Origin of the sequence: Rhodococcus sp. 06-235-1A (genome assembly GCF_002258785.1) — a bacterium.
GTDB lineage: Bacteria > Actinomycetota > Actinomycetes > Mycobacteriales > Mycobacteriaceae > Rhodococcoides.
This window is the reverse complement of the sequence record NZ_NOYI01000027.1, coordinates 167832-282200: the sequence shown is the minus strand read 5'-3', so window position 1 is coordinate 282200 and position 114369 is coordinate 167832. Positions and strand designations below refer to the sequence as shown.

The window sequence follows — 114369 nt, the reverse complement described above, 5'->3', positions numbered from 1 at the left end:
GATCCACATGAAGACCTCTTCCGAGCTTCCGCGGTTTCCGTACAGCCCGGCCCCGGCCGCGTCGAGTTCGGCTTCACCCGGCAGCTTTCGGACGTCGACGTACGAGATCATCGGGGCAGTCCAACCCGGTTGGGTGGTGATTCCGTGTTCCGGACCGACCAATTCGAGAACTCGGTGGTAGGAGGTGTTCGCCAGCAGCTTCCCGGAGTCGAATGCCTGCTGAGCAACGACCGCGAGGCCGAGGAAAGTCGGTTGCGAACCCAGTTCGAACTTCACGGGAACGAGACTCGAGAACCATCCGATCGAGGCGAATTCGCCCGGCAGAGTTCGAGTGCTCTTGGGCGTCAGACCCAGGTAGCTGTTTCGGCCGGCCAACTCGTATTCCGCCAAGGCCGCCGCGGCGAAGATGCCTCCGATGAACTTCGCCCCCACTCCCGCACATGCCTCGTCGACCGCCTGGGCCTTCGCGCCGTCGAACAGTGGAAACGAGCTGTGCGACGTTCTGGTGTAGTCGACACTGTTGCGTCCCAGCGGAAGTGGGAACGTCGGAAGGTCGCCTCCGTTGTCCGTCACCAGGTCGATCCAGGTACGCACGGCCGCGGACTCCAGGGTCGTGGTGTCGCTCTCGGTACGCTCACGCGTGCAGTACTCGACGTAGCTGCCCGGGGTGAACAGTCCGTCGGACTCCCCTGTCACCGCGTTGCGATAGAGCTGTCGCAGTTCGTAGTACGTCAGCGCCTGTGAGATGCCGTCGGTGTCGAGGTGATCGACCGCTGCATACACCACGAAATGGTCGTCGTGCTCGATCGTCCCGAAGGAGAAGCAGTCCCAACTCTCCGGACCAGGGGTGGTGTCCTCGACGTGCCGACGGATGTCGGCCGCATCCGAGGGCATACCGAAGGCAGTCGCCTCCAGCGCGATGTCGTCGACGTCGACGACGTGGCGCACCGATCCGGTCGACGTCGTCTCGAACCAACTCGAGAACGAATCATGGCGCTTGACAAACGTATTGAACGCTCGTCCCATCGCCGCAGCGTCCAACTTTCCTTCGATGCGGAACGTGACGAGGCACAGTCGGGAGAAGCGGAAGGACGATCCTCGGTTGCGGTATGCGGCCTCGAGGTATGCCTGCTGTATGTGCGAGGGGCGTGCCGGGTGGACGGGTGCAGCTGCGGCAGCGGCCCGTGAAGCGTCGGTAGGCGACCACGTGGTGAGGAGTCCTGGAGTGGGCTCCCACTCGTCGATGAGTCCGAATGCAACCACGACACAACCTTTCGAAGGGGAAGAGATACGACGCGACACAGTGAGGTGCGTCGGAGGGGCCAGTGCATCATTCGAGCGAGACGGAGAACACCCCACGGCCCGGCATTTTGGAAAATCGACAAATAATCCCGGGATATCTGTGTCAGAACTGAAGGATCGTCAAGATTGTGGTGACGACCAGAGAATCGCTCTACCGTCGGACGCATCGCGCTGACCGTTAGCAAGGCTCCGCGCTGCCCCCACGATGTCAGGAACGGTAGATGATCGACCGATACCGCCTGCGTGATGCGACCGTTTCGGCTCTCAGTGTGCTTGCGACCGTCGTTGTTCTCACGTCGGGCACAGCAGCAGTGGCAACTGCCGACACAGCATCTTCGGTCGTCGGGATCGAGGGCATCGGAGAACGTCGCGACGTCGTGCAGGTGCATTCCGCGGCCATGGACCGCGACATCAGCGTCGACGTCTTTCGGGCCGCGGCACCCGGCGCTCCTGTTCTCTATCTGCTCAACGGCGCGGCCGGTGGAGACGGCGGCAGCAGTTGGTTCGACCAGACCGACATTGCCGGCTATTTCGGCGACAAGAACGTCAACGTGGTGGTCCCGCGGGGCGGCGCTGCGAGCTACTACACCGACTGGTTGCGCGACGATCCGGTGCTGGGCCGAAACAAGTGGTCCACCTTTCTGGGTCTGGAACTGCCGCCGCTGATGAACGAGGTGCTCGACAGCAACGGCGTGAATTCGGTGGCCGGTATCTCGATGGCCGGGACATCCGTTCTGCAATTGGCTATCGCCCATCCCTCCGTGTACCGATCCGTGGCGTCGTTCAGTGGATGTGCTCGTACCAGCGACCCGGTGGGTGAGATGTACGTGAGATCGGTGGTCGAGGCCCGCGGGGGTGGGTCGACCGCCAACATGTGGGGACCCTCCGGCAGCGCCGAGTGGATTGCCAACGACCCCTATGTCAACGCCGAAGGCCTGCGTGGTGTCGCGGTCTACATCTCCAGCGGGTCGGGAGCGCCCGGCGCATTCGACGTGCCAGGCGGGCCGGGTATCGGTAGCGACTACGGCAAGCTCGCCCAACAGCTTGCCGTCGGTGCCGTCATCGAGGCGACCACCGATGCGTGCTCACGCCAGATGCAGCAGCGGCTGCAGGAACTGAACATCCCCGCCACCTACAACTTCCGACCCAACGGAACCCATTCGTGGGCCTACTGGCAACAAGACCTGCACGACTCGTGGTCGGTGATCGCGCCGTCGTTGGGACTTCCGACCGGCACTTCCTGACCCGTGACTTTCAGCGATGACGAAGGAAACTCGATGAGCCGAACCGACGCCGTGGGCACTCCTGCCCTCACTGCCACCTGGGCCCGTTCACCCTGGCCGCTCGAGGACATCATCGCGGCCAAACGCGGTCGGACGATCTCGATCGTGCTTCCCGCTCTCGACGAGGAGGACACTGTCGCGGGCGTGATCGCGTCCGTGATCCCCCATCTCGGAAGTCTCGTCGACGAAGTGGTCGTACTCGATTCGGGATCGACCGACCGCACGGCGGTCCGCGCGCGTGCCGCCGGAGCGACGGTCGTCTCCAGGGAAGAGGCGCTCCCCGGCTTGTCCGTCGTCCACGGAAAAGGAGAAGTCCTCTGGCGAGGAGTCGCGGCCACCTCGGGCGACATCGTGGTGTTCGTCGACTCCGATCTGGTCGATCCGGGTTCGCACTTCGTGCCGTCCCTCGTGGGCCCGCTGCTCATGCGCGAGGGCGTCGAGCTGGTGAAGGGCTTCTACCGCCGGCCGCTGACGATCGGCGACAGTACGGACGAGGACGGCGGGGGCCGCGTCACGCAACTGACCGTGCGACCTCTGCTGACCGCACTTCGCCCCGAACTGGCCGGCGTCTTCCAGCCGCTGGGCGGCGAATACGCCGCCACCCGGCACCTGCTCGAATCTCTGCCGTTCGCCCCGGGCTACGGCGTCGAGATCGGGTTACTGCTCGACACGTACCACCGGTCGGGGGCCGACGCGATCGGGCAGGTGGGACTCGGAACGCGCCGCCATCGAAATCGGCCGACCTCCGAGTTGGCCGTCATGAGTCGACAGATCATCGCCACCATGTTCTCGCGGTTGGGACTGAACGACTCCGGTGCCGGTTTCACCACGTTCGCCTCCGAGGGCGACCGTCTGTCGGCGAGCGTGGCACCGCTGTCGCTGGTCGACCGCCCGCCGTTGATCACCGTGGACGAATACGACCGCCTCACCCGATGCCCGGCGATGAGTGCGCCCGCCTGACACAGGCGCACCCTCCACCGTCGGAAACGATGGAGGGTGCGCTGGGTCGTGCAGAAGAACGAGCTACTTGCCTGCCTCCGCCGAGCGCAGGTCCTTGCGCAGAATCTTGCCGGCCGCAGACTTCGGCACGATGTCGATGAACTCGACCCGGCGAACCTTCTTGTGCGGGGAGACGCGCTCGGCGACGAAAGCGATGACGCCCTCCTCGTCGATCGTGGCACCCTGCTGGCGCACGACGAATGCCTTGGGAATTTCCTCCCCCTCGTCGTCGAGCACACCGATGACGGCGGCGTCGGCGATCTCCTCGTGCGTGAGCAGCAGTGCCTCCAGCTCGGCCGGTGGCACCTGGTAGCCCTTGTACTTGATCAGTTCCTTGAGGCGGTCGACGATGTAGACGACGCCTTCGGGATCGACGACGGCAATGTCGCCGGTGTGCAGGTAGCCGTCGGAGTCGAGGGTCTCGGCGGTGGCGGTGGGGTTGTTGAGGTACCCGACCATCACGTTCGGTCCCTTGACCCACAATTCACCGGGCTTGCTCAATCCCTCTGTGGGCAAGTCGATTTCCTCGAGGGTGCCCGGGTCGACGAGCTTGTTCTCGGTGTTCGCCAGCGGCTGGCCAACCGAGCTCAGCGGCATGTCGTCGCGATCGAACGGGATGGCGTGGCTGACCGGGCTGAGCTCGCTCATGCCGTAGCCCTGGCGAACCCGTGTGTTCAGACGCTTGGCGACGGCCTTGCCCAGTTCCTCGTCCAGCGGTGCGGCACCCGAGAAGATGGTGTGGACGCTGGAGAGGTCGTACTGATCGATCATCGGATGCTTGGCGAGCGCGACGGCCACCGGCGGTGCGATGAACAGGTACGTCAGCTTCTGGTCCTGAATGATCCGGAGGAATTCGACGAGGTCGAACTTCGGCATCGTCACCAGATGCGCGCGCAGTTTCAGCGCGATGTTCAGCAGCACCGTCAGGCCGTAGATGTGGAAGAACGGCAGCAGCGCCAGGATCGCGTCGTCGCTGTCGATGCCCACCCGCGGTTCCATCTGTGCCACGTTCGCGACGAGGTTGCGGTGGGTGAGGATGACGCCCTTCGGCACACCCGTCGTGCCGGAGGAGTACGGCAGCACCGCGACATGCGTCGCCGGATCGAACGAGACCTCGGGGGCAGGTGCGCCCTGGGTGAGCAGGTCGCGCAGATTCGGGTGCCCCTCGGCACCGTCGAGCACGATCACGTGATCGGCGTCGAGACCGACCTTCTCCGCGGCGGCCTTGGCCTGCGGGTACAGCGGCGAGACGGTGAAGAGGAACTTCGCGCCGGAGCCGGTGAGCTGCTTGGCGATGTCCTCGGCCGTGTACAGCGCGTTGATCGTCGTCGCGGTCCCGCCTGCGCGCAGGATGCCGTGCAGCACCGACGCGAATGCAGGCACGTTCGGCGAGTGCAGTCCGACGACGTCGCCGACCTCGAGTCCACGCGCGGCCAGGGCTCCTGCGATGGCGTCGATCTGGCCGATCAGCGACTTGTAGGTGGTGACGGCACCCGAGGTGCCGTCGATGAGAGCCGGCTTGTCGAGATCGGACTCGGCGATGGAGCCGAACAGGAAGTCGTAGACGCTGAGATTCGGGATCTCGACGTCGGGAAAGGGACTGCGGAAGCTCATGGCTCTCCTTCGAAAAACTGCGGCAACAATGATCGAACCTTACAGTGAAAGCGGTCACATCGGACAGCGACCCTACCGCTGAGTCAGGTAGGGCGGGCGCTAACTTCGGGACGCGTACGGTTTGCCCGCTGCTGCCGGTCCTCGCACGTGGCCCACCAGCCCGGCGACGGCGAAGATGGTCACCACGTAGGGCAGCATCAACATGAATTCGCTCGGCACCGGAGACCCTATGATGCCCAACACGTTCTGCAGGTTCGACGCGAATCCGAACAGCAGTGCAGCGAGCGTCGCGCGCACCGGATCCCACCGCCCGAAGATCACGGCGGCCAGTGCGATGTAGCCGGCACCGGCCGTCATCTCCTTGCCGAACGCGCCGACGGATCCGAGCGTGAAGTACGCACCGCCGAGTCCGGCGATGGCACCGGCGAGGCAGACGTTCCAGAATCGAGTTCGGGCCACGTTGATTCCGACGGTGTCGGCGGCTTGCGGATGCTCACCGACGGCACGCAGGCGCAGACCCCACTTGGTGTGGAACAGCCCGAAGAAAACCAGGGCTACCGCCACATACATCAGGTACACGATGAGGGTCTGCCGAAACAGCACCGGACCGAGGATCGGAATCTGAGAGAGCACCGGAATGTCGATGCGGGCGAAACGGGGTGGCGAGTTGAGGGTCTCGGCGTTCTTGGTCAGCACCACCGAGTACAGGAAGCTGGTCAGTCCGACGACCAGCACGTTGAGCACCACACCCACGATGACCTGGTTGACGAAGTAGCGAATGGAGAAGACCGCCAGCAGGGACGCAGTCAATGCGCCTGCAACCAGTGCAGCGAGTAGCGCGACGTACGTGGAACCGGTGATCGACGCGACGACGGCGCTGACGAAAGCGCCTGCGAGCAACTGACCTTCGATGGCGATGTTGATGACGCCGACGCGTTCGGAGATCACCCCGCCCATGGCACCGAAGATCAGTGGGGTGCTCAAAGCGACTGCGCCGATGAGCAATCCGGGCACCGGGATGGTCTCACCGTCCGCTGCCCAGGCCAGGAATCCGAACACGAACAGCACGGCGAACACCGCGAGCAGCCACAGCGGTGCCGAGCGGTATCGCGAGGCGAGTAGCGCCGCATACGCGGTGATGACGGCCAGCAACACCACCACGACGAGACCGGTGCCGTACGACGGCACGCCGACCGCAGGCAGCGCGAAGAAGTCGTCCTCGGACGCCAAGGCGAATGTGCTTGTGCCCGAACCCTTCTTGACAACGAACAGCACCAGAGCGAGCAACGTCACGAGCCCGAGGATCGACGGCACCTTCCAGCTGCGGCCGAGTACTGCTTCGGCGGGGGCGACGACGGAGTTGACGGGGGCGGTCACAGTGCACCCACCTTCGCGGTCTCGGCCTTCGCGAGTTTCTCTTCACCTGGTTTGGGCAATCGGAACACGGCTCGAACCAGGGGCGGCGCAGCAATGAACAGCACGATCACCGACTGCACGACGAGCACGATGTCGATGGGCACGCCTTCGGCCGCCTGCATGGCGAACCCACCGGCTTTGAACGCGCCGAACAGGATTCCCGCGAAGAACACGCCCCACGGTTTCGATCGGCCGAGCAGTGCGACGGTGATGGCGTCGAATCCGATTCCGGCATCGATGTCGGCGCTGAATCCGGTGGTCACGGTGCCCAGGACTTGGGCCACTCCGGCAAGGCCGACGAGCGCACCGGACATGATCATGGCGTACAGGTAGATGCGGTTGACGTTCATACCGGCGACGCGCGAGGCGTGCGGATTCTCGCCGACAGCGCGGAAGCGGAATCCGAGGCTCGATCGTTCGAGCAGCCACCACACCGCGACGGTCACGAGGATCACCAGTACGAACCCGAGATGCAGGTTGTACTTGTCGCCGAACAGTTTCGGGAACACGGCGGTCGATTCGATGGGGGCCGTCTTGGGATTGTTCGATCCCGGTGCCTGTAGCGCACCGGGGGTACGCAACAGGTACGCGACGAAGTAGAACGCGATGTAGTTGAGCATGATGGTGACGATCACCTCGTGCGCACCGGTGCGCGCCTTGAGGAATCCGGCGATGCCGCCCCACACCGCGCCGCCGAGAACTCCGGCGACGACGGCCACCAGCAGGTGCAGTCCGGCAGGCAGGCTCACCCCGAATCCCACCCAGCCCGCACACGCGGCGGCGATGAGCGTCTGGCCTCGGCCACCGATGTTGAACATGCCGACGCGGAAGGCAAGGGCCACACCGAGTCCCGCGACGATCAAGGGAGTGGCGAACGTCAGAGTCTCGGTCAGCGGCCGGATGCCGTTCTCGAATCCGGGACGTCGAAAGTTGTACACCGAACCCTGGAACAACGACGAGTACGCCCCGGCAACGCAATCCCAGATGGCCTTCAGCATGTCCGTGGGACGTGAGAAGAAGTAGCCTGCCGACTCCTGAACACCCGAGTTGGTGGCGGCGATGAGCACGGCACCGACGATCAGCGCGAGCAGTACTGCGAGAACCGAGATGATGGCGCTGCCGGTGAAGATCTGCCGCAATACGACGTGAGACTTCGACGGCTGCGGGGATGTCGGGGACTGCTGGGATGTCGGGGTCTGCTGGGCCTCACTCACCGCGCTCACCGCCCATCATCAATCCGAGTGTTTCGCGGGACGTATCCCCGGGGACGATTCCCACGATTGCTCCTCGATACATGACGGCGATGCGGTCGGCCAGTGCGGCCACCTCATCCAGTTCGCTCGACACCACGATCACCGGGATCCCCGAATCCCGGGTGGCGACGATGCGCTTGTGCACGAATTCGATGGATCCGACGTCGATTCCGCGAGTGGGCTGCGCGGCGACGAACAGCCGCAGATCGCGGCTCAGTTCGCGCGCGAGCACCACCTTCTGCTGGTTGCCACCGGACAGGCGTCCGACGGCGGTGCCGATTCCCGGTGCCCGCACATCGAATTCGCTCAACTTCTCCGATGCGAACGTGTCCAGATAGTCGCGCTGCACTGCTCCGCGCCGCACGAACGGCATGCTGTTCGAGCGATCGAGCATCAGATTCTCGGCGATGGAGAACTCGCCCACCAAACCGTCGACGGTCCGGTCCTCCGGAACGAAGCCGACTCCGGCGTCGAGCACGTCCTGCACCGTCGATCCGACGAGTGAATTGCCGTCGAGGCTGATCTTGCCGGACACGTTGTCCTGCAACCCGAGTAGAGCCTCGACGAACTCGGTCTGGCCGTTGCCCTGCACTCCGGCGATGGCGAGGATCTCCCCTGCCGCGACCTCGAGGCTGACGTCGTCGACAGTCTTGTTGCCCTGGGCGTCGAACACCGACAAGTTCTCGATGACCAGCGCCGCCGCCCCGGGCGTCGCCGGGTCCTTCGAAACCGTCAGCTGCACATCACGTCCCACCATCATGGCCGCGAGTTCGGTGTTGGAGGCGGTCGGTTTCGCTTCGCCGACGACCTTGCCGAGCCGGATGACGGTGATCTTGTCGGCCACTTCGCGTACTTCGCGCAGCTTGTGGGTGATGAAGACGATGGTGGTGCCCGACGCCGCGAGCTCCCGCATGATCCGCATCAGATCGTCGGTTTCCTGCGGTGTCAGGACGGCCGTCGGCTCGTCGAACACGAGCACCTTGGCCTCACGGGAGAGTGCTTTGACGATCTCCACTCGCTGCTGCACGCCGACGGGTAGGTCGTCGACGAGAGCATCGGGATCGAGATCGAAGCCGAACCTCGCGGAGATCTCTCGTACCAGCTTTCGTGCTGCCACGAGATCGAGTCGTCCACCGAGCGAGGTGGTTTCGTTGCCGAGCACGATGTTCTCGGCAACGGTGAACACCGGAATCAGCATGAAGTGCTGATGCACCATGCCGATCCCGGCAGTCATGGCCTCGCCCGGACCGGCGAAGTTCTGCTCGACGTCGTCGAGCAGAATCTGGCCCTCCTCGGCGCGATACAGGCCACTGAGCACGTTCATCAACGTGGACTTGCCTGCACCGTTCTCGCCGAGGAGGCAATGGATCTCGCCGGATTCGACGCTCAGATCGATGTGGTCGTTGGCGATCAACGAGCCGAATCGTTTGGTGATACCGCGAAGTTCGAGCTTCATATCCCTTTACGACCGCTTGGTGCTACTTGGGTGCAGACGGCGACTCGACGGTGATGGACCCGTCGACGATGCCTGCCTTGATCGTGTCCAGCTCGCCCTGCAGTGCGGGGTCGACCTTGGACTCGAAGTCGTGGAACGGCGCAATGCCGACGCCGTCGTTCTCCAGGGTGCCCACGTACGGAGCGTTGTCGAACTTGTCTGCGCCGGAGTTGGCCACCACCTCGTCGACGCTGGTCTTGAGGCCCTTGGTCACCGAGGTGAGCAGCAGGTCACCGACCGAGGGGTCGGACTCGAAGACGTCGGCGTCGGCACCGATGAGGGCGACCGGACGCGAGGAGTCCCGAATGGCCTGCGCCGCACTCTGATAGATGGGTCCGCCGACCGGGAAGATGACGTCCGCGTTCTGGTCGATCAAGCCCTGGGCGGTGTTCTTGGCAACCTCGTTGGCGGTGAATCCACCGGTGAACGAGCCGTTCTGCGAGGGCACGTCCCAGCCGATGACGCGGACTGCCTTGCCCTTCTGCTCGTTGAAGTAGTTCACACCGTCGGCGAAACCGTCCATGAAGATGGTGACGGTAGGCAGCTGCGAGCCACCGAAGGTGCCGACCACTCCGGTCTTGCTGTAGCTGGCGGCGGCGTAACCGGCGAGGAATGCCGACTGCGACGCGTCGTACGTCAGCGGCTTGACATTCGGCAGATCGATGGTGGAGTCGTCGATGATCGCGAAATCGATGTCGGAGTTGGCCTCGGCCGCGACCTTGGTGGCGTCGGCCAGATCGAATCCGACGGTGACGATGAGGTTGCAGCCCTGATCGACGAGGTTGTTGATGTTGGGCGCGTAGTCGGTGGGCGACGCGGACTCGACGGTGCGCGGCTCGACGCCGAGCTCCTGGGAGGCTTCGGTCAAACCCTCGAACCCGAGCTGGTTGAACGACTTGTCGTCGAATCCGCCACTGTCGGAGACCATGCAGGGCAGGAAGTCACTCGATCCACCCCCGCCCGATCCTTCGTCCTCGGGAGCGGATCCACAGCCTGCGATCAGGGCGATGGCACCGAGCGACGCGACGCCGCCGAGTGCTGCCTTCCGCGTACTCGTGCGGGTAACGAATGACAAGATGTCCTCCAATTTAGATGTGCTTCGTCTGGTTCGGGACGGTACTCGCGCGGGCGAGGGTGCGCAGGATTTCACTCAGGAGTCCTTGTTGGGCTCGGCCTTCTCGGGCAGGCTTCCGCCTTCGCCGAGCACCTTCGCTTCGTCCTCACGCACCATCACTGCCGGCCCCGCTGCCACCACCGATGGGTTCGGCGGCGTACCGGGTCTGAATACGTTGAAGAATACGTTGAGGACCACTGCCACGATGCTGGCGGCACTGATTCCGGAATGGAAGACGGTGACGAACCAGTCCGGAAATTCGTCCCAGAAGTCGCTCGCGACAACGGGAATGAGGCCGAACGCCAAGGTCACCGCCACGATGATCACATTGGAGTTGTTGTCGTAGTTCACCTTGCCGAGGGTGCGAATGCCGCTGGCTGCGACGGTTCCGAACAGAGCGATTCCTGCCCCTCCGAGTACCGGCAGCGGGACGACACCGACGACTGCCGCGAGAACCGGCGAAAGGCCCAGCAGCGCAAGCACGCCGCCGCCGACCGCGACGACGAAGCGGCTCTTGATGCCGGTCATCGCCACCAGCCCCACGTTCTGTGCGAAGGCCGTGGCCGGGAAGGTGTTGAAGATCGGGGCGACGGCCGAGGACACCATGTCGGCGCGCAGTCCGTCACCGACGCGCTTGGAGTCGACGTCCGTTCCGACGACCTCACCGACGGCCAGAATGTCGGCCGTGGTCTCGACCATGATCACCAGGATCACGATGGTCATCGACACGATCGCACCGATGGCGAAGATCGGCGAACCGAACGCGAAGGGCGTCGGCACGGCCACCACGGATGCGTCGCCGACGCCGTCGAAATCGGTCTTTCCCACGATCAGCGCTGCGATGGTGCCGACGACGAGTCCGAGCAGGATCGACAACCGTGACAGCCCCGGAATCTTGGTCATCACCAGCACGGCGAGGAGGGTGAACATCGCCAGTCCGATGTTGCCGGGATCGAGGTAGTTCGGGTTCGGGGCTCCGCCCACCATTTCCTGGCCGGTGATCCAGCGTGCGGCCACCGGCATCAGCGACAGGCCGATGACGGTGATGATGCTGCCGGTCACCAGCGGCGGGAAGAAACGGACGATCTTGGAGAAGAACGGCGCGATCGCCAAACCGATCAGCGCGGCCACCAGAACGGCACCGAGCACCGTGCGCAATCCGGTTCGGCCGTCTTCCGCGCTGCCGATGATCGTCAGCACCGTCGAGACCGAAGCAAACGAAATACCCTGTACCAGCGGCAGTTGCGAGCCGAAGAACGGAATACCGACGGTCTGGAGAACGGTGGCCACGCCACTGACGAACAGTGCGCAGGAGATCAACAGGGCTTGGTCGGCACCGGACAGCCCGGCCGCTCCCCCGACGATGATCGGTACGGCGATGACGCCACCGAACATCGAGAGAATATGTTGCAGACCGTAACCGAACATCTGCAACACCGGCGGGCGGGCGTCCTCGGGCCTGGTCATGACAGCCAGGCTATGAACCGGACGTTACGGGCAGCGACACCGACCCATTTCGAGCGAGTTACGCTTGCCCGGCTTTGTCTGCTCCTACCAGATGCTCGAACGCCTTCAGGTTCGCCAACGATTCGCCACGCGAGACCCGCCATGCCCATTCACGTTTGATGGACTCCGCGAATCCCAGTTCGAGCAGCACGTTGAAGTCGCCGTCCGCCGCTTCGAGCGTCTGACCGAGAACGCGATCGAGTTCGTCGCCGTTGACCGCGTGCAACGACATTCGTCCCACGAGGTAGATGTCGCCCACCTTGTCGATCGTGTAATGCACTCCGTACAGACGACGGTTTCTACGCAGCAGATATTTGTAGACACCCTCGAAGTTCTCGTCGGGCTTGCGGCAGACGAATGCCTCGATGCGTACCCCGTGATGCCCGACGGTCAACATCGTCGTCGTCTTCAATTTGCGTTCACCGGGCAGCTCGACGGTGAACACCTCTCCGCGCCGCGTGTAGTCCAGCTCGCGGTCCTCGAGGGCCCGGTCGATCAGTTCGGCGGTCTCGCTCATGCAGTCACAGCTCCTGATCTGCGTAGTTTCGACAATCCTCGGACGCGTCGCGGCGAGAACTCGCTCGGTGCCTCCCCGCGGTCGAAGTGGAACTTGGCCTGCCGGTAACTCTCGATGAGCCCGTCGGCTGTGTGCTCCCACGAGAAGTTTCGAGCGTGCCGCGGTGCCGCACTTGCCATGTCCGCCAATGCGGTTCGATCCGAGAGCATGGACGCGAGTGCATCGGCCCAATCCTCGGTGCGGTGGCCCTGCACCAGACGGCCGGTCTCGCCCGATCGCACGGCTACACCGAGACCGCCCACATCCGCTGCCAACACCGGCGTTCCGCACGCCTGGGCTTCGATCGCGACCAGGCCGAACGATTCGTTGTAACTCGGCACCGCAACGACATCCGCGGCGCGGTAGACCTGCGCCAGGCGCGACGACGGTTGCGGCGGCATGAACGTCACCCGCGGGGTGATCCCGAGACTCTCGGCCAGATCGATGAGACTGTCGGGCCGATCCAACCCGCTGCCCGACGGCCCGCCGACGATGAGAACCCGAAGCGGCGACGACGGATCTCGCTGCAGCACTTCGGCGGCCGCTGCGATGAGCACATCGGGGGCTTTGAGCGGTTGGATGCGGCCGACGAATGCGACGATCGACTCGTCGGGGTTCAGACCGAGTTCGGCGCGAGCCGCGTGCTTGTCTCCCGGATTGTATTGCGCCAGATCGGCTCCCGGCGCAACCACGTCGATGGAATCCTGCGACGCCCCATAGATCTCGACGAGAGACTTCGCTTCCTCGGTGGTGTTGGCGATCAGCCTGTCCGCCTCGGCCACCACCTGCTGCTCACCGATCTGGCGTGCCGCGGGCTCGGGCGAGTCACCCTCGGCCAGAGACGCGTTCTTGACCGCGGCGAGGGTGTGCGCGGTGTGTACCAGCGGCACTCCCCACCGATCGCGAGCGAGCCAGCCGACCTGCCCCGAGAGCCAGTAGTGCGAGTGCACCAGGTCGTAATAACCGGGCTCGTGCCGAGCTTCCTCACGCAACACTCCGGCCGCGAACGCGCACAACTGTGTGGGCAGGTCGTGTTTGTCCAGGCCCTCGAACGGTCCCGCAACGATGTTGCGGACCAGCACTCCTGGCGCTGCCTCGACAACGGGAGCGTCGGTCGACGCCGTCGCCCGGGTGAAGATCTCGACTTCCACACCCCGCTTGGCCAGCTCTTTGGCGCTCTGCAGCACGTAGACGTTCATGCCACCCGCGTCACCCGTTCCGGGCTGCGCGAGCGGGGAGGTATGCAAGGACAACACAGCGACCCTGCTCAGCTGGTGTCCAGTCACTCCTTCAGTGTGCACGCCTCCACATTACGTCTCGATAACTACCCCGTCGGACGACCGGGCAGACTCAGACCATCCGGGAGTGCAGCCTGCGGAACGACCCAGGCTGTCGAGAAACTCGGTCACCTCGACGAAGAACCTCTGGGGATCGGCGACGAACGGGCCGTGGTCCACGCCCTCCCAGTACGACGCCACGGCCGTGGGAATCAACTCCGCGGCGTGACGCCCGGCGGAGACGTCGACGACGGTGTCGTCGGTGCCGTGCAGTACGAATGCCGGCACATCGAGGCTGCGGAGCAGGTCGTCGTGCCCGACGGCCCGATCGAACAGGGCTGCGCGCACTCGCGGACGGGTGGACAGGGTCAACCCGAACAGCGCCTGTGCTTGCGGCCCTTTCCCTTCTACCGGCCCGGTCAACGCGTTGCCGAAGCTACCGAGTGCCTTGATGGCAACGCGGGGTTCCTCTGCCATCGCACCGGGGATCGCCGCTCGCATGGCCGTCCCCACGCGTCCGCCTGCCTCTCCCCTACCGATGCTGGTGATCGCACCGACCAGCACGATGCCCGCCACCGCGCCGGATCCGTGTTCGGCGAGGTAGTCACAGATCACCAGACCGCCGTAGGACCAGCCCAGGAGCACAGCGTCGGCAGTGATGCCCTCTGCAGCGAGCACCGCCTCCACATCCCCGGCCCAGATCCTCGAGTCGTCGTACCCAGCCGCGGGGGCGTCGGAGTAGCCGTGCCCACGCAGGTCGACGGCGACAACGCGGTACCGCTCGGCCAAGTTGGCCAACAGTCCCTCGCCCCAGCACGCCGAGCTCTGCGCCCACCCGTGCAGCAGAACCAGTGGCCTCGCCTCGGGGTCACCGCTGACGCGGTAGACGATATTGGCTCCGTCGATCCCGGTGGCCTGGCGAACCGGTCCTGCTGCAGGGGTGCTCATGGTAAGTGAACCTACGCGGCAGCCCTGCGCATCGACGCGAGCGGATCGGAGTACAGGGAGCTGAGAGAGACCACCGTCGCGGCGTATTCCTGCACCCGGTCGCCGAATCCGGTGACGCGAATATCCCGGCGTGCCAGCGTCGAATGCGCGGTGAAGGCCTCGCCCACGTGCGGGATTCCGGCCGGGTACGCGGTGAACGCCTGGCCCCCGAGTACCACGCGATCCGGATTGAACATGTCACGCAGCAGCGCCACCGTCCGACCCAGTATCCGAGCGCGCTCGACCAGCAGTTCGCGCGCCGCCTCCGAACCGCCCTGTGCTGCCTGGTACACCGCGGCAATACTCGGACGTGGCTGCGGCGCAGCGACATTGGTCTCTCCGCGGGCTACGCTCGCAGCGACATGGGTCGCTCCGCGGGCTACGCTCGCAATGATCTTGCGGTCGACGGCAGCAGCGACCACCGCTCGATCACTGACCGAGGCCTCGAGGCAGCCTCGATTACCACATCCGCACAGCGCCGATGATCCGGTGGGCAGGTGGGCGATGGACCCGGGGCCGCTCGCCGGGGTGTGGACGCGGCCGTCGATCGTCAGAGCCATGCCTGCGGTCTCGCGTGCGTAGAAGTAGAGGGAGGTTCCGCTCGAGCTCTGCACTGCCGCGGTGTCCGACAGTCGAGGTGCGAGCAACAATTCCGAGGCTGCCATGGCCTCGACGTGCCCGGACACCGAGATGGGAAGGCCGAGTCCGCCGCCGATGATGCCGGCGACGCGGCCGTTCTCCCACCCCAGTCGCGGGTGGTCGACGGTGCCGTTCGCGCTGTCGACACGGCCGCCGATGGCTACGCCGACCCACAGCGGTGTTCGGCGATGCCAGCGTCCGGCAAAGGCTCCGGCACTGCGAGTGACGGAAGCCAGTGCCGCATCGGGGGATCCACCTGGCGTGGGTATTTCGACAGCGCCGAGGATGCGCCCGCGCAGGTCGCTGACGGTGATGCCGGTGACGACGGCACCGATGTGGATGCCGATCGTCGAAAACGGTTCGTGGTTGACCTCGAACGGCACCCGGGGCCGTCCGATCGCGCCCGATGCCGTCAGGTCCGCGCGCTCGCGCAACAGCCCGACACCGAGCAGAGCCGATACCTGACGATTGACGGTGGCGATGCTCAATCCTGTTGTGCGAGCTGCGCTGTCGCGGGATATGGGGCCTTCGACGCAGGCCACCCGCAGCACCGACGCCACGGGGCTGTCGACGATCCGCAGATCGGGTGCGACGAGTTGGACGCGCGACGCGGGAGCGGTGACCCGTCCGGGCGAGCGCAGTGCGGGACGAGCATGGTGGTGGTGCAGCGTGGTTACGGACATCCGTCGTGGATCCTCAGCAGTGGAGACCTTCGTCGCGAATGAACAGCGACGACGGTGCGAAGTGATGCAGGTCAAGGGCGAGCACGGTGGTCACGAAAGACCACGACACGCGAACCGACTGCCCGTAGCGCAAAAGGCTAGAGACAGGTTCCTTGGCCGAGACAACACAGTTCCCGAGGAAGCGGCAAGCGAGAACCGAGGGACGCGGTCACATAGGTGACCCGCATCGCGGTGGTCTCACTGGCGGACATGAGTCCAAAATTAGCACTCGAAGCCCGATTGTCCAATCGGGCCCGTCCAGAAGCGCTGTTTCTCCCGAACTAGAATTTCCCCATGACCTCGCCCGAACACATCGCACCCGATACCCGAATCGCCGTCGTCACCGGAGCGAGTTCCGGCATCGGCGCGGCCACGGCCCGCCAACTCGCCGCCGACGGATTCCACGTGGTGATCGGTGCCCGCAGACTCGACCGGCTCGAGGAGTTGGCGTCGGACATCGGCGGCACGGCCCTGGAACTCGATGTCACGGACGAGGATTCGGTCGCCGCGTTCGCTGCGGTGATCCCCCGCGTCGACGTCCTGGTCAACAATGCAGGCGGCGCAAAGGGATTGGCTCCGGTGATCGACGCCGACCTCGACGACTGGCGCTGGATGTGGGAGACCAACGTTCTCGGCACGCTTCGGGTCACGAAGTCGTTGCTGCCCAAGCTGATCGAGTCCGGCGACGGCCTCATCGTCACGATCACCTCGGTTGCTGCGTTCGAGGCGTACGACAACGGATCGGGCTACACCTCCGCCAAACACGCTCAGGCCGTGCTGCATCGGACGCTACGCGGCGAACTACTGGGTAAGCCGGTGCGGTTGACCGAGGTAGCACCCGGTGCCGTGGAGACCGAATTCTCGCTCGTCCGCTTCGACGGTGACGCAGCCAAGGCCGACGCCGTGTACCAGGGCATCACGCCGCTCGTGGCGAGCGACATCGCCGAGGTGATCGGCTTCGTGGCCTCGCGCCCGTCGCACGTCAACCTCGATCAGATCATCATCAAGCCGCGCGATCAGGCCGGTCCGGGGCGCTTCTCCCGTAAGTAGCCCATGTGCATGGAAACTCGTAGTGCGCTACGAGTTTCCATGCACGTGCGCGCAGCGCTCAGCCAGCGGGCGCAGGTGCCGTCGTCGTGGCAGGTGCTGTCGTCGCGGGGGTCGTGGTTGCGGCTGCTCCGCCGGCAGGAAGCGCCGACATCGACTCCCAGGTCGGCCAGTCGATCGCCCAGTCGTACAGATCGCCGTCCGCTGCGGACAGGTCGATGCGGGTGCCGGTGACCTCCACCGGATCGCCGTACATCGCCGTACCGAAATACTGCTGCGCGTCCTCGGTGGAGAGGTTGATACACCCGTTGGTGACGTTGGATGCACCCTGCACGCCGGTGGTCAGCGGGTTGGCGTGGATGAACTCACCGTTGTTGGAGATGCGCACGGCCCAGCGTTCGCGCACGTTCTCGTAGAACGGCGGGTTGGACATCAGGAAGTCCTCGTGCTTCTCGGTGACGACGTGGATGCCGCTGCGGGTGACGTTGCGGTCTTCGTTGCCCTCGCCGTAGCTGACGGGGATGTCCATGATCGTCGCGCCGTCGCGGACCACCTGCATGCGGTGGCTGGTGGCGTCGGCGACGACCACCTGGCTGCGTCCGATGCTGAAGTTCAGGGTGACGTCGTCGGCACCGTAGGCACCGTCGCCGTAGTTCACGCCGTAGAGCTTCGCGACCACAGACACCGTCGTACCGGGCGTCCAGTAGTTGGTGGGACGCCAGTGGATGCGTGAGCCGTTGTCGTCGGGGAACCAGGCCCATGCGCCGGGAGTCGGCGGGTTGGTGGTCACCGTCAACGCCTTTTCTACGGCCGCCTTGTCCTCGATCGCCGAGTCGAACTGCAGGATGATCGGCGCGGCGATGCCGACTTCCTGACCGTCGCCGATGTTGGTGCTCACCGAGGTTCGGCTGTCCGGTTCGACCGTGGTGAACGCTCCGTCGATGGGCACGGTCTTGTTGTCGCTGCCGACCGCCGAGCCGGACCACGTGTACTCGACGCCGTAGCCAAGGGGTTCGGTGACGGCATACGAGGTCTTGTCGGGTGAGAGCGCGCCCTGGACGACCTTGCCCTCGGGGTTCGTCAGCGCAACCTCGGTGAGCGTTCCATCGGCCACGGAGACCGAGATGGGCGCGACGGGACTGACGTCGACGGCACCCGCTACGGGGTTCGCGGTGACCTTCACAACGGGCGCGGCCTCGGTGGTGGGGGCAGCGGCTCCCGAGCCTCCGTCGCCGGATCCGACGGTGCACCCTGCCACCAACGCCACCAAGGCGACGAGCACGGCGATCAACCACACCGCGCGCGTCCGTTTTGTCTGTTCTACCTGCTCATGCACGTTATCCAACGTACCTGCGTCTGCGAACTGCCCCACTTTTCCGGGTCGTTTTGGGGGCAGTCTCACAGCAGAGTCAGAGCTTCTGCGTGCGCAGCTCGTGACCCTTCGACGTCAGACAGCGGCCGGTTTCGAGGTTCCAGTCCCAGCCGTGCAGGTTGCAGGTGAGCTTCTTGCCCTCGACGATGCCGAATTTCGTCAGGTCCGCTTTCAGGTGTGGGCAGCGGCGCTGGATTTCGTAGCCGCCCATCGTGATCGTGGCGGTGTCGTCGTGCGCCTCGGAGAACCAGCCGTCGGCGTAGGCGATGCGTTCGTCGGTGAGGCATTTGAAGAACGTGTACAGGAATTCGTTGTAGCCGCCGACGCGTCGGGCGCGGAAGCGGGTGGACAGGAAGATCGAGTTGACCCAATCCGGCTCCCGGTCGCGTACTGCGGTACGTACCAGCTCCGGCGGAACGGTGAAGCTGTAACGGAACTTCTCGTTCGAGATCGGTTCGCGCACAATCCTTTTCGGAAAGTCCAGCACGACGGTCTCGTCACCCATAGTGATCCCGACGGGGTAGCCGATGCCGTCGCAGATCAGGTCCGTCTGCGCCATGATCGGCTCGAACAGACCCCGAAGCGGCTCGAGCAGCGGCTCGCCCTCGGCCGGAGCCCAGCCCGCTTTCTCGGCCGCGATGACCGATGCCTGACGCTGGGCGTAGGCCTCGATGTACTCGGCCTTGCCGGTGGTGAAGATGGCCTCCGCCTCGGCGGTGGGAATGGGATGCTCGTGCGAGAGCAGCTCGGAACCGTCGAACGTTGCAGCGGTGCCGGGCATCATCAGCAGGCCCTTGTCGTGCCCGTGCAGGCGCATCTGCTCGAGAAACACCATCTGGTCCGGGAACACGTTGGCCGGGTCGCCGTAGACGTCGTTGAGGAAGCGCAGTTCGTCGTCGAGGAAGCACGGCGGGCCGGCGGACGGAATGACCCATGTGGAGCCGACCTGCTCGATGTACTGGCGCGCTCGATCCATCTGCCGTTGCCGCTTCTGGATGCCGAAGTTCTTCTTGGCGCGCGCCACCATGTCGTAGACCATCGGGTACCAGATCGCGCCCGAGTACTGCAGCATGTGCACGTCCACGGGACCGAAATTCTCGGTCATGACGTCCAGGTCCACCGGCCGCGCGTCGTTCATGTTGAACGCGACGGTCTTGCCGTCGGAGACAACCAGCCCCGAGTCACCGATCGGCCCGTCCGCGGGCGCGCGCAGCGCGATGATCATGATGTCGAGATCGCCCTTGGGCCCGGAGATCGTGTGTTTGACCGAGTCGGTCGTCTCGTAGAACTTGTGGAAGCCGAGCTTCTCGAGCTCCTGCTTGAGATCGAGCACCGGATAGTCCGGCAGCAGCACCGTCGCGTCCTTGTTGACGTGTTCGGCCAGGTTCCGCGGATCGAAGTGGTCCTTGTGCAGGTGCGAGACGTAGAGGTAGTCGCAGTCGCCCAGAGCGTCCCAGTCCAGTCCCGAGTTGTCGGGGAACGGGAACCACGACGCGTAGAACGACGGGTTCACCCACGGATCGCACAGGATGCTCCCGGCCTCGGTCCGAATATGGAATCCCGCATGTCCCACGCTGGTGACCTGCACTGATTTACCTCCTACGAGCCCGACGTACAAAGCTCCATCGTATGCGCCGTTTTCGGTGGCTCTAACCCAGCGCGCAGTTGACGAGGTCACACTCGGGCGTCAGCGTGACGCCGAACTTCTCCTGCACACCGTCGCGGACGTGTGCGGCAAGAGCCATGATGTCCGACGCCGTTGCACCGCCCCTGTTGGTGATGGCGAGCACGTGTTTGGACGACAGGGCTGCGGTCCCGCGGCCGAATTCGGTCCCGTAGCCGCGCGGAAAGCCTGCGTTCTGAATCAGCCAGGCCGCCGGGATCTTGGTTCCCGCGGGGTCGGGGAAGTGGGGCGCGTGCGCGGCGGCCTCGGGCACTTCCCGCAGTACCGGGTTGAGGAAGAACGATCCAACGCTCCACGTGTCGTGGTCGTCTGCGTCGAGGACCATGCCGCGTTCGCCGCGCAGAGCCAGTACGGCCGCGCGCACGTCCGGTACCGGTACTACGTCGCCGATCTGCACATCCAGACGCTCCGACAACGCTGCGTAGCGCACCGGAAGCGACTCGGTCGTCTTCTTCAGCGCAAACGTCACATCCAGAATCACGTACCGCGAGGATCGCTTGAACACCGACGACCGATGGGTACCGAAGCCGCACTGCTCCGGCGTCCACACCGCCGTCACCTCGGTCTCGCGGTCGTAGACGGTGAGACTGTGCAACAGCTCCGACGTCGACGCTCCGTACGCACCGACGTTCTGGATCGGCGTCGCGCCGGTGGTTCCGGGAATGCCCGAGAGCGCTTCCATCCCGGACAGTCCCGCATCGATCGTCGCCTGGACGACAGCATCCCACTCGACGCCCGCGTCGACCGTCACGATCTCGCCGTCTATCTCCAGCCGCGACCCGGTCACCCGAACCACTCGGCCGTCGAACCCCTCGTCGCCGACGACCAGGTTGGATCCCCCGCCGACGACCAGCACGTCCGTCCCTGCGCGATCCGCATCACGCACCAGGGAGACCAACTCGTCGGCGTTCGTCGCGACAGTGAATTCACGGGCCGGGCCACCCACGCGGATGGTGGTGAGCTCCGAAATTGCAGTAGGCACGGACTCTCACGCTACCGGTCGCGCATGGCGCGAAGAGTCACCCGGTAACCTGCGTGGATGCCTCGCCCCATTGAGCACAGCTCGACTGTGCCCGCCTCCGCCGACAAGGTCCACGCAGCGCTGACATCCGAGCAGTACTGGAAGGACCGCATCGAGCAGATCGGCGGCCCCGGTGCCAGCTTGAAGAGCGTCACCGTCGGCGACGGCACCATCGACGTCGTCATGACCCAGTCCGTCCCCGAAGAGGAGTTGCCGTCCGCGGTGACCGCCTTCAAGAAGGGCGACCTCATCATCGAACGCACCGAGAGCTGGGGACCGTTCGACGGCACCCACGCCGACGGCACGTTCGGAGCCACCGTGGAGGGGGCACCGGCTCGCATCACCGGCACCACCACTCTCGATGCCAAGGGCGATACGACGACCATTGCGCTGGCCGGCACCACCGAGGTCAAGGTCCCCATCTTCGGCGGCAAGATCGAATCGATGATCAGCGAGCAGGTGCTGTCCCTCATCGACAACGAGCAGGACTTCACCGGTAACTGGATTGCCGCACAGGCGAACAGCTAGCCTGGCGCACTATGGCTCGCCGAATGAACTACTCCGCCCGGTTCACCCACTCGACGCAGCAGGTCTATGCAGCGCTGTCCAGTCGCGATCACTGGGATGCGCGCATCGAGGAGATGCGTAAGTACTCGGAGAACGAGCTGAAGAGCTTCGAGGTGTCCGACGCCGGAATCGACATCGTGATGCACCACGTCATCCCGCGGACCGAGCTGCCCGATATCGCGCAGACGGTGATGAAGAAAGACATGGTCATCACCCGCAACGTGCACTTCGACGCCTTCGAGGAAGTCACTGCGGGTCACTACGACGCGTCGATTCCGGCCGGCCCGGGTTCGCTGAAGGGCACCACCTCGCTCTTCCCGACCAATGGTGGTTCGACCCTGCGCACCTCTTCCGAGGCCAAGGTCTTCCTGCCGTTCATCGGCGGCAAACTCGAGCAGCTCATGCTCGTCAACCTCATCGACCTGTGGCGCGGTGAGGGCGAAGTGACCGCCGACTGGCTCGAGAAGAACGCCTAGCCCACTGAAGGGGCCTGAAGGCGTCATCACCCGCGGCACCACCGGCATCAATCGGTTGCGTCGTAGCGACCGGTGGCTGATGCACAACTCCGATGTTCGACGCGTCCTGCGCGAATCACCGGATCCCCTCGTCGTCGACCTCGGGTACGGGGCGATGCCGAACACGACCCTCGAACTCGCCGGGCGGTTGCGCACCGTCAGGCCCGACCTCCGTGTCACCGGACTCGAGATCGACCCCGCCCGAGTCGTTCCGGGAACTGGCGGCGTGGAGTTCGCTCGCGGGGGATTCGAGTTGGCCGGGCTGCGCCCGAACCTGGTACGGGCATTCAACGTACTGCGGCAATATCCCGAGGACGCGGTTCCTGCTGCCTGGCAACGCATTCAGTCTCGCTTGGCACCCGGCGGCCTGCTGGTGGACGGTACCTGCGACGAGTTGGGTAGACGCTGCGCCTGGGTCCTCCTGGACTCCGAAGGGCCGCGGTCTCTGACCCTGGCGTGGGATCCGTTCGACGTCGAGATGCCGTCGGACATCGCGGAGCGACTCCCTAAGGTATTGATACACCGCAACATCGAGGGTGAGTTCGTGCACGATCTGCTGCAGCGCGCAGATCGAGCGTGGTCGGTCTCGGCACCACTGGCACCCTTCGGCCCCCGAGTCCGCTGGCGCGCTGCTCTGACAGTGCTTGCCGAACAGGGGCTTCCGATCACACTCCCCCGCCGACGCATGCGCGACAACGTACTCACGGTGCCTTGGGCGACGGTTGCGCCGGCATCGTGAATCGGCTACGTGCAGGCCGACAACGCCAGCTCGACGCGTTCGGCCACTCGATCGGTGCTGCTGCCCGCCTCGGAGTACAGCGCTTGCGGGTCGACGCGACCGATCGCGACGGCGTCGCACACCACCTCGTCGAGAGTGATCTGCGAGATTCCTCCTGCGGCGAGATCGAGCACTGTTCGCACCGGCGTGGTGATGTTGAACGTGCCCGCCGATTCGACATCTCGTGGTTCGAGTCGCAGACGGTGAACGGCAAGTCGGGTGTCGGTCAGGCGTAGGTCTCCGAACGCACAGAGGTGGACGAATTGCGGGTGCAGATGCCCGAATCCGTGTAGCTCTGCGGCGCTCTGGTGCGAGATCACTGCCTCGCCGCCGAACCAGGCGCACCACATGGCGAACACTTCGAGCTCGCTGTGGGGCCATTGCCCGAGCCGGAACAGGTTTCGCTCGACGCGAGTCCACGTAGCCGTGGCCAGGTTGACGCGAACCATTGCCGGATCGAAGCCGAGCTCGCCGGCCTGCTCGGCTGTGAAGTAGCCGTCCTGACGAGTGGCGAGCGAGTGCAGTTCCTGCACACTCGGTCCTGTCGTACTCATGACGCAAGCGTACGTCAAAATGTGTTATAGATCACAAACTTTGGTTTCCGTGACATGGGTTCGGCGGGTTTCACAGAGCTTGCTCAGAATCATCGGGAAGACTGCCGGGAATGTCATCCACAGCCAAGCGCAGCAGCGTGCCGTTGATCGCAGTCTCCGTCGTTGTCGTTCTCCTCGTCGCCGTCATCGGTGGCGAGTTGTTCGTGCGTCAACAGATCAAGTCGTGCCTGGCCGGCCAGCTCGAATCCGAACTCGGTAGCCAGGTCGAGGTCGGTCTCGGCTTCAAGCCGGTATTGCTCTCGTTGGTGGACAAGAAGGTCTCCTCGGTGACCGTCGACAGCGACGACGCTCGCTTCGGCCCCGCCGAGGGCATGGTCGTGCACGCCGAGGCACGCGATCTGAACCTGACGCAGACCGCCGATTCCGGCGGCACCATCGGCAGCTCGAGTGCGGACATCTCGTGGTCCACCGACGGCATCACCCGCACCCTGCAGAGCCAGGGCATCGGCGCGATCGTCTCGGGCGTCACCTCGGACGCGTCGGCGGGCACCCTCGAATTCGCCGTCGGCGCGCTCGCGAAGCTGACCGTCAAGCCGCAGGTCGCGGACGGCCGGGTCGACTTCCAGACCGTCGACGCCTCGATTCTCGGTCTCGGGATCCCGACCGATCTGGTCGACTCGGTCGTCGGAGTGCTGACCGACAGCCTGCAGGCGTACCCGTTGGACATGACTCCGACGTCGTTGACCGTCACCGACTCCGGCATCGAGCTCACACTCGAAGGCGGGCAGTACACGATTCCCGTGACCCAGCAGGATCAGAACCAGCCGACGCCCGAGGGTTGCTCGCTGGTCGCGTAGCCCCACGTGCGCGGTAACTCGTAGTGGACTACGAGTTACCGCGCACGTGCGACGCAGTCGCTCTAGTTCAACCCGTCCAGCACCGCGCGGGTACCCGACAGCCCCAATCGTGTTGCGCCCGCGTCGATCATCGCCAGGGCGGCCTCCGTGGTCCGGATGCCGCCGCTGGCCTTGACGCCCAGGCGACCGCCTACGGTCTCCGCCATCAGCCGCACCGCTTCGACGCTCGCGCCGCCGGCCGGATGGAAGCCTGTGGATGTCTTGACGAAGTCGGCACCGGCCTTCTCGGCAGCGCGGCAGACCTCGACGATTGCCTCGTCGGACAGGGCTGCAGACTCGATGATCACCTTGAGTACGGCATTGCCGATGCCTTCGCGAACGGTGACGATGTCGGCCAATACTGCGTTGTAGTCCCCCGCAATGGCCGCTCCGACGTCGATCACCATGTCGACCTCGTCGGCACCTTGCTGCACCGCGAGACGCGCCTCGGATCCCTTGATCAACGAATGATGCTTGCCCGACGGGAATCCGGCGACGACGGCGGTGAGCATTCCCTCGGCGCGAATCGGCAACATCGACGGCGAGACGCACACCGCGAGCACCCCGAGCTCGCGGCCCTCCTCGATGAGAGCGGCCACATCGGCCGTCGTCGCTTCCGGCTTGAGCAGCGTGTGGTCGACCATGTCGGCGAGCGCAGCGCGGGTGAGTGTCATGCAGTCCAGCTTTTCACAGCACGCCCTTTCGTAGCCTTGGCGGTCTACGATTTTTCCTCATGACCGCAGCATCGCTCGCCGCCACCTTCAATGCCACCAGCAGGGAATTCGACGCGGTGACGCCGCAGGTCTGGGGTCCGGCGGGGCAGTCGCTCGCCTTCGCGCTCGAGTTGGCGTCCGGCGAGGCCGTTCTGGACGTATGCTCCGGCACCGGGGCGTCGGCGATTCCTGCGGCGGCCGCCGTCGGACCCGACGGCATCGTGCACGCCATCGACCTCGCCGACGGCCTGTTGGAGGTGGGCCGGGTGAAGGCCACCGATCGAGCTCTGCGCAACATCGATTTCGTTCTCGCCGACGCCACCGTGTGGGAACCGCCGTCGACCGTTCCCGACGCCGGATACGACGCTCTGGCCTGCTCGTACGGCATCTTCTTCCTTCCCGATCCAGAGCAGGACTTTGCGCGACTCGTCTCGTTGGTTCGCCCGGGCGGGCGCGTCGGAGTGACGGTGTGGCGCCAGGGCTCGGTCAGGGACTATTCGGGCGCGTTCTTCGACGTGATCGGCAGACACTGGCCGCCGAGCGCAGGCCCTGCGCCCGATCCGACGGCCGGAGTCGACGATCACCCGATCCGCAGGATGGAGACAGCGGATCTCCTCGGTGCCTGGCTCACCGCCGCGGGAACGTCCGACGTTCGAGTCGTCGAGCTGTCCAATCACGTACCGGCAACCGAATCGTTCGTGTGGGATTTCGTGCTGGGCAGCGCACTGCGCGGTGCGTTGACTCCGTTCGACGACGGAACTCGCACGCAGATCCGGGCCGAGTTCTCTGCGCTGCTGACCGAGCGCGGGATCGATTCGATCGATCTCGGGACACTGGTGGCAACCGGGGTCCGCGCGCCCTGAGACAATCGTCGGCATGAGTTCTTCCGTATCCGAGGACCGCCGCTACGTACTGTCTCTCGGTTGCCCCGACAAGACGGGCATCGTCGCCCGCATCTCGACCTTCCTCGCCGACGTCGGTGGTTGGATCGTCGAGGCCGCGTACCACGCCGATCCCGACACCGGTTGGTTCTTCACCCGGCAGGCCGTTCGGGCGTCGTCGGTCAGCATGTCCATCGAGGATCTGCGTGCACGGTTCGCCGAGGTGGCTGCCGAGCTGGGTCCGGAAACCGAATGGGCACTGCATGATTCGGGCGAACCCAAGCGAGTGGTATTGCTCGTCAGCAAGGAAGCGCACTGCCTGCACGATCTGCTCGGACGGGCGGCGGGCGGCGAACTGCCCGCACAGATCTCCGCGGTGATCGGCAACCACAAGTCGCTGGAGCCGATCGCCGCTGCGCACGGCACACCGTTTCATCACGTCGAATTCGCGAAGGATCCGGCCGAGCGCGGACCTGCCTTCGACGAGGTTCGCTCGCTCGTCGATTCCTACGACCCGCACGCGGTGGTGCTGGCTCGCTTCATGCAGGTGCTGCCGAAATCACTGTGCGCGCACTGGGCGGGACGGGCGATCAACATTCACCACAGCTTCCTGCCGTCGTTCGTCGGTGCCCGTCCGTATCACCAGGCCTTCGCGCGAGGCGTCAAACTCATCGGTGCCACCTGCCATTACGTGACGGCCGAGCTCGACGCCGGTCCGATCATCGAGCAGGACGTCATCCGCGTCGACCATTCCGACGAGGTCACCGACATGGTGCGTCAGGGCCGCGACATCGAGAAGCTGGTGCTCTCCCGTGGTCTGCGATGGCACCTGGAGGATCGTGTTCTGGTGCACGGCCGCAAGACCGTGGTGTTCAGCTAGATCACAAGTTACAGAGCCGAACGACCTCGGCGTTGAATTCGTCGATTGCTTCCACCGAGCTCATGTGTCCGATGCCGGGGATCACGATGAGTCTGCTCAGGTGGTCGTGGTCGTCCAGGGCGCGGGCGAGTTTGCGGGCGTGCACAGGCGGGGTCAAGCGGTCGGCAGATCCGACGAGCACGCTGGTGGGAACGGACATGTTCTCGAGTGCCTCGCGGATGTCGAGATCGGTGAGCGCTGCACCCCAGACACCGCGGGTGCGCGGCGCGCATTCCAGCACGATCTTCTCGCAGAACGCGACCTCGGCAGGTGTGGCTCCGGGTGCCATCGAGATGTACTTGATGGCTTGGCGCGTCACCGGCGACGGCCGCAACGGCAGCGCCGAGCTCAGCACGGCTCGACCGACCGGTGCCGGAACGCGCGGGAAGCGCTGCGGCAACGGGATGACGGTGGTCTCTCGGATGAGGGAGTCGGTCGCGGTGCTGGCGAGCAGCACGGCACTGACGAGTCGATCGACCTGTTCGGGGTAGTTCCCGGCCCACGCCATGATCGACATACCGCCCATGCTGTGCCCCACCAGGACGGCCTTGTTGTCTTCGACGACAGTCGCGGCGAGCACCGACGCGAGGTCGTCGGCCAGCACGTCCGGGCTCAGCGGCCGCGTTCCGACGTCGCTGCGGCCATGGCCGCGCTGGTCGTACGCGATGACGCGGTATCGACCGGCGAGGGCGTTGATCTGCGGAAACCAGTAGTCGGCCGAGCAGGTCCACCCGTGGCTGAAGACGATCGGTTCGGCATCGGCATCACCGTAGCTACGGACGTGCAGGTGAGCTCCGTCGTCGGTGACCACCTCGGTGATGTGCGGCTCGATCGTGGGGCGCTTCAGAAGCTCGTCGGGCCGAACGTCGGTCGTCTTGGTGAACGAATGCAAGCGACGCCGCCGGACGACGAATGCACCGACCGATGCGGCCGCAGCGGCGCTGCCGATTCCGAACAACACACGTTCGACTACCTTGCGTGAAACCACAGAAAATCCCCTCTACCTCGACCCCCTGGCGGGTGCGGTAGACGGTACGCCCACGATCGAGTGGGCGTCGATGCGCCTGCCTACCAGCGGGGTCCGCGCTGAATGCTGTCGATCTTCGGACGGACGTCGACGAGGTACACGGCGACGCCGACGATGCCGATGATCCAGAACATGATGACCATCGGGCCGATCAGCATCAGCAACAGGCCTACCGCCAGAATGCCCAACCAGGCGTTCTTGGTCAGCTTTCCGGCCGCGGGAAATGCGTCGGGCCGTTGGCGCAGCGCATGGAAAATGGCGAACGCGGCTCCGGCAATCGAGATGATTTGCAGGATCAAGAAGATCGTCTGGGAGAAGCTGCTCGCAATCACGCCCGCCAGTGTACGAGAAACGACCCCTGCACCGCGCGGTGCAGGGGTCGTTTTCTTTACGAACGCTTTAGCGAGTGGTCTTCTTCGCCGGAGCCTTCTTGGCCGGAGCCGGAGTGGCCTTCTTCGCGGCCGGTGCCGGTGCCGTCTTCTTGGCCGGTGCAGGCGTCTTCTTGATCGGCGAGTTGGCGCTGCTGCGGGTCTTGGCCTCGACCTTGCCCGCCACGCCGCTCACCTTGTCGGAAGCCTCGACGGCCTTGTCCTTGGCTTCGTCGCCTGCTTCGTCGATGTTCTCGGCGAGTTCGTCTGCGGCGTCGGAGATTTCCTCGGCACCTTCACGAACCTTGTCCGACGCGATGCCGGCCAGAGCTGCGGCGCGCTCGCCCACTGCGCGGGTCTGCGAGGCAACGGTTCCGAGAGCCTGCTCGGTGAGGTCGACGACGTCGTTGGCGGCGGAGTTGGCGCGCTCGAGGCCCTCTTCGACGGCGGGCGTGCGACGGATGCGCTCGACGGTCTCTTCGCCGCGCTCGGCGAGCGAGGTGTACAGGTCGGAGGCAACCTTCAGGTACGCCTCGGCGACCTTGCGCAGCTCTTCCGGGGTGAAGCGCTCGCGCAGCTCGGCGATCTCGTCGGGGAGTTCGGCGGGCAGGTTGGCCAGGCGCTCGCGCAGGCTCTCGACGCCCTCGGTGACCTCTTCGGACAGGTCGGCGATGCGAGCGTTGACCTCGCTGGTGCGGCTCTCGGCGCGCGAGCGCACCTGAGCGACGACGTCGGCTACTGCCTGCACCACGGCGTCGCCTGCACCGACGGCAGCGAAGATGGGGGTCTTGACGTTCTCGAAGTTCTTGGAATCAGACATCTGGTGTCTCCTGTTCGTCGGGTTCTGGCTCCTGCGTCGACTCGTTCTCTCGACAGAACGAGTCGTAGATCTCGATCAGCACTTGCTTCTGCCGTTCGGTGATGTGTTCGTCGCCGAGCAGAGCTTCGCGCACCGGACCGTGGGGACGCGCTTCCAAGATCCCGGCCCGGATGTACAACACTTCGGACGAGACGCGCAGACCCTTGGCTATCTGCGCGAGCACCTCTGCGGACGGATTGCGTAGTCCGCGTTCGATCTGACTCAGGTACGGATTGCTCACTCCGGCACGGCTTGCGAGCTGTCGCATGGAAACCTGTGCGGCTTCTCGCTGTGACCGGATGTAGCTACCGATGTCCTGGGCTGCCGTTGTCACCACCGCGGCGACGATGTCGCTTGCCTCGGCGACGACGTGCGTCGCTTCGGTCGCTTTGGCGACCAGATCTCCCTCGTTCTCGGCCATGTCGGCCTCCTGGATTCGGTGTTCGAGAACGACGGTACCCAAGGGTGCTAACTATTGCAAGCACTCTGCTAGCACTAGTGCCCGAAGATCAGATCCGAGACCGTGTAGATAGCCAGTCCGGCAATGGATCCGACGACGGTTCCATTGATCCGAATGAACTGAAGATCGCGTCCGACCTGCAGTTCGATCTTCTTGCTCGCCTCCTCTGCATCCCACCGCGCGACGGTGTCCCCGATGATGGTGGTGATCTCGTCCGCGTAGTTCGCCGCGATGTAACTCGCCCCACCGAGGAGCCAGCCGTCGACCTTTCCACGCAATTCCTCGTCGTCGCGCAGGCGCACCCCGAGGTTGACGGTGTTCTCCTTGATCTTGGTGCGCAGCGTGCTCGTCGGATCGTCGACCGACTCGGTGATCAAACGCTTGGCCACCTTCCATGTCGCCGCCGCGAGCCCGGTGATCTCCTCGCGGCCCATGATCTGCGCCTTGAGCTTCTCGGCCTTCTCGATGGTGACCGGGTCGTGCTGAAGATCGTTGGCGTAGTCGACCAGGAACTTGTTGGCAGCCAGGCGCACGTCGTGCTCGGGGTTGGATCTGATCTTCCAGGTGAACTCGACGAGTTCCTTGTAGACCTTCTCGCCCAGCAAGGTGTCGACGAACTTCGGCGACCAGTTCGGAGAGTCCCGCGCCACGACGCGATCGATCATCTCCTGGCTGCCGAGCGCCCACTGATGAGCCCGCTCGGCGAGCATGTCGATCAGCGGCAACTGGCGGTTCTCACGGAGCAACTCGTCGAGGATCCGGCCGATCGGCGGGCCCCACTGCGGATCGGCGAGACGCCGCACGATGGTGCTGTCGATGACGGCGGTGATGTCCTCGTCGTTGAGCACGTCGACGACGCCGTGCAACACGGTCGCCGCCTCGGCCGCGACGCGTTCCGCGTTGTCGGGCTGGGCGAGCCACGTGCCCAATCGCAACGGAACCTGCGCCGACGCGACCTTCTCCGAGACCACCTCGGGCGCAAGGAAATTACTGCCGACGAAGGAGCTCAGGCTCGCGCCGAGCTGGTCCTTCTTCTTCTTGATCAGCGCCGTGTGCGGAATGGGGATGCCCAGCGGATGCTTGAACAGCGCGGTCACCGCGAACCAGTCCGCGAGCGCGCCCACCATTCCGGCCTCCGACGCCGCGCGCACGTACCCCACCCATGCTCCCGCACCCGTCGACTCCTGCCACCTGCAGAACAGATAGACGATCGACGCGAAGACGAGAAAGCCCGTCGCGACTGTTTTCATCTTGCGGAGGTCGCGACGTTTGGTGTCGTCGTCGAAGTTCATGAGCTGCACAACCGACATTGTGCCCAGAAATGTGGCAGATCAACCGGACGCAGCCTGCAATGGTGTCGGAGAAGGCGCATAGGGTGGTGCTGTGGCGAGAAATACGACGGAGGCAAAACTGGACGAGTCCGAGCCGAGCGAGGAAAAGCCCAAGGCCGAGAAGCCGGACGGTCGCAAACGTCGGTGGCGCGAGCACAAGATCGCTCGACGCGAGGAACTCGTCGACGGCACGTTGGCCGCAATCCGGCTGCGGGGGCGCGACATCGGTATGGACGAGATCGCGTCGGAGATCGGTATCTCGAAGACGGTGCTCTACCGATACTTCACCGACAAGAACGATCTGACCAGCGCCACCATGTCGCGGTACGTCGAGACGACGCTTGCCCCACGCATCTACTCCGCGATCTCGCACGAACTCGACGAGTACGAGCTCACCCGAATCGTCGTGACCGCCTATGTCGAGACGGTGGCCACCGATCCCGAGGTGTACCTCTACGTCATGGCGAACAACGCCGGCAACAATCGCGATGTCGTCGCCGAATCCGAGCGGATGATCGCCGAGTTGCTCTCCACCGTGCTGGGCGAGCGGCTGCGTCAACGCGAGATGGACTCGGGCGGATCGGTGCCGTGGGCGTTCGCCATCGTCGGCGCGGTCCAGTTGGCGACGCACTGGTGGATCTCCAACAAGTCCATGTCCGCAGACGATTTGATCGACTACCTCTGCATGATGATGTGGGGCGGCATCCACGGAGTTGCCATGGCCGACGGTTCCCCCGCGAAGTTCAAGTCGCAGCCGCATCCGCTCGTCGACGAGCCGAACGAGTCCTGACGCCCGTCAGTTTGAGAATCGGCTCGGTCGGACATTCGATGACGCATGACCACCGAAACATTGACCGGACGCCGCATCGCGATACTCGCTACCGACGGCGTCGAGCAGGTAGAGCTGGTACAGCCTCGCGAGGCCGTCGAAAATGCAGGAGCCACAGTCACATTGGTTTCGCTCGACCATGGCGACATTCAGGCCATGGAGAGTGACGTCCATGCGGCCGATACCTTCACCGTCGATCGCGTCGTCGCCGACGTCTCGGCCGACGACTTCGATGCGCTGATCCTGCCCGGCGGAACCACCAACCCCGATCAACTCCGCGTCGACGCCGAGGCAGTCGAGTTCGTCCGCGCGTTCGTGCAGGCTCGCAAACCGGTCGGCGTGATCTGCCACGGAGCCTGGACCCTCGTCGAGGCCGACGTACTGCAGGGGCGAACGTTGACGTCCTACCCGAGCATCCGCACCGACATCCGCAACGCAGGCGGGACGGTCGTGGACGAGGAAGTGGTCGTGGACGGCAACCTGGTCTCGAGCCGGAATCCGGACGACCTGCCGGCCTTCTGCGCAAAGATCGTGGAGCATTTCGCCGCTTGATAGGTTAGCGTGCCCTATGCGCATTTCTCGTTCGTTGGCTCTGCCTGCGGCAGCTCTCGCCTTCGCTCTCACCCTGACCGCATGCAGCTCCGACGCCGGTGACGGCGACAGCGCCGATCCTTCCGAGGCCGGCGGAATCGTCGTCACCGACATGTTCGGCGACGTCGAAGTACCGGAGAACCCCCAGCGCGTGGTGGCGCTCGGTTGGTCCGATGCAGAAACAGCGCTCGCGCTCGGCGTCCAGCCCGTCGGTGCCAGCGACTGGCTCGGCGTCGGCGGAAACGGCTTGGGCCCGTGGGTCGACGAGTCCTACGACACCGACCCCACGATCCTCGGCACCTTCGACGTCGACATGGAATCGATTGCGGCGCTGGCACCGGACCTGATCCTGTGGACGCGCAGCACCAACGACAAGGCCGTGTACGACCAACTGTCCGACATCGCACCCACCGTCGCGGCACCGCCGGGAACCGATGTCGCCTACGGCACCACCTGGGACGGACAGACCGAGATCGTCGCCCAGGCGCTCGGAAAGGTCGACGAGGGCAAGAAGCTCGTCGACGATACCCAGGCACTGTTCGACGACACCGTCTCCGCCAACCCGGAGTTCGCGAACAAGACCGTCGCCGTCGGCACGCTCTACAGCGGGCAGATCGGCGCCTACGTGCGCGGCGACACCCGCGTCGACTTCCTCGAGTCGCTCGGCCTGACGAACACCCCGGCCATCCAGAACCTCGCCGAGCCAGGAGCGTTCAGCATCGAACTGTCCGAGGAGAACGTCGCCGCCCTCGACGCCGACCTCACGGTCATGTTCCCCATCGGCACCGGACCCGAAGTGATCACCGACAACCCGTCGATCCAGGGCCTACCGTCGGCACGCGACGGACGCCTCGTGGTACTCGGTGACACCAACCTGTCCAACGCATTCTCGGCCGCATCGGTCGCGGGCACCCGATACGCACTCGAAAACGCAGTGCCACTGTTCGCAGCGCCGCTGAAGGGCTAGATCACACGCCCCCGGGGGCTTGTCACACTCTCCCCGGCGGGCTTGTCACACTCTCCCCGGCGGGCTTGTCACACTCTCCCTGGCGGGAATCCACCCGCAGCGATCGGGCCCCAGGTGTCGATCACGATGCGTATCAACGACTTCCCCTGCTTCACCATCGCCGCGCGGTACTCGTCCCAATCCGAGTGCTCGCCGGCGATGCTACGGAAGTACTCCACCAGAGGCTCGACGGCGTCGGGTAGATCGATGATCTCGGCGGTACCGTCGACCTGGACGTAGTCGCCGTTCCAGTCGTCGCTGTGCACCAGCACCGTGACGGCCGAATTGCGGCGAATGTTCAGTACCTTCGCACGCTCGGGGTACGTGGCGATCACGATGCGGCCCTCGGAGTCCACTCCGGCAGACACCGGCGAGACCTGCAGACTGTCGTCGCGTTTGCGGGTGATCAACGTGTGGTGATGCCGCGGAGAGACGAACTCGAGCAGTTGCTCACGCGATACCGTTTCGGCTTTTGCAATCGTAGGGGCCATGCGTTCCATCGTAGAGAAGTAGTCTCATCGGTCATGGCCGACAACTCGAAATTGTGGACGCAATCTCCCGTCGATGTGCTGCGCGCCAGTGCCTCTCCACGCGTGGAGGACATCGACTTCACGGCCACACCGGGCTTCGACGGCAAGAAGTCACACGGCAACGACGTCCTGGAAGAGCGCGGCGCGGTACTGGCCGCGCTACAGGAGAAGCTCTACGCACACGGCCGCACCGGCGACAGTAGATCGGTTCTGTTGGTGCTGCAGGGCATGGATACCGCGGGCAAGGGCGGAATGGTCAAGCACGTCATCGGAATGGTCGATCCGCAAGGAGTGGACCTGGCGTCGTTCGGAGTTCCGACGCAGTTGGAGAAGCAGCACCACTACCTGTGGCGTATCCGAAAGGCACTTCCGCGGGCGGGCCGGATCGGGGTGTTCGATCGCTCCCACTACGAGGACGTACTCGTCGTCGCGGTGCACGATCTGGTGCCACGGCAGGTGTGGGAGAAGCGATTCGACGAGATCAACGCCTTCGAGAAGGAGTTGGCCGACGAGGGAACCATTATCGTCAAGGTCGCCTTGTTCGTCTCGGCGGACGAGCAGAAGAAGCGGTTGCAAGAGCGGCTCGAACGGCCGGACAAGCACTGGAAGTACAACCCGGGTGACGTCACCGAGCGCGGCTTCCTACCGCAGTACCGGACGGCATATCAGCGGGTTCTCGATCGCACGGATACCGATCACGCACCCTGGTACGTCGTGCCGGCCGACCGTAAGTGGTACAGCCGCTTGGCTGTCACCGAGATCCTGATCGACGCACTCGAGCAGCTCGATCTCGATTGGCCCGCACCCGATTTCGACGTCGAGCACGAGAAGAAGCGGCTCGCCGAGAGCTGAACGAGAAGGGCCCGCGACGTGTCGTCGCGGGCCCTTCTCTTCATGCTGGGTAAAGCGTGCTGGAGATCAGAACGTCGCGGCGTCGATCACGAAGCGGTAGCGCACGTCGGACTTGACGACGCGGTCGTATGCCTCGTTGATCTTCTCGGCCGGGATGACCTCGATCTCGGCGCCGATGTGGTGCTCGGCGCAGAAGTCCAACATTTCCTGGGTCTCGGCGATGCCGCCGACCATCGAACCGGCGAACGAACGACGGTTCGCCAACAGGTTGAATGCCGGCACCTCGAGGGGCTTCTCGGGAACACCGAGCTCGACGAGGGTGCCGTTGCGGGCCAACAGTCCCAGGTACTTGCCCATGGGCAGGTTCGCGGAAACGGTGTTGAGGATCAGGTCGAACTTGCCCTGCAGATCCTTGAGTGCGGCGGTGTCCTTGGTGGCGTAGTACTCGTCGGCACCGTAGGCCTTGCCGTCGGCCTCCTTGGCGTCGGTCTGGCTCAGCACGGTGACGTGTGCACCCATGGCGTGAGCGATCTTGACGCCGATGTGTCCCAGGCCGCCCATGCCGATGATGGCGACCTTCTTGTCGGGGCCCGCTCCCCAGTGCTTCAGCGGCGAGTACAGCGTGATGCCTGCGCACAGCAGAGGTGCGGCGACGTCGAGCTCGACGCCTTCCGGAATACCGAGGACGAACTTCTCCGTCACGACGATCTGGGTGGAGTAGCCGCCGTTGGTGAATTCACCCTCGTAGGTCTTCGAGTTGTACGTCTGGACGACGCCCTTCGTGCAGTACTGCTCGTCGCCGTCCTTGCATGCCTCGCACTCGCCGCAGGAGTCCACGAAACAGCCGACGCCGACGCGGTCGCCCACCTTGCGGCTGGTCACATCGGTGCCGACCTCGGCAACGATGCCGGCGATTTCGTGCCCGGGAACGACCGGGTACGTGGTGCCGCCCCACTCGTTGCGAGCGGTGTGGATGTCGGAGTGGCAGATGCCGGCGAACTTGACGTCGATGAGGATGTCGTTGGGGCCGAGAGCGCGTCGCTCGATCGTTGCCTTCTCGAGCGGAGCGTCAGGAGCGGTGGCCTGGTAAGCGGTAGCTGAAGTCATAACTACATTGCTACCTACGCATCTGTGTAAGCGCAACACAGCTACCGCTGCGACCAGGCTATTCCTAGTCCAAACGAGTCGTTCGCAACAGTAACGTCAGCCGTTCTTGGCGATGTTCGCTCCGAGCCACAGGCCGTACGCGCCCAGACCGATCAGTCCGATCTTGCGAGTCTTGGGGTACGCGATCGCAATACCGACTGCCAATTCGGTGGCACCGTTGCGACTGATCCAGGTTCGCGTGTCCTTCGGGAACGGGAGCTTGGTGATTCCTTCGAAGGCCTCGGGGACCACGAAGTGGGCGGCGCCGGTGGCGGCCAATCCGATTCCGAATGCCTTGGTGACCAGACCGTTCGACTTCTTGGACTTGCTCACTGACGCGCTCCCTGCGATCGACGTAGTTGAACTGGCAGAACGACAATAGCGCTACGAGACGGCGGTTACTTTGCGACCCGGCCGTTCTCGTAGCGATAGAACCCGGCTCCGGTCTTCTTGCCCATCTGTCCTGCCTCGACCATGCGCAGCAGCAGCGCAGGTGCCGCGAACAACGGTTCCTCGGATTCCGAGTGCATCGAATCTGCAATGGCTTTCACCGTGTCGAGACCGATCAGATCGGCGAGTGCGAGCGGCCCCATCGGGTGCGCGAGCCCCAGCACCGTCGCTTTGTCCACGTCTTCCTTGGTGGCGAATCCCGATTCGACCATACGAATCGCGGAGAGTAGATACGGCACGAGCAGCGCGTTGACGACGAAGCCCGATCGGTCTGCGGAGCGCACCACCTGCTTACCGAGAACGTCGCCTGCGAATCTCTCGGCGCGGTCGGCAACTGCTTCGGAGGTCGCATCGGTGGTGACGAGTTCGACGAGCGGCAGTACCGGTACCGGATTGAAGAAATGCAGCCCGACGACCCTGTCCGGTGCCGTGGTGGCCGATCCGAGCGTCGTAATGCGAATCGAGGAGGTGTTCGAGGCCAGAACGGCACCGGGGTCGATCACCACGGCGTCGAGCTCGGCGAAAATGTCGGCCTTGATCTTCTCGTCCTCGAGTACTGCTTCGACGACGAGTTGACGGTCGGCGAAGTCTGCCAGATCGGAGGTGAAACGCAGCCTGCACGCCGCCTGCTCACGCTCACGTTCGGTGATCTTGCCGCTGCTGACGCCGCGGTCGAGTGATCGAAGGATGCGGTTGCGGCCGGCCGTCGCCAGCTCGCGAGTCTGCTCGTATACCAACACGTCGACGTGTGCGCGGGCGCAGACCTCCGCGATTCCTGCACCCATCTGCCCGGCCCCGACGATCCCCACCCTCTCGACCGTCACAGCAAACTCCTTCGAAATACAGTGCGCAACAACAGCTCAAAGCGAGATGGGGGTAACTCTGCTGGGGTACCAGCACACGTGCCCAGATACGAGTCAGGCGGCCCGCAACGAAACGCTGGGGCCGCCTGACTAGTGCGCTGAAGATCCGGGGAGGCGGGTTAGCTCCGGGGAGGCGGGCTAGCTCAGTGGAACTGGCCTTCTTCGGTGGAGCCCTTCAGTGCAGCCGTCGAGGTGTTGGGGTCGACGGTGGTGGCGATGCGGTCGAAGTAGCCTGCGCCAACCTCACGCTGGTGCTTGATGGCGGTGAAGCCGCGCTCTTCGGCAGCCTTGAATTCGCGCTCCTGCAGGTCGACGAACGCGGTCATGCCTTCGCGGGCGTAGCCGTGTGCCAGGTCGAACATGCCGTAGTTGAGCGAGTGGAAGCCTGCAAGGGTGATGAACTGGAACTTGAAGCCCATCGCGCCGAGCTCCTTCTGGAACTTCGCGATGGTGGCGTCGTCCAGGTGTGCCTTCCAGTTGAACGAAGGCGAGCAGTTGTAGGCGAGGAGCTGGTCCGGGAACTCGCTGCGAACCGACTCGGAGAACTTCTTGGCGACCTCGAGGTCCGGCACGCCGGTCTCCATCCAGATGAGGTCTGCGTACGGTGCGTAGGCCTTGGCGCGAGCGATGCAGGGCTCGATGCCGTTCTTGACGCCGAAGAAGCCTTCTGCGGTGCGGGTTCCGTCGAGGAACTCACGGTCGCGCTCGTCGACGTCGGAGGTGATCAGCGTTGCTGCCTCGGCGTCGGTGCGGGCGATGATGACCGACGGCACGTCGGCGACGTCCGATGCCAGACGCGCGGAGGTCAGGGTGCGGATGTGCTGCTGGGTGGGGATGAGCACCTTGCCACCGAGGTGGCCGCACTTCTTCTCCGATGCGAGCTGATCTTCCCAGTGCACGCCTGCGGCACCGGCCACGATCATGGCCTTCTGCAGCTCGTAGGCGTTCAGTGCGCCACCGAAGCCGGCTTCGGCGTCAGCGACGATCGGTGCGACCCAGTTCTTGACGGACGTGTCGCCCTCGATCTTGGCGATCTCGTCGGCGCGCAGGAGTGCGTTGTTGATACGACGAACGACCGACGGCACCGAGTTGGCCGGGTAGAGGCTCTGGTCCGGGTAGGTGTGGCCCGAGAGGTTTGCGTCGCCTGCGACCTGCCAGCCGGAGAGGTAGATCGCCTGGAGGCCGGCGCGAATCTGCTGCACGGCCTGGTTACCGGTGAGGGCACCGAGCGAGTTGATGTAGTCCTCGTTGTTCACGAGATCCCACAGGATTTCGCTGCCGCGGCGAGCTAGTGTCGCTTCTTCGACGACGGTGCCCTGGAGGTCGGAGACCTGCTGTGCGGTGAAGTTACGGGTGACGCCCTTCCAGCGAGGGTTGGTGTCCCAATCCTGCTGGATCTCGGCGGTGGTCTTCGGGGTGCCGGTGGTCGACATCTTCAGCTCCAGTCTCTTCTGCTTCTCGGCCTGCCTCGAGACGAATCTTCACATCGTTGCCAGGCCCTTCTGGTGTACTCCAAAACAATGGCACAACCGAAAACAGGCGTCTACCAGTTGTTAGTGCCAATCTTGGCTAGCTTTCTCGAGTACCTTGCTAATGTTGCAAATTTTCGATCGACGCGAACCCGGCCGATCGGACAGCGCGGTTACTCGTCGGTAGCGACGAATCCCCAGTTGATGAACGCAATGCACGAAATGTCATACAGGACGCTTGTACGGTTTGAAGAGACCGTCTGAATCGAGTCAGAATTACGCGATACTGTGATCGACATCACAGCACATCCATCCCACGATGTGAGCATGGCACGGTCCGCTCCACTCGACATCACTTTCGCCGGGATCCCCCGCCCGACGCCACCGAGTGGAGCACAGATTGCACTCATCCACAGGTGGGCACCTGTCCACAGGGCATTCCATCCCCCCAGGTCGAGCATCGAAGACCTCGCAGGCGATCCCCGACGCTGCACCCATGCCAATTAACTCCACTCCCACCCACCCAGGTCATTCCGCAGGCTCCACTCCCGGCCCTGCCACTTTTCGAGAGCTCATCGCGTCCGGCCTCCATCACAGCACCGTCTCGCGACGCTTCACCCGCGTTCTCCCGACAGTCCACATGCGCGGGGAACCGTCGACGATGGATCGGTGTCACGCGATCGCCCTGTGGCGACCCGATGCGGTACTGAGTCATCGTTCGGCCGCATACCTACGCGGCTGGACGACCGAACCGCCCATTCTCGATGCAACCGTCCCGCGCTCGGCCCGGTTGCGGCCACCGCCATGGCTTCGGCTGCACCGTCGCGCCCTCGATTCCCGACTCGTCGACGACGTCGAGACACTCCCCTGCACCTCGCCCGCCCAGACGATGCTCGATTGCCTGGCAGTACTCCCCCGCGAACAGGCCGAGTTGCTGATCGACGAGCGCCTGAAGTTCGGACTCGACCCGGCATCGCTGCTCTGCTTGCTCGAGCGGTTCCCGGGCCGACGCGGCAACGCAGAATTGGCCCGTCAGGTCCGGTTGGCAGTGACGAGGTTCGCCTCGGAACCGGAGCGGGCGCTGGGACGGGCGCTGCATCGTGTAGGACTTCGCCTGGAGATGAACGCGGCGGTCGGGCCGTACGTATGCGATCTCGTCGACCGGCGCAGCCGAACGATCATCGAAGTCGATGGGCGCGAATTTCACAGCGCCGCAGAGGTGTTCAGCAAGGATCGGCGTAGACAGAACGCCCTGCTGCTCGATGGCTGGTTGGTGCTGCGCTATTCGGCGTTCGATGTGCTCGCCGCGCCGGACGTCGTGGCTGCCGAAATCGCGTCGGTGATCAGGCGGCGTCGAGCATCGCGGCGATGAGAGCACACAGTGCTCCACTCGCCGGGCCGCACGAGAGTTTTCCCGGATCCGCCGCGTCAAGTGGAGCACCGATTGCATCGGGGACTGCGATGAACCCACGGAGCACAAAATGCTCCACTCCCGTGCCCGCGTACGAGATTCATCGCACGCGCCCACGGGAGTGGAGCACCAGTTGCTGGGGTACTAGATACGAACGCCGGTCCGGTCGTCACTGGACGCCACTACCCGCGAGGTGATCGGGGCCCGACGCGACGCAACCACTCCGAGCGCGCCCATGGCTGCGATCACGAGTCCGCCGACGATGGCGAACAGGTCCGCGGCCAGCAGTCCGGACGGGAACACCATCAAGGCCGGCGAGACTGCGAGCAGCAGACCGAGACCGACGTGGGTCCAGTGGCTCTGCCTCGACGAGGATCCGATGGCCCAGAGCGCCGAGGATGCGGCGAGGATGCCGAGTACGAGGATGGCACCGGTGACCTCCTGGTCTCCCTGCACCGGGAGCCAGACGGTGGATGCAACGAGAACAGCTCCGGTGACGAAGACGACGACGTCCCGGACGATTTCCGATGTGCGCTGACGATTGGACATGACCGCTCCTCGAGGTGCCTGATGAATAGCTCGTATACCGGTATACGCCTTTACTTCGGCTAATGTTCCCGATGATCACCGAATTGTGATCCAGCAGCTAGTTGCGAACGGTGTTAAGGCATTTCTTCGCAGGCGTAGCCTGGCGATGTGTCCAAGACCTTCGTCGGTGTGCGGCTTCGGCAGCTCCGCAGCGAACGCAGCATGAGCCAGGTGTCGCTGGCACAGAAGCTGGGGATTTCGGCCAGCTACCTCAACCAGATCGAGCACGATGTGCGACCGCTGACGGTGCCGGTGCTACTCCGGATCTCCGAGGTGTTCGGAGTCGACACGTCCTTCTTCTCTTCGGAGGACGACACCAGGTTGGTCGCCGAACTCCGTGAGGTCGCGCTCGATCAGGACATGGACATCGACGCCGACGCACACGAGATCGCGCAGATGGTGAGCTCGCATCCACAACTGGCGCGGGCGATGGTCAACATGCACCGCCGATACCGCAATACCACGGCTCAGCTTCTGGCCGCTACCGAGGAGCGCTTCTCCGATGGCAGTGGCAGTGGTTCGATCAGCAAGCCGCACGAGGAAGTGCGCGACTACTTCTATCAGCGACAGAACTATCTACACGAACTGGACACCGCAGCGGAGGCACTGACCTCCAGGATCCGGTTCCATCGCGCCGATGTGGGCGGCGAGATCGCCAAGCGCCTGCGGACGGTGCACGACGTCCAGATCGTCCATCGCATCGATCTCGGCGAGAACGTGCTGCACCGATTCGATCCGCAGACGCGAGTGTTGGAGATTTCTCCGCATCTGTCCGGTGGGCAGAAGGTGTTCAGGTACGCCGCGGAATTGGCGTACCTCGAATGCGGAGACCTGCTGAACAAGATGGCCGACGAAGGAAATTTCTCGAGCGAATCGTCGAAGAAGCTGGCAGTGCTCGGTTTCGCCAACTACTTCGCGGCCGCGACGGTGTTGCCGTACCACCAGTTCCACGACGTCGCCGAGGATTTCCGTTACGACATCGAGCGGCTCTCTGCCTTCTTCTCGGTCAGCTACGAGACCATCTGCCATCGACTCTCCACTTTGCAGAGACCCGAATTACGGGGTGTGCCGTTCTCGTTCGTTCGCGTCGATCGCGCCGGGAACATGTCGAAACGACAGTCCGCCACAGGTTTTCACTTCTCGTCGAGCGGCGGAACCTGCCCACTGTGGAACGTGTACGAGACATTCGCCTATCCCGGCAAGATCATGACGCAGATCGCCGAGATGCCCGACGGCCGCAGCTATCTGTGGATCGCACGCACTGTGGAACGCCGCGCCGCGCGATACGGTCAGCCCGGAAAGACCTTCGCCATCGGACTCGGTTGCGAATTGCGGCACGCCGGTAGGCTCGTCTATGCCGACGGCCTGGACGTGCAGGGCTCGTCGGTCGCGACCCCGATCGGAGCAGGCTGCCGAGTGTGCGAACGCTCGAACTGCCCGCAGCGCGCATTTCCTCCCCTGGGGAAGGACCTCGACATCGACGAGCACCGAAGTTCGGTGTCCCCGTACCTCGTCCGCTGAGAAGAAGGAGATCTGCAATGACGCGAATCGGCGTCGTACTTCGCCCCGAGGTTCCACCGGAGGCGATAGTCGAGGCGGCACGTGCGGCCGACCACGCAGGCGTCGACGAGGTGTGGTTGTGGGAAGACTGCTTCTTCTCCGGTGGACTGTCCACTGCTGCACTGGTTCTCGCGAGCACCGATCGCGTGAACGTCGGCATCGGGGTGCTACCCACTCCGATGCGGAACGTGGCATCGACCGCGATGGAGATCGCCACCATCGCCCGGGTCCATCCGCGGCGGCTCCGCGTGGGACTCGGTCACGGCGTCCAGTCGTGGATGGGTCAGATCGGCGCGCGAGTGAAGTCGCCCCTGACGTTGCTGAGCGAACAGATGGAGGCGTTGACGAGCCTGTTGGCGGGCGAGATGGTCACCGTGCAGGGTCGCTACGTCTCACTCGATCAGGTGAAGTTGAATTGGCCCCCGGCGCAGTCGCCGCCGCTGCTCGTCGGTGCGACAGGGCCGAAGACTCTCGCCCTGAGTGGCCGGACCGGTGTGGGAACCATCCTCACGAGCGAGACGTCACCGGATCAGGTGCGAACGGCCATCGACCACATCGATGGCGGGCCGGGCCACGACGTGGTCGTCTACGTCTCGTGCAGGTCCGATTCCGAAGCGGACCCGAGCAACGTCCAACGCTGGATCGACGCCGGGGCCACCACCGTGGTGCTCGAACCGTCCCCGGATTCATCGGATCTGTCCGGCCTCTTTGCACACGCGGCATCGTTGACGGCGCACTTCAGCTCGCACTGAATCCCCGGGCGCGGTCCTTGTCCTCGGTCGTCCACAGCGTGGTCGTCACCTCGGCCCGCACCAACGGAATCACTTCCTCCGCGAACTGTCGCAACGTGTCCTTCTGACGCTCGAAGTCCAGGACGTGGTTGATCGAAACCGACTGCAGGTCATGGCCGTACGCATCGTGATAATCGAGGATCTTCGCTGCGACCCGTTCCGAGGACCCCACCAGGGCCGGCCCCCGCGCGACGGCGTCGTCGATGGTCCGAAAGCTCGTGACCTTGCCTTTCGCCGCCGGGTCGTGGGTGCGCTTGTCCTGCTGCGCGACGATGCCCTCGTAGATCGGTCGATATTCGGCAACGGCGGCCTCGGTCGTCGTACCGAGGAACAACCCCCCGGAGCCCGAACCCACGTAGGCCTTGTCCGGGTCGTGTCCGTGATTGCGGTATTGCTCGCGGTAACGGTCGATCAGAACCTTGTAGTTCTCCCTGGGCTGCAATGCATTTGCCGTGACGATGGGATCCCCCCACTCGGCGGCCAGGTCGACGGCCTCCACCGAGGTGGCCGAGCCGTGCCAGATCCGGAAGGGGCCGTCGAAAGGCCTGGGCAGCGTCGTGGCGTCCGTCAACGAATGTCGATGCTGCCCGGTCCAATCCACGTGCTCCTCACGGATCAGTCTGCGGAGTAGTTCGTAGTTTTCGGTGAGGTACTCGTACTGACGCGCGATGTCGAGTCCGAACAGCGGATATTGCAGTACCTCGTTGCCTTTGCCGATGACGACTTCGAGACGACCTCGACTCAGTTGGTCGACGGTGCCGAGGTCTTCGGCGACGCGGATCGGATCCAACACCGACAGTACGGTGACCCCGGTGGACAGCAGGATGCGGTGAGTGGCCTGGGCGAGCGCACCGAGAATGACCGTCGGGGAGGAGGAGAGCACGTCTCCCGCGTGCCGTTCTCCCACGGAAAACGAATCGATGCCCAGTTCTTCTGCGAGAACGGCGAGTTCGATCAACCGGTCGAATCTGTCGGCCGGGGGCACCACTGCGCCGGTGACCGGATGCGGAGGGTTGAACACGATGTCGAGAACCTGAAAGCGCATAGTGCTACCGAAACTTCCAACCGAGGGATTCGAACGACTTTCCGAGCGTCACACGCGAACCCACGAGGCAGGAGAGGACGTCACGGAGTCCAGAATGTCCGTGTCCTCACCGACGCGCCAGAATTCTGCTCGGCATGATTCGAATGTCACTGCTCTCGCAGGAACCGCCCCGCGTCCGCGAACGCCCGTGCTCGACGCGTCAGCGTGGGTGGCGCTGGCTGCTCGCCACGCCACAGGCGGTAGAGGGTACTCATGCTCAGGATGAGTCGTTCCGGTGAATCCCAGTGGGCGTACTGCCCGAATTCGCCTGATTTCAGGAGGTTCAGAGCCGCCTCGGTGGGCCCGAGTCCGGCGTCGAAGCAGCTGCGTCCGGCCTCGGAGACCCAGGTCCAGTAGTTCCGCACGGCGCGAATCTCGTCGGTGCCGCACAGCGGTCCGTGGCCGGGGACGTAGACGGAAGCATCGAGCTCGAGCAGGTGATCGAGAGCGTCGATCCAGTTCTGCAGCGGACCGTGCCAGAGCACCGGGGTCGCGTCGATGAACAGCAGGTCGCCTGCGAATACGACTCCTGCGTCGGGTAGGTGGGCGATGAGATCACCCTCGGTGTGCGCCGGGCCGAGGTAGCGCAGGTGGACCGCTCGCCCAGCCACATCGATGGTGTCGGTGGTCTCGAAGGTGTGATCGGGCAATCGCGGCAGCGTCTTGGGGAAGGTGGCGTCGCCGCGGACCCGACTCATGTACGAGCCCATTGCACCGACCGGTCCCGGCACCCACCCGACCTTCGCGCCGAAGGAGGCGAACGCGTCCACCCCTTTCGGGGGCGTCTCCTCTTTCATCGCATGCAAGGACGCGGCACTGGTGGTGATGCGGGCAGAGGCAGGAACTGTGTCGTTGCCCCACCAGTGATCGCCATCGGAGTGGGTGTTGAGCACTTCGGTGATCGGCGCATCGGCAACCAATTCGGCGGTGTCGGCGACGACCCGCTGCGCCCAGTGCACATCCCAGACGGTGTCGATCAGCATCGACGCGGAGCCGGGGCTCACGATCAATCCGGTGTTGGTTTGTCCCCAGCTGCCGGGCGGCCGCATGAAGGCCCAGGTGTCGTCGGCGATCTGTCGGTATCCCACCTCTGTGTCTGCCACCGCAACAGGCTAGCCGCTGAGCAGCTCCCGCATGTGAGAGTCCCATTGTCGTTCCGGGAAGCACCGATTCAGCAGCTCGATCATGATGGGCACGGCCGTGGATGCACCGGGTGATGCACCGAGCACCGCGGCAATCGTCCCGTCCTGCGAGGCAACCACTTCGGTACCGAACCGCAGTTCCCCGTTCTTGACGATCTGGGCACGCTGACCGGCACTGACGATCGTCCAGTCGGCCGAATCAACACTCGGGACGAACTCACGTAGTGCGGCGATCTTCTTCCCCCGCGTGGCGGTCAACTCGGAGAGCAGCAATCCGATCAACGGCGTGTTGCGGCGCGCCATCGACAACAACGAGCCGATGTTGTCCCGGGTGACCGATCGCGGAAGGTCCAGCAGCGATCCGTGCTTCAGAAATTTGGGGTTCGCACCGGCGTACGGACCGAACAGGATGGAGCGTTGCCCGTCGACGATGCGAGTGTCCAGGTGCGGCACCGACATCGGCGGCGCACCTATCGGCGGCGTCCCGTACACCTTGACGTTGTGTCGGTCGGCCACCTCGGGCCGGTCGCAGCGCAGAAATTGTCCGCTGATCGGCAACAGGCCGTAGCCCCGTGCCTCGGGAATCCCGGCTCGGCGCAGCAACTTCAGGGCCCATCCACCTGCCCCGACGAAGACGAATCGAGCTCGCTCCACCGGCCGACCGCCCCGCACGTCGAGTCGCCAGGATCCATCTCGATCCTGACTCAGTCCATGTACTTCCCGGCCGGTCTCGATGCGCGCGCCGTCGGCGGACAAGGCGTCGAACAGCTGCCGCGTCGCTGCACCGAAGTCGACGTCGGTACCCGTCACGTCTCGGGTCGCAGCCCAACAACCCGTACGGCCCTCGGCCACCAGTGGCGACCATTGCTGCAGCACCGCAGCATCTTCGGTGTACTCCATCGCCTCGAACAATGGGTGCGCACTCAGGCCGCGATGCCGAGCGCGAAGAAATTCGACGTTGTCGGCACCCTGGACGAGAGTCATGTGCGGCACGGGGCGCACGAAGTCGGCCTGGGGCAGCGTTTTCCAGAAACGTCGGGTCGTCGCGAACTGCTCGGCGATACCCACCGCCCGGTCGATGTCGACGGAACCGTCGGATCGCAGTGTCGTGTAGTTGGTTTCGCACAGACCGGCATGACCGGTTCCGGCGTTGTTCCATCCGTCGGATGCTTCCGATGCCACTCGAGGCAATCGCTCGAGCACTCGGATCGACCACGTCGGCTCGAGTCTGTGCAACAGCGTCCCCAATGTCGCGCTCATGATTCCGCCGCCCACGAGGATGACGTCGTCCATCTTCCGCCCCTTTCTCGTACTAAGTACAACTCACGCTAGCACCAACTCGTACGCCTGTATAGTTCGGCTGATGCCCCGCCTGACCAGGACTGCCGTCGTAGACGCCGCTCTCGACGTCGCATACCGCCACGGCTTGGACTCGCTCACCATCCGCAAGATCGCCACCGAACTCGGCGTCTCCCCCATGGCGATCTACTGGCATGTGAAGAACAAGGACGAGCTGCTCGACGCCATGGGCGACCGCGTCTGTCAGGACCTCGAACTCACCGTCGATCCCACCGATCCGTGGTGGGAACAGCTACGCACCGTGCTCTCGGACTTAATGCGCGCCCTACGTGCTCATCCCGGCGCGGCCGGCATCGTTGTTCCTCGGATGCTGTTCTCGCCCAACAGCAGAGCTGCGATGGAATTGGCATTGAAGGCTCTCGGCGAGGCCGGCTTCTCCCTTCCCGACGCCACCCAACTCGCCCGCCACGGCGTCCGGGTCGCCATTTCGCTCATCACCGAGCCGCTGTTCACCGGTGTCGAGGTCGAGCCGGAGCGTCGGGCACACGTCGAGCGGGAGGTGGCGTCGACGATGGAATCTCTCGATCCCGAGGAGTTCCCGCACATCCTGGCCTCGGCCGAACATCTCGGCGATCCCACCTCCCGTCCGGCGTTCGAGAAGCTCGGTCTCGAGACCTATATCGCCGGCGTCAGAGCGCTCGCCGACAACCCCGACATCTCGTCCTGAGCCACCGTCATGGATTGGACATGTTGTCGGGTGGCGAAGTCTCCTCCGTAGGTGCAGGCTTTGCAGAACCGAAATATTGGTGGAGTTACGACGCTAGGGGTTCGAGTGATGACGGTGCCTGTCCTGCAGAACTACATCGACGGGGCGTTCGTGACGCCCTCGGGCACCGAGATGCTCGAGGTGGTGAATCCGGTGGACGAGTCGGTTGTCGCCCACTCCCCCATCTCCGACGCGGCCGACGTCGAGGCCGCAATGTCGGCCGCCGCCAGCGCATTCGAGACCTGGGGCAAGACGACGCCGAGTGAACGGCAGAAAGTGCTGCTGAAGCTCGCCGACGCCATCGAGGCGCACAGCGACGATATCGTCGAGGCGCAGAGCCGCAACACCGGTCAGCCCAAGGCCACCATCGCCGCCGAGGAAGTCACGGTCGGCGCCGATCAGATCCGATTCTTCGCCGGCGCGGCCCGGATGCTCGAGGGCAAGTCGGCGGGCGAATACATGGACGGCTTCACCTCGTACGTGCGCCGCGAACCGATCGGTGTCGTCGGCCAGGTGACCCCGTGGAACTACCCGTTCATGATGGCGATCTGGAAGATCGGGCCCGCCTTGGCCGCCGGCAACACCATCGTGCTCAAGCCGAGTGACACCACTCCCGAGAGCACGTTGGTGCTCGCGAAGCTGTCCAAGGGCATCGTTCCGGACGGCGTGCTCAACGTCGTCCTCGGCAACGGCGGCACCGGTGCCGCGATCGTCGAGCACAAGACTCCCGGCCTGGTATCGATCACCGGCTCCGTCCGCGCCGGCATCGCGGTGGCCGTGGCGGCCGCCAAGCAGCTCAAGCGGGCGCACCTCGAACTCGGCGGCAAGGCACCGGCGATCGTGTTCGACGACGTCGACATCGCCAAGGCAGCCGACGGCATCGCCGAAGCCGCGTTCTTCAACGCCGGTCAGGACTGCACCGCCGTCACCCGCGTTCTGGTGCACGAGTCGGTGCACGACACCCTCGTCGATGCCCTTGTCGCCAAGGCGAAGACACTGAAAGTCGGCCTACCCGACGACCCCGATACCTTCCTCGGCCCACTGAACAACGTCAACCACTTCGGTCAGGTGAGCGCCAAGGTCGAGGGCATCGGCGCGCATGCCACCATCGTCACCGGCGGCAAGCGCATCGGCGACAAGGGTTTCTTCTTCGAACCCACCATCATCACCGGCGTGCAGCAGTCCGATCCCATCGTGCAGGAGGAGACGTTCGGCCCGGTGCTGACGGTGCAGAAGTTCACCGACGAGGCCGAGGCGATCACTCTTGCCAACGACGTCGACTTCGGACTCGCATCGAGTGTCTGGACCTCCGATCACGCACGTACACTGCGCATCTCGGCAGCCCTGGACTTCGGTGCCGTGTGGGTCAACTGCCACATCCCGCTGGTGGCCGAAATGCCGCACGGCGGCTTCAAGTACTCCGGTTACGGCAAGGATCTCTCTGCCTACGGCGTCGAGGACTACACCCGCATCAAGCACGTCATGAGCTCGACGGAGACCATCGCATGACCGCACCTCAAAGACACCGTCACCCCCTCGATCCCCTCTCCAGCGACGAATTCGCCGCCGTGGCCGAGGTTCTCGGCCGCGATCACGGTGTCGGCGACGGCTGGCGCTACGCCTCCATCGAAATGATCGAACCGGCCAAAGCCGAGGTCGCCGCATTCGATGCGGACGGGACCGTGCCCGCACGTCGAGCAGTCTCGGTGGTGTTGAACCGCAACGAGAACACCACCTTCAAGGCCGTGGTGTCGCTTGACGATCGCACCACCGAATCGTGGACACACATTCCCGACGTGCAGCCCAACTTCACCGTAGACGAGTGGGAGGAGGCCGACGCGGCTCTGCGCGCCCACCCCGATGTGATTGCGGCCCTTGCCGATCGAGGCATCACCGATCTGGACCTGGTGTTCATGGACACCTGGACCTACGGCGAGGCGGTGACGCCGGAGAAGTACAAGGGACGACGCCTCGGCTGGTCCGATACCTGGGTCAAGGCGGCGGAGGGTGCCAATCCCTACGCCGGACCGGTGGGCGGATTCCACTGCGTCATCGACGTGAACACGATGGAACTGCTCGAGATCGAGGACACGTACCGGGTCGAGCGTCCGGAGATCATGGGCGAGTACGTCCCTCGCCACATCCCGGAGCGGATCAGGAATGCGAGCACGCGTCCGCCGCTGAAGCCTCTCGAGATCACGCAGTCCGACGGACCGTCGTTCGAGCTCGACGGCAACAAGTTGACGTGGCAGAACTGGTCGCTGCGGGTGGGATTCAACTATCGCGAGGGTATGACGCTGCACGCCGTCACCTACAACGACAACGGGAACGTACGATCCGTCGCGAATCGAATGTCGTTCGCGGAGATGGTCGTTCCATATCGTGATCACACCGAGGATCACTATCGGCGCACCGCGTTCGACATCGGCGAGTGGGGTCTCGGTTTCATGACCACCTCGCTCGAGCTCGGCTGCGACTGTCTCGGTGAGATCCGCTACCTCGACGCGGTGCTGCACAACAGCAAGGGCGAGCCGTACACGATCACCAACGCGATCTGTATCCACGAAGAAGACAATGCGGTGCTGTGGAAGCACGTCGATCACGACGCCGGAGCCGAGGTGCGTCGCATGCGCCGCCTCACCGTCAGCTTCCACGCCACCGTCGCCAACTACGAGTACCTCGTCTACTGGCGGTTCTATCAGGACGGCAACATCGAGTGCGAGGTTCGCGCGACCGGCATCATGGTCGTCACCCACTTCGAAGAGGGCGGCTCCCATCCGTCGGGAACGTTGGTCGACAACCGGACCTACGCGCCCTATCACCAGCACTTCCTGGTCGCTCGGCTCGATCTGGACATCGACGGCACCGAGAACACCGTGTATTCCAGTGAGACGCAACGCGTTCCGATGGGCCCCGACAATCCGTACGGTCTCGCGCTGACTCAGGTCAACACTCCGCTGACCACCGAGTCCGAGGGCAAGCAGGATTACGACTGGAACACCCAGAAGGCGTGGAAGGTCGTCAACGACAACGTCACCAACGGCCTCGGCACCCGGCCCGCCTACAAGCTGGTTCCGGGAGCGGCGATCCCGTCCATGTTCGATCCCGCGTCGCCGATCTTCCAGCGCGCCCAGGTGATCGGTCACACCGTCTGGGTCACCCCCAATTCGCCCGACGAGCGTTGGCCGAGCGGCGAGTTCGTCAACCAGAGCGGCGTCGACCACGGGCTTCCGGAGTGGACCGAGGCAGATCGAAGCATCGAGAACACCGATGTCGTCGTCTGGTACACCTTCGGCATCCACCACATCACTCGGCCGGAGGACTGGCCGGTGATGCCCGCGGACACGGTCTCCTTCTGGCTCAAGCCGTTCGGATTCTTCGATCGAAACCCCTCGCTCGACGTAACACCGTCGGAACCGAAGTCGTGCCACACCGATCCCGGTAGCACCTGCCATTAGCTCGACCGACTTCAGGGAAGGTCCGCCCATGCGTCTGATCGTGGGGTACCAGGCAACACCGAGTGGAGCGGACGGAATCGCCCTGGGCGCAACGCTCGCGCGTTCTCTGCAGGCATCGCTGGACATCTGCTTGGTGCTGCCCCAAGAGCGGCCGGTGCCGTCCAAAGCGCCGGTCGAGGCCGCGTACGACGACATCCTGATCGACCAGGCCACCGAGTGGTTGGCCGAGGCACTGAAACTGGTGCCCGAGGACGTACAGGCAAGTGCACACCTGCTGTTCGACGAGTCGTTCGCACAGGGCCTGCTCGACTGTGTGGACGAGTGCGACGCCTACATGATCGTCGTCGGCGCGGCCGGTGACGGTCTGCTCGGTCGCCACTCGATCGGCACCGTCACCAGCGATCTGCTGCACGTGGCACATGTGCCGCTCGCACTGGCTCCGCGGGGGTATCGACACTCTCCGCCGCAGCGGATCCGGGAGATCACCTGCGCCATCGGAAATCGTCCTGGGGCAGCAGAACTCGTCGAGGCAGCCACCGACCTCTCCGTCACCGCGGAGTTGCCGCTGCGCCTGCTCTCCCTCGTGTCCACCGAAGACCAATCGACACGGGGACAGAGTGGTCTCGCCAAGGCCGAGGAAGTATTGCGCATCGTGCAAGCGGAACTGCCCGCGGGATCGGAGGTGCAGCTGAGGGTGGCGGAGGGCTCCGGCATCGAGAAGGCCGCTTCTTCGCTCGACTGGCACGACGGCGACGTGTTGATGGTCGGGTCGTCTCGACTCGCGCAGCCTCACCGCCTGTTCCTGGGATCGGTTGCCGCCAAGATGCTTCGGGTCGTTCCCGTTCCGATGATCGTTGTTCCGAGGGAGGCCGACGATGAATGAGCACAAGGTAGTCGACGTCGAGTCCAAGGGCCTGTCGGCCGGCCAGCTCGGATTGCTCGCCAGTGTGGTGCTGGGAATCTCGACCATCGCACCCGCGTACGCATTGACGGCATCGCTCGGGCCGACGGTCACCGAGGTCGGTGTACACCTTCCCGCGATCTTCATCGTCGGCTTCATCCCGATGTTGTTGGTGGCGTTGGGTTATCGAGAGCTCAATGCTGCCGAGCCCGACAGCGGCACGTCGTTCACGTGGGCCTCGAAGGCGTTCGGTCCGTACGTCGGCTGGATGGGCGGATGGGGCCTGATCGCCGCCACCATCATCGTGCTCTCGAACCTCGCCGGGGTGGCCGTCGACTTCTTCTACCTCTTCCTCGCCCAGGTCACCAGCAACGATTCGCTGGCCGACCTGACCGGCAACAAACTGGTCAACATCGTCACGTGCCTGGTGTTCATGGCCCTTTCGGCGTGGCTGTGTTATCGAGGTATGCAGGAGACCAAGCGCGTCCAGTACACGATGCTCGGGTTCCAGTTGCTGGTGATGGCGTGGTTCATCATCGCCGCATTCGTCAAGGTGGGGGCAGGCGACGGGGCGCAGGACATCTCGTTCAGCCTCGACTGGTTCGACCCGTTCGGCATCCCGAGCTTCTCGGCGTTCACGGCCGGCCTGTCGCTGTCGATCTTCATGTACTGGGGCTGGGACGTCTGCCTGACGGTCAACGAGGAAACCTCCGGCAGCGCAAAGATTCCCGGCCGCGCAGCGCTGGTCACGGTGTTCTTCATCATCGTGCTCTACTTGCTCACGGCAGTGGCAACCCTGCTGTTCGCCGGCACCGGCGACACCGGAAACGGACTGCAGAATCCCGACACCACCGACAACGTGTTCGCCGCCCTCGCCGGGCCGGTGATGGGGCCGTTCGCGATCCTGCTGTCCCTGGCCGTGTTGAGCAGCTCCGCCAGTTCGCTGCAGGCCACGTTCATCTCGCCGGCCCGTACTCTGCTCGCGATGGGTCACTACCAGGCACTACCCAAGCGGTTCGCCTCCATCACACCGCGATTCAGCACCCCGGGCTTCGCGACACTCGTCGCAGGCGGGGCGTCGGCCGGGTTCTATGCCGTGATGCGGGTGGTGAGCGACAACGTTCTCACCGACACCATTGCCGCTCTGGGACTGATGATCTGCTTCTACTACGGCATCACGGCATTCGCCTGTGTCTGGTACTTCCGCGAGGAGCTGTTCACCAGCACCCGCAACGTCTTCTTCAAGTTCTTGGCACCGCTACTGGGCGGGGTCGGGATGGCAGTGGTGTTCGTGCAGACCTCGGTCGATGCCTGGGACCCCGAATTCGGTAGCGGCTCATCACTGTTCGGCATCGGAATGGTCTTCCTCATCGGCGTGGGGATCATCGTTCTCGGCCTCGTCATCATGGCGGCGGTAGCGCTGCGCAAGCCGGAATTCTTCAAGGGCAACATTCTCCGCCGCGATACTCCGTCACTGATAGTCGAAGACTGACGATCCCCCCTGGCTTTCGTCAGGGTGGGGGATGCTCGATTCCGCGCTCCTGCAGGCCTTGCACGATCAGCTCGGTGATGCGCACCCAGGCAGGGCGGTCGGCCCACTGCTCCGCGAGCAGTGCGTTGGCCGCAGGGTCGTCGAGACCGCGCTCGAACGACCACTCGCGGGCGTCACTCGCCCAGGTGTCGATCATCCATTCGACCGTGTCGTCCGCGAGCTCCTGGATCCGTGGATCCTCGGGTTCGAGCTCGGCTGCTCGGAACGATCGCACCATGAGTGCCAGATATCCCGGGTCTCGGAGCATGCCGCCGCCTACCGTTTCCAGCCAGGGATCGAGCCTGGATCGATAGACGGCATACGTCAGTACCCAGGCGTCGCGATAGTGATCGACCACTCCGGAGTCGATGCCTGCGTCGCGCAGGTGCTCGATCAGGCCGACGATCAGATCGGGAAGGACCAGTGCATCGCCTGCACGCAACAGCCCGAGTCGGTCGCGATCCTTCTCCAGACGTTCGATCCTGCGGTTCAGGTCGGCGTGGATCTCGACCAAGGCAACGTCGAGTGTTTCCTGTGAGGCGTCGAGCAGCTCGTGGACGCGAGCCAGTGGCACACCGGCCGAGGCTAGCGCAACAACACGTGACAGCCGCAGCACTGCCTCCCCGTCGTAGAGACGGTAACCGGAGGTGTCGCGTTGCGGCTCGTCCAACAGCCCCTGCTGGTGGTAGAACCGCACGGTTCGGGTCGTCACTCCCACGTAGGAAGCCAGCTCACCGATACGCAGCATGGCGACCATTCTTGCCGATCAACCGTCCACTCCGGCGGAGTGCGGCACCGGTTCGGTCAGCTCGCGCGCACCCGGACTCAGCACGGCGTAGGCAGCGACAGCGGTCCATCCGACTCCCATCACGACGGCCCCGAGACCGAGATCGCCGCCGACGAGCACCACCGACATCAGTCCCAACCCCATCGGACCGGCCACGAGCCCGCTCATGTTCAGCCAGCCGAGGACGCGCCCCCGAACGTCTGCGGGGACGCGTTCTGCCACGTAGACATTCCAGATCGGACCGAACAGCCCGGATCCGAGACCCATCACGAGCATCCCGGCCGCGACGATCCAGAACCCCTGCAGCTGTGCGAACAGCCAGATGCCGATCGTCATCGCAGCCATTCCCGTCACGAACGTGGACCGTCGCGATCGGGCGGCCAAGAAAGCGAACAAGGCCGACCCCGCCAACGCACCGACGGCGAACGCCGACATGGCCAGGCCGAGCTGCCCGGGTTCACCGATCTCGTTGAAGTGGCCGGGCAGCAGCAGGCTGATCATCGGCGGGGTGACCAGACTCGCGAGGAACGCGAAAAGCAGCATCGCCCGCAGTGCGGGCGTGCGACGGATCAGGTCCAGCGCATTTCCCGACCCCGCGGCACCGGCCGCGAACGCCTGCCCCACGACCGGAACCAACGCAGTCAGCACCGCAGCGGCCGACGACGAGGCGGCGGTGACGGCCACGACATCGATCGGGTCCAGCATGCTCAACAGCAGACCCGCCAGAGCCGGTCCGGCCAGGAACGCCAGCGAGAAACCGGTCTGAAAGAACCCGGCCACCGCCGTGACCGACGTCCCCGAGATCGACGCGACGTCGGCGAGCATCGCCTGACGAGCCGTCATGCCCGGCACATCGAAGACAGCGCCTGCCACTCCCAGCACCACGAACCATGGCACCGACAACCCCACCGTCGCACTCACCACGATCAGGCCGAACACCGCAGTTGCACTGCCGAGATCGGAGACGACGGCCACGTTGCGTGCCCCGAATCGGTCGATCAGTCGACCGCCGGCGAACGTTGCCGGCACCGCTGCGATGCCCGCCGCCGCAGCGATCAGACCTGCCGACGCCAAGCTTCCGGTCGTCGCCAGCACCAACCAGGGCAGGACGATAGTGATGGCCGAGTTGCCGAAAAGCGACAACGACGCGCCACCGATGTACAGCGGGACAGCAACACGGATGCGACTCATGCTTCGATGATCTGCATTGACGTAGCGTCAAGGTCAAGGTGCGCCTGCGGTTGTTGCCGATGAACTAACCGTCGAGCTCGTCCGAGGCCACAGGATCGAATCCGGCCAGCAGCGCACGGAGTCCGTACTCGAAGGCCTCGTCGGAGCGGGAGGACTTCGAGGACGCGGTGTCGAGGGCTGCGCGCAGCGCGCGCCCGACCTCCACACTGGGCCGCCACGGGGCTTCCGGTGCCGCCAGATCGAGCGCCGAGCCCAGTACGAAGCTGTCGAGAACGGTGATGATGTTGAGTACGTCGGCGGGTCCGAAGTCGGCCGCCGACAAGGCATCTGCCAATGCGTTGTACATACCGAAGGCATGGGCGCTGTTGACCGCATGCTCGGTGAGCAGCGGTATCAGACGTGGGTAGCGGGCGTAGCTGTCGCGGTACGCGCGGGCGATCTGCGCGACGGTCTCACGCCAATCGAGCCCGTGCCCCGGGAGCGCGACCTCGGACATCGCGCGCTCGCGCAACAACTCGACTATCTCTTCGCGACCCGACACGTGGTTGTACAACGACGACGGGCTGACGCCCAGTTTCTTGGCGAGGAGCGGAATGGTGAAGCCACCGCTATCGGCCACCAGCGCGAGGGCGGCAGTGGTGATTCGTTCGGTGTCCAACAGTGACACAGACGGTCTCCCCACGGTGCACACCTTTCTTCCTCTTGCGGTTCCGATCGACATCGACAATACTTAACGAATCACATTCGTTTTATCGGAGGTTCCATGCTGACGATCACCGCACTCACTGCCCCCGAGGCCCCGATTCGCACCACCCCGACCGATCGAGCGCCGCTCCGCGTCGCACTGGTGCAGCATCGCTGGAATCCCGACGCCGCCGCGCTGAAAGCAGAACTGATCGAAGCGATCTCCACCGCCGCCGGGCTCGGGGCCGAGGTCGTCTTCCTGCCCGAGATCACTCTGCTGCGCTACCCCGCCGACACTCGCGCCGGAGCGAACCCGGGCGGCGAGGCCGAGGATCTGCTCACCGGCCCCACGTTCGCTCTCGCCGCCGAGGCCGCCGCGGCGAACGGCATCGTGGTGCATGCCTCGCTGTACGAGAAGTCCGAGGCCGCAGACGGATTGGGCTTCAACACCGCCATCATGGTCTCGCCGACGGGCGAACTGCTGGCGCGAACCCGAAAATTGCACATCCCCATCTCGGCCGGCTACTACGAGGACACCTACTTTCGGGCCGGTCCGGCCGACGACCCGTACCCCGTCTACGCACCGCAAGAACTCGGCGGCGCCCGAGTGGGCCTGCCCACCTGCTGGGACGAATGGTTTCCCGAGGTCGCACGCAGTTACGCACTCGGCGGCGCAGAAATTCTCGCGTATCCGACGGCCATCGGATCCGAGCCGTCGTTCCCCGCCTTCGACACCCAGCCCCTGTGGCAGCACGTCATCGTCGGCCACGGCATCTCGAACGGCCTGTTCATGGTGGTGCCGAACCGCTGCGGCGACGAGGGTGAGATCACCTTCTACGGTTCGTCGTTCATCTCCGATCCCTACGGCCGCGTCCTGGTTCAGGCACCTCGCGACGAACCGGCGGTCCTCGTTGCAGATCTCGACCTCGATCAGCGTCGAGAATGGTTGGAGCTGTTCCCGTTCCTGCTCACCCGCAGACCCGACACCTACGGTCGCCTGACCGATCCGGTGCGCACCGACGCACCGTACGGCGACGGACACCCCGCGACGCCGGTGATCAAATGAACACCGCCGCAACGACGTTCACGATGCCGTCCGAGACCGCGCCGCAGGACAAGGTGTGGATGGCCTTCCCGTGCGAGGGTTACTCACTCGGCGACGATCCGGAGGCCAAGCACGAGGCCCGTTCCACCTGGGCCGCCGTCGCGCATGCGGTTGCCGAGTTCGAGCCGGTGACCGTCGTCGTCGATCCGGCCGAGCGTGCCGTGGCAGCGACGTACCTCTCCCGCGACGTCGAGGTCGTCGAGGCACCGTTGAACGACGCCTGGATGCGCGACATCGGTCCGACGTTCGTTCATGCCGACGACGGATCGGTCGCGGCGATCGATTGGATCTTCAACGGCTGGGGCGCACAGGACTGGGCGCAATGGGACAAGGACAGCCGCATCGGCGAGTTCGTAGCGAATCAGGCTGCAGTGCAACGAGTTACGTCCCCGATTGTCAACGAGGGGGGCGGTATTGCCGTCGACGGCGCAGGGACGGTGCTGATCACCGAGACCGTGCAGCTCGACCCAGGGCGCAATCCAGGCCTGTCGAAAGCGGACATCGAGGCGGAGCTGGCGCGAACCATCGGTGCGCAGCACGTCATCTGGCTACCCCGCGGATTGACCCGGGATTCGATGCGGTTCGGCACACGGGGTCACGTCGATATCGTCGCGGCCATTCCGTCGCCGGGAACTGTTCTGGTACACCGGCAACGTGATCAGGCTCACCCCGATCACGAGGTCAGCGCACTGATCGTCGATACCCTGCGTGCCACTCACAGCGGCTCGGGTGAGGACTGGAACATCGTCGAGGTGCCGGCTCCACAGACGCTGCGTGACGCCGACGGTTTCGTCGACTACAGCTATATCAACCACCTCGTCGTCAACGGCGGCGTCATTGCCTGCAGCTACGACGACCCATCCGACAACGAGGCGGCGGCAATACTGCGAGACGCCTACCCGGGTAGAAAAGTGGTGACGGTGGACGCGCGGCCGCTCTTCGAGCGAGGCGGGGGCATCCACTGCATCACCCAGCACCAGCCTTCGGTGCGCACTCTCGGCTGACGGCCGAGCCTACGAGCTGCGTCGAACTTCGAGGTGCTCGCCGACGACGACGGTCTGCGCCTCGGTCACGCAGTCCAGTCGTCCGTCCAGGCGCAGAGATACGTTGTACTCGCCCGGCTTGAGGGCGAACGTGGTGATCTCGATGCTCGAAGTGTTCTCGTCCACGATGACGCGGTGACTCAGCGTCAGCATGCCGTTGTGCAGAACCTCGCACATCTGGCCCGGGATGACGTTGTCGACGTGAACGGTGATGGTCTTGGGTCCGCCGAGAACCTCGATGGTGGGCTGCGGCGTGCTCGACCCGACGAGTCTGAGGTAACTCTTGTCTCTGCGCACGGCCTCGACTTCCCTGTTAGCTTGCTCCACCCGAAGGTGAACGTCCGACGTGGTCTCGTTGGTACTTCGTGGCGCGACGAAAGACGGATTGGTCGTACACATCGTCATCGGCCTCGAACCGAGCCTCTCTCTTCATCGGGTGCATCGCCGTTCACGTTACGAACTCGCGTCCGGACAGCCCGCCAACAGCGCCGACACCGGAAAATCTCGATGTCATCGGTCAGAACATACCCCTCGTGCTTCGAATCTGCGAACGGACTGATCGAACCGAGACCTTTACGTATCCATTCGCCGTGTAAAACCGAGCGCAGCCACTCCCGCGGGCCGAATCAGTCCTCCGTCTGCAATCTCATGAGCTCGGCCTTCTCCGCGGCGCGCTCGGCGTTTCGCACCCGCCGCCGCCTGTTCCTGATCCCTATGACTCCTGCCGCGAGTCCCAACGGCACACCGATCGCGGCCCCGAACAACACCGACCCGAAGCTGCCGCCGCCGTAATGAACCAGTAGCCGAATCCCGGCTCCACCGAAGCCCAGGAAATACAGCACCGCGCCGACCGCCAACCGGGGCCGTCGCAACTCCTGCACGGTGTACATGTCGATCCCCCGAGCCCGGGCGTACCCCACAACGACATAGGCGACAACGAGGAGCGCGACGATGACCCCGATCGCCACCCACGCCCCGGTGACACCCGCCGCAAAGGGCAGGACCGCACCGGTGATCAATCCGATCCACAACAACGACTGGAATCCGACGGCCGAGGCCTCGTTCCAGATGTCGCGTTGCAGCTCGTCGGCGTAGAACTCGTCGTCGAGGTCGCCTACGAATCGAGCCGCTCTGACGAATGCGCTCATGATTGCGTGTCTCCTTCGTCTCCGAACAGTGTTTCCACCGTCGTGTCGAGTGCGCGGGCCAATCGCAACGCCAGGTACACGCTCGGGGCATAGTCGCCGCCTTCGACGGAGACGATGCTCTGCCGGCTCACCCCACAGATGGTGCCGAGTTCGGCCTGGGTGATGCGTGCCAGTTTGCGATGCTCGCGAACGGTATTCGTTCCCGGCATGCCAAAAGTCAACTCTGCTTGTCATAAAATGTCAAGCGTAGTTGTCATATTGATGCTTTTACGTCAGCGTTACGCGGGAAACAGACTCGTCACCGCGGAACATACCAGCGCAATACTTGCCCTTTACTGTTCGCAATCGCGAATACAACTCTGTATACAAACTTCCGAAAGGGCCGTAGATGCCTGCTGTCTCGAAGCGCGTGTCCGTCAAACGCGTCATGGTCGTTCCCGCAGCGCTGGCTGCATTGAGCCTGGTCGCCACCGCCTGCGGGAGCAAGGCGAGCGACACCACCTCCGCCGAGGGCGGCGGAGGCGCGTCCACCTCCTGTGTGGACACCTCGGGCGACACCATCAAGGTCGGCTCGCTCAATTCCCTGTCCGGCACGATGGCGATCAGCGAAGTGACAGTGCGTGATTCGATCGCACTTGCCGTCGAACAGATCAACGCGGCGGGTGGCGTCAACGGTAAGCAGATCGAGATCGTCGCAGAGGACGGCGCATCCGAGCCGACGGTGTTCGCCGAGAAAGCAGAGAAGCTGATCAGCAGCGACTGTGTCGCAGCGGTGTTCGGCGGCTGGACGTCGTCGAGCCGCAAGGCGATGCTGCCGGTGTTCGAGGACAACGACGCACTCCTCTACTACCCCGTGCAGTACGAGGGCCTCGAGGCGTCGAAGAACATCTTCTACACCGGCGCCACCACCAACCAGCAGATCATCCCGGCGCTGGACTACCTGAAAGAGAAGGGCGTCAAGTCCCTCTACCTGGTGGGCAGCGACTACGTGTTCCCCCAGACCGCAAATCGCGAGATCAAGGCGTACGCGGCCGCCAACGGCATCGAGATCAAGGGTGAGGACTACACCCCACTCGGTTCGACGGACTTCTCCACGATCGTCAACAAGGTGCGCTCCGCCGACGCCGATGCGGTGTTCAACACTCTCAACGGTGATTCCAACGTCGCATTCTTCCGCGAGTACACCAACGCCGGCCTCAAAGCTGCTGACATGCCGGTCATCTCGGTGTCCATCGCCGAGGAAGAGGTGGCGGGCATCGGTGCCGCGAACATCGAGGGCCAGCTGACCGCCTGGAACTACTATCAGACCGTCGACAGCCCGGAGAACACCACGTTCGTCGCCGACTACAAGGCGAAGTACGGTGCCGACAAGCCCACCTCGGACCCTATGGAAGCCGCGTACACCTCGGTATACCTGTGGAAGAACACCGTCGAGAAGGCCGATTCCTTCGCGGTGGCAGATGTTCAGGCCGCAGCCGACGGCGTCAGCTTCGCCGCCCCCGAGGGCGAGGTCGTCATCGACGGCGACAACCACCACATCTCCAAGACCGCGCGCATCGGTGAGATTCGCGCCGACGGACTGATCTACACGGTGTGGGAATCCCCCGAGGCCATTGCACCCGACCCGTTCCTCGAGACCTACGACTGGGCCGCCGACCTCAACTGACCATCCCTCGTGCGCGTTTTGCGTAGCTGTGGCTACGCAAAACGCGCACGAGCTCCGAAGGAGCCCTCCATGGACGTCGTGATCGGACAGTTGTTCACCGGCCTGTCGATCGGATCCATTCTCTTGCTCGCCGCCCTCGGGCTCTCACTGACGTTCGGTCAGATGGGCGTCATCAACATGGCGCACGGCGAGTTCATCATGGCCGGTTCGTACACGGCCTATGTGGTGCAGCAGATCGTCTCCACCGGCGGCGCATCACTGTTCATCTCACTCGTCGTCGGCTTCCTCGTCGGCGGCGCAATGGGAGTGTTGTTGGAGGTCACGCTGATTCAGCGCATGTACCACCGCCCACTGGACACCCTGCTCGTCACGTTCGGTGTCGGGCTCATCCTGCAGCAGCTCGCCCGCGACATCTTCGGTGCTCCGGCAGTCAACGTCGTGTCCCCTGGATGGCTCAGCGGCGGCGTCGACATCCTCGGTGCCGTGGTTCCCAAGACCAGAATCTTCATTCTCGTGCTCGCGATCGTCGCCGTCGTCGCACTGTCGGTGGCACTGAAGAAGACCGCGATGGGTCGACGCATCCGCGCGGTGGTGCAGAACCGCGATCTCGCGGAGACCTCGGGCATCTCGAGCCGCAGGACGGACATCTCGACGTTCTTCCTCGGTTCCGGCCTGGCCGGTGTCGCAGGCGTCGCACTCACCCTGATCGGTTCCACCAGTTCCACTGTGGGACAGAGCTATCTGATCGACGCCTTCCTGGTGGTCGTCGTCGGCGGCCTCGGCCAGATCAAGGGTGCGGTCATCGCGGCGTTCGCCCTCGGGATCCTCAACTCGTTCATCGAATACAGCACCACCGCCTCGATCGCCAAGGTCATCGTGTTCGTTCTCATCGTGATCTTCCTGCAGGCCCGACCGCAAGGCTTGTTCGCCGTCAAGACAAGGAGCCTGGTATGAGCGAATTCATCGCCAAGCGCGGTGCCCTACTGGGATTCGCCATCGCCGCGATACTGTTGTTCGCCGTCGCTCCTGCCGTCCTCAGCGACTTCCGATTGAATCTGCTCGGCAAGTTCATCTGCTACGCCATCGTGGCGGTCGGAATCGGATTGGCCTGGGGCCGAGGCGGAATGCTCACCCTGGGTCAGGGCGTCTTCTTCGGCATCGGTGCCTACATCATGGCCATGCATCTGAAGATCTCCGACGCAGATCTGCGCGGGGACGACGTACCGGACTTCATGTCGATCGCCGGAATTCGTGAACTGCCGTCCTACTGGGTGCCGTTCACCTCGCCCATCACGACAATCCTGGGCATCCTGTTCGTGCCGGCCCTGGTGGCGCTGGTGCTCGGTCTCGGCGTGTTCAAGCGTCGGGTCAAGGGCGCGTACTTCGCGATCCTGAGCCAGGCTCTCGCCGCGGCCTTCGCGATCCTGCTGATCGGCCAGCAGACCACGGGCGGCTCCAACGGCCTCAACAGATTCCGCACGTTCTTCGGGTTCAATCTCAACGACCCAGCGAACAAGCAGATGCTGTTCTTCATCGCTGCAGGTGTACTGCTCGTGGTCGTGGCCATCACCCGCCAGCTGATGTACTCGCGATACGGCGAACTGCTGGTTGCGGTACGCGATCAGGAGGAGCGCGTCCGGTTCCTCGGGTACGACCCCGCCAACGTCAAGATCGTGGCGTACGTGGCCGCGGCATTCTTCGCGGGACTGGCCGGGGCACTGTTCGTTCCGATCGTCGGCATCATCTCCCCCAACGACGTCGGCATCGTCCCGTCCATCGCGTTTCTCATCGGTGTCGCCATCGGCGGTCGCACTACGCTGCTCGGTCCGGTTCTCGGTGCACTGGGCGTCGCCTGGGCTCAGACCACACTGTCCGAGCAGTTCCCGTCCGGCTGGACGTATGCGCAGGGTCTGCTGTTCGTGGTGGTCGTCGGGTTCTTCCCCGCCGGTATCGCCGGACTGTTCGCACTGCGCAAACGAAAGAAGGAACTCGAGCCGGTCCCCGAACCGAGCGAAGAGCCAGAGAAGGAACTCGCACGATGATTCACGTCGAAGGCCCGCAACCGACGTTCGGCGGTAACGCCGGCATGTCGAGTCAGTATCTCGAAGTCCGCGACCTGACGGTCAGTTTCGACGGTTTCAAGGCCAATACCAATGTCGATCTGACGCTGATGCAGGGCGATCTGCGCTTCCTCATCGGGCCCAACGGCGCAGGCAAGACCACACTGATCGACGCCATCACCGGACTCGTTCCCGCGACCGGCTCGGTCACCAAGTCCGGTGTCGAACTGCTCGGCAAGAAGGTGCATCAGATCGCCCGCCTCGGCATCGGTCGTACCTTTCAGACCGCCAGCATCTTCGAGAATCTGACGGTGCTGCAGAACCTCGATATCGCCGCCGGGTCCGGACGTTCCGTGCTGACGATGTTGCGTCGTCGGGGATCGGTGCTTCCGCAAATCGAAGAGGCTCTCGAGACGATAGGCCTCACGGCCGAACGCGACAAGCCGGCCGGAATTCTCGCGCACGGTCAGAAGCAGTGGCTCGAGATCGGAATGCTGTTGGTACAGAACGCCGACGTCCTCCTTCTCGACGAGCCGGTCGCAGGCATGAGCCACGAGGAGCGCGAGGAGACGGGACAGCTACTGCAGCGCATCGGCGGTGAGCGGACCGTCGTCGTGGTCGAGCACGACATGGACTTCATGCGCATGTTCGCCACCTCGGTCACGGTGTTGGCTGCCGGACGCGTTCTGGCCGAGGGCACGGTGGCCGAGGTACAGGCAGATCCGAAAGTCCAAGAGGTCTATCTCGGCACCGCAGCTGCGGGCGAGGAACTCGACCAGATCGCAGAAGAAGGAGCCGATCATGCTTGAACTGGTCGACGTGCGTACCGGTTACGGTCGCAGCGAAGTGATTCACGGTGCGTCGCTGACGGTCCCGGCCGACGGTGTCGCCGCGGTGATGGGACACAACGGCGCAGGCAAGACCACTCTGCTGCGGGCTGCGGTGGGGTTGCTCGAGGTCAACTCCGGCAAGGTCATGTTCGACGGTGAGGACGTGAGCGCGTTGCGTCCCAGCGCGCGCGTCGCACGCGGACTCGCCTACGTGCCCCAGGGTCAGCAGTCGTTCGGCCAGTTGACGACGGCCGAGAACCTGCAGGTGGTAGCCGACGGCCGCAAGCGCGGCAAAGCTCTCGTCGACGAGGCACTCGATCTGTTTCCGGCGCTGAAGGAATTGCTCGGTCGCAGAGCAGGATTGCTCTCGGGTGGTCAGCGCCAACAGCTGGCCATCGCGCGGGCACTGATCACCGAACCCAGAATGCTGATCCTGGACGAGCCGACCGAGGGTATCCAGCCGTCGGTCGTCGCCGAGATCGAACGCACCGTCATCGAGCTCACCCGACGCGGAGGTCTCGGAGTTCTGTTGGTGGAGCAGCACATCGGCTTCGCACTCGAGTCCGCACAGAATTACTACATCCTCGAGGCCGGCCGCATCACGTCCACCGGAGTGGGCGGTACCGACTCCGAGGCGGACGTCCGCGCAGCCATGGCGATCTGACCGGACGCATCGTGCCGCGCAAGGACCTTCGCGAGAAGGTCTACTCGTCACTGCGCCGGGATCTCGTTTCCGGTGCCATCAGCTCCACGGAACGGCTCGGCGAGGAGCGTCTCGCGGAGCTGTACGGTGTCTCGCGCACTCCGGTGCGCGAGGCGCTGGCGCGATTACAGGCCGATGGTCTCGTCACCCGAGACGACGCCGGTCTTCATGCGTACCGCCCACGGCTCGGCGAACTGCCCGATCTGTACGAGCTGCGCTCGACCCTCGAAGCCCGCGGCATCACGCGCTCGATGTCGCACCCCGTCGATCGAGAGTCGCTGTCGAACCTGCTCGACACCTGGATCGGTCTGCGCGCACATCCTCCCGAGACCACCGACGACCTGGTGGCGCTGGACGAGAACTTCCACGTCACCTTGCTTGCCGCGTCCGGAAATTCGGCTCTGACCGAAGCCCTGTGCACCGTCAACTCTCGGGTGCGCCCGGTCCGAATACTCGGCGGACTCGATGCCACGGCCGTCGTCTCGGCGATCGATCAGCACATCGACATCGTCGAGCACGTTCTGGCCGGGACCTTGGACTCGGCACTGGAACTGCTTCTGACACATATCGATTCGTCTCGAGATCGGGTGGTCGAGCGAGCCCGGCAGGCCGCGGCGCTGGCGGGTGCTGTCCGGATCTGAAGTGTCAACCGCGATCCGACAGGATTCGATCGATGTCGTCGAGCACGGTCTGCCCGCCCATGGGCCCGACACCGGTGATCCAGTACGACAGATCCACCGCATGCGGATTCGGCAGCACGCCCGCGTTGGCGGAGATCGATGCCGGAATCGCCGCGGGATCCGACGGGTCCGACGCCGTCACGACGATCAGATCAGCTGCCGCCTCGGCCGCCAGCTCGGGCGAGAGGTCCACGGAGATCTCGTCGGCCCATTCCGGCCGCGGCGGAGTGGTGAAGCCTGCGCACTCGAGGGTGCTTCCGGCGAACGAGGACGGCCCGTACAACGTCAGTTCACCGGCGCGGGGGCGAATCAACTGCGCGGTCTTCCCAGCGGTGTCGTGCTTTTCGGCGATCTCGGCGCACCGGTCGTCGTACGCGGTGAGCAGTTCCTCCGCCTTCGCCTCCCTACCGAGAATGCGCCCGACGAACCGGACACTCTCGCGCCACGGATCGGACTGGGAAGCGATGAACACCGTCGGCGCAATGGCGGATAACTGGTCGTAGTACTCACCGTGCCGAGTCTCGGTGCCGAGAATGAGGTCGGGTTGCAGGGCCGCGATGTCTTCGACGGTCGGTTCGGTCACCGTGCCGACCGTTGCGATGCCAGCCGCTTCCGTACCGAGGTACGACGGCACCCCACTCGCTTCGCTGAGTACTGCGGTGCCGACGGGCACGACGCCGAGTGCGACGGTGGTGTCGAGCTCGACCGGCTCGAGAGTGACCACGCGCAGAGGCGTTTCCGGAACGTCGACCGTTCCCCGGACGGTCTCGACAGATCGCGTCGCACTGCCGTGGGCGTCGGAGGTGGCCTCGGTGGACGAACACGCCGTCGCGGTGACACCGAGGGCGGCGACGGTGAGGGCGAGGGCCGTGATGCGGGCATGGAACTTCGTCAAGGGTCCTCCGAGGGGAAATTGTGTCGAATCACAAAGAGGATAGCCTAGCCTTCATCTGCCCGGTGACGTCCGGCCTGTCAGTGGGTACGGTGTGGCTGTGACCACACCACGCATTCCGTCCGGTACCGCCACAACTCTCGGGCCCATCAACTGGGTCATCTGCAAGGTGATCGCCAAGGGTGCAGGCGTGCCGAATCCACATCTGTTCACCACCCTCGGCCGCACCGGTGGTCTGTTCCGAGCATGGCTGTTCTACAGCGCGCACCTGATGCCCGGCGGCAAGATATCGCGCAAGGAATCCGAACTGGTAATCCTGCGTGTGGCTCACCTTCGAGAGTCCGCGTACGAGATGGACCACCACGTTCGGCTCGGCAGGCGCGCAGGCATCGACCGGGATCTGCTGGAGTCGATCAAGATCGGACCCGACGCACCGGGCCTGTCTTCGCGCTATCGCGCGATTCTGACCGCCGTCGACGAACTCATCGCCACCAAGACACTCACCGACACCACCTGGGCCGAGCTCACGACGCAGTTCGACGAACGTCGACTCCTCGAGTTCATGCTGCTGGTCACCCAATACGACGGTCTGGCAACGACTCTCGGCACCCTGCGCGTCGAACGCGACTACGGCGACCGGCCGCCACGACGATGAGCGAGTCGCCCGAGACGGCACTGCGCCGCGCCCTCGAGATGATCGAGCCGGAGATGCTGCGCGGTGTGGCACGCACCGACGGCGGTTACGTCGAATTGTTGCCGGACGTTCCGGCCCCGAACCCGTCGCCTGCGAGTATCGCGATGAACAATCCTGTGGTGGCGGCGATCTACGAAAAGCTGTGGCGCCCGTTCGGAGTGTCCATGATGGGCATCGCCGGCATGTCGATGTCGGCCGAGCGTGCCAAAGCCGTCGCCGACCTTCGCTTGAGCGGCCACCAGCGTGTACTCGATGTCGCTTGTGGCCCAGGGAATTTCACGAAGTTTCTGTCCGAGGCTCTCACCGGTGATGGGCTCGCAGTTGGGTTCGACATCTCCGAGGCGATGATTGCCCGGGCAGTGCGCGACAACCGAGGCCCACGTGCGGCATACGTGCGCGGGGATGCAGCACATCTGCCGTATGCGGACGCAACGTTCGACGCCGTCTGTTGCTACGCCGCGCTCTATCTCGTTCCGAAGCCGATGACGATGCTGGACGAGTTGATTCGCGTCCTACGGCCGGGTGGACGCATCGCCATCATGACGAGCTGCGAGCCACGCCCGGCACCGCTCGGTTCGGTGGTGGGCTTCGGGACCGGCCTGGCGGGCGTCAGGATGTTCCCGAAGAATCAGTTCACCGATATTTTCGCCCGCGCAGGCATGACCGATATGGAACAGGACATCCACGGACTGGCCCAATTCGTCAGCGCCACCAAGCAGTAACCGGCCGAAACGGTCTCAGTTCTTGGGACCGTAGTCGTCGACGATCCAGCGCCCGTCGTGATCGGAGACTGTGACCGCCAGGATGTTGTCCACCGAACCGCCGTCGGGTGACTGCACGTTGCGGGTCTGCTGCTGCGCGTACACCGATATCTTGTACACCCCGTCGGTCTCGGAATCGATTGCTGCCGAGAGCGCTTCGCCCGAGGCGACCACCTGGGATTCGGTCATGATTGCCGTCAGCGCATCCTTCACGCCGTCGTACCGATCCTGCAACGGTTGCGCCGCACCGTCCTTGACGCTCACGAAGAACGCGTCGAGGTCGTTGTAGTCGTAGGTCAGCGATCTGGTCGTGTAGTCCTTGGCGGTGTTCAATGCAATCTGCCGATCCGTCTCTTGCTGCCGCACGGCGTCGAGATCGCCTGCAGCGGAGTGCCACAGGTAGCCGAACACCGCGGCGAGCACAACAGCGATCACTGCAACGGCGACTGCAGCAACCAGGTAGATCGGCCGACCGGAAGCACGTGCAGTGGTCGCCGCCGCTTCGGGGGCAGCCGATTCCGAGGCACCTGCCGAGCTCTCGGCAGTGGTGTCGTGGTCCTGAGCGGTCGCGGTATCGGTCATCGGGGTCACTCCAGTGATGTCGTTTCGAGTCGAGAAATCGGTCAGTTCGGGATGGTCACGGCTACTCGCGCGGGCCCTCCCTCCGGGAAGACTCCGCCCAATATGTCGATGATCTTCCCGGCGTCGACCCGTAACGGCTTGATGGGGGCCGTGTACGGCTTCAACAACGTGGCGATCAGCGCCAGATCCGGGGACGTCGGTGTCAGATAGCTGTCGATCTTGGCGACGAGTGGGCCGACCTGGTCGTCCCACACATCCGAGGCCACATACGAGTACTGCTCGAATGCTTGCAGCAGACTCGACACTCCCTGGCCGGTCGTACCCACCCACGGACCGGCGTCGGTGAGTACCGGACCGTAGCCGTAGGCCTTCCTGCCGAGCTGCTGCGCATTGTCGTAGAGATGTCGAATCTCCTCACTCTTGTCCCGCAACGTCAGAGCCAGCAGCCTGAAAGTGTCGACGAGGTTGTCGATCTCCGGGTCGCGGCCCAGCACCGCGGTGTTTGCAGTGTCTGCCAGCCCCGAAAGCGCACCGGTGTCGATCTGCGCCACCAGTGCATCGACCTTGCCGAGGGTGTCGCTGACCGTGGCCGACACGAGGGTCCGATCCACCGGAATGACCGACCCGTCGTGTAGGAAAGGCGCGCCTGCGCGGCGTGGCCGGATGTCGAGGTACTGCTCCCCCGCCACCGACAGATTGGCAACCACCACCTTCGAATCGACCGGGATGTCGTGGCTCGCATCCAGACTCAGTGTCACATCCAGTCCCGCGGCGGTGACGACGATATCGTCGACCTCACCGACTTTCATGCCGCGCATCGTGACCTGGGAGGTATCCATCAGCCCACCCGACGTCGCCAGTTCCACGATCACCGTGTTGTGTTCGCGACGTGGGTCCATGCCCAGAACACCGACACTCATGTAGCCGATACCGGCCACGGTGAGCACCAGCAGTGCGACGAGCGAGAACACGGTGGAGAGCTTCATCGCACGATTCCGATCGATCGCAGGACGCCGATCATCTCGTCCGCTCTGGCCCCGGGATCCGGTACCCCGTCCGCCCGAACCGAATCGATCGCGATGTTCGGCGTTGTCGAGAAGAACGGCACGAGGCGTTCTCGCAGCAGAGCGTTCACCTTTTCGGCGTTCATCGGCACCGTGGTGTCGGCCGACGAGATGGTCATGATCGCGGGCAGGATTATGGCGATCGCGCCGCTCAACTCCTGATAAGGCGGCGCGAGTACGTCACCGACGTGCTGCGTCCCGTAACCGAGGGCGAGGATCAAATTCACCACGCTGAAGAGCACCTCGGACAGTCCCTGCGCCCGCGATGGGCCCAGGTCCAACACCCGCGTCAGTCCCGCCTCCTGCTGTACCAGCGTGTTCGAAACTCCCTCTGCTGCAGCGAGAATACGGTCGATGTCAACGGTGTTCGCTCCGAGATCGGTAATGGCCGCGCGGGCCGCAGCGTTCACCCGATCGAACATCTGTGGATCCTGCGGCACCGCCGCGTTGACGTTGTTCACCGCTTCCTGCAGTTCCACCACGTGCCCGCCGGTCACCACGTTCGACAATCCGCGCAACACATCCTCGACGTTGTCCGCAGGAATGGTGCGTTCGAGTGGAATGACGTCTCCGTCCGCCAGTTCGCCTCCGCTGGAATCGTTCTCGGGAGGCTGGAGCGAGATGTAGATCTCGCCGAGAATCGTGCTCTGCCGAAGCTCTGCGATCGTATTCTCGGGAAGGCGGACCGCGGCCGCGAGATCGACCGTTGCCACGGCCTTGTCGTCGACGAGGGTGACGTGGTCCAGAACCCCGGCATCGACGCCGTCGACGACCACCTTGGCCTTGGCGGGCAGGTTGAGCACGCTGGCGAACTCGATGTCCACGGTGTACTTGTCGCCGTCGACATAGCTGCCGGGGATCGGCAGATCGGCCGGGTTCACGCTGCACCCGGCGATCACCGTTCCGATCACCAGAATTGTTCCGGCCCGGAATCGTGTTCGCATCATCGCCATCCCGCCGATCCGAGAATCAACTGCACCAGGCCGACATCGATGACATCGCCGCGCTGCTGATCAGCCGAACAGGTGGGGCGGTACTTGTTGATCACGGCACAGATCTCGTTGGGAGAATTGGTGTCGATCTCGAATTGCGGTGGGTGGTAGGTCAATCGGCCCGCTCGCAGATCCTCGTCGTAGAGCGTCACCAACGAATCGCTCACGGTGGGGACCTGTTCGAGAATGTCCTTGATATCGCCGATACGGCCCAGCCCCACGTCCACGATGGGTATCAGCTGGTCGAGGAACCCGTATACCTTGTCGGCGTACTTGTCGAGTTGCCGCTCCAGGACGGGAATGAAGTCCACCGCCAAGTCCACTGCACCTGCGAACTCCGTCGTGAACTCGGACAGCGTGATCATGCCGGCCTTCAAGTTGTCGAGCAGCTTGGCGACGTCGGGCCAGTTGACCGCGAACACGTCGACGAGCTTGTCGATGTTGTCGATCAGACGTCGCACGGTGGCGTCGCGGTCGGTGGGTTCACCCACCAGCACCGAGAGCTGCTGGATGGCCGAATTGAGCTGTGGCCCCGATCCGTCGAGGGCACCGTCGAGCGATCGAAGGGTGTTGCCGAGTATCTCCGGTCGATTGCCGTCTGCATCGGCCGGACCGAGCAGGTCCGTGGCGAGCTTCGAAACGGCATCGAAGGTTTCGCTCGCACCGAGAGGAGTCCGCGTGCGCGCCAGCGGAATGCACTGGGCTCGATCGAATTCGGGCCCGTCGGTGTACGGCTCGGTGAACTCCACATGCCGGTCGGTGACGACCGAACTGGACAATGTGACTGCACCGACCTCGGCAGGCAATGCCAGGTTGTCGTCCACCTCCATCGTCACCAGAACGCCGTCGGGAACGCCGGCATCGGCGGAGATGGACGTCACCGTTCCCACGGCAACACCGAGCATGGTGACCGAGTTGCCCTCGTACAGGCCGACCGTGTCGGTGAATTCCGCACAGACACTGGAGGTTCGGCTCACCACATCGAGCGAACCGCTCGCGGACGCAACGGTACCGGTCAGTGCGGCCACTGCGACCAGCGATACTGCGACCACAACCGGTCGCTTCCACTGCCGAGCCATCAGCATGTCCTTCCCGGAAGCGGAATGCACACGCCCGCGCCGGTGACGACGCTCTGAGACTGGTCGACCACCGCCCCATCGGCGTCACCGTGTGCCACCAATGCGCCGATCTGGTCGGAGGCGGTCTTGACCTGGGTCAGCGCCGCATCGAAGTCGCCGAATTGCGCGAAGACCTTCTGCACTATCTCCTCCAGCTGAACCACCGAAGGCTCGATGCCCTCCTCGTACGCCATCAGGGGCCGGTGGAACAGCGCGAACAGGCGCTTCAAGAGATCGAATGCACTGACCACGTCCGTGCGCTTGTCACCGAAGCCCTTCGTCAGAGTCCCCAACTGTCGCACCAACTCGTCGAGCATCAGCTGATCGGAGGACAGAGCCGCGGTGTACTCGTCGGATACCGCCAGACCTCGTTCGAGCTGATCGGAACGCTGAGCGATCAGATCGGTGAGTGCAGTGAGATTGTCGACCACCCGGCGAGTCGACTCCGGCTGGACGGTCAGTGCTGCGTCCACTTCGGCGATGGTCGCGCGCAGCGTCGAGCCGTCGATGTCGCGGACCAACGGCGTTACTTGCTCGAGTGTCTTCGAGAGGTCGAACGGGGTCTTGGTGCGTTCCGTCGGAATGGGGGTATCGCCGAGAGGTGCCTCGCCGGTGGACACGAGCTTGATGTAGTGCCCACCGATCGGAGTCAGCAATTGCACCGAGAGACTGGAGGTATCACCGACGAAGACATCGCGGTCCACACCGAACGTGATATCGACGTGGTCACCGGCTAGCGCCACTGTGCGTACGGTGCCGACGGCGATCCCGGCCAATCTGATCTCGTCACCTGCCGCGAGGCCACCGGACGAGCCGAAATGCGCAAGGTAGGTCCGCTCGCCGAACGGCACGGCGTACACCGCGCCTGCTCCCAGCAACAGCACCGCGGCCACGAGCGTACCGAGGACACCCCAGATCAGATGCTTGCGGTTCTCGGACTGCTCGTCGCGAACACCCTTGCGGACGGTCCGACGCGGAGATCTCTGCGGCCCGTTCATCGGCACACCACCAAGTTCTGATTGCCGAGAACGATCCGGCCGATTCCCGGTATGTCCTGCTGCCCTCGACTACACGAGTAGGTCTGTCCCGGTTCCGGGATGCGCTGGTTCAATCCGGTCAGCAACGACGGGGTCAGCGCCAGGATCTCGGTCACCTGATCGGTCTGCGGTATCAAGCGTCGAAGCATGCCGTCGATCGGGGCGTATCCGCCGTCGTAGGCGTCGCGCAATTGCTCGCCCAGTCCGACCAGTGGGCCGAAGCCGTAATTGGTGTGGTCGAGGGAAGACAGGACACGATCCATCTCGGTACTCAATCGCGATACCAGCGCGGTCAACTGTTCTACGAGGCTCGCCACCGAAGCCGACTTTCCGCCGATGGTCGAGGAGATGCGTCCCAGGTTGTCGATGAGCAGGGCGATGATCGCCTCACGTTGGGTGGCGAAGGTGGTGATCGTATCGATGTCTCTCAACACCGGCGCTATTCCGCTGCCGTCGCCCTGCACCATCCGAAGGATGTTCTCCGCGAACAGGTTCAGCTGGTCGGTGTCCAATGTGTCGAAGATCGGCTGGAAACCGTTGAACAGCTCGGTGATGTCGAACGACGGGACCGTGTTCTCGAGCGCAATGGTGGAACCGGCAGGAAGCAGCAGCCCGGAATCGGACCCCGATTGCACCAGTTCGACGTACCGCTGACCGAGCAGATTCTGGTATCTGACGGCTGCGTGCGTTGTCTCGTACACCGACCGAGAGGACTCGATCTCCATCGACACCGTGGCCAGTGAGCCGTCGAGCTCGATCGACTCGACCTTGCCGATCTGCACCCCGGACATACGAACGTCGTCGCCCTCGTACAACCCCGATACATCGTCGAAGGTCGCTGTGTAGTAGGACTTCTCACCGCCTACCGGCGTTCTCAACGCCGCGACGATCACGTATGCGCACAGCACGATCACGACCGTGAACACCACCAGCTTGACGACGGTTCCGCTCACTTTGATCACCGCTCCCCCTGGCTTTCGTACGCGGACACTGCGCTCGCCATGTTCGGCATGGTGCGCACGATGACGTCGAGCTGTAGTTGCGGCGCACCGTCGACTATCGGGAACGCATCGGACACCCCGTCGATCACCGTCGGGACCCGGTCGTATGCCGGAGCAAGCGTGCCGAGCGAGGCGGTGATCGGTACCAACAGGTCGAGCGTCGTCGAGAGCAGCTTCGTCAGGTCCGGGTTGTTCGTCTCGAGCAACTTGCCCAACGGAACAAGCAATTGATAACTCAGCCCGTCGATCGCGTCGAGAGTGCGGGTTCTGTTGTCCATCGGCTCGTAGTAGGCACTGTTGTCCACTACTCCCACCACAAGATCCAGCAGCGGCGGTATGAGATCGTCGATGCCCTGTCCCAGTTCGCCGCCGCGATGCAACTTGAGCGACAGCGGATCGATCTGATTCTCGGTGAGCATGCGGGCGGTGTCGAAGTACGGCTTCAGGCTTTCCGACACGTCCGAGGAGATCCGAGCCAGCAGGTCCCTCAGGTGTTGCACCTGGTCCGTGTCGAGCACCTCGGTCAATGCCGCGACTCGCCGAAAGACACTGGTGACAGTGACATTGGCACTATCTGGCGCAATGGTGAGCGTCGAGTTCTCCGGAAGGGCTCCGCCTGTGCCGTCGGAGATCAGCTCGATGGCCGTCGACCCGAAGACGTTGGACGAGGTGAACTGAGCCTGCAGAGTATCGGTCAACTCAGCCGATTGGGCCCCGTCGATGGACAGTTCGAGCCGTTGCCGACCGAACCCGAGAGTCTCTATCTCCTCGACGGTTCCGATGGCCAGTCCTCGGAACTTAACCTCGGCACCGGGAGCGAGACCGTCGCCGACGGTCGCTGCATCGATGGTGAGCGCGAACCTCGACTCGAAATACCCTGTGGCGTATGCGGTGAGCAACACTGCCACCACCGTGATCACGGCGAGAACGATCAGACCGCGCGCCCTCAGGGTCGCCGGCCCCGCCGACCGTCCGGACAGATCTTCGAACACGGCCATCGCTACCCCGAAATCCTTATCCCCGAATCGAATCCCCACAACACGATGGTGAGGATCATGTCCAGCACGACGACGGCGATCAGGCTCGCGCGAATGGCCCGCCCCGACGCACGCCCTACGCCTTCCGGCCCGCCGGACGCGTAGTAGCCCTGGTAGCCGTGAATCAGGATGATGGTGATGACGAATACCGTCGCCTTGAGCAGCGACCACACCACGTCCATCGGCTGTAGGAACGCTGTGAAGTAGTGGTCGTAGGTGCCGGACGACTGGCCGTTGAAGACGCCGACAACCACTTGGCACGCAACGTAACTGAGGATCAGCGTCAGAAGGTACAGCGGAACGATGGTGATGATTCCTGCGATGACACGCGTGGTGACGACGAAAGGAATCGAGCGAATGCCCTGCGCTTCGAGTGCATCGATCTCCTCCGAGATGCGCATCGCCCCGATCTCGGCCGTCATCCTGCAACCTGCCTGGGCGGCGAATCCGATGGCCGCGACCATCGGCGCGAGTTCACGGGTACTGGCGTAGGCCGAGACGAAGCCGGTCAACGGTTCCATGCCCACCATGCCCAGGCTGTTGAACCCCTCGATCCCGATGGAGGCACCGACCGCGATGCCGAGCACCACGAGTACCGAGACCGTTCCGCCGCCCACGACGAGAGCTCCGCTGCCCCAGGTGATGTCGCTGAGGATCAGCATCATCTGCCTGCGGTACGAGCGGAGTGTGTGCGGAATAGCGGCGAGCACCTGGATGCAGAAGGTCAGCTGATGCCCCAGCGACTGCAGCATCGAACCGGGAATACGCCCGAGTCGACGGACGTACCTGCCGGCATGGAGGGTGCCGCGCGGCGCATACCGAGACGGAGTTGCCATCGAAGTCTGTCCCCTATCCGAGCTTCTGCGGCATGAACATCGCGACCAGTTGCGTGATGACCACGTTGACCGCGAAGGCCGAGATCACCCCGATGACGACGGCGGCGTTGACGGCGTTGGCAACTCCACGCGGACCGTCGACAGCAGCGAATCCGCGTTGGCACGCGACGATCACCACGATGACCCCGAAGATCTCGGTCTTGATCAGGGCCACCACCAGATCGCCGACGGAGGCGAAGGAGGCGAACGAGGAGATGTAGCTGCCCGGGGTGCCGCCCTGGAATCCGACGTTGATCAGGTAGCCGGCGGTGATACCCATGAAGACGATCAGGATGCACAGCAGCGGTGCCACGAAGAGAATCGCCGCCAACCGGGGCACGACGAGGCGTCGCACCGGGTCGATGCCCATGGTCTTCAGTGCGTCGATCTCGTCGCGGATCGTCCGCGATCCCAGATCTGCGGCTATGGCCGAACCGGCAGCCCCACCGAGAAGTAGTGCGGCGACGATCGGCGCACCCTGGCGGATCACCCCGAGGCCGCCCGCGGCCCCGGCAATCGAGGTGGCACCGATCTGATCGGTGAGCGAGCCGACCTGCACCGAGACGATCACCCCGAACGGAATCGAGACGAGGATGGCGGGAACCGCGGTCACGGTCACCACGAACCACGCCTGATCGATCGAGTCGCGCCACGGATGTCGGAGGCGAACGATGTCGACGACCAGATGCACGAACGCATCGAGTGCCAGCTCCAGAGCGCGCCCGAACGTCCGGAATCCGGAGACCACACGGGACCCTGCGGTTCCGGTGAGGCTCGATCGGATCGCCAACTCGGCTGACCCCCCAGGTGGACAACGCGAGGCACGTGCGGTTGCGCTCGCAGCACGCGCCGAACCCCTCGGTGCGTCGAAAAGGGAAAGTATCAGCTGGTCGACGGCAAGGTGACGTTTTCATCACTTGCAGAGCTATGAGTGTTCACAGAATCGCCAGCACTGCTTCATGATTCGGGTTCGGACCGCTCGCCCCCTTTACTGATACTTTGGATTCTCGTCGACGCTGGGAGAAGAGATTGACAAGCGCTCCGGATCGCAGCCGCATCGAATTCCCCGACATCTCCTCTCGGACGTGGGAACACCCGTCGGATCGAGCTGCGCTGGTCACCCTGCGCACCCTCAAAGGTTTCGACACCGTTCTGCGCACGCTGTCCGGGCTGTTGCGCGAACGACAGCATCGCCTGATGTACCTCGCCACCGCGGTGCGCGTCGACGGTCGTCAGTTCAAGGACCTGAACGATCTACGCAGCGACTGCGTGCAGATTCTCGGGGCCGAGGAGACACCCGAACTGTTCGTGGTTCAGTCGCCCATGGTCAACGCGTTCACGATCGGCATGGACCGCCCGTTCATCGTCCTGACCACCGGCATGCTCGACATCATGACCTACGAGGAGCAGCGATTCGTCGTCGGACACGAGCTGGGCCACGCGCTGTCCGGTCACGCGGTGTATCGCACCGTGCTGATGCATCTGATGCGCCTCGCCGGCACCGTCGGCTGGGTTCCGGTGGGCGGCTGGGCCCTACGCGCGGTCATCGCCGGCCTGATGGAATGGCAGCGCAAGTCCGAATTATCCGGTGACAGAGCGGGATTGCTGTGCGGACAGGATGTGCACACCGCGATCCGCGTGCAGCTGAAGTTGGCGGGCGGCGCACGCATCAGCGAGATCGACGTCGACGCATTCCTCGAGCAAGCTGCCGAGTACGAGTCCAGTGGGGATCTGCGTGACGGCGTGCTCAAGCTGCTCAATCTCGAACTGCTCTCGCATCCCTTCTCGGTGCTCCGCGCCGCCGAGCTGAAGAAGTGGGTCGACAGCGGCGAGTACGCGACCGTGCTACGAGGCGACTACCCGCGTAGGTCCACCGACCACGAGGCCAAGGTGTCGGAGGAGTTCCGCAACGCGGCACGCACGTACAAGAACAACTTCGACACCTCGGAGGACCCGCTGATCAAGACGGTGCGCGACATCGGTAGCGGCTTCACCGGTGCCGTCGACGCCGTCGGCAACGGAATCGGCGACGTGGCGTCGGACATCAAGGGTCGCTTCGATCACTGGCGAAAGTCGTAGGCAGAGCACCCAAAACGAACGGCGGCGACCACCGAAGTGGTCGCCGCCGTTGTGTTCGGGGAGAGGATCAGAAGTTGATCATGTGGCCTGCGAGGCCGTGGATCGCTTCCTGCAGAGCCTCCGACAGCGTCGGGTGCGTGTGGACGTTGCGGGCCAGCTCGTTGACCGTGAGGTCCCACTTCTGGGCCAGGGTCAGCTCGGGCAGCAGCTCCGAGACGTCCGGTCCTATGAGGTGGCCGCCGAGAAGCTCGCCGTGCTCGGTGTCGGCGATGAGCTTGACGAAGCCGGTGGCGTCGCCCAAGCCGTGTGCCTTGCCGTTGGCAGCGAACGGGAAGTTCGCCACCTTGATGTCGGATCCGCGCGCCTGCGCTTCTTCGCGAGCCTGGTCCTCGGTGAGACCGAAGCTCGCGACCTGCGGCTGGCAGAACGTCGCACGCGGCATCATGCGGTAGTCGTCGATCGGCAATGTCTCTGCGCCGCCGATCGTTTCGGCAGCCACGACGGCCTGTGCCTCGGCCACGTGGGCGAGCTGCAGCTTGGCGGTGACGTCGCCGATGGCGTAGATGTGCGGCACGTTGGTCTGCATCGTGTTCGTGATGCCGATGGCACCGCGATCGGTGAGCTCGACGCCGGTCTTCTCCAGGCCGAAGCCCTCGACGCGAGGCGCGAAACCGACGGACTGCATCACCTTGTCGACGGTGATCGACTCGGTCTCGCCCGACTTGTTGTTCTTGACCGCGACCGTCACCTTGGAGCCGTCGTCGTCGATGCTCTGCACGGCCGCGCCGGTCATGATCTTGACGCCGAGCTTCTTGTACTGCTTCTCGATTTCCTTCGAGACGTCTTTGTCCTCGTTGGGGAGCGCGCGATCGAGGAACTCGACGATGGTGACGTCGACTCCGTAGTTCTTGAGGACGTAGCCGAACTCCATGCCGATCGCACCGGCACCGACGATGAGGATCGAACCCGGCAGGTCCTTCGTCATGATCTGCTCTTCGTACGTGACGACGTTCTCGCTCAGTTCCGTGCCCGGGAGCAACTTGGTGGTGCTGCCGGTCGCGATGATCGCGTTGTCGAACGTGATCGTCTCGGTGCCACCCTTGGTCAGCTCGACCTCGATGGTGTTGGCATCGGTGAACGTGCCCTTGCCGTCGTACTCGGGGATCTTGTTCTTCTTCATCAGGAAGTGGATGCCCTTGACGCGGCCGTCGGCAACCTTGCGGCTGCGGTCGAACGCTGCGCCGAAGTCGAAGGACGCTTCACCCGAGATACCGAACAGCTTGGCCTCTTTGGTGAAGAGGTGCGCCAGTTCGGCGTTACGGAGAAGGGCCTTCGAGGGGATGCAGCCCACGTTCAGGCACACACCGCCCCAGTACTTCTTCTCGATGATGGCAGTGCTGAGTCCGAGTTGTGCCGCGCGGATAGCAGCGACGTACCCACCGGGACCGGCTCCGAGGACAACGACGTCATAGTGTGAGGTCACGAGTCCCCAGCGTAGTCGTGCTGTCCGACGCTGTCTCGACCTGGTCTTCGTTACCAGCCGGTAGCCACCCGGGCACCGACCACCCCGATGGTCCGACTGCTGCTAGAACTGTGGAATGGCACATTCGGACGACCCGTACCTCTGGCTCGAAGACGTCACCGGCGAGCAGGCACTCGATTGGGTCCGCTCTCGCAACGAGGTGACCACCGAGGCAGTGTCCGGAGACGAGTTCGACGCCACCGAGTCCCGCATCCGTGAGGTTCTCGACACCGATGCACGAATCCCGTACGCCCGCCGCCGAGGTCGTTTCCTCTACAACTTCTGGCGCGATGCCGAGCATGTTCGCGGCCTCTGGCGGCGCACCACGATGGAGGAGTACCGAACCGAAAATCCTACGTGGGATGTGCTGCTCGATGTCGACGCGTTGGCCGAGAGCGAGGGTGAGAACTGGGTGTGGGGCGGGGCCCAGGTACTGCGCCCCGATCAGCGGCTGGCGCTGATCACGCTCTCCCGCGGTGGGGCCGACGCGACGGTGGTCCGTGAATTCGACATCGACTCCCGCGCGTTCCGCGCCCCGGAGGACGGCGGGTTCGCGCTGCCCGAGGCCAAGACCGACATCGGTTGGATCGACGCCGACACCGTCTTCGTCGGAACCGATTTCGGGGACGGGTCACTGACCGAGTCGGGCTACCCGCGGATCACCAAGCGGTGGCGGCGCGGCACTCCCCTCGTCGAGGCCGAGACCGTCTTCGAGGGTGAAGCACAGGACATCTCGATCTCCGCCTGGCACGATCGCACCCCGGGCTTCGAGCGCGACTTCGTGCAGCGTGCCACCGACTTCTACAACTCCGAGAACTACCTGCTCGATGGATCCGGTTTGACGCTGATCCCGACGCCGACCGATGCGTCGACCTCGGTGCACGAGAACTGGTTGCTGGTGCGCACGATGACGCCGTGGCAGGTCGGCGACGAAACCTATCCGGCCGGCGCGCTGCTCGCTGCAGATTTCGACGAGTTCCTTTCCGGCACAACAGCTCTCACCGTGCTGTTCGCCCCGGATGCGCACACGTCACTGCACCAGTACGCCTGGACCGAGAACCACCTGTTGCTGGTGACGCTGCAGGACGTGCGGACGCAACTGCACGTCCTGACCCCTCGTGCGCGTTTTGCGTACCTGGAGGGACGCAAAACGCGCACGAGGGAGTGGGACACGACCACCATCGACGGGTTGTCGGACCTGACGTCCACCGAGATCATCGGCACCGACGCCGAAGAGAACGGTGACGAATTCTTCCTCTCCTCGTCCGGCTATCTCACACCGGCGACACTGCTGGTGGGCACGGTGGGCGGCGAGCTGGAAGTACTCAAGCAGGCCCCGGAATTCTTCGACGCCGACGGCATGACGGTCGAGCAGTTCTTCGCTCGGTCCGACGACGGCACCGACATCCCCTACTTCGTCGTGCGCCGCACCGATTCCGGCCCTGGCCCGACATTGCTGTACGGCTACGGCGGCTTCGAGATCTCGATGACGCCCGGCTACAGCGGCGCAACGGGGCGGGCGTGGCTCGAACGAGGAGGCACGTACGTCGTCGCCAACATTCGCGGTGGCGGTGAGTACGGGCCGACGTGGCACACCCAGGTACTACGCGCCGGACGCCATCTGGTGCACGAGGACTTCGCCGCTGTCGCACGCGACCTCGTCACCCGGGGCATCACCACCACCGAGCAGCTGGCCGCGCAGGGCGGTAGCAACGGCGGCCTACTGATGGGCATCATGGTGACGAAGTACCCGGAGCTGTTCGGCGCGTTGGTATGTCAGGTTCCATTGCTGGACATGAAGCGGTACCACCTATTGCTCGCGGGTGCCTCATGGGTGGCCGAGTACGGCAACCCGGACGACCCGGCCGAGTGGGAGTTCATCTCCCAGTACTCCCCGTACCAGAACGTGGTGGCCGCATCCGAGCGTCGGTATCCACCGATTCTGATCGCCACGTCGACTCGGGACGATCGCGTCCATCCCGGGCACGCACGCAAGATGGCCGCATTGCTGGCCGAACTCGGGCACGACGTGAGCTACTACGAGAACATCGAGGGCGGACACGGCGGGGCGTCGGACAATGCGCAGTTGGCGTTCAAGACGGCGTTGACCTACGAATTTCTGTGGCGGCACCTTTCCCTGGAGTGACTCCTAGCGATGAATCCACTCGGCGACGAGGTCGGCCACCGCGGTGGGGTCACGAATCCAACCGTTGTGACCGAGCGGCTCGTCGACGTGCTTCGAGGTGACATCGGCATGAACGAGCTTGCGGACGAGGTTGTCCATCGAGCCACGAGGCGCGAGGTCATCACCCTCGATGGTCACCGCGAGCACCGGGAGGGTCAGACGGCCCATGCGTTCCTCGTAATCCATGTCCGCCCCCGCCGGCTCGATCGAACCGGTGCGCGCGAACCGGGACCAGTCGTCGATGAGGACGCGCGACTGACGACCGAAGCCGCCGATACCTATTCGGTCCCCCGGCCAGAACCCAGCGATGCTGCTGGTGATCGCCATGGCGGCGGCCCCTACGTACAACGGGACGCCACGAGTTGCGCCGAATCCACGGTGATACGGCGATCCGGACGCCACCAGAATCAATCCACCGAGCCTGCCTCGGATACGAGCGGCATACATCGAACCGAGCTGCCCACCCATGCTGTGACCCAGAAGGTACGGCGTCGCCTCGGGAAACCGTTCCCGAACAACCTCGAAGATCGCTGGAAAATCGACCGACACCAATTCTTGATAGCCGTACCGACTCGCCGAACTCGGTTTCGGCACACTGTCACCCTGGCCGCGTAGGTCGCCGATCGCGGCGTGAAATCCGCGCGAGACGAGCGCCTCGGCGAACAGGCGATAATAGCCACCGGGAATACCGAGGCCGGGGAGAACGACGATCACGGGCGCATCGTCACGCCCTTCGCCGGGAAAGAGTGACACCGGCACCGTCGAACCGTCGGGCATCTGGATGGGTACCGTGTCCATCGGGCCACCTTAAATGGGTGGACGAGAGCGGACTGCACCGGATTGCCGAAGCACGACGACCATCATCTCGAGACACGTCGGGCCGCATCCGCCGACTACACGGATACGGCCCGAAGAAGAGCTGAGATCAGAACGGTGTGACGATGACGTCCGGTGTCGAGCTTCCGGCTCCGTCTACCAACGCGGCGCTACCGGTGACCGTGCTGAAAAAGCTGGCGACATACTGGAAGAAGTCCACGTGTGCTCCTGGGTGAGTGCGATGCACCGATCACCGTTTGATCGATGCCGCACTATTGATACCGCACTGTTCGGTCGGCCGCCACATCTACCGCACCGGACCGTAGTTGTCGGAACCGACGACTTCCGGTCGGACTCAGCGACGATGCCGGTACCCGTTGTTCGGGTACCGGCATCGTCGACTCGAAAGGTCGGACCGCGATTGCAGTCGTCAGGCCGCGCTGCCCGAAAGCAGGAGCGGAAGAAGAATCTCGAAGAGGCTACCGAGTAGTTCAGCCGACATAACTGTTGCTCCTTGGTCGAGGGGATTCGCAGATCAAAAGTGACGGACGTCACTCGATTTCCTCTGCAAGGAGATTTCTACCCGTTCACATCACGTTCCGTATACACAATCGGGACTAAAAGTCGAAAATCTTGGTGAGCTATCACAAAACAATCACGACGTCGCCGATGCCGCGGCCGCCCCCCGACGGCGACCGCGGCCGTGACGGACGACTAAGCGGCGCTACCCGAGGTCAACACGCCGACGATCTGATCGACGATCGCGTCGACGATGCCGTCGTAGACGCCGGTGGCGATGTCGGTGAAGAACTGCGCTGCTGAACCCATGGGATCTCCTGATGCTCGTGTTTACGTACAGCCGTAGGTGATACGACCTCCCTCGTTCCTACCGCACGCCGACGTCCGGTGCAGCACCCGGTACCAACTCGAGATCTCGAAGCGGTAGCACCGCAACGATTCATAGGTAGTGCGACCGAGTTCTCGGCGAAAACTATTCGCCGATCACGTCTTTCGCGCGACCGACGAGCAACGGGTCGGTTTTGCCGACGATTTCGGGGTCTTTGTTGGCGTAGTCGAACTTGTTGAGCACAAAACGCATTGCGTTGATGCGGGCGCGCTTCTTGTCGTTGCTCTTGACCACTGTCCACGGCGCGATATCGGTATCGGTGGCCCGGAAGTTCTCTTCCTTCGCCGCGGTGTACGCGTCCCACTTGTCCAGCGAGGCAAGGTCCATCGGGGAGAGTTTCCATTGCCGCACCGGGTCGACCTGCCTGATGGCGAAGCGGGTGCGCTGCTCGTGCTGCGACACCGAGAACCAGAACTTGGTCAGGCTGATGCCCTCGTCCACGAGCATCTGCTCGAACAGTGGTGCCTGACGGACGAACTGGGCGTGCTGCTCGTCGGTGCAGAAACCCATGACGCGCTCGACGCCTGCCCGGTTGTACCAGGACCTGTCGAACATCACGATCTCCCCGGCCGCGGGTAGGTGCGCGATGTAACGCTGGAAGTACCACTCCGTCGACTCACGCGCCGAGGGCTTCTCCAGAGCGACGACGCTGGCACCACGCGGGTTCAGGTGCTCCATGAAGCGCTTGATCGTGCCGCCTTTACCGGCGGCGTCGCGACCTTCGAAGATGATGACGTGACGACGCCCGGTCTCCTTGGTCCACATCTGAAGCTTCAGAAGCTCGATCTGCAGCAGGCGCTTCTCGAGGTCGTACTCCGCCCGGGTCATGCGCTCGTCGTACGGGTAGTTCTCCCGCCAGGTATCGACGACGTGGCCGTCGGGAACCGTCAGCAGAACCGGATCGTCGTCATCGGAGTCGTCGACGGTGAAGCCCGAGGTGTCGGCAAGATCGACAGCCTCGGTGATGTCGAGCAAGTCGCTCAGGTTCGTACGTGGAGCCTCACCGTTGCGGAGATCGTTGTCGGTCATGTGCCGAAAGTTAGTGCTCATCGGTGACCAATTCATGGCGATTCGGTGAACACCCGACGCCTCTGGAGCGCTGCGCGAGTACCCGGCCCGCAAGGGGGACGGGCCGGGTACGCGCACGGCCGATCGATAGCGACCGTAACCCCCGCCGGAGTCTGCGGTCCAGGGCTCGACCGGGAAAAGTCGAGAATCTTGTTCGCGCCGCGCTTTCGGACCATCCGTTTATCGGGGTGGATATGGGTGAAACCCCCGATGCGCCGAAAGCCGTTGATGACGCAGACTTTTCACCATGACATTCGAGAGCGGTTCACCCAGAGAATTCACCCTGTCCAGTTCACAGAAGATGATCGGAGGTGTGTGCGGCGGCATCGCAGAATACTTCGGCTGGGACGTCAACGTCGTCCGCCTTGCCACCGTCGCCGGAGCGGTCCTGACCGGCGGGACCGTCGTGCTGATCTACCTCGCAGCCCTGATGCTGGTGCCGCGTCGTGCATGACAGCGCAGCCCGGACACGACAAAGCCCCGGACCCGAACGAACCGGCCCGGGGCTTCGCGGCTAGCTTGCGCTGGAGATTCCCTCGGCGCTACCGGTGAAGAGTTCGGTGATCGCATCGGAGATGCCCGCGGCGATGCCGTCGGTGATGATTCCGCCGATACCGTCACCGATTCCACCGATGATTCCGCCGTCTTCGCCGCCGCCGAGAAGTCCGGTGATGAGTTCCCACAACATATGAATTGTTCCCTTCGAAAAATTGCCGAGGCCGTTCGGCCTGTGCGCCGTCCGAGCGACAAGAACATAACCTCGACCAAGGCGGTCGGGCCATCTTTCGGCAGTAAAAGTCATACGCCCCGTTTGTCCGGTTCAGAACCGGCCCTACGTCTTTGACCACCCGATTCCGGTCGTGCGCATGGGTAGGCGTCCGTTCTATCCGGTGATCAACCAGCCACACGGTGCAGCGAGTTGGTCGGCCTCGGCAGGGCCCATGGAACCGGGTGCATAAGGCTTCACCTCAGGCGGATCACTCAGCAACGGTGCCGCCACGTCCCATACGTGCGCCAAACCGTCGGGCCGGGTGAACAGCGAACGGTCGCCGCCCAGCACGTCGAGAATCAGGCGCGCGTACGGGCTGAGCGGCTCGGCGTCGGGTACCGATTCGAGCGGGAGTGCCAGGTGTCCGACGGACAGGTCGAAATCCGGTCCCGGCTCCTTGACCGTCATGGCGATGTCGATGGCCCCGTCACCCGAAAGGTCGAACGAGAGCACCGCGCCGTCCTCCGGCAGCTCGCCCAGCGGACTGTCGGCCGGCTTGCGGAACACCAACGAGACGCGTTGTTCGCTGACACCCAACATCTTCCCGGTGCGGAGCAGAAACGGAACCCCACGCCAGCGATCGGTGTCTACCCACAACTTGGCCGCGACGAACGTGTCGACTTTCGAGTTCTCGTCCACGCCCTCGACGTCGCGGTAACCGTCGTATTGACCGAGAACCACTTCGGCGGTGTCCAGCGGACGGAACCGGCCGATCACCGTCTCGCGAGCCGATTGCAGATCATCGGCCTTCAGCGATGCGGGCGGTTCCATCGCCACCTCTGCCGCGACCTGGAACAGGTGCGTGACGAGCATGTCCAGCACGGCACCGGTGGCGTCGTAGAACTCGGCGCGGTCGTCGATGTCGAGCGTCTCGGGGACGTCGATCTGTACCTGCGCCACGTGCTCGGAGTTCCAGATTCCACTGATCATTCCGTTGGCGAACCGCGCCACGTGCAGGTTCTGCGTCGCTTCCTTACCGAGGAAGTGGTCGATTCGATAGACCTGCTTTTCGTCGACCACCTCGTGGACGGCCTTGTCGAGTTCCTCGAAGTTGCTCTGCGAGGTCCCGAAAGGCTTCTCGTAGACCACCCGGGCACCGTCGGCCAGGTCGTGTGCACCGAGGGCCTTCGTGTAGTCGACGAAGGTGCTCGGCGGCAACGCGATGTAGTGCACCAACTGGGCGTCGTCGCCGATGTCCTTCTTCGCCTCGGCGACGACCTCGGGCAGCTTGCCGGGATCGTCGACGGTGAAGCCGTTGCCCGCGAAGCGGATTCGCTCGGAGAATGTCGACCAATCGTCCTCGGCCACGTTCTCGACGAACTCGTCGAGCACGCTGCGGACATGGTCGCGGAACTCGTCGTCGGACGAATCCTTACGCCCGTTGCCGATCAGGACCCATTTCTCGGGCAACAGGCCCTCGAGGTGAAGTTGGTAGAACGACGGCAGGACCATTCGCTTCGCGAGGTCTCCGGTTGCGCCGAAAAGGACGAATACAGTGGGTTGCGAGGACGCCATGACCTCCACTATGCACCGCACAGTTTGGGAGCGCACAGTGCCGACGAGGTGAGGGTGCACGATGACCAGATCACGGTTTCACGGTGAGATCTACGGGGTAGGCACTACGTCCGGTGTGCGGATCGTCGTCGGGCACTGGACGAAGTCGCCGCTCGGAGAGTTCACCGACGTCATGATCCAATTCGCCGACGGGAGACGCCTACTCGTCGCGCCCAACGAGGACGTCCGGGAATTCGTCACCGCCACGTACACCTTCGACGCCACCGAGCTCGTCCCGGTGACATTCGCCTCTCAGCAGGACGATTGGCGATCGGTGACAGCGGGTGACCTGTCGGTGCAGATCCGAGTTGCCGGGCCCACCGTACTCGGCCGCGCGTTGAGTCTCGTTCCCGACGCGGTGTCCACGGCACCATGGTTCTGTGCGATCAGTGACCCCATCGCCCGAGTGTTGCTGCGCGGAGTGCGCACCCGCGGCAGCGCCGGTGGCGGCCGACGCGAGTACTACGGGGCCAGGCACCAGCATCGCGTGACCGACGTGCGGGCATCGTGGCAGGGCGCGGATCTCGGATCGCTGACTCCCGTCACTCCCCCGGTGACCTTCGGGTTCGGAAGCACCCCTGCGGCACCGTCGGTCACGTCGATCACCACGACGATCGACAGTTAGACCACCGAAGCGCCGGATGCCCGCAGCTCGTCGAGGGCCGCGGCGGAGGACTCGGGCGCAACTCCCGCGACGAGGTCGGTGAGAACACACACGTTCAGCGTCTCGGCCACGGCATCCTTGGCCGACGCCAGAACGCAATAATCGGTCGCGAGTCCGACGACGTCGACGGCAGTGACCTCGTTGGCGGACAGGATCTCGGCCAGAGATGTCCCGTCCTCGGTGACGCCCTCGAACGCGGAATACGACGGCTTCCCCTGGCCCTTGTAGACGTGCACGTCGACCGAACCGGTCGCGTAGTCCGGGTGATACTCGGCTCCGACCGTGCCCGCGACGCAATGCACCGGCCAGGTGGTGACGAAATCCGGGGCGGCATCGGTGGCGAAATGGCCGCCGTTGTCGCCCACTGAGTCGTGCCAATCCCGCGAGGACACCACGAGGTCGTACTCGTCGCCGTGACGTGCCAGGTACGCACTGATCTTGCGCGCTACCTCGGCACCGCCGGCCACCGCGAGCGCGCCGCCCTCGGTGAAATCGTTCTGCACATCCACTACCAACAGAGCACGTGTCATGAAGACCAGTATCCTCGACGGGTGCGCGTGTCGTCTCTGGTGACCTATCCCGTCAAAGGCTGTGCTGGTGCCGTGCTCGACTCGGCACAGGTGAGCGCCACCGGGCTCGAACACGATCGAGCGTTCATGATCATCGATGAAGACGGCGCTTTTCGCAGTCAACGCACCGACCCCGTTCTCGCGGTCGTCCGATGTTCGGTGGGGGACGGGTCGTTGACCCTCGCGCATGCGTCCACCGGTTCGGTGACCGTGCCGGTGGACCGCGACTCCGAGGCGCGCGACATCACGATGTTCCGCGCGCCGATGCGCGGAATCGATCAGGGCAATCAGGTTGCTGCCTGGCTCACCGAGGTGATCGGAGAACCCTCGAGGCTGGTCGCCGCCCCGCGCGACCACGGCCGAGTCACCGACGGAATTCGGCCCGGCTCAGCACAATTCGCCGACAGCGCGGCGGTGCACATCCTCTCCACGGCCACCTTGGCCGGGCTCAACTCCCGTCTCGACGCACCGCTGCCGATGGATCGTTTTCGGCCCAACATCGTCGTCGACGGCTGGGACTCCCCGCACCGGGAAGACGAGGTACGCGAGGTCGGGATCGGGTCTGCTCGCCTCGCGTACACCAAACTCGCAATCCGGTGCGCCGTCACCACCGTCGAGCAGACGACCGGTGTGCGCACCGGCCCGGAGCCGCTGCGCACACTGGGCGACTACCGCCGCGGTCGGCAGAAGGGCGTCGCTTTCGGAGCGAAGTTCTCGGTGGTGCAGGACGGCACGGTGACGGTCGGCGACGAACTACACGTCGCGAGTTGGGGTGAGTCGGAGCTCTAGCTCGAACGGCATGTGATTGGCCCAGCCGTTGCGGGCGCGCAGCGAAACATGTTCTCCCGCATCGATTGAGACAGTTCTTCGGCCGGTACCCAGCGCCGCTCTCGTACCGCGGTACCGGATGAAGGCGGTGAGGTCGTGACTGCCCGGCTCGAGCGCATAGGTGGACGATGCGGTCCACGACTGCCGATGCTCGACGCCGTCGATCGTGATGAACGGCCGCGCCAACGCGCGCACGAGCGCCGCATTCACCCAGTGCGGAGCGAACTCGATCTCGATCGTGCCCATGTCATGCCTCCCGGTGTGGTGCGCCAAGTGACCAATATTTGCCTCCGCAGACGGGTTTCCGCCTACGAGAAGAAATTGTGGACAACCATCGCACCTGCTTCCGCGGCAATGAGCGCCGCCAACTGGACGCGTGCCTGCCCGGCCCGCAGTTCCCGGGAGAACACCGCACCCGCATCGAGCAGATCGTGCCCACCCCCACCGCCGCCGTAGGTCGGCGAGGTCTCACCGAACGGCACCCGCGTCGTGACGACCACGTGCACCCCGGCCGCCACTGCCTCCTTCACCGCATGGACGACGCGGGCGTTGGTGTTGCCCGAGCCCGTCGCCTCGAGCACGATGCCCGACGCCCCGGCCTCGCGGCACGCATCGATCTGCAGCCCGTCGGCCCCGGGATACAGCGCGACGATGTCCACACGGATCCCGGCAGTGGGGTTCCACTGCAGGGGTTTCGGTCGAGGAAGCTCCGCCGACCGAAACGCATCGAGCTCGGTGGTGTGCTTCTTGATCGCGCCCCGGGCAGGCAGCAACCGCCCACCGAACGCGATGAGCACACCGTGTTCGCACTGCGCAGCCGCCACCGCCGCAGCGATGTTGCTCGGGCCGTCCGGATCGACATGATCGGCAGTGCGCTGCGCACCGGTGAACACCACCGGACGCTCGTCGTCGTGGAACAGATCGACGTACAGCGCCGATTCCTCCATGGTGTCGGTGCCGTGCAGCACCACCACTCCGATGCAGCCGTCTTCGGCCAGAGCGTCTGCCACTGCAGTGCGAATCGTGTCGAGATCGGCGAAGTCCAACGCCGAGCTGTCCTTCGACATCACCTCGCGCACCCGAACACCGTCGACATCGACCCCGATACCGGCAACCGGCCGAGAGACACCGTGCTCGTCGCGACTGCTGGCAATCGTGCCACCGGTGGTCAGCAGCGACACGAAGCTGACCTTTTCGGGTCGTTCCTGCAGGCTCCACTCCTTACTCACTGCGCGCCGCCACCTCTCGAATTCGCTTGCGGCACAAGAACCATCCTCCGATGAGCATCGGCGCGATGAGCAGGATCGACGCCACCGTCCAGGTTCCCACCGGTTTGTCGAAGGCCATCAGCACGAGTACACACGCCAGGAAGCCTAGCGTTGCGTATCCGGTGTACGGCGCACCGAACAGTCGGAATGCAGGTCGGGTAACCGCGCCGGTCTTGGACAGCGACCAGAACTTCAGCTGACACGCCACGATGACGGCCCAGGCGCTGATGATGCCGAGGGCGGCGAGGTTGAGCACGATCTCGAAGGCCTGCGCCGGCACGACGGCGTTGAGTACGACGCCGAGCAGTGTCACCACCGAGGTCAAAGCGATACCGCCGTACGGCACTCCCGACTTGTTCATCCGCGCAGCGAATTTGGGGGCCGAGCCGGCGACGGCCATCGAGTGCAGAATGCGTCCGGTGGAGTACAGGCCGGCGTTGAGGGAGGACAGCGCTGCGGTGAGGACGACGAGGTTCATGATGGCGTCCGCGCCCTCGACGTCGATGGCTCCGAAGAACGTCACGAACGGACTCTCACCGGCCTGATAGGCGGTGTACGGCAACAGCAACGAGAGCAGTAGCACCGAGCCGACGTAGAACACGACGATACGGACGATGACGGTGTTGATCGCCTTGGGTATCACCTTCTCCGGGTTCTGGGTCTCCCCTGCCGCGGTGCCGACGAGCTCGATCGAGGCGTAGGCGAACACGACGCCCTGGATCACGACGATCGCCGGCAGCAATCCGTTGGGGATGAGACCACCGTTGTCGGTGAGCACACTCAGGCCCGGTTCCTGCCCGTCGATGGGGGTTCCGAAGATGACGTAGTAAGTGCCGATCGCCAAGAAGGTCACCAGGGCAACGACTTTGATGAGCGCGAACCAGAACTCCAGCTCGCCGAACACCTTGACCGACACCAGGTTCAGCCCGAGAACGAGCACCAGGCCGGCGAGCGCGAACACCCATTGGTCGACGTTACCGAGCGGAGCCCAGTACTTCTTGAAGAAGTTCATGTACAGCGCGACAGCCGTGACATCCACGACGGCCGTCATCGCCCAGTTCATCCAGTACAGCCAACCGGCCGCGAAAGCGACCTTCTCCCCGAAGAACTCGCGGGAATACGAGACGAACGATCCCGACGACGGTCGATGCATCACCAGCTCGCCCAGTGCGCGCAGGATCAGGAAGGCGAAGAATCCGCACAGCGCGTACACGAGCACCAGGGCCGGACCGGCGTCGTGCAGTCGGCCGCCGGCACCCATGAAGAGGCCTGTACCGATCGCGCCACCGATGGCGATCATCTGAATCTGGCGCGGAGCCAGCTCTTTTCGATACCCCAGGTCTTCCTCGCTGAAGGCCTTGTCGGTATCGACACTCCGATTCTCTGTGCTCATCGTGTCACCTCGTCGACGTCTCGGGAGCAACAGCATGCTCGGTGGGAGCCACCCGCAGATTCGCGAGATGCTCGGGACTCAGCAGTCGATCCAGCTCCTCGCGCGCCAGTAGGCCCTTCTCGAGTACGAGATCCACGACATTGCGTCCACTGACCAGCGCTTCCTGCGCGATGGCAGTGGATTCCACATATCCGAGGTACGGGCTCAGCGCGGTGACCAGACCGATGGAGTTCTCCACGCGCTCACGCAGCAGATCGACATTGGCGGTGATGCCGTCGACACACCGATGCGCGACGGTTCGGCACGCGGCACTCAGGTGCGCCATACCGTCGGACAGGGATTTGACGATGATCGGCTCGAATGCGTTGAGCTGCAGCTGCCCTGCCTCGGCGGCCATCGTGATGGTGACGTCGTGGCCGATCACCTCGTAGGCAACCTGATTGAGAACCTCGGGAATGACGGGGTTGACCTTGCCGGGCATGATCGACGAACCCGCCTGCATCGGAGGCAGATTGATCTCGTTGAAGCCGGCACGCGGACCGGAGGACAGCAGGCGCAGGTCGTTGCAGATCTTCGAGAGCTTCACTGCGACGCGCTTGAGCACACCGGAGAGGTGCACGAACTGTCCGACGTCCTGGGTGGCCTCGATGAGGTCCGTCGCGGTCACCAGCGGCAGGCCGGTGATCGTCCGCAGATGCGCGACGGCCGATTCGGTGTACCCGGCGGGTGCATTGAGCCCGGTGCCGATGGCGGTGGCCCCGAGGTTGATCTCGTGCACCAGCAGCGCCGCCTCTTCCAGGCGTGAGCAGTCCTCGTCGATCATGATCGCGTAGGTGCCGAACTCCTGCCCCAGGGTCATCGGCACCGCGTCCTGCAGCTGGGTGCGGCCCATCTTGACGACGGTGGCGAATTCGCTTGCTTTGCGGGAGAACGAGTCTCGCAGCACCTTCATCGATGCAATGAGCTCGTGCACCGCGAAGATGGTCGCGATGTTGACCGAGGTCGGGTACACGTCGTTCGTCGACTGCGAGGCGTTCACGTGCTCGTTGGGATGCAGCATGCTGTAGTCACCGTGCGGATGCCCGAGAATCTCCAGGGCGCGGTTCGCGATGACCTCGTTGGCGTTCATGTTGGTCGAGGTGCCCGCGCCGCCCTGAATGACATCGACGACGAACTGCTCGTGCCACTGACCGTCGAGAATCTCCTGGCACGCCGCGCGGATCGCTTCCCCGCGGGTGGCGTCGAGAATTCCGAGATCCTGATTGGCCGACGCGGCCGCCCACTTCACCGCCGCGAGGCCGCGAACCAGGTGTGCGTTGGTGGAGATCGGGCGCCCGGTGATGGGGAAATTTTCCAGGGCTCGCAGAGTGTGGATTCCCCAATACACGCTCGTCGGGATGTCACGTTCCCCGAGAAGATCCTTCTCGATGCGGGTATCGGCCACAGTGCGCTCCTAAGTGGGGGTGTCCAGCTGTCCGGCTGTCTGACAGGTAGAGTGTGGCGCAGAACACCTCATCGGTCAACCCCACGCTAGGATCACGTCATGAACCTGTCGGACAGCTGGGCAGTCAGTGCGCCCACGAACGCCCGGATGAGCGCAGCCGAGGCGGTGTTCGCAGACCTGCGCGCGGCGATATCGTCGGGCGAACTCCCCGTCGGTCAGAAGTTGCCGTCCGAGGCGGCACTTGCCGCCAGGCACAGCGTCAGCCGGTCCGTCATTCGTGAAGCTCTGCGTTCCTGCCACGCCCTCGGCCTGACCGAGACCAAGACGGGCCTGGGCACGTTCGTCATTCGCGACCGCGTCGGCAGCGACCTCGACATCGGTAACTACGCCGCCCGCGAACTCATGGAGGCCCGCCCGCACGTGGAGATTCCTGCCGCCGGCTGGGCCGCAGAGCGCCGCACCGACGAGGAGTTGACGGTGCTCGCCGGCCTGGCCGACGAAATGCGTTCGGAGGACGACCACGAGGCCTGGGTTCTGCTGGACGCGCAGTTCCACACCGCGATCGCGCGGGCGAGCAAGAATCGCGTGTTCGAGGCGATCATCGTCGATATTCGCGATGCCTTGACGCGGCAATCGGAGACCCTCAACCTCGTTGCACATCGGCAGCAGCAGTCCAACGTCGAGCACGACGCCATCGTCGACGGCATCCGATCCGGCGAGTACGACGCGGCAGCAGGTGCCATGACCGCGCACCTCGCTGCGGTGCGCAATGCGGTGGAGTCGCTCGCCGATCGGCCCAGCTGACCGAACGACTGAGCTGGCCCGACTAGGCTGCTTGCCGTGACGAAGGTATTGAACTCCCTCCCGGTCGGCGAACGAATCGGCATTGCATTCTCCGGTGGTCTCGACACCTCGGTGGCGGTCGCATGGATGCGCGAGCACGGCGCGATTCCGTACGCGTACACCGCAGACATCGGCCAGTACGACGAGCCGGATCTGTCCGATGTGCCCGAGCGCGGCCTGGCCTACGGGGCCGAGCAGGCGCGGCTCATCGACTGCCGTGAGCCGCTCGTCGAGGAGGGTCTGGCTGCACTGACCTGTGGCGCGTTCCACATTCGCTCGTCACTGCAGACGTACTTCAACACCACTCCCCTCGGCCGCGCGGTCACTGGCACGATGCTGGTGCGCGCCATGCAGGAAGACGGCGTCTCGATCTGGGGCGACGGTTCGACGTACAAGGGCAACGACATCGAGCGGTTCTACCGCTACGGCCTGCTCGCCAATCCGCAGCTGCGGATCTACAAGCCCTGGCTCGACGAGGCGTTCGTCGCCGAGCTCGGCGGCCGACACGAGATGTCGCAATGGCTCACCCAGCGCACCCTCCCCTACCGAGATTCCGCCGAGAAGGCGTACTCCACCGACGCCAACATCTGGGGCGCCACCCACGAGGCGAAGAAGCTCGAGTACCTCGACACGTCCCTCGAAATCGTCAGCCCGATCATGGGCGTTCGGTTCTGGGACCCCGAGGTGGAGATCGCGCCCGAGGAGGTCACCGTCGAGTTCGAGCGCGGCCGCCCCGTCCGGATCAACGGCAAGAGCTTCGACAGCCCCGTCGACCTGGTCATGGAAGCCAACGCCATCGGCGGCCGCCACGGCCTCGGCATGAGCGATCAGATCGAGAACCGCATCATCGAAGCCAAGAGCCGCGGCATCTACGAGGCACCCGGAATGGCACTGCTGCACATCACCTACGAGCGTCTGGTGAACGCCATCCACAACGAGGACACCGTCGCCTCGTACCACAACGAGGGCCGTCGACTCGGACGTCTGCTGTACGAGGGACGCTGGTTCGACCCGCAGGCACTGATGCTGCGCGAAGGTCTGCAGCGCTGGGTCGGCAACGTCGTCAGCGGCAGCGTGACGGTGCGTCTGCGCCGCGGCCAGGACTTCACCATCGTCGACACCCAGGGCACCAACTTCAGCTACCACCCCGAGAAGTTGTCGATGGAGCGCAGCCAGGGCCAGGCGTTCTTCCCCGGCGACCGCATCGGGCAGCTCACGATGCGCAACCTCGATATCGCCGATTCACGCAGCAAGCTCGAGCAGTACGCCGCGCAGAATCAACTCACGGCCTGGGGCGAACTGATCGGCGAACTCCCCGCAGGCGGAGCCGACGCCATCGCAGCCAGCAGCCCCGACAGTTCCGTGGACTCCTCGGCACTCGACCACGCCGCCATCGAGTCCGGCACCGACTGATCTCTGCGCAACTGGGTCGTTCCGCAGGCTCCACTCCTGCCCAAGCGGGTCGTTCCGCAGGCTCCACTCCTGCCCAAGCGGGTCGTTCCGCAGGCTCCACTCCTGCCGCCGAACTCGACGTTGTGGACGGATTTTCGCTGATTTCCGTCCACAACTTCGAGTTCGGCTACTCTTCGGGCTCCGTCAAACCCTCGTGCTCGTCCCGCTCCGCCCATTCGAGTAGCTCGTCGATTGCGAACACCGCATCGTCGATGCCCGCGTGAAGGTCACCCAGATCGGCGAATCTGGCGGGCACCGTGAACATCGTGAACTCACGAGGGTCGACGTCGGCAACCTCGTCCCAGGAAATCGGCGTCGATACCGTCGCCTGCTGATTTCCGCGCACCGAATACGCACTGGCGATGGTGTGATCACGGGCATTCTGGTTGTAGTCCACGAACAGTTTCGACGGGTCGCGGTCCTTGCGCCACCACGTCGTCGTCACGTCCTCGGGTGCGCGGCGCTCGACTTCCCGCGCGAAAGCCAGTGCCGCCCTTCGCAAGTCCTTGAATCCGTGGGCCGGGTCGATGCGTACGTAGATGTGCAGACCGTGTCCGCCGGAGGTCTTGGGCCAGCCGACGGCACCGAGATCACTCAGCACTTCCTGCACGACCCCGGCCACGCGTCGAACCCGGTCGAAGGAACAATCGGGCATCGGGTCGAGGTCGATGCGCCATTCGTCGGGCAGCTCGACGTCTGCGCGGCGGCTGTTCCACGGATGGAATTCGACGGTCGACATCTGCACCGCCCAGGCCACGTGGGCCAGTTCCGTCACACACAGCTCGTCCGCGGTGCGGTTGTAGCGGGGAAACGTCACCTGCACCGTCTCGAGCCACGGCGGCGCGCCGTTGGGCACGCGCTTCTGGTGCACCTTGTCGCCGGCCAGGCCCTTGGGAAAGCGGTGCATCATGCACGGGCGTTCCCGTAGCGCGCGCACGATGCCGTCGCCGACGCTCAGGTAGTAGTTCACCAGATCCAGCTTGGTGGCACCGCTCTCGGGGAAATAGACCCGGTCGGGGTTGGAGATGCGGACGCTGCGCTCGCCCACCGGTATCTCGATCGACGGTGAGCTACTGGCCATGGGTCCGAGGGTATGCGATCAGGAACGAAGCGTGATGCCGTATCGATCTCTCTTGCGGTAGATCGTCGCTCGGCTCATACCGAGTTCCTCGGCCGCCTCGTTCATGGTGATGCCGGGCCGAGAGAGCACGCGGATCATCTCGTCGCGCTCGAAGGTCTCGATGCGGGTGAGTCGATGGGTGCTGCGCGAGAGCACCTCGGGCGGCAGGTGCTCGACTCCGATGACGTCCGCGCGGATCGCGGCCTGATGCATCACCGTCGCCACTTCCGCCACGTTGCCCGGCCAGGAGTACTCCCGCAGTGCCCGTTCGGCAGCGGCGGTCAGAGTCACTGCCCGCCCGCGCACCCGGCCCGCGAGGTGCAGAGCGAGCGGCGAGATGTCTTCGGGGCGATGCCGTAGTGCAGGCAATTCGACGACCGTACGCAGCAGGCCTGCGAGTGCGGTGGGAACGTCGTCGTAATTCGACGCGGTGACGGTCACCGGCACGCCGTCGCCCGCGCGGCGAAGCAGTTCTGCCAACGTGTCCGCCGCACGCGCAGGCAGCCGGTCGACATCGCGAATGACCACAGCGGTATCGGGTTTCGGTAGTTCGGGGGTCCACAGGTCCAGCCAGGCTTCGACGTCACGGGCAGCGGGTGCACCGGCGCTGAGGATGCGGCCGCGGGGCCGGGATGCTCGTAGCGCTCGAGCCAGCACGGTCGCTCGACCCGATCCGGCCTCGCCGACCAGAAGCACCGAACCATGCTCGGCGAGTGCGGATTTCGCTGATTCGAGTGCGCCACGCCACGACGGTGAGAGTGCGTCGACGATCCCGGATCCTGCACCGCTGTGCGCAGTCTCGACTCGGAACACCTCACCGCGCGGGGCCGGCCGCGGATGCTGACCCTGCGACCGCGCGAGCATCATCGCCGAAGTGTTCCCCGCCGCCGACTGCGCAAGGGCCAGAAGCAGATCCGACGACGACTCCGACCAGGTGGTCAGATTGACGCAGCCCTCGACCCGGCCGGTGAGTGGATCGAGAACCGGAGCAGCCGCGCACGTGTACCCGGCGAGCGAGAGCGAATAGTGTTCGTCCGCCCGCACCACCGCGGGCACCTGATCCGCCAGCGCCAGCGCGAGGCCGTTGGTACCGGCCTGGTCCTCGGCATACGAGAAGCCGGGTGCCAGATGCACGCGGTCGAGCGCGGCCAGCAGTTCGCGATCGGCGCTGACGCGGTCCAACACGAGACCGTCGGCATCGGTCAGCATCATCGACACCGGTTCGTTCGCCAAGGTGTCGCGCAACCCGTTCAGTACCTCGCGACCGCATCGGTAGAACAGGGACTCGTCGTCGTAGGTTCCGGAGAAGACCGGAGCAACCTCGTCGAGTGACACCCCGTACCGCTGGCTGCGGTGCCACGACGCGAGGAGTCGATGCGAGACGGCAGCGAGGGGCTCCGAATGGAGTCGGGCCCGCGAGAGACCCCCGGAATCTGCCATGTGATCCAGGTTACATTCACGAGTCGCCATCCTTGCCGGGGCAACGTCTCGAATTGAGACGCCGAGGCCGACACGGAGGCTCGTTGCGGACCTACCGTCGTTCCCACAACGACGTGACGCACGTCACGTATCGCAGAACTCGGGAGGCACACCGCATGTACACCAAGAACGGCGAGAACTTCTTCATCGTCGACGCCCATGTCGCTCTGTGGGATGCGCGGGAGCAGAATCAGCGCAACATCCACGGCAAACAGTTCATCGACTGCTTCTACGACTACCACCGCAACCTCTCCCCCGAGAGCGAATTGTGGACGTACGACGAGTACCTCTACCAGGGCGGCGAGCGACTCATGCACGACCTGTTCGAGATCGGGTACGTGGATCACGCCATCTTCCAGCCCGCTCACCTCGGGGAGTTCTACAAGTCCGGCTTCGGCCAGACCGAGGAGGCCTCTGCACTCGCGGCAGCTCACCCGGACAAGTTGACGTACAACCACCACTTCGACCCGCGCAACGGCGAACGCGGCCTCGACCAACTGCGCGCGGACGCGGAACGCTTCGGGCTGAAGGGCGTCAAGCTGTACACCGCCGAGTGGCACGGCGATTCCCGCGGCTACAAGCTCGACGACGACTGGACGCGGCGCTACCTCGAAGTGTGCCGCGAGGTGGGCATCAAGAACATCCACGTGCACAAGGGACCGACGATTCGTCCGCTCGATCGTGACGCGTTCGACGTCGCGGACGTAGACCATGTGGCCACCGACTTCACCGATCTGAACTTCGTCGTCGAACACTGCGGACTGCCACGACTCGAGGACTTCTGCTGGATCGCGACCCAGGAACCCAACGTGTACGCGGGTCTGGCCGTCGCCATTCCGTTCATGCACACGCGCCCGAAGTACTTCGGACAGATCATGGGTGAGCTCCTGTACTGGCTCGGCGAGGATCGCATCTTCTTCTCCTCCGACTACGCGCTGTGGACGCCCAAGTGGTTGGTCGAAGGATTCGTCGACTTCCAGATCCACGAGTCCCTCGACGAATACGCACCGATCACGCTCGAGCAGAAGAAGAAGGTCCTGGGGCTCAACGCCGCGAAGCTCTACGACATCCCGGTGCCGGCAGAACTGCAGTTGCCCGACGCCGACGAGACCGAGACCGGACCGCGCCAGCCCGAGCGCGCCGATCTGGCGGCGGTCTGAGATGACGATAGTTGCAACCTTGTCGAGGCACGACGAGGCCTACGCCGCCCTCGGCGTCGTCCTGGATCCCGAATTGGACGAGCCCATCACCGATCTCGGCTTCGTCCGATCCCTCGAGGTCGACGAGGGCACCGTCCACGTTCATCTCCGGCTACCCACGTCGTTCTGCTCTCCGAACTTCGCGTACCTCATGTCGGGGGATGCGAAGGACGTCTTGACGGCGTTGCCGTGGACCGAGCGGGTTCTCGTCGAGCTGGACGATCACCACGACTCGGACAAGATCAACGCGGGACTCGCTGCCGACGCGGGATATCGAGGCACCTTCGGGCACGAGGCCGAAGAAGACCTGGAGGAATTGCGCGCGACGTTCCGCCGCAAGGCATATGTGGCGGCGATGGAACGGTCGCTCATGGCATGGTTGCGCGCCAATCCCGACTCGACCGAGAACGACTTGGCCGCAGTGGTTCTCGGAGACCTTCCGGATGATCGCACGTCGACCGCACTGCTTCGCCGCCGTGAGGCACTCGGGCTGCGGGTCGATCCGGCCGCTCCGGCTCTGGTCGATCACACCGGCCGTCCACACACCGGGGATCTGACGATGGTGATGCGGCGAGCCCGCGCCACCCGCGTCTCGATCGACGGCAACGCGCACTTCTGTCGCGGACTGCTGCAGACCCGCTACCCGGGTTCGGAGGAGCAACAAGTACCTCGCATGGAAGGCGCGTTCATCCCCCTCGCCACCCTCACCGTCCAGCACAGCACTACACAGGAGCAGTCACGATGAGCACGATGCGCGCAGTCCAGGTGGTCGGGTACCACAAGAATCTGGAGATGACCGAGGTTCCGATTCCGGAAGTACAGGGCCCACTCGACGTCATCGTCAAGATCGGCGGCGCAGGCGTATGCCGTACCGATCTGCACATCCTCGAAGGCCAATGGGCCGAGAAGTCCGGCGTCACACTGCCGTACACGATCGGGCACGAGAACGCCGGATGGGTGCACGCGGTCGGATCGGCCGTCACCAACGTCCGCGAGGGCGACAAGGTGATCCTGCATCCGTTGGTCACGTGCGGATTGTGCCGGGCGTGCCGGTCCGGTGACGACGTACATTGCGAGACAAGCGATTTCCCCGGAATCGATACCAACGGTGGGTATGCGGATTATCTGCGTACCAACGCCAGGACAGTGGTGAAGATCGACGAATCGCTCGAACCGTCCGCGGTGGCCGCACTCGCAGACGCCGGTCTGACGGCGTACCACGCGGCGGCGAAGGCGGCCAGGCGGCTGACTCCGCGCGACAAGTGCGTCGTCATCGGCGCAGGCGGCCTGGGCCACATCGGTATCCAGGTGCTCGAGGCGCTGTCACCCGCGGAGCTCATCGTCATCGACCGCAACGCCGATGCCGTGAAGCTCGCCCTCACTCTGGGTGCCGATCACGCGGTGGTCGCCGACGGCACTCAGGTCGACCAGGTCATGGAACTCACGGGCGGATTCGGCGCCGAGGTGGTACTCGACTTCGTCGGCGAGAACGGTTCCACCGCAGAGGGATTGGCCATGACCCGGCGCGCGGGCGACTATCACGTCATCGGGTACGGCGAGAACGTCGACGTGCCGACGATCGACCTGGTGTCGGCGGAGAAGAACATCGTCGGCAATCTCGTCGGGTCCTACAACGACCTGTGCGATCTGATGTCGCTCGCCGCACGAGGCGCGGTGAATCTGCACACGCAGACCTACTCGTTGGACGACTTCCAGAGCGCCATCGACGACCTCGACAACGGACGGGTTCGCGGACGCGCGATTCTCGTACCGTGAAACCGGGTAGTACCAAAAGCCGTCACCACAACTACCGTCACATCGAACACAGGGAGCAACGTTGATCTTCATCACCGCCAAGTTCAAGGTCAAGCCCGAGCACGCCGACAACTGGCCCGAGATTTCACGCGACTTCACCGAAGCCTGCCAGGCCGAGGAGGGATGCCTCTGGTATTTCTGGTCGCGCACCCTCGACGACCCCACCGAGTACGTCCTGGTGGAGGCCTTCAAGGACCCGGATGCCGGTGCGACGCACGTGAACTCGGATCACTTCAAGCAGGCCCAGAAGGATCTACCGCCGTACCTGCAGGAGACACCGAAGATCATCAGTCAAGAGGTGGACGGCACCGACTGGAACGAACTGGGCGAACTCGCTGTCGACTAGTTCGTACGACTAGTCCCGTTCGCGATCCCGGACCACCTGGCCCAGCGTCACGACGGCGTCTGCGAACTGCCCCGGTAGTTCCTGAGGCGGGTTGTGGCCGCAATCGACCTGTCGAACATCGATCAGGTCGGTGAAGTGCGCCGCGTGGTCCGGGCTGCCGTACAACGAGGCGACGGTGTCCTCGGTCGGGTCGATCACGACCGTGGGCACCGTGATCCGCGGTTGCTGTGTGAGCAGTGCCTGCGTCGCTGCGTAGGCCGCATCCCCCGCCTCGACGCCGTAGCGGTGCCGGTAGGAATGCACGGACACGTCCACGAAGTCGGGGTTGTCGAACGAGGGTGCGGTGGCCGCGAATTCGGAGTCGCCGAACCGCCAGGTCGGCGACCAATCCGTCCACAGCGTCTGCGCGATCTCTGCACGGTAGGCCGCGAGCCCGGCGCGGCCCCGCTCGGAGTGCAAGTAGTACTGGTACCAGTATCGCTTCTCCAGATGTGGTGGCACCGGCGTGGACACTGCCGCAGCGATGTTCTGCACCAGGTATCCGGACACGCTCACCAGTCCGGACACCAACTCGGGCCACACCGCGGCGACGACGCAGGCCGCTCGCCCACCCCAGTCGTAGCCGGCGACGATGGGCCGGTTCAGCTTCAGCGCGAGAATCAGCTCACGGAGGTCGTGTCCGATCGCGGCCTGCTCTCCGGAGCGCATCGTGTCCGCGTCGACGAACCGGGTAGGTCCGAAGCCGCGCAGGTACGGCACCACCACGTCGTAGCCGGATTCGGCGAGCAGCCTGGCGACGTCGTCGTAACCGCGTGGGTCGTACGGAAACCCGTGCAGCAGCACCACCGAGCGACCGGACGGATCGCCGACGCGGTCGAACTCCACATCCAACACTCCTGCGCGAATCATCATGGGTCCATGCTCGCACTGCGGCGGCGGTCAGTGCCGACAGTCAACTGCTCAGCACGTCCTGCATGCCGGGCGCGAGGACATCGGACAGGTCGGTCCATGGCACGGTGATGGTGATGAGGCCGATGCCATAGGCCCCCACCTGGTAGTCACCGAAGTGAATGTTCATCCCTTCCGGTGATGCGGTCCAGTTGCCGAAGTTGGCCACCGTCGGCTCGATGCCCGAGCGTTCGAAGTTCTCGCCTGCGCGGGTGGCCGGCAGGATCTTCGCTGCTCGGTCCGACAGCCGGGCCAGGCCCGTATCGAGGTCGGTGAAGGCATCGCCGAGGGTGATCGGCTGTGCGGTGTCGGCGTCGATCGTCACGGTCGAGATGAGCGAGTCACCATGGGCACCGGCCGGCACGGCGATCCAGTCGGTGATCTGTTCGGAACTGATCACGCGCCTACCGACGTAGGTAGAGCTTGGCGTGTAGCCGTCGCTGAGGACGAAGTCCTGTCCGTTGTGGCCGTCGATCAAGTCCTGCAATGCCGCCCGCATCGACTCGTTGAATTCCGCCGTCACGGCGGGATTCCCACCACTGAGCTGCGGAATGGCGACGTCGTACGTGGCATGCTCCGTCGATCCGGTGATCCGAGTGCTGCCGACGACGTACGGCTCGGCGGCATTGGAGGTAGTGGGCACCGCTGTGGTCGTAGCCTCGGCGCGCTCGGTCGTGGCCGGTGCATCGGTGGTCGTCGGCGCGGACGCGGGCGCGGCGGTTCCCGAGGTGGAACAACCCGCGAGGGCCGCGGTCACGGCAAGTGCGGCAGCCATCGAGCGGATGCGAGTCATGACCGACCCTAACCACAAACTCGACGGGTAGCACCGCGAATCGGGTGCAACTGACCGCGCTGAGCGCGGTTGACTGCACCCGATTCACGCACGAAAAAGCCCGGCACCTCGAAAGGTGCCGGGCTGTTCTCGTGCGTGAGGGCTGGACTCAGAAGTCCATGCCGCCCATGCCACCGGTCGGATCGCCGGCGGGCGCTCCGGCCTTCTCGGGCTTGTCGGCGACGACGGCCTCGGTGGTGAGGAACAGAGCCGCGATGGACGCTGCGTTCTGCAGTGCCGAGCGGGTGACCTTGACCGGGTCGTTGATGCCTGCAGCGAGCAGGTCCTCGTACTCGTTGGTCGCGGCGTTGAGGCCGTGACCGGCGGGCAGGTTGGCAACCTTGTCCGCAACGACGCCGGGCTCGAGGCCCGCGTTGAATGCGATCTGCTTGAGCGGAGCGGACAGTGCGACGCGAACGATGTTCACGCCGGTTGCCTCGTCACCGTCGAGCTTGAGGTTGTCGAGTGCGGGCGCTGCCTGGAGCAGTGCCACGCCGCCACCGGCGACGATGCCTTCTTCGACGGCTGCCTTGGCGTTACGCACTGCATCTTCGATGCGGTGCTTGCGCTCCTTGAGCTCGACCTCGGTTGCGGCTCCGGCCTTGATGACTGCAACGCCACCGGCCAGCTTGGCCAGGCGCTCCTGCAGCTTCTCGCGGTCGTAGTCGGAATCGGAGTTCTCGATCTCGGCGCGGATCTGGTTGACGCGACCGGCGATGGCGTCGGAATCTCCCGAGCCCTCGACGATGGTGGTCTCGTCCTTGGTGATGACGACCTTGCGTGCCTGACCGAGCAGCTCGAGTCCGGCGGTCTCCAGGGAGAGGCCGACCTCTTCGCTGATGACCTCGCCGCCCGTGAGGATGGCGATGTCGGCGAGCTGCGCCTTGCGACGGTCACCGAATCCGGGAGCCTTGACGGCAACGGACTTGAAGGTGCCACGGATCTTGTTCACCACGAGGGTGGAGAGAGCTTCGCCCTCGACGTCCTCGGCGATGATGACGAGCGGCTTGCCGGACTGGATGACCTTCTCCAGCAGCGGCAGCAGGTCCTTGACGGTGCTGATCTTGGAGCTGACGAGCAGGATGTACGCGTCTTCGAGGACGGCTTCCTGACGCTCTGCATCGGTGGCGAAGTACGCCGAGATGTAGCCCTTGTCGAAGCGCATCCCCTCGGTGAGCTCGAGCTGCAGGCCGAAGGTGTTGGACTCCTCGACCGTGATGACGCCTTCCTTGCCGACCTTGTCCATTGCCTCGGCGATGAGCTCGCCGATGGACGGGTCGCCTGCGGAGATGCCAGCGGTAGCAGCGATCTGCTCCTTGGTGTCGATCTCCTTGGCGGACGCGAGCAGAGCCTCGGTGACGGCTGCAACAGCCTTCTCGATGCCGCGCTTGAGGCCGAGCGGGTTCGCGCCGGCTGCGACGTTGCGCAGGCCTTCACGGACGAGTGCCTGGGCGAGAACGGTAGCGGTGGTGGTGCCGTCGCCTGCGACGTCGTCCGTCTTCTTGGCGACCTCCTTGACGAGCTCGGCACCGATCTTCTCGTAGGGATCTTCGAGCTCGATCTCCTTGGCGATGGAAACACCATCGTTGGTGATCGTGGGAGCTCCCCACTTCTTCTCGAGTACGACGTTGCGACCCTTGGGGCCCAACGTCACCTTTACTGCGTCGGCGAGGGCATTGAGGCCTCGCTCGAGGCCACGGCGTGCCTCTTCGTCGAACGCGATGATCTTGGCCATTGCGAAGTGATCCTCCGGATTGGGGGTGACACATTGCTGGCCGAGCTCGGTGCCCGCGACGGACGACCAGGGGTGTCGTTGATTCCCCGGCCTCACCGTGTCCCGACCTGGCACTCACGTGTCGAGAGTGCCAACTGCATTTCTAGCACTCGACCATGGCGAGTGCAAGGTCGACCACCGGTACCGGCCGAGGGGCGAACCACGACAACCCCATGCCCGACGCCACCGCCCGCCGAAGTTGCGAGCAGATGCTCAGCCGAACGAGCCTCCTTCACACACTGTTTACACCCGCCGCATTTGTTTACACAGGCCGCCTTCCGTATGCGAGACGGACCCTAATAACGTTCGGAGACAGTGCAATTCACGTCTGCAAATTCGGACAAAACCCCATAAATGCGACAGTAAGGATCGAAACATGTCCGATACGGTCGACACCTCGTACGACAACTCGGCGATGGACCACGAGGAAGAGGGCTACCACAAGGGCCTCAAACCTCGGCAGTTGCAGATGATCGCGATCGGTGGCGCAATCGGCACCGGCCTGTTTCTCGGCGCGGGTGGCCGCCTCGCCAGTGCCGGGCCCGGCCTCTTCCTCGCCTATGCCCTCTGCGGGATCTTCGTCTTCTTCATCCTGCGCGCCCTCGGTGAGCTGGTGCTGCACCGCCCGTCGTCGGGCAGCTTCGTCTCGTACGCTCGTGAGTTCTTCGGTGAGAAGGCCGCTTTCGTCGCCGGCTGGATGTACTTCCTGAACTGGGCGATGACGGCCATCGTGGACGTCACGGCCATCGCGACGTACATGCACTACTGGGGCAGCTTCGAGGTGATCCCGCAGTGGGTCATCGCCTTGATCGCCCTCGTCATCGTCATGAGCCTCAACCTCGTCTCGGTCAAGTGGTTCGGCGAGATGGAATTCTGGGCTGCCATCATCAAGGTCATCGCGTTGGTGACGTTCCTGATCGTCGGCGTCGTGTTCCTCGCGGGCCGCATTCCCGTCGGTACCCAGATGCCCGGCATCAGTCTCATCACCGACAACGGCGGCTTGTTCCCGTCGGGTGCGTGGCCGCTGGTCATCGTCATCTCCGGCGTCGTGTTCGCCTATGCCGCAGTCGAATTGGTGGGTACCGCGGCGGGTGAGACCGAGAACCCGGAGAAGATCATGCCGCGGGCGATCAACTCGGTCATCGCACGTATCGCACTGTTCTACGTCGGCTCGCTCGTACTGCTCGCACTGCTGATGCCGTACACCGCGTACCAGTCCGGGACGTCACCGTTCGTGACGTTCTTCTCGAGCATCGGCCTCGGCGGCGCGGGCACCATCATGAACATCGTGGTGCTCACCGCAGCGTTGTCCAGCCTCAATGCCGGTCTGTACTCGACGGGCCGCATCCTTCGATCGATGGCGATGAACGGCAGTGCCCCGGAATTCACCAAGAAGATGACCAAGGGCGGCGTTCCGTTCGGCGGCATCCTGCTCACCTGCTTCATCACGCTGTTCGGTGTCGCGCTCAATGCCATCGCTCCCGGCGAGGCATTCGAGATCGTGCTGAACATGTCCGCACTGGGCATCATCGCCAGCTGGGCCACCATCGTGCTGTGCCAGATCCAGCTGTACCGCTGGTCCAAGAAGGGCATCGTGGAGCGGCCCAAGTTCCGCCTGTTCGGAGCGCCGTACACCAGCTACGCGACTCTGGTGTTCCTGTTCGGCGTACTGGTGCTGATGGCCTTCGACGCCCCGATCGGCTCGTGGACCATCGCCACCCTGGTGGTCATCGTTCCCGCACTGATCGGCGGGTGGTACCTGGTGCGCACCAAGGTGCTCTCCGTCGCCGAGGAACGCCTCGGCTACACCGGTCAGTACCCGGTGGTGGCGAACCGTCCGGTCGATCCGGAGGAGTGACCTCATGAGTGAAGGCCCCACACCGAGTCGGTGTGGGGCCTTCTTCGCGCCTCGGTCATGAAAACTTCAGCCAGCGTGATCGAGTGAAGGGCGAGCGCCGCGTCGGCGGTTCGGGGACCCCTGCCGCCACGGCTGCCGCTACCGCATCGCTGAGCTCGATGCACGTCTGGAACCTATCCGATGGCTCCTTCGCCAACGCGCGTGCAACCACCGCGTCGAGTCCCCGCGGTAGTGATCGCCGCCGCCGCGTCACGGCAGGCGGCTCCGCTGTCAGGTGCGCAGCAGTGATCGCCAACGGCGTGCTCAGCGGATACGGAGTGCGTCCGGTCGCCAGTTCCACCAGCGTCGCGCCGAGGCCGTAGACGTCGGTCTGCGCACTCAGCTCTCCACCGCGAAGCAGTTCCGGTGCCGCGTAGGGGATGGATGCCATCACCGTGCCCCCTGCAGCGAGCGGGGTCGAATCGTCGAGCATCCGCGCAATTCCCCAGTCCGACAGCAACACCTGCTCGTATCCGTCGATTCGTTCGGTGGAGATGAGGATGTTCGCCGGCTTGACGTCCCGATGCACGACGCCGTGCGAGTGGGCATAGTCGAGTCCCTTGGCCACCTCGGCAACGATGCGCGCCACTCGGGACACGTCGAGCGCGATCTGCCCTCGGGCAACGAGCCGCGCGGCGCTGTAGCCGTCCACGTAGTGCATCGACATCCACAACTGGTGCTCGAACTCACCGTGCTCGTGCACCGACACGATGTTCGGGTGCACGAGCTGGGTGGCGACGGCAGCTTCCATCCGAAACTTGCTGCGTAGCCGCGGGGACAGGGAGGCGTCCCGGTCCAGAATCTTGAGGGCCTCGAGCCGATCGTGTCCGCGCCCGAGAACCAGGTACACCTCGCTCATGCCCCCGACACCGAGACGGCGCTGCACCCGAAAGCCCGCGAACTCCGAACCCGGCTGCAATCGTCCCGTCATGGAATAGCCTGTCGCGCAGCACTACTCGCAGCACGGCATCCGAGGAGTGACACGACCGGACACGTCCGCAGCATCGACAGAACTGTAGTCCGTTCGGGTGTTGGGGGCGACTCGGCAGAAAGCCCATGCGCGCCTGTTTCCCAGTTCACCGGCCTTCGCGAGTTTCGCCACCTGCGTCGATGTCGTTTAGGGTGATTACCGGTACTTGACCAAAACAAGGGAAAAAGAACGGCAAACCGATAGTGGTCAGCCGATCACCTCGACTCGAGTTGTAAGGAAGTCAAGTAAGTGAAAGCAGTAAAAGAAGCGTGGGGCGGCCTGCTCAAGCCGGTCTTCGTCCCCGCATCTATCGTCATTTTTGTCATGATCGCCTTCTCGGTGATCTACGCCGGCACTGCCGCCGATGCATTCGACAATCTCAACAACGCCATCACCAGCGGAGTCGGCTGGTGGTACATCCTGGCCACCACCGGCTTCGTGCTGTTCGCGCTGTACTGCGGTCTGAGCAAAGTCGGCAACATCCGCCTCGGACGTGACGACGAGAAGCCCGAATTCGGCGTCCTGTCTTGGTTCGCGATGCTGTTCAGTGCCGGCATGGGCATCGGCCTGGTGTTCTACGGCGTCGCCGAGCCTCTCTCGCACTACGTCACACCGCCCGAAGCCGGCGGCGTTCCCGGCAGCACCGACCCCGCCGCCCGTCAGGCGATGGAGCTGACCCTGTTCCACTGGGGTTTGCACGCCTGGGCCATCTACGTGGTGGTCGGCCTCGGGCTGGCCTACATGACGTACCGCAAGGGACGCCCGCTGTCCGTGCGCTGGCTGCTCGAGCCGCTCCTGGGGCGCAAGCGCATCGAGGGCGGCATCGGCCATGCGATCGACGCAGTCGCCATCATCGGCACGTTGTTCGGCGTGGCCACCTCGCTCGGATTCGGTGTGCAACAGATCTCGGCCGGCCTCGAATACCTGGGTTGGGTCGATACCAACAACTGGGTGACGGTCATCATCATCGCCGGAGTCACCGGTCTCGCGACGTTCTCCGTCGTGTCCGGCGTCTCACGAGGACTCAAATGGCTCTCCAACATCAACATGGGAATGGCTGCAGCTCTGGCCGTCTTCGTTCTGATCGCCGGACCGAGCCTGTTCCTCATGCAGTCCTGGGTGCAGAACCTCGGCGGCTACATCCAGGCGTTGCCCGAGTTGATGCTGCGCACGTCACCGTTCTCCGACGACGGCTGGACAGGCGACTGGACCATCTTCTACTGGGGCTGGTGGATGAGCTGGGCGCCGTTCGTCGGCATGTTCATCGCCCGTATCTCACGCGGCCGCACCATCCGCGAGTTCGTGTTCGGGGTGCTGCTGGCACCGACGATCATCGGGTCGCTGTGGTTCACGATCTTCGGTGATGCCGGCATCCTGCGTCAGCGCGAGAACGGCGACCTGCTGGTCGACGGTGCCGTCGACACCAACACGAGTCTGTTTCAGCTGCTCGACACGTTGCCGTTGGCGACGATCAGCAGCGTGCTGGCGATCTTCGTCATCGTGTTCTTCTTCGTGACATCCTCCGACTCCGGCTCGCTGGTCATCGACATCCTCTCCACCGGCGGCGACCTGGAGCCCCCGAAGATCACCCGCGTGTACTGGTCGATTCTCGAAGGCGTGGCAGCGACGGTTCTGCTCCTCATCGGCGGAACGGGATCGTTGACAGCCCTGCAAACGATGTCGATAGCCACGGCAGTGCCGTTCTCGATCATTCTGGTGCTCGCGTGCGTGTCGATGCTCAAGGCCTTCCGCTACGACGTCGCCACCACTCCGCGCTACGTGCGAGTGACGACCACGCCAGAGGTCTCCGGCAACGAGTCGGACGCTCCAGAGCAGCCGGCTCCGCGTAAGAGGGCGACCGCGGGCATCTCGAGCACGTTCTCCGGCCTGGCAGCGTCACGCGAGGGACTGACCTCACCGACACGCGGCGGAACCGTCGTACTCGCGGTACACGAGGTATCCACCGAACAGCTCGAGGTTCATCCCGAGACCGGAGCCGTCGAATACTCGAGCGACAATGCGCCCGTCGATCCACTGGGCGGAGAAGTGTTCGACACTCAGGAGTTCGCCGACTCGGCCGAGGGTCAGAACCAGAACAACCCCAACTGATCCGTCTCGACCGCACTCTGACCCTCGCGAGCCTTCGCGGGGGTCAGAGGTTTTTCGAAGCCCAGTCGGTGAGTGCCTCCAACGACGGCAGCAGCGCCTCTCCGGACGACGTCAGGCTGTATTCCACCGAGATGGGCGGCCCGTCCGTGACGGCGCGTGCCACCAGTCCGGCTTTGCCGAGTTCGCCGAGACGTTCTGACAGCACCGAGTCACTGATGCCACCGACGGCGCGGCGGAGGTCCGAGAATCCCATCGGCCCGTTCATCAGTGTCGCCAGCAGAATTCCGTTCCATCTCTTACCGAGGAAGCCGAAAGCTTTGGTCAACGCTCCGTCGCAGGCACGTGGATCGTGAGGCTGCTCGTTGGGGACCATGCTTCCACCCTACCGAGGTGCTACAGTCCGCCTTGCTACTTCTGAATTACTAGTGGCCTCAGAAATGAAAGCAGGGATCATGTTCATCGCTACCCTCGTCGTCTCGGTTCTGCTCGCCGTCGCACTCACGTTCTCCGCGATCGGCAAACTGACGAAGAACCCCTCCGTCATCCCGATGCTCGAGCAGGTGGGCGTCCCCGCCGACAAGATTCCGTGGTTGGCCTACGCGGAGATACTCGGTGCCATCGGCCTCCTGATCGGCCTGTTGGTCTGGCCCATCGGCGTGGCAGCTGCAGTCGGCGTCATCCTCTACTTCGTCGGAGCGGTTGCCGCGCACCTTCGCGCCAAGGACAAGGACTTCGCACCCGCGGCCGGACTCGCCGTGTTCGCCGTCGTGGCGCTGGTTCTACGGGTGCTCAGCGCCTGACCAGTCGTAGTCCATCTGGCCCGCGGTGAGCAGAGCATGTTCGGCTCCCGCCCACCGCGCGACCAGGTGCAATGACAGGTCGAGACCGGCACTGATGCCGGCCGACGTCGCAAGATCGCCGTGATCGATGTACCGAACGGCCTCGTGGACGACGAGCGCAGGCCATCGAGCGGCCAATTGCTCCAGGTCTTCCCAGTGCGTGGTGACCGGACGCTCGTCGAGCAGTCCCGCGGCCGCGAGCACGAACGCACCCGTGCACACCGACGCGACCACCTCGGCGGTGGGTCGAAGTCGCTGCAGCCACTGCAGAACCCGGCCGTCCGCCGAGACCGCGTCGACGACGCCTCCGGGAATCAGGACGAGGTCGTAGGGCCTCGGGTCGTCGATCGTGGTGTCGACGCCGATCCTCATGCCACCTCGCGCACGCACCGCTCCGTCCGTGAGCCCAACGAGCGACACCTCGAAAGGCGCTGCGCTACCGGCACGTTCGGCCACCCGATTGGCCACCGAGAACACCTCGAACGGCCCGCACGCGTCGAGTACCTCGACGTCGTCGAACAACAGAATCGCAATGCTTCTCATGTCGCCTCAGCTACTCGTGGTCGAGACGATGACGGGCACCATGACAGCAGCCATCACCGCAGTGTTGACGTCGGAGACTGCCTTGCGCACTGCCTCCCCGGCCCACTCCCCCTCGGCGATCTCCTTGGCCCGCTTCTTCAACAGCTTCTTGTCCGCATCCGCGATCACCTTGTGCGTCAGGTCCACTGCCGAGATGAGTGAGATCAACGCAGCCGAATGCGGCGACGGCGTCGTACCGTCGACGAGCGCGCTTCGTAGCGCATCTCGCAGCACCTTCTCCCGCGAGGTGTCGGCCGCAGGCCACGTCGTGGTGGGGAAGAGCCCCCACACCTTGTCCTTTTTCTCGGTGACGAAGCCCTGAGCCACCAGCCGCGCGGCCAGTTCCTTGGCGAGATTCTTCTGCGACTTCTCGATCACTTTCTGCGGCTTCAGCGGACGTGACGTCGTTGCCACCAGGTCGAACACCCGACGCAGAAGTGATTCGGCAGGCGGTTCCCCCGACACGACTACGTGATCCTTCTTGATCTGCTCATCGGGGCCGGTGATCCGCAGCGATCCACTCATGGCGAGCTCGACGACCAGCGCACCTGCCAGCACCCGCGGCAACTTGGTGCTGTCGGCCAGCGGTTTGCCCGAGTCGTCGTCGAGCAACAGCAGCAGCATATCCTCCGCAATCAACGTCATGGAGCGAGGTTACTCAGAATGTGTGGGTAGTTGATCGCCACCAGTCGCTCGAGCACCGCCGTGTCCACATCGGCGAGTTTGTTCACGTACAGGCAACCCGCTCCTCGCTTGTGCTTTCCCAACTGTTCGAGCAAGGAGTCCGATTCCGGGGCGTACGTAGCGCCGTACACAGACAGACTCGCCTTGCGCGGAGAGAACCCGACGACGAAATACTCGCCCCGACGACCACTGTCGGTGGTGTACCGGTAGGTACCGAAACCCACCATCGTCGGCCCCCACATCACTGCCGGCTGCCCGGTCACCCGACCCATCATCTCGGCCAGAGCCAGACCGTCCGCGCGGCGAACCGGATGTTCGACGGCGGCCAGGAAATCCTCGGCCGATACGTCGGTGGGCCGGGTCAGGTTCTCGTTCAATTGATCAGGCTCTGCCAGTTCGACGGCACCCGCTCACGCGGACCGGGAACCGTCTGATCGAGTGGATGGTGTTGCGGCGGAGCCAGTTCCGGACCGTCGTACATCTGTTCGTCGGCGTAGTTGTAGAACCATTCCTCGCCGGGCTCGTAGCTGCGCACGAACTGATGTCGAGTGGATTCGGCGTGCTTACTGGCATGCTGCGACGGCGAGGAATCGCAGCACCCGATATGACCGCACTGCGCACACCGACGCAGGTGCACCCACCAGCCCTGCGTCTGCGTGCATTCGACGCAGCCGGGTCCCGACGGCGGAACCTGCGGGTCGATACCTTCGATGGTCATGATGCCTCCTCGACAGCGGGTTGGACTGGCAGTCTCACGATGAAGCGCGTGTTCCCAGGCTCGGACACCACCTGCAGGTCACCCTGATGCTTCTTCACCACGATGCGCCACGAGATGTCGAGGCCGAGACCCGTACCCTCGCCGACCGCCTTGGTGGTGAAGAACGGCTCGAAGATGCGTGACCGAATCTCTTGCGGCACACCAGGTCCGGTATCACAGATCTCGATCTGCACCTGGTCCTCGTCCAACGACGTACGCACCGTCAAGACCCCAGAACCCTCCATCGCCTGAACGGCGTTGTCGATCAGGTTCGTCCACACCTGGTTGAGTTCGGCGGCGTAGGCCGGGATGGGCGGCACCGCCGGATCGTATTCCTTGACCACCGCGATGTCGTCACCGATCTTGCGGCCCAACATGATCAGTGTGCTGTCGAGCAACTCCCGCACATCCACGGTCTGGTACGGCGCGCGATCCATCTGTGAATACTGCTTCGCGGCACCGACCAGCGTGGAGATTCGCGTGGTCGAATCCGCAATCTCGTTCATCAGCAACTCGGTTTCGACCGTGTAGTTGAGCCACCTGATCGCACCCTCGAGCATGGCCGGATCGTCGACGGTCGCCGATACCCGATCGAGCCACGGCACATCGAGGCCCGCCGAGACGAAAGTGGGGGCCAGATCCCAACCGTCTCGAATATCCTTGTCCTCGAACCATTCTCCGAGTTCGTCCTCGCGGTCCGACGCCTCCATGGCCGTCAACTTGGGTGCCTTGGCCACCAACTCCACGGCCTCGTTCTGCAGTTCGACCAGACGCGCCAGGCTCGCACGGTCGAGGGTGCCACCGGCGATCATCGCCAACTTCTGCCGCATGTGTCCCACCCGATTGCGCAACGCAGACGTCGCCCGTACCGCGGCCGCCGCCGGATTGTTGAGCTCGTGCGTCAACCCGGCCGACAAAGAACCCAACGCCAACAAGCGCTCTCGCTGTTCCACCACTTGCTTGGTGTTCTGATTTCCGAAGAACAATCCTTCGAGCAGATGCAGTGCCATCGGAAACCATTCCCGCACGATCGACGCGAAACAGTCTGCGTCGAGCACGAAGAAACGCGAGGGTTCACTCACCCGCATCGAACCCTGATAGGTCTGCGGCACTCGATCACCGAGATACGCCTGCCACGCTCCGGCGTACACCCCGCGCTGGGACGTCCTGTTGATCACCAGATCCTCCCCGCCCGAAAGCTTCGAGAGCACCACGGCACCGTCCATCAGCACGTAGAAACACGTCGCCGGATCGCCCTCCGCATACACCGGCCCCGGTTCGATCGTCTCGATGCGCCCGTCCCGACACAGCTCTGCCAGCTGAGAGTCGGTGAGATGCTCGAACAGAAAAAGCGTCCGCAACTCCTCCGGATCACACGCGAGCGTGCTCACGGGTTCGCCAGATATCTGTGCACCAACATCACGGCCATTGCTCCTTCTCCCACTGCCGACGCGACACGTTTGGCCGAGTCGGATCGAACGTCCCCGGCCGCGAACACCCCGGGCACACTCGTCTCGAGGTGATGCGGAAGTCGGGTGGGCGTCCACCCGGCAGGTCCGCGTCCGTCGGTGACGAGATCCGGTCCGGTGACCACGAATCCATGATCGTCCCGCACGAGCACCCCGTCGAGCCACTCGGTACGCGGGGCAGCACCGATGAACAGGAACAGGTACTGCGCGTCGACCGTCGAGGTCTCGTCGGTGGCCCGGTTGCGCAGCGTGATCGACTCGAGATGACCGTCGCCTGCCACGCCCGCGACCTCCGTACACGGCCGAACGCTGATCTTCGGATTCTCCTCGATCTGCTTGATCAGGTAGTACGACATCGACGCTTCGAGCGAGGTGGCACGGATCAAGATGGTGACCGACTTGGCCCCGCGCGAGAGGTACACCGCTGCCTGCCCGGCCGAGTTCGCCCCGCCCACGATGTAGACGTCCTGCTCGGCACAGCGCGCGGCCTCCGTCATCGCAGATCCGTAGAACACGCCCCGGCCGGTGAAGTCGTCGATTCCGGGTGCGTCCAGTCGTCGATAGGCAACGCCGGTGGACAGGATGATCGTCTGCGCACTGATGCTGCGGCCGTCCGCGAACCGTACGGTGCGCGCGGATCCGTTGACGTCCAGTCCCACCACGTCCTGTGTGGTGACGACCTCGGCACCGAACTTCAACGCCTGCCGCCGGGCTCGCTCGGCCAGCTGCGCACCCGAGACCCCGTCGGGAAATCCCAGATAATTCTCGATGCGAGAACTCTGACCGGCCTGACCGCCCGTCGCGGTCCGCTCGATC

General features: G+C 64.2%; 114 protein-coding genes (2 of these 114 running past the window's edge). 45 read left to right on the top strand and 69 right to left on the bottom strand.

The genetic code is table 11. From position 1 onward, the window contains the following. Nucleotides 1-1263: the 5' portion of a condensation domain-containing protein gene (locus tag CH275_RS24980; protein ID WP_094680835.1), read on the bottom strand. The gene continues 192 nt to the left of window position 1, outside the view; 1263 of the gene's 1455 nt are visible here — the first part of the coding sequence; the start codon lies at nt 1261-1263; its stop codon lies beyond the left edge, outside the window. A 260-nt stretch (nt 1264-1523) separates the two neighbouring features. Here CH275_RS24980 and CH275_RS24975 point away from each other — a divergent pair, with 260 nt between their 5' ends. Together CH275_RS24975 and CH275_RS24970 are read left to right on the top strand one after the other, a co-directional pair. After that, nucleotides 1524-2546: an alpha/beta hydrolase gene (locus CH275_RS24975; RefSeq protein WP_094680834.1), complete on the top strand. Its 1023-nt coding sequence runs from the start codon at nt 1524-1526 to the stop codon at nt 2544-2546. 33 nt (nt 2547-2579) lie between these two features. Continuing rightward, a complete protein-coding gene (locus CH275_RS24970) occupies nt 2580-3545 on the top strand; it encodes a glucosyl-3-phosphoglycerate synthase (protein WP_094681122.1) in 966 nt (321 codons plus the stop codon). A gap of 63 nt (nt 3546-3608) precedes the next feature. Here the strand turns inward: CH275_RS24970 and CH275_RS24965 are convergent, their stop codons facing one another. The 10 genes from CH275_RS24965 to CH275_RS24920 form a co-directional block, all read right to left on the bottom strand. Next, nucleotides 3609-5198: an AMP-binding protein gene (locus tag CH275_RS24965; protein ID WP_094680833.1), complete on the bottom strand. Its 1590-nt coding sequence runs from the start codon at nt 5196-5198 to the stop codon at nt 3609-3611. A gap of 99 nt (nt 5199-5297) precedes the next feature. Beyond that, complete coding sequence (locus CH275_RS24960) at nt 5298-6575, bottom strand: ABC transporter permease (RefSeq protein ID WP_094680832.1); 1278 nt, start codon at nt 6573-6575, stop codon at nt 5298-5300. Next, on the bottom strand, nt 6572-7837 hold the full coding sequence (locus CH275_RS24955) for an ABC transporter permease (RefSeq protein WP_256991201.1): 1266 nt from the start codon (nt 7835-7837) through the stop codon (nt 6572-6574). The genes CH275_RS24960 and CH275_RS24955 overlap by 4 nt, the downstream gene beginning before the upstream one ends. Then, the gene (locus CH275_RS24950; protein WP_094680831.1) at nt 7821-9323 is read right to left on the bottom strand and encodes an ABC transporter ATP-binding protein; all 1503 of its coding nucleotides are present in this window, start codon (nt 9321-9323) and stop codon (nt 7821-7823) included. Before CH275_RS24950 ends, CH275_RS24955 begins: the two co-directional genes overlap by 17 nt. A gap of 22 nt (nt 9324-9345) precedes the next feature. Further along, complete coding sequence (locus CH275_RS24945; protein ID WP_256991200.1) at nt 9346-10437, bottom strand: BMP family lipoprotein; 1092 nt, start codon at nt 10435-10437, stop codon at nt 9346-9348. Nucleotides 10438-10512: 75 nt separating this feature from the next. After that, nucleotides 10513-11943 (bottom strand): nucleobase:cation symporter-2 family protein, encoded by a 1431-nt coding sequence (locus tag CH275_RS24940; RefSeq protein ID WP_094680829.1) that lies wholly within the window; start codon nt 11941-11943, stop codon nt 10513-10515. Between the two features lie 58 nt (nt 11944-12001). After that, nucleotides 12002-12499 carry a YbjN domain-containing protein gene (locus CH275_RS24935; protein ID WP_094680828.1) on the bottom strand — a complete coding sequence of 166 codons (498 nt, stop codon included), beginning with the start codon at nt 12497-12499 and terminating at the stop codon, nt 12002-12004. Further along, nucleotides 12496-13824 carry a D-inositol-3-phosphate glycosyltransferase gene (mshA, locus tag CH275_RS24930; RefSeq protein WP_256991199.1) on the bottom strand — a complete coding sequence of 443 codons (1329 nt, stop codon included), beginning with the start codon at nt 13822-13824 and terminating at the stop codon, nt 12496-12498. Before mshA ends, CH275_RS24935 begins: the two co-directional genes overlap by 4 nt. A 24-nt stretch (nt 13825-13848) precedes the next feature. Next, nucleotides 13849-14763, bottom strand: a complete 915-nt coding sequence (locus tag CH275_RS24925; RefSeq protein ID WP_256991198.1) for an alpha/beta fold hydrolase — start codon at nt 14761-14763, stop codon at nt 13849-13851. Between the two features lie 11 nt (nt 14764-14774). Continuing rightward, nucleotides 14775-16124 (bottom strand): ROK family protein, encoded by a 1350-nt coding sequence (locus CH275_RS24920; RefSeq protein ID WP_179276333.1) that lies wholly within the window; start codon nt 16122-16124, stop codon nt 14775-14777. A gap of 333 nt (nt 16125-16457) precedes the next feature. Between CH275_RS24920 and CH275_RS24915 the strand changes: the two genes are divergently transcribed. Then, entirely contained in the window at nt 16458-17213 is a 756-nt protein-coding gene (locus CH275_RS24915) for an SDR family NAD(P)-dependent oxidoreductase (protein ID WP_094680827.1), read from the top strand. A gap of 58 nt (nt 17214-17271) precedes the next feature. On the opposite strand, the gene CH275_RS24910 is transcribed toward CH275_RS24915, so the two are convergent. The 3 genes from CH275_RS24910 to CH275_RS24900 form a co-directional block, all read right to left on the bottom strand. Further along, nucleotides 17272-18546 carry a L,D-transpeptidase gene (locus CH275_RS24910; RefSeq protein ID WP_179276332.1) on the bottom strand — a complete coding sequence of 425 codons (1275 nt, stop codon included), beginning with the start codon at nt 18544-18546 and terminating at the stop codon, nt 17272-17274. 73 nt (nt 18547-18619) lie between these two features. Then, nucleotides 18620-20170: an MBL fold metallo-hydrolase gene (locus CH275_RS24905; RefSeq protein WP_094680826.1), complete on the bottom strand. Its 1551-nt coding sequence runs from the start codon at nt 20168-20170 to the stop codon at nt 18620-18622. Nucleotides 20171-20231: 61 nt separating this feature from the next. Further along, nucleotides 20232-21248 (bottom strand): UDP-N-acetylmuramate dehydrogenase, encoded by a 1017-nt coding sequence (locus CH275_RS24900; RefSeq protein ID WP_094680825.1) that lies wholly within the window; start codon nt 21246-21248, stop codon nt 20232-20234. Between the two features lie 57 nt (nt 21249-21305). Between CH275_RS24900 and CH275_RS24895 the strand changes: the two genes are divergently transcribed. From CH275_RS24895 to CH275_RS24885, 3 genes are all read left to right on the top strand, one after another. Next, nucleotides 21306-21815 (top strand): DUF2505 domain-containing protein, encoded by a 510-nt coding sequence (locus tag CH275_RS24895; protein WP_094680824.1) that lies wholly within the window; start codon nt 21306-21308, stop codon nt 21813-21815. Between the two features lie 11 nt (nt 21816-21826). Next, entirely contained in the window at nt 21827-22330 is a 504-nt protein-coding gene (locus CH275_RS24890) for a DUF2505 domain-containing protein (RefSeq protein WP_094680823.1), read from the top strand. Between the two features lie 79 nt (nt 22331-22409). Next, nucleotides 22410-23108 carry a class I SAM-dependent methyltransferase gene (locus CH275_RS24885; protein ID WP_256991197.1) on the top strand — a complete coding sequence of 233 codons (699 nt, stop codon included), beginning with the start codon at nt 22410-22412 and terminating at the stop codon, nt 23106-23108. A 5-nt stretch (nt 23109-23113) separates the two neighbouring features. Here the strand turns inward: CH275_RS24885 and CH275_RS24880 are convergent, their stop codons facing one another. Next, nucleotides 23114-23701 (bottom strand): type IV toxin-antitoxin system AbiEi family antitoxin domain-containing protein, encoded by a 588-nt coding sequence (locus CH275_RS24880; RefSeq protein ID WP_094680821.1) that lies wholly within the window; start codon nt 23699-23701, stop codon nt 23114-23116. 110 nt (nt 23702-23811) lie between these two features. Between CH275_RS24880 and CH275_RS24875 the strand changes: the two genes are divergently transcribed. Next, nucleotides 23812-24558 (top strand): LmeA family phospholipid-binding protein, encoded by a 747-nt coding sequence (locus CH275_RS24875; protein ID WP_179276331.1) that lies wholly within the window; start codon nt 23812-23814, stop codon nt 24556-24558. A gap of 62 nt (nt 24559-24620) precedes the next feature. Here CH275_RS24875 and deoC read toward each other — a convergent pair whose 3' ends face one another. Continuing rightward, the gene (gene deoC, locus CH275_RS24870) at nt 24621-25271 is read right to left on the bottom strand and encodes a deoxyribose-phosphate aldolase (RefSeq protein ID WP_373453741.1); all 651 of its coding nucleotides are present in this window, start codon (nt 25269-25271) and stop codon (nt 24621-24623) included. Between the two features lie 59 nt (nt 25272-25330). Between deoC and CH275_RS24865 the strand changes: the two genes are divergently transcribed. Both CH275_RS24865 and purU read left to right on the top strand, forming a co-directional pair. Further along, the gene (locus CH275_RS24865; protein ID WP_094680819.1) at nt 25331-26173 is read left to right on the top strand and encodes a class I SAM-dependent methyltransferase; all 843 of its coding nucleotides are present in this window, start codon (nt 25331-25333) and stop codon (nt 26171-26173) included. Nucleotides 26174-26186: 13 nt separating this feature from the next. Continuing rightward, the gene (gene purU / locus CH275_RS24860) at nt 26187-27071 is read left to right on the top strand and encodes a formyltetrahydrofolate deformylase (RefSeq protein WP_094680818.1); all 885 of its coding nucleotides are present in this window, start codon (nt 26187-26189) and stop codon (nt 27069-27071) included. Between the two features lies 1 nt (nt 27072). Here the strand turns inward: purU and CH275_RS24855 are convergent, their stop codons facing one another. The 5 genes from CH275_RS24855 to CH275_RS24835 all read right to left on the bottom strand — a co-directional run bounded on the left by CH275_RS24855 (nt 27073) and on the right by CH275_RS24835 (nt 31134). After that, nucleotides 27073-28098, bottom strand: coding sequence for an alpha/beta fold hydrolase (locus CH275_RS24855; RefSeq protein WP_094680817.1), 1026 nt, complete (start codon nt 28096-28098; stop codon nt 27073-27075). Between the two features lie 80 nt (nt 28099-28178). Continuing rightward, nucleotides 28179-28469: a DUF2516 family protein gene (locus CH275_RS24850; protein ID WP_094680816.1), complete on the bottom strand. Its 291-nt coding sequence runs from the start codon at nt 28467-28469 to the stop codon at nt 28179-28181. A gap of 67 nt (nt 28470-28536) precedes the next feature. After that, on the bottom strand, nt 28537-29325 hold the full coding sequence (locus tag CH275_RS24845; protein ID WP_094680815.1) for a heparin-binding hemagglutinin: 789 nt from the start codon (nt 29323-29325) through the stop codon (nt 28537-28539). Continuing rightward, nucleotides 29318-29785, bottom strand: a complete 468-nt coding sequence (locus CH275_RS24840) for a helix-turn-helix domain-containing protein (RefSeq protein ID WP_094680814.1) — start codon at nt 29783-29785, stop codon at nt 29318-29320. The genes CH275_RS24845 and CH275_RS24840 overlap by 8 nt, the downstream gene beginning before the upstream one ends. A gap of 74 nt (nt 29786-29859) precedes the next feature. Continuing rightward, nucleotides 29860-31134: a DUF445 domain-containing protein gene (locus CH275_RS24835; protein WP_179276330.1), complete on the bottom strand. Its 1275-nt coding sequence runs from the start codon at nt 31132-31134 to the stop codon at nt 29860-29862. A 73-nt stretch (nt 31135-31207) separates the two neighbouring features. Here CH275_RS24835 and CH275_RS24830 point away from each other — a divergent pair, with 73 nt between their 5' ends. The 3 genes from CH275_RS24830 to CH275_RS24820 are packed head-to-tail and all read left to right on the top strand — an operon-like array spanning nt 31208 to nt 33542. Beyond that, the gene (locus CH275_RS24830; RefSeq protein ID WP_094680813.1) at nt 31208-31945 is read left to right on the top strand and encodes a TetR/AcrR family transcriptional regulator; all 738 of its coding nucleotides are present in this window, start codon (nt 31208-31210) and stop codon (nt 31943-31945) included. A 45-nt stretch (nt 31946-31990) separates the two neighbouring features. Next, nucleotides 31991-32536: a type 1 glutamine amidotransferase domain-containing protein gene (locus CH275_RS24825; RefSeq protein WP_094680812.1), complete on the top strand. Its 546-nt coding sequence runs from the start codon at nt 31991-31993 to the stop codon at nt 32534-32536. A 16-nt stretch (nt 32537-32552) separates the two neighbouring features. Further along, nucleotides 32553-33542 (top strand): iron-siderophore ABC transporter substrate-binding protein, encoded by a 990-nt coding sequence (locus CH275_RS24820; RefSeq protein WP_094680811.1) that lies wholly within the window; start codon nt 32553-32555, stop codon nt 33540-33542. A 68-nt stretch (nt 33543-33610) separates the two neighbouring features. Here CH275_RS24820 and CH275_RS24815 read toward each other — a convergent pair whose 3' ends face one another. Further along, nucleotides 33611-34072 (bottom strand): PPOX class F420-dependent oxidoreductase, encoded by a 462-nt coding sequence (locus tag CH275_RS24815; RefSeq protein WP_094681115.1) that lies wholly within the window; start codon nt 34070-34072, stop codon nt 33611-33613. 33 nt (nt 34073-34105) lie between these two features. Here CH275_RS24815 and CH275_RS24810 point away from each other — a divergent pair, with 33 nt between their 5' ends. Next, entirely contained in the window at nt 34106-34963 is an 858-nt protein-coding gene (locus CH275_RS24810) for a polyphosphate kinase 2 family protein (protein ID WP_094680810.1), read from the top strand. A gap of 66 nt (nt 34964-35029) precedes the next feature. On the opposite strand, the gene CH275_RS24805 is transcribed toward CH275_RS24810, so the two are convergent. The 4 genes from CH275_RS24805 to aceA form a co-directional block, all read right to left on the bottom strand. Then, entirely contained in the window at nt 35030-36070 is a 1041-nt protein-coding gene (locus CH275_RS24805; RefSeq protein ID WP_094680809.1) for an NAD(P)-dependent alcohol dehydrogenase, read from the bottom strand. 96 nt (nt 36071-36166) lie between these two features. Next, nucleotides 36167-36442, bottom strand: a complete 276-nt coding sequence (locus CH275_RS24800) for a hypothetical protein (RefSeq protein ID WP_094680808.1) — start codon at nt 36440-36442, stop codon at nt 36167-36169. A gap of 65 nt (nt 36443-36507) precedes the next feature. Continuing rightward, the gene (locus tag CH275_RS24795; protein ID WP_094680807.1) at nt 36508-37383 is read right to left on the bottom strand and encodes a 3-hydroxybutyryl-CoA dehydrogenase; all 876 of its coding nucleotides are present in this window, start codon (nt 37381-37383) and stop codon (nt 36508-36510) included. A gap of 182 nt (nt 37384-37565) precedes the next feature. Beyond that, complete coding sequence (gene aceA / locus CH275_RS24790; protein ID WP_027498404.1) at nt 37566-38855, bottom strand: isocitrate lyase; 1290 nt, start codon at nt 38853-38855, stop codon at nt 37566-37568. Nucleotides 38856-39387: 532 nt separating this feature from the next. Between aceA and CH275_RS24785 the strand changes: the two genes are divergently transcribed. Then, nucleotides 39388-40263 (top strand): DUF559 domain-containing protein, encoded by an 876-nt coding sequence (locus CH275_RS24785; RefSeq protein WP_094680806.1) that lies wholly within the window; start codon nt 39388-39390, stop codon nt 40261-40263. Nucleotides 40264-40446: 183 nt separating this feature from the next. On the opposite strand, the gene CH275_RS24780 is transcribed toward CH275_RS24785, so the two are convergent. Then, on the bottom strand, nt 40447-40851 hold the full coding sequence (locus tag CH275_RS24780) for an SPW repeat domain-containing protein (RefSeq protein WP_094680805.1): 405 nt from the start codon (nt 40849-40851) through the stop codon (nt 40447-40449). 147 nt (nt 40852-40998) lie between these two features. On the opposite strand from CH275_RS24780, the gene ramB reads away from it, so the two are divergent. Next, entirely contained in the window at nt 40999-42411 is a 1413-nt protein-coding gene (gene ramB / locus CH275_RS24775) for an acetate metabolism transcriptional regulator RamB (protein WP_094680804.1), read from the top strand. Between the two features lie 17 nt (nt 42412-42428). Then, complete coding sequence (locus CH275_RS24770; RefSeq protein WP_094680803.1) at nt 42429-43202, top strand: LLM class flavin-dependent oxidoreductase; 774 nt, start codon at nt 42429-42431, stop codon at nt 43200-43202. Here the strand turns inward: CH275_RS24770 and CH275_RS24765 are convergent. The 3 genes from CH275_RS24765 to mqo form a co-directional block, all read right to left on the bottom strand. Next, nucleotides 43189-44286, bottom strand: coding sequence for an LLM class flavin-dependent oxidoreductase (locus CH275_RS24765; protein WP_094680802.1), 1098 nt, complete (start codon nt 44284-44286; stop codon nt 43189-43191). The genes CH275_RS24770 and CH275_RS24765 overlap by 14 nt on opposite strands. A 146-nt stretch (nt 44287-44432) precedes the next feature. Then, nucleotides 44433-45428 carry an MBL fold metallo-hydrolase gene (locus CH275_RS24760; protein WP_256991196.1) on the bottom strand — a complete coding sequence of 332 codons (996 nt, stop codon included), beginning with the start codon at nt 45426-45428 and terminating at the stop codon, nt 44433-44435. A gap of 9 nt (nt 45429-45437) precedes the next feature. Next, nucleotides 45438-46760, bottom strand: coding sequence for a malate dehydrogenase (quinone) (gene mqo / locus CH275_RS24755; protein ID WP_094680801.1), 1323 nt, complete (start codon nt 46758-46760; stop codon nt 45438-45440). Nucleotides 46761-46830: 70 nt separating this feature from the next. On the opposite strand from mqo, the gene CH275_RS24750 reads away from it, so the two are divergent. The 5 genes from CH275_RS24750 to CH275_RS24730 all read left to right on the top strand — a co-directional run bounded on the left by CH275_RS24750 (nt 46831) and on the right by CH275_RS24730 (nt 53383). Continuing rightward, entirely contained in the window at nt 46831-47493 is a 663-nt protein-coding gene (locus tag CH275_RS24750; RefSeq protein WP_179276329.1) for a TetR/AcrR family transcriptional regulator, read from the top strand. Between the two features lie 108 nt (nt 47494-47601). Next, a complete protein-coding gene (locus CH275_RS24745) occupies nt 47602-49041 on the top strand; it encodes a gamma-aminobutyraldehyde dehydrogenase (RefSeq protein ID WP_094680799.1) in 1440 nt (479 codons plus the stop codon). After that, entirely contained in the window at nt 49038-50990 is a 1953-nt protein-coding gene (locus tag CH275_RS24740) for a primary-amine oxidase (protein ID WP_094680798.1), read from the top strand. Before CH275_RS24745 ends, CH275_RS24740 begins: the two co-directional genes overlap by 4 nt. Before the next feature lie 28 nt (nt 50991-51018). Beyond that, nucleotides 51019-51873, top strand: coding sequence for a universal stress protein (locus CH275_RS24735; protein ID WP_094680797.1), 855 nt, complete (start codon nt 51019-51021; stop codon nt 51871-51873). Next, a complete protein-coding gene (locus CH275_RS24730; RefSeq protein WP_094680796.1) occupies nt 51866-53383 on the top strand; it encodes an APC family permease in 1518 nt (505 codons plus the stop codon). Before CH275_RS24735 ends, CH275_RS24730 begins: the two co-directional genes overlap by 8 nt. Before the next feature lie 19 nt (nt 53384-53402). Here the strand turns inward: CH275_RS24730 and CH275_RS24725 are convergent, their stop codons facing one another. From CH275_RS24725 to CH275_RS24715, 3 genes are all read right to left on the bottom strand, one after another. After that, nucleotides 53403-54170: a MerR family transcriptional regulator gene (locus tag CH275_RS24725; protein ID WP_179276328.1), complete on the bottom strand. Its 768-nt coding sequence runs from the start codon at nt 54168-54170 to the stop codon at nt 53403-53405. Between the two features lie 18 nt (nt 54171-54188). Beyond that, complete coding sequence (locus CH275_RS24720; RefSeq protein ID WP_094680794.1) at nt 54189-55400, bottom strand: MFS transporter; 1212 nt, start codon at nt 55398-55400, stop codon at nt 54189-54191. 64 nt (nt 55401-55464) lie between these two features. Next, on the bottom strand, nt 55465-56082 hold the full coding sequence (locus tag CH275_RS24715; protein ID WP_179276327.1) for a TetR/AcrR family transcriptional regulator: 618 nt from the start codon (nt 56080-56082) through the stop codon (nt 55465-55467). Nucleotides 56083-56163: 81 nt separating this feature from the next. On the opposite strand from CH275_RS24715, the gene CH275_RS24710 reads away from it, so the two are divergent. Together CH275_RS24710 and CH275_RS24705 are read left to right on the top strand one after the other, a co-directional pair. Continuing rightward, on the top strand, nt 56164-57150 hold the full coding sequence (locus tag CH275_RS24710) for a nitrilase-related carbon-nitrogen hydrolase (protein ID WP_094680793.1): 987 nt from the start codon (nt 56164-56166) through the stop codon (nt 57148-57150). Beyond that, nucleotides 57147-58193, top strand: coding sequence for an agmatine deiminase family protein (locus CH275_RS24705; RefSeq protein ID WP_094680792.1), 1047 nt, complete (start codon nt 57147-57149; stop codon nt 58191-58193). Before CH275_RS24710 ends, CH275_RS24705 begins: the two co-directional genes overlap by 4 nt. A 9-nt stretch (nt 58194-58202) precedes the next feature. Here the strand turns inward: CH275_RS24705 and CH275_RS24700 are convergent, their stop codons facing one another. The 3 genes from CH275_RS24700 to CH275_RS24690 form a co-directional block, all read right to left on the bottom strand. Next, nucleotides 58203-58529, bottom strand: coding sequence for a hypothetical protein (locus CH275_RS24700; protein ID WP_143546870.1), 327 nt, complete (start codon nt 58527-58529; stop codon nt 58203-58205). A 329-nt stretch (nt 58530-58858) separates the two neighbouring features. Next, nucleotides 58859-59380: a hypothetical protein gene (locus tag CH275_RS24695; protein WP_094680790.1), complete on the bottom strand. Its 522-nt coding sequence runs from the start codon at nt 59378-59380 to the stop codon at nt 58859-58861. After that, complete coding sequence (locus tag CH275_RS24690; RefSeq protein ID WP_094680789.1) at nt 59377-59589, bottom strand: helix-turn-helix transcriptional regulator; 213 nt, start codon at nt 59587-59589, stop codon at nt 59377-59379. The genes CH275_RS24695 and CH275_RS24690 overlap by 4 nt, the downstream gene beginning before the upstream one ends. A 179-nt stretch (nt 59590-59768) precedes the next feature. On the opposite strand from CH275_RS24690, the gene urtA reads away from it, so the two are divergent. The 6 genes from urtA (at nt 59769) to CH275_RS24660 (ending at nt 65280) form a co-directional block, all read left to right on the top strand. Next, complete coding sequence (gene urtA / locus CH275_RS24685) at nt 59769-61046, top strand: urea ABC transporter substrate-binding protein (RefSeq protein WP_094680788.1); 1278 nt, start codon at nt 59769-59771, stop codon at nt 61044-61046. 69 nt (nt 61047-61115) lie between these two features. Next, nucleotides 61116-62000, top strand: coding sequence for an urea ABC transporter permease subunit UrtB (gene urtB, locus CH275_RS24680; protein WP_094680787.1), 885 nt, complete (start codon nt 61116-61118; stop codon nt 61998-62000). Continuing rightward, nucleotides 61997-63088 (top strand): urea ABC transporter permease subunit UrtC, encoded by a 1092-nt coding sequence (gene urtC / locus CH275_RS24675; RefSeq protein WP_094680786.1) that lies wholly within the window; start codon nt 61997-61999, stop codon nt 63086-63088. Before urtB ends, urtC begins: the two co-directional genes overlap by 4 nt. Beyond that, nucleotides 63085-63915 carry an urea ABC transporter ATP-binding protein UrtD gene (urtD, locus tag CH275_RS24670; RefSeq protein WP_094680785.1) on the top strand — a complete coding sequence of 277 codons (831 nt, stop codon included), beginning with the start codon at nt 63085-63087 and terminating at the stop codon, nt 63913-63915. The genes urtC and urtD overlap by 4 nt, the downstream gene beginning before the upstream one ends. Continuing rightward, entirely contained in the window at nt 63908-64600 is a 693-nt protein-coding gene (gene urtE / locus CH275_RS24665) for an urea ABC transporter ATP-binding subunit UrtE (protein WP_094680784.1), read from the top strand. The genes urtD and urtE overlap by 8 nt, the downstream gene beginning before the upstream one ends. Before the next feature lie 11 nt (nt 64601-64611). Continuing rightward, entirely contained in the window at nt 64612-65280 is a 669-nt protein-coding gene (locus CH275_RS24660) for a GntR family transcriptional regulator (RefSeq protein ID WP_094680783.1), read from the top strand. A 4-nt stretch (nt 65281-65284) separates the two neighbouring features. Here the strand turns inward: CH275_RS24660 and CH275_RS24655 are convergent, their stop codons facing one another. Further along, nucleotides 65285-66214, bottom strand: coding sequence for an ABC transporter substrate-binding protein (locus tag CH275_RS24655; RefSeq protein WP_094680782.1), 930 nt, complete (start codon nt 66212-66214; stop codon nt 65285-65287). A 91-nt stretch (nt 66215-66305) separates the two neighbouring features. On the opposite strand from CH275_RS24655, the gene CH275_RS24650 reads away from it, so the two are divergent. Further along, nucleotides 66306-66866 carry a carboxymuconolactone decarboxylase family protein gene (locus tag CH275_RS24650; protein ID WP_094680781.1) on the top strand — a complete coding sequence of 187 codons (561 nt, stop codon included), beginning with the start codon at nt 66306-66308 and terminating at the stop codon, nt 66864-66866. After that, a complete protein-coding gene (locus tag CH275_RS24645; RefSeq protein WP_094680780.1) occupies nt 66863-67627 on the top strand; it encodes a class I SAM-dependent methyltransferase in 765 nt (254 codons plus the stop codon). The genes CH275_RS24650 and CH275_RS24645 overlap by 4 nt, the downstream gene beginning before the upstream one ends. A 15-nt stretch (nt 67628-67642) precedes the next feature. On the opposite strand, the gene CH275_RS24640 is transcribed toward CH275_RS24645, so the two are convergent. The 9 genes from CH275_RS24640 to CH275_RS24600 are packed head-to-tail and all read right to left on the bottom strand — an operon-like array spanning nt 67643 to nt 76162. Then, entirely contained in the window at nt 67643-68248 is a 606-nt protein-coding gene (locus CH275_RS24640) for a hypothetical protein (RefSeq protein ID WP_094680779.1), read from the bottom strand. A 41-nt stretch (nt 68249-68289) separates the two neighbouring features. After that, on the bottom strand, nt 68290-69234 hold the full coding sequence (locus CH275_RS24635; RefSeq protein WP_094680778.1) for an MlaD family protein: 945 nt from the start codon (nt 69232-69234) through the stop codon (nt 68290-68292). Further along, entirely contained in the window at nt 69231-70256 is a 1026-nt protein-coding gene (locus CH275_RS24630) for an MlaD family protein (RefSeq protein WP_179276326.1), read from the bottom strand. The genes CH275_RS24635 and CH275_RS24630 overlap by 4 nt, the downstream gene beginning before the upstream one ends. After that, nucleotides 70256-71383, bottom strand: coding sequence for an MCE family protein (locus tag CH275_RS24625; RefSeq protein WP_179276325.1), 1128 nt, complete (start codon nt 71381-71383; stop codon nt 70256-70258). Before CH275_RS24625 ends, CH275_RS24630 begins: the two co-directional genes overlap by 1 nt. Continuing rightward, nucleotides 71383-72420 (bottom strand): MlaD family protein, encoded by a 1038-nt coding sequence (locus CH275_RS24620; RefSeq protein WP_094681112.1) that lies wholly within the window; start codon nt 72418-72420, stop codon nt 71383-71385. Before CH275_RS24620 ends, CH275_RS24625 begins: the two co-directional genes overlap by 1 nt. After that, nucleotides 72417-73421: an MCE family protein gene (locus tag CH275_RS24615; RefSeq protein ID WP_094680775.1), complete on the bottom strand. Its 1005-nt coding sequence runs from the start codon at nt 73419-73421 to the stop codon at nt 72417-72419. Before CH275_RS24615 ends, CH275_RS24620 begins: the two co-directional genes overlap by 4 nt. Beyond that, nucleotides 73418-74458 (bottom strand): MlaD family protein, encoded by a 1041-nt coding sequence (locus CH275_RS24610; RefSeq protein ID WP_094680774.1) that lies wholly within the window; start codon nt 74456-74458, stop codon nt 73418-73420. The genes CH275_RS24615 and CH275_RS24610 overlap by 4 nt, the downstream gene beginning before the upstream one ends. Nucleotides 74459-74460: 2 nt before the next feature. Next, nucleotides 74461-75333, bottom strand: coding sequence for an MlaE family ABC transporter permease (locus tag CH275_RS24605; RefSeq protein WP_094680773.1), 873 nt, complete (start codon nt 75331-75333; stop codon nt 74461-74463). A 13-nt stretch (nt 75334-75346) separates the two neighbouring features. After that, nucleotides 75347-76162 (bottom strand): MlaE family ABC transporter permease, encoded by an 816-nt coding sequence (locus CH275_RS24600; RefSeq protein ID WP_094680772.1) that lies wholly within the window; start codon nt 76160-76162, stop codon nt 75347-75349. Between the two features lie 239 nt (nt 76163-76401). Here CH275_RS24600 and CH275_RS24595 point away from each other — a divergent pair, with 239 nt between their 5' ends. Continuing rightward, the gene (locus CH275_RS24595) at nt 76402-77451 is read left to right on the top strand and encodes a M48 family metallopeptidase (protein WP_094680771.1); all 1050 of its coding nucleotides are present in this window, start codon (nt 76402-76404) and stop codon (nt 77449-77451) included. A gap of 67 nt (nt 77452-77518) precedes the next feature. On the opposite strand, the gene lpdA is transcribed toward CH275_RS24595, so the two are convergent. Next, entirely contained in the window at nt 77519-78934 is a 1416-nt protein-coding gene (gene lpdA / locus CH275_RS24590) for a dihydrolipoyl dehydrogenase (RefSeq protein ID WP_094680770.1), read from the bottom strand. A 115-nt stretch (nt 78935-79049) separates the two neighbouring features. Between lpdA and CH275_RS24585 the strand changes: the two genes are divergently transcribed. Then, nucleotides 79050-81119 (top strand): prolyl oligopeptidase family serine peptidase, encoded by a 2070-nt coding sequence (locus tag CH275_RS24585; RefSeq protein WP_094680769.1) that lies wholly within the window; start codon nt 79050-79052, stop codon nt 81117-81119. A 3-nt stretch (nt 81120-81122) separates the two neighbouring features. Here the strand turns inward: CH275_RS24585 and CH275_RS24580 are convergent, their stop codons facing one another. Together CH275_RS24580 and ppk2 are read right to left on the bottom strand one after the other, a co-directional pair. Beyond that, on the bottom strand, nt 81123-81956 hold the full coding sequence (locus CH275_RS24580) for an alpha/beta hydrolase family protein (protein WP_094680768.1): 834 nt from the start codon (nt 81954-81956) through the stop codon (nt 81123-81125). Nucleotides 81957-82965: 1009 nt separating this feature from the next. Continuing rightward, nucleotides 82966-83910, bottom strand: a complete 945-nt coding sequence (ppk2, locus tag CH275_RS24575) for a polyphosphate kinase 2 (protein WP_179276324.1) — start codon at nt 83908-83910, stop codon at nt 82966-82968. 286 nt (nt 83911-84196) lie between these two features. Between ppk2 and CH275_RS24570 the strand changes: the two genes are divergently transcribed. Continuing rightward, nucleotides 84197-84403 carry a PspC domain-containing protein gene (locus CH275_RS24570; RefSeq protein ID WP_032380296.1) on the top strand — a complete coding sequence of 69 codons (207 nt, stop codon included), beginning with the start codon at nt 84197-84199 and terminating at the stop codon, nt 84401-84403. 60 nt (nt 84404-84463) lie between these two features. Here CH275_RS24570 and CH275_RS29650 read toward each other — a convergent pair whose 3' ends face one another. Together CH275_RS29650 and CH275_RS24565 are read right to left on the bottom strand one after the other, a co-directional pair. Next, the gene (locus tag CH275_RS29650; protein WP_179276323.1) at nt 84464-84637 is read right to left on the bottom strand and encodes a hypothetical protein; all 174 of its coding nucleotides are present in this window, start codon (nt 84635-84637) and stop codon (nt 84464-84466) included. Nucleotides 84638-84832: 195 nt separating this feature from the next. Next, the gene (locus CH275_RS24565) at nt 84833-86233 is read right to left on the bottom strand and encodes a glucose-6-phosphate dehydrogenase (protein ID WP_094681110.1); all 1401 of its coding nucleotides are present in this window, start codon (nt 86231-86233) and stop codon (nt 84833-84835) included. Nucleotides 86234-86294: 61 nt separating this feature from the next. On the opposite strand from CH275_RS24565, the gene CH275_RS24560 reads away from it, so the two are divergent. Further along, entirely contained in the window at nt 86295-86897 is a 603-nt protein-coding gene (locus CH275_RS24560; RefSeq protein ID WP_094680767.1) for a hypothetical protein, read from the top strand. Here the strand turns inward: CH275_RS24560 and CH275_RS24555 are convergent. Continuing rightward, nucleotides 86894-87466, bottom strand: coding sequence for an isochorismatase family protein (locus CH275_RS24555; RefSeq protein WP_094680766.1), 573 nt, complete (start codon nt 87464-87466; stop codon nt 86894-86896). The two genes, CH275_RS24560 and CH275_RS24555, sit on opposite strands and share 4 nt — an antisense overlap. Nucleotides 87467-87487: 21 nt before the next feature. Here CH275_RS24555 and CH275_RS24550 point away from each other — a divergent pair, with 21 nt between their 5' ends. Further along, nucleotides 87488-88294 carry an MOSC domain-containing protein gene (locus CH275_RS24550; RefSeq protein WP_094680765.1) on the top strand — a complete coding sequence of 269 codons (807 nt, stop codon included), beginning with the start codon at nt 87488-87490 and terminating at the stop codon, nt 88292-88294. On the opposite strand, the gene CH275_RS24545 is transcribed toward CH275_RS24550, so the two are convergent. From CH275_RS24545 to aspA, 4 genes are all read right to left on the bottom strand, one after another. Next, nucleotides 88259-88579: a hypothetical protein gene (locus tag CH275_RS24545; protein ID WP_094680764.1), complete on the bottom strand. Its 321-nt coding sequence runs from the start codon at nt 88577-88579 to the stop codon at nt 88259-88261. The two genes, CH275_RS24550 and CH275_RS24545, sit on opposite strands and share 36 nt — an antisense overlap. 62 nt (nt 88580-88641) lie before the next feature. Continuing rightward, nucleotides 88642-89562, bottom strand: a complete 921-nt coding sequence (locus tag CH275_RS24540) for an asparaginase (protein ID WP_256991195.1) — start codon at nt 89560-89562, stop codon at nt 88642-88644. Further along, nucleotides 89555-90994: an amino acid permease gene (locus CH275_RS24535; RefSeq protein WP_094680763.1), complete on the bottom strand. Its 1440-nt coding sequence runs from the start codon at nt 90992-90994 to the stop codon at nt 89555-89557. The genes CH275_RS24540 and CH275_RS24535 overlap by 8 nt, the downstream gene beginning before the upstream one ends. A 4-nt stretch (nt 90995-90998) precedes the next feature. Beyond that, the gene (aspA, locus tag CH275_RS24530; protein ID WP_094680762.1) at nt 90999-92438 is read right to left on the bottom strand and encodes an aspartate ammonia-lyase; all 1440 of its coding nucleotides are present in this window, start codon (nt 92436-92438) and stop codon (nt 90999-91001) included. Between the two features lie 99 nt (nt 92439-92537). On the opposite strand from aspA, the gene CH275_RS24525 reads away from it, so the two are divergent. Together CH275_RS24525 and argG are read left to right on the top strand one after the other, a co-directional pair. After that, nucleotides 92538-93242: a FadR/GntR family transcriptional regulator gene (locus CH275_RS24525; protein ID WP_094680761.1), complete on the top strand. Its 705-nt coding sequence runs from the start codon at nt 92538-92540 to the stop codon at nt 93240-93242. Between the two features lie 36 nt (nt 93243-93278). Then, nucleotides 93279-94694 carry an argininosuccinate synthase gene (gene argG, locus CH275_RS24520; protein WP_094680760.1) on the top strand — a complete coding sequence of 472 codons (1416 nt, stop codon included), beginning with the start codon at nt 93279-93281 and terminating at the stop codon, nt 94692-94694. 166 nt (nt 94695-94860) lie between these two features. On the opposite strand, the gene ligD is transcribed toward argG, so the two are convergent. Continuing rightward, nucleotides 94861-95814 (bottom strand): non-homologous end-joining DNA ligase, encoded by a 954-nt coding sequence (gene ligD, locus CH275_RS24510; RefSeq protein WP_094680759.1) that lies wholly within the window; start codon nt 95812-95814, stop codon nt 94861-94863. An 18-nt stretch (nt 95815-95832) separates the two neighbouring features. Further along, nucleotides 95833-97293, bottom strand: a complete 1461-nt coding sequence (locus CH275_RS24505; protein WP_094681108.1) for a helix-turn-helix domain-containing protein — start codon at nt 97291-97293, stop codon at nt 95833-95835. Nucleotides 97294-97448: 155 nt separating this feature from the next. Between CH275_RS24505 and CH275_RS24500 the strand changes: the two genes are divergently transcribed. From CH275_RS24500 to CH275_RS24485, 4 genes are all read left to right on the top strand, one after another. Next, nucleotides 97449-98492 carry an amidohydrolase family protein gene (locus CH275_RS24500; RefSeq protein WP_094681107.1) on the top strand — a complete coding sequence of 348 codons (1044 nt, stop codon included), beginning with the start codon at nt 97449-97451 and terminating at the stop codon, nt 98490-98492. 1 nt (nt 98493) lies between these two features. After that, on the top strand, nt 98494-99276 hold the full coding sequence (locus tag CH275_RS24495) for an iron-sulfur cluster assembly protein (protein ID WP_094680758.1): 783 nt from the start codon (nt 98494-98496) through the stop codon (nt 99274-99276). A 5-nt stretch (nt 99277-99281) separates the two neighbouring features. After that, nucleotides 99282-100307, top strand: coding sequence for an NAD(P)-dependent alcohol dehydrogenase (locus tag CH275_RS24490; protein ID WP_094681106.1), 1026 nt, complete (start codon nt 99282-99284; stop codon nt 100305-100307). Between the two features lie 61 nt (nt 100308-100368). Next, entirely contained in the window at nt 100369-100692 is a 324-nt protein-coding gene (locus tag CH275_RS24485; protein ID WP_027498443.1) for a putative quinol monooxygenase, read from the top strand. A gap of 9 nt (nt 100693-100701) precedes the next feature. Here CH275_RS24485 and CH275_RS24480 read toward each other — a convergent pair whose 3' ends face one another. From CH275_RS24480 to groL, 3 genes are all read right to left on the bottom strand, one after another. After that, entirely contained in the window at nt 100702-101604 is a 903-nt protein-coding gene (locus tag CH275_RS24480; RefSeq protein WP_094680757.1) for an alpha/beta fold hydrolase, read from the bottom strand. Between the two features lie 40 nt (nt 101605-101644). After that, nucleotides 101645-102433 (bottom strand): RsiV family protein, encoded by a 789-nt coding sequence (locus CH275_RS24475; RefSeq protein ID WP_094680756.1) that lies wholly within the window; start codon nt 102431-102433, stop codon nt 101645-101647. A 148-nt stretch (nt 102434-102581) separates the two neighbouring features. After that, nucleotides 102582-104207 carry a chaperonin GroEL gene (gene groL / locus CH275_RS24470; protein WP_032380280.1) on the bottom strand — a complete coding sequence of 542 codons (1626 nt, stop codon included), beginning with the start codon at nt 104205-104207 and terminating at the stop codon, nt 102582-102584. 415 nt (nt 104208-104622) lie between these two features. On the opposite strand from groL, the gene CH275_RS24465 reads away from it, so the two are divergent. Further along, a complete protein-coding gene (locus CH275_RS24465; RefSeq protein ID WP_094680755.1) occupies nt 104623-106104 on the top strand; it encodes an amino acid permease in 1482 nt (493 codons plus the stop codon). Nucleotides 106105-106159: 55 nt separating this feature from the next. Here CH275_RS24465 and CH275_RS24460 read toward each other — a convergent pair whose 3' ends face one another. Then, nucleotides 106160-107074 carry a serine/threonine-protein kinase gene (locus CH275_RS24460; protein ID WP_094680754.1) on the bottom strand — a complete coding sequence of 305 codons (915 nt, stop codon included), beginning with the start codon at nt 107072-107074 and terminating at the stop codon, nt 106160-106162. 288 nt (nt 107075-107362) lie between these two features. Between CH275_RS24460 and CH275_RS24455 the strand changes: the two genes are divergently transcribed. Next, nucleotides 107363-109222: a BCCT family transporter gene (locus CH275_RS24455; RefSeq protein ID WP_179276322.1), complete on the top strand. Its 1860-nt coding sequence runs from the start codon at nt 107363-107365 to the stop codon at nt 109220-109222. Between the two features lie 43 nt (nt 109223-109265). On the opposite strand, the gene CH275_RS24450 is transcribed toward CH275_RS24455, so the two are convergent. Further along, nucleotides 109266-109595, bottom strand: coding sequence for a winged helix-turn-helix transcriptional regulator (locus CH275_RS24450; RefSeq protein WP_094680753.1), 330 nt, complete (start codon nt 109593-109595; stop codon nt 109266-109268). 79 nt (nt 109596-109674) lie between these two features. Between CH275_RS24450 and CH275_RS24445 the strand changes: the two genes are divergently transcribed. After that, nucleotides 109675-110022 carry a DoxX family protein gene (locus tag CH275_RS24445; RefSeq protein ID WP_094681104.1) on the top strand — a complete coding sequence of 116 codons (348 nt, stop codon included), beginning with the start codon at nt 109675-109677 and terminating at the stop codon, nt 110020-110022. Here CH275_RS24445 and CH275_RS24440 read toward each other — a convergent pair. The 6 genes in view from CH275_RS24440 to CH275_RS24415 are tightly spaced (at most 6 nt apart) and all read right to left on the bottom strand, a layout consistent with a single transcriptional unit that may run on beyond the window. Beyond that, nucleotides 110002-110604 carry a DJ-1/PfpI family protein gene (locus tag CH275_RS24440; protein WP_094680752.1) on the bottom strand — a complete coding sequence of 201 codons (603 nt, stop codon included), beginning with the start codon at nt 110602-110604 and terminating at the stop codon, nt 110002-110004. The two genes, CH275_RS24445 and CH275_RS24440, sit on opposite strands and share 21 nt — an antisense overlap. A gap of 6 nt (nt 110605-110610) precedes the next feature. After that, the gene (locus CH275_RS24435; RefSeq protein WP_094680751.1) at nt 110611-111288 is read right to left on the bottom strand and encodes a GOLPH3/VPS74 family protein; all 678 of its coding nucleotides are present in this window, start codon (nt 111286-111288) and stop codon (nt 110611-110613) included. After that, nucleotides 111285-111704, bottom strand: a complete 420-nt coding sequence (locus CH275_RS24430) for a DUF1801 domain-containing protein (protein WP_094680750.1) — start codon at nt 111702-111704, stop codon at nt 111285-111287. Before CH275_RS24430 ends, CH275_RS24435 begins: the two co-directional genes overlap by 4 nt. Continuing rightward, complete coding sequence (locus tag CH275_RS24425; protein WP_032380273.1) at nt 111701-112045, bottom strand: UBP-type zinc finger domain-containing protein; 345 nt, start codon at nt 112043-112045, stop codon at nt 111701-111703. Before CH275_RS24425 ends, CH275_RS24430 begins: the two co-directional genes overlap by 4 nt. After that, on the bottom strand, nt 112042-113475 hold the full coding sequence (locus CH275_RS30310) for an ATP-binding protein (RefSeq protein WP_094680749.1): 1434 nt from the start codon (nt 113473-113475) through the stop codon (nt 112042-112044). The genes CH275_RS24425 and CH275_RS30310 overlap by 4 nt, the downstream gene beginning before the upstream one ends. Beyond that, a protein-coding gene (locus tag CH275_RS24415) for an FAD-dependent oxidoreductase (protein ID WP_094680748.1) crosses the window boundary here: on the bottom strand, nt 113472-114369 show its 3' portion. It continues 758 nt past the right edge of the window; 898 of the gene's 1656 nt are visible here — the last part of the coding sequence; the start codon falls outside the window, past its right edge; its stop codon occupies nt 113472-113474. Before CH275_RS24415 ends, CH275_RS30310 begins: the two co-directional genes overlap by 4 nt.

Coding starts and splice junctions, on each gene's coding strand:
- CH275_RS24740 (WP_094680798.1), top strand. CDS start 49,038: ATGACCGCACCTCAAAGACACCGTCACCCCCTCGATCCCCTCTCCAGC.
- urtA (WP_094680788.1), top strand. CDS start 59,769: ATGCCTGCTGTCTCGAAGCGCGTGTCCGTCAAACGCGTCATGGTCGTT.
- CH275_RS24625 (WP_179276325.1), bottom strand. CDS start 71,383: ATGGCTCGGCAGTGGAAGCGACCGGTTGTGGTCGCAGTATCGCTGGTC.
- CH275_RS24545 (WP_094680764.1), bottom strand. CDS start 88,579: ATGGGCACGATCGAGATCGAGTTCGCTCCGCACTGGGTGAATGCGGCG.
- CH275_RS24610 (WP_094680774.1), bottom strand. CDS start 74,458: ATGGCCGTGTTCGAAGATCTGTCCGGACGGTCGGCGGGGCCGGCGACC.
- deoC (WP_373453741.1), bottom strand. CDS start 25,271: ATGACACTCACCCGCGCTGCGCTCGCCGACATGGTCGACCACACGCTG.
- CH275_RS24810 (WP_094680810.1), top strand. CDS start 34,106: ATGGCCGACAACTCGAAATTGTGGACGCAATCTCCCGTCGATGTGCTG.
- CH275_RS24965 (WP_094680833.1), bottom strand. CDS start 5,198: ATGAGCTTCCGCAGTCCCTTTCCCGACGTCGAGATCCCGAATCTCAGC.
- CH275_RS24630 (WP_179276326.1), bottom strand. CDS start 70,256: ATGCGAACACGATTCCGGGCCGGAACAATTCTGGTGATCGGAACGGTG.
- CH275_RS24890 (WP_094680823.1), top strand. CDS start 21,827: ATGGCTCGCCGAATGAACTACTCCGCCCGGTTCACCCACTCGACGCAG.
- CH275_RS24840 (WP_094680814.1), bottom strand. CDS start 29,785: ATGGCCGAGAACGAGGGAGATCTGGTCGCCAAAGCGACCGAAGCGACG.
- CH275_RS24640 (WP_094680779.1), bottom strand. CDS start 68,248: ATGACCGATACCGCGACCGCTCAGGACCACGACACCACTGCCGAGAGC.
- CH275_RS24770 (WP_094680803.1), top strand. CDS start 42,429: ATGACGCGAATCGGCGTCGTACTTCGCCCCGAGGTTCCACCGGAGGCG.
- CH275_RS24750 (WP_179276329.1), top strand. CDS start 46,831: ATGCCCCGCCTGACCAGGACTGCCGTCGTAGACGCCGCTCTCGACGTC.
- CH275_RS24835 (WP_179276330.1), bottom strand. CDS start 31,134: ATGTCGGTTGTGCAGCTCATGAACTTCGACGACGACACCAAACGTCGC.
- urtB (WP_094680787.1), top strand. CDS start 61,116: ATGGACGTCGTGATCGGACAGTTGTTCACCGGCCTGTCGATCGGATCC.
- CH275_RS24735 (WP_094680797.1), top strand. CDS start 51,019: ATGCGTCTGATCGTGGGGTACCAGGCAACACCGAGTGGAGCGGACGGA.
- CH275_RS24880 (WP_094680821.1), bottom strand. CDS start 23,701: ATGAGTACGACAGGACCGAGTGTGCAGGAACTGCACTCGCTCGCCACT.
- urtE (WP_094680784.1), top strand. CDS start 63,908: ATGCTTGAACTGGTCGACGTGCGTACCGGTTACGGTCGCAGCGAAGTG.
- groL (WP_032380280.1), bottom strand. CDS start 104,207: ATGGCCAAGATCATCGCGTTCGACGAAGAGGCACGCCGTGGCCTCGAG.
- CH275_RS24730 (WP_094680796.1), top strand. CDS start 51,866: ATGAATGAGCACAAGGTAGTCGACGTCGAGTCCAAGGGCCTGTCGGCC.
- CH275_RS24525 (WP_094680761.1), top strand. CDS start 92,538: ATGAACCTGTCGGACAGCTGGGCAGTCAGTGCGCCCACGAACGCCCGG.
- CH275_RS24780 (WP_094680805.1), bottom strand. CDS start 40,851: ATGTCCAATCGTCAGCGCACATCGGAAATCGTCCGGGACGTCGTCGTC.
- CH275_RS24465 (WP_094680755.1), top strand. CDS start 104,623: ATGTCCGATACGGTCGACACCTCGTACGACAACTCGGCGATGGACCAC.
- CH275_RS24440 (WP_094680752.1), bottom strand. CDS start 110,604: ATGAGAAGCATTGCGATTCTGTTGTTCGACGACGTCGAGGTACTCGAC.
- CH275_RS24885 (WP_256991197.1), top strand. CDS start 22,410: ATGCACAACTCCGATGTTCGACGCGTCCTGCGCGAATCACCGGATCCC.
- CH275_RS24460 (WP_094680754.1), bottom strand. CDS start 107,074: ATGACGGGACGATTGCAGCCGGGTTCGGAGTTCGCGGGCTTTCGGGTG.
- CH275_RS24425 (WP_032380273.1), bottom strand. CDS start 112,045: ATGACCATCGAAGGTATCGACCCGCAGGTTCCGCCGTCGGGACCCGGC.
- CH275_RS24695 (WP_094680790.1), bottom strand. CDS start 59,380: ATGAGCGCATTCGTCAGAGCGGCTCGATTCGTAGGCGACCTCGACGAC.
- urtC (WP_094680786.1), top strand. CDS start 61,997: ATGAGCGAATTCATCGCCAAGCGCGGTGCCCTACTGGGATTCGCCATC.
- CH275_RS24620 (WP_094681112.1), bottom strand. CDS start 72,420: ATGAACGGGCCGCAGAGATCTCCGCGTCGGACCGTCCGCAAGGGTGTT.
- CH275_RS24970 (WP_094681122.1), top strand. CDS start 2,580: ATGAGCCGAACCGACGCCGTGGGCACTCCTGCCCTCACTGCCACCTGG.
- CH275_RS24500 (WP_094681107.1), top strand. CDS start 97,449: ATGTACACCAAGAACGGCGAGAACTTCTTCATCGTCGACGCCCATGTC.
- CH275_RS24785 (WP_094680806.1), top strand. CDS start 39,388: ATGCCAATTAACTCCACTCCCACCCACCCAGGTCATTCCGCAGGCTCC.
- CH275_RS24975 (WP_094680834.1), top strand. CDS start 1,524: ATGATCGACCGATACCGCCTGCGTGATGCGACCGTTTCGGCTCTCAGT.
- CH275_RS24635 (WP_094680778.1), bottom strand. CDS start 69,234: ATGAAGCTCTCCACCGTGTTCTCGCTCGTCGCACTGCTGGTGCTCACC.
- CH275_RS24940 (WP_094680829.1), bottom strand. CDS start 11,943: ATGACCAGGCCCGAGGACGCCCGCCCGCCGGTGTTGCAGATGTTCGGT.
- CH275_RS24815 (WP_094681115.1), bottom strand. CDS start 34,072: ATGGCCCCTACGATTGCAAAAGCCGAAACGGTATCGCGTGAGCAACTG.
- CH275_RS24725 (WP_179276328.1), bottom strand. CDS start 54,170: ATGCTGCGTATCGGTGAGCTGGCTTCCTACGTGGGAGTGACGACCCGA.
- CH275_RS24820 (WP_094680811.1), top strand. CDS start 32,553: ATGCGCATTTCTCGTTCGTTGGCTCTGCCTGCGGCAGCTCTCGCCTTC.
- CH275_RS24435 (WP_094680751.1), bottom strand. CDS start 111,288: ATGACGTTGATTGCGGAGGATATGCTGCTGCTGTTGCTCGACGACGAC.
- CH275_RS24495 (WP_094680758.1), top strand. CDS start 98,494: ATGACGATAGTTGCAACCTTGTCGAGGCACGACGAGGCCTACGCCGCC.
- CH275_RS24445 (WP_094681104.1), top strand. CDS start 109,675: ATGTTCATCGCTACCCTCGTCGTCTCGGTTCTGCTCGCCGTCGCACTC.
- ligD (WP_094680759.1), bottom strand. CDS start 95,814: ATGGCCAGTAGCTCACCGTCGATCGAGATACCGGTGGGCGAGCGCAGC.
- ppk2 (WP_179276324.1), bottom strand. CDS start 83,910: ATGACCGACAACGATCTCCGCAACGGTGAGGCTCCACGTACGAACCTG.
- CH275_RS24565 (WP_094681110.1), bottom strand. CDS start 86,233: ATGGCGTCCTCGCAACCCACTGTATTCGTCCTTTTCGGCGCAACCGGA.
- CH275_RS24605 (WP_094680773.1), bottom strand. CDS start 75,333: ATGGCAACTCCGTCTCGGTATGCGCCGCGCGGCACCCTCCATGCCGGC.
- CH275_RS24875 (WP_179276331.1), top strand. CDS start 23,812: ATGTCATCCACAGCCAAGCGCAGCAGCGTGCCGTTGATCGCAGTCTCC.
- CH275_RS24475 (WP_094680756.1), bottom strand. CDS start 102,433: ATGACTCGCATCCGCTCGATGGCTGCCGCACTTGCCGTGACCGCGGCC.
- CH275_RS24705 (WP_094680792.1), top strand. CDS start 57,147: ATGAACACCGCCGCAACGACGTTCACGATGCCGTCCGAGACCGCGCCG.
- aceA (WP_027498404.1), bottom strand. CDS start 38,855: ATGTCGACCACCGGCACCCCGAAGACCACCGCCGAGATCCAGCAGGAT.
- CH275_RS24570 (WP_032380296.1), top strand. CDS start 84,197: ATGACATTCGAGAGCGGTTCACCCAGAGAATTCACCCTGTCCAGTTCA.
- CH275_RS24895 (WP_094680824.1), top strand. CDS start 21,306: ATGCCTCGCCCCATTGAGCACAGCTCGACTGTGCCCGCCTCCGCCGAC.
- CH275_RS24490 (WP_094681106.1), top strand. CDS start 99,282: ATGCGCGCAGTCCAGGTGGTCGGGTACCACAAGAATCTGGAGATGACC.
- urtD (WP_094680785.1), top strand. CDS start 63,085: ATGATTCACGTCGAAGGCCCGCAACCGACGTTCGGCGGTAACGCCGGC.
- CH275_RS24915 (WP_094680827.1), top strand. CDS start 16,458: ATGACCTCGCCCGAACACATCGCACCCGATACCCGAATCGCCGTCGTC.
- CH275_RS24555 (WP_094680766.1), bottom strand. CDS start 87,466: ATGACACGTGCTCTGTTGGTAGTGGATGTGCAGAACGATTTCACCGAG.
- CH275_RS24580 (WP_094680768.1), bottom strand. CDS start 81,956: ATGGACACGGTACCCATCCAGATGCCCGACGGTTCGACGGTGCCGGTG.
- CH275_RS24950 (WP_094680831.1), bottom strand. CDS start 9,323: ATGAAGCTCGAACTTCGCGGTATCACCAAACGATTCGGCTCGTTGATC.
- CH275_RS24920 (WP_179276333.1), bottom strand. CDS start 16,124: ATGTCCGTAACCACGCTGCACCACCACCATGCTCGTCCCGCACTGCGC.
- CH275_RS29650 (WP_179276323.1), bottom strand. CDS start 84,637: ATGTTGTGGGAACTCATCACCGGACTTCTCGGCGGCGGCGAAGACGGC.
- CH275_RS24935 (WP_094680828.1), bottom strand. CDS start 12,499: ATGAGCGAGACCGCCGAACTGATCGACCGGGCCCTCGAGGACCGCGAG.
- CH275_RS24480 (WP_094680757.1), bottom strand. CDS start 101,604: ATGATGATTCGCGCAGGAGTGTTGGATGTGGAGTTCGACCGCGTCGGC.
- CH275_RS24845 (WP_094680815.1), bottom strand. CDS start 29,325: ATGTCTGATTCCAAGAACTTCGAGAACGTCAAGACCCCCATCTTCGCT.
- CH275_RS24865 (WP_094680819.1), top strand. CDS start 25,331: ATGACCGCAGCATCGCTCGCCGCCACCTTCAATGCCACCAGCAGGGAA.
- CH275_RS24765 (WP_094680802.1), bottom strand. CDS start 44,286: ATGCGCTTTCAGGTTCTCGACATCGTGTTCAACCCTCCGCATCCGGTC.
- CH275_RS24505 (WP_094681108.1), bottom strand. CDS start 97,293: ATGGCAGATTCCGGGGGTCTCTCGCGGGCCCGACTCCATTCGGAGCCC.
- CH275_RS24585 (WP_094680769.1), top strand. CDS start 79,050: ATGGCACATTCGGACGACCCGTACCTCTGGCTCGAAGACGTCACCGGC.
- CH275_RS24720 (WP_094680794.1), bottom strand. CDS start 55,400: ATGAGTCGCATCCGTGTTGCTGTCCCGCTGTACATCGGTGGCGCGTCG.
- CH275_RS24710 (WP_094680793.1), top strand. CDS start 56,164: ATGCTGACGATCACCGCACTCACTGCCCCCGAGGCCCCGATTCGCACC.
- CH275_RS24925 (WP_256991198.1), bottom strand. CDS start 14,763: ATGAGCACCCCTGCAGCAGGACCGGTTCGCCAGGCCACCGGGATCGAC.
- purU (WP_094680818.1), top strand. CDS start 26,187: ATGAGTTCTTCCGTATCCGAGGACCGCCGCTACGTACTGTCTCTCGGT.
- CH275_RS24745 (WP_094680799.1), top strand. CDS start 47,602: ATGACGGTGCCTGTCCTGCAGAACTACATCGACGGGGCGTTCGTGACG.
- CH275_RS24690 (WP_094680789.1), bottom strand. CDS start 59,589: ATGCCGGGAACGAATACCGTTCGCGAGCATCGCAAACTGGCACGCATC.
- CH275_RS24560 (WP_094680767.1), top strand. CDS start 86,295: ATGACCAGATCACGGTTTCACGGTGAGATCTACGGGGTAGGCACTACG.
- CH275_RS24805 (WP_094680809.1), bottom strand. CDS start 36,070: ATGACTTCAGCTACCGCTTACCAGGCCACCGCTCCTGACGCTCCGCTC.
- CH275_RS24825 (WP_094680812.1), top strand. CDS start 31,991: ATGACCACCGAAACATTGACCGGACGCCGCATCGCGATACTCGCTACC.
- mqo (WP_094680801.1), bottom strand. CDS start 46,760: ATGGACGACGTCATCCTCGTGGGCGGCGGAATCATGAGCGCGACATTG.
- CH275_RS24645 (WP_094680780.1), top strand. CDS start 66,863: ATGAGCGAGTCGCCCGAGACGGCACTGCGCCGCGCCCTCGAGATGATC.
- CH275_RS24535 (WP_094680763.1), bottom strand. CDS start 90,994: ATGAGCACAGAGAATCGGAGTGTCGATACCGACAAGGCCTTCAGCGAG.
- CH275_RS24450 (WP_094680753.1), bottom strand. CDS start 109,595: ATGGTCCCCAACGAGCAGCCTCACGATCCACGTGCCTGCGACGGAGCG.